Annotated in this window: 105 protein-coding genes and 2 pseudogenes (2 of these 107 running past the window's edge); 55 read left to right on the top strand and 52 right to left on the bottom strand. The window is 66.8% G+C overall.

The annotated features are described in order from the left end of the window. Positions 1-635 carry the 5' portion of an RNA polymerase sigma factor gene (locus ACW5DW_RS01270; protein ID WP_457016815.1) on the bottom strand. The gene continues 127 nt to the left of window position 1, outside the view, so the window shows 635 of its 762 coding nt (coding positions 1-635); the start codon lies at positions 633-635; its stop codon lies beyond the left edge, outside the window. On the opposite strand from ACW5DW_RS01270, the gene ACW5DW_RS01265 reads away from it, so the two are divergent. The 3 genes from ACW5DW_RS01265 to fabB all read left to right on the top strand — a co-directional run bounded on the left by ACW5DW_RS01265 (position 616) and on the right by fabB (position 2852). Further along, on the top strand, positions 616-942 hold the full coding sequence (locus ACW5DW_RS01265; RefSeq protein ID WP_457016813.1) for a DUF6249 domain-containing protein: 327 nt from the start codon (positions 616-618) through the stop codon (positions 940-942). The two genes, ACW5DW_RS01270 and ACW5DW_RS01265, sit on opposite strands and share 20 nt — an antisense overlap. A 171-nt stretch (positions 943-1113) precedes the next feature. Then, positions 1114-1623 (top strand): 3-hydroxyacyl-[acyl-carrier-protein] dehydratase FabA, encoded by a 510-nt coding sequence (gene fabA, locus ACW5DW_RS01260; protein WP_457016811.1) that lies wholly within the window; start codon positions 1114-1116, stop codon positions 1621-1623. Beyond that, entirely contained in the window at positions 1620-2852 is a 1233-nt protein-coding gene (gene fabB, locus ACW5DW_RS01255) for a beta-ketoacyl-ACP synthase I (RefSeq protein WP_457016810.1), read from the top strand. Before fabA ends, fabB begins: the two co-directional genes overlap by 4 nt. Before the next feature lie 188 nt (positions 2853-3040). Here fabB and ACW5DW_RS01250 read toward each other — a convergent pair whose 3' ends face one another. Genes ACW5DW_RS01250 through ACW5DW_RS01240 form a run of 3 tightly spaced genes read right to left on the bottom strand, consistent with a single transcriptional unit; the run spans position 3041 to position 6546 of the window. After that, positions 3041-3265 (bottom strand): RNA-binding S4 domain-containing protein, encoded by a 225-nt coding sequence (locus ACW5DW_RS01250; RefSeq protein ID WP_457016808.1) that lies wholly within the window; start codon positions 3263-3265, stop codon positions 3041-3043. A gap of 15 nt (positions 3266-3280) precedes the next feature. After that, the gene (locus ACW5DW_RS01245) at positions 3281-5806 is read right to left on the bottom strand and encodes an ABC transporter permease (RefSeq protein ID WP_457016806.1); all 2526 of its coding nucleotides are present in this window, start codon (positions 5804-5806) and stop codon (positions 3281-3283) included. 8 nt (positions 5807-5814) lie between these two features. Further along, a complete protein-coding gene (locus ACW5DW_RS01240) occupies positions 5815-6546 on the bottom strand; it encodes an ABC transporter ATP-binding protein (RefSeq protein WP_457016804.1) in 732 nt (243 codons plus the stop codon). Positions 6547-6789: 243 nt separating this feature from the next. Here ACW5DW_RS01240 and ACW5DW_RS01235 point away from each other — a divergent pair, with 243 nt between their 5' ends. Continuing rightward, on the top strand, positions 6790-7422 hold the full coding sequence (locus tag ACW5DW_RS01235; RefSeq protein WP_457016803.1) for an arylesterase: 633 nt from the start codon (positions 6790-6792) through the stop codon (positions 7420-7422). 93 nt (positions 7423-7515) lie between these two features. Here the strand turns inward: ACW5DW_RS01235 and ACW5DW_RS01230 are convergent, their stop codons facing one another. From ACW5DW_RS01230 to ACW5DW_RS01215, 4 genes are all read right to left on the bottom strand, one after another. Next, positions 7516-9732: a hypothetical protein gene (locus tag ACW5DW_RS01230; RefSeq protein ID WP_457016801.1), complete on the bottom strand. Its 2217-nt coding sequence runs from the start codon at positions 9730-9732 to the stop codon at positions 7516-7518. A 24-nt stretch (positions 9733-9756) separates the two neighbouring features. Further along, positions 9757-10671 carry an ankyrin repeat domain-containing protein gene (locus tag ACW5DW_RS01225; protein ID WP_457016799.1) on the bottom strand — a complete coding sequence of 305 codons (915 nt, stop codon included), beginning with the start codon at positions 10669-10671 and terminating at the stop codon, positions 9757-9759. A gap of 93 nt (positions 10672-10764) precedes the next feature. After that, complete coding sequence (locus ACW5DW_RS01220) at positions 10765-11469, bottom strand: M23 family metallopeptidase (protein ID WP_457016797.1); 705 nt, start codon at positions 11467-11469, stop codon at positions 10765-10767. Positions 11470-11479: 10 nt separating this feature from the next. Further along, on the bottom strand, positions 11480-12442 hold the full coding sequence (locus ACW5DW_RS01215) for a L,D-transpeptidase family protein (protein WP_457016795.1): 963 nt from the start codon (positions 12440-12442) through the stop codon (positions 11480-11482). A 147-nt stretch (positions 12443-12589) separates the two neighbouring features. Here ACW5DW_RS01215 and ACW5DW_RS01210 point away from each other — a divergent pair, with 147 nt between their 5' ends. The 6 genes from ACW5DW_RS01210 (at position 12590) to ACW5DW_RS01185 (ending at position 16120) form a co-directional block, all read left to right on the top strand. Further along, positions 12590-13156 carry a DUF3016 domain-containing protein gene (locus tag ACW5DW_RS01210; RefSeq protein WP_457016793.1) on the top strand — a complete coding sequence of 189 codons (567 nt, stop codon included), beginning with the start codon at positions 12590-12592 and terminating at the stop codon, positions 13154-13156. Positions 13157-13256: 100 nt separating this feature from the next. Beyond that, positions 13257-13541: a DUF4031 domain-containing protein gene (locus ACW5DW_RS01205; protein ID WP_457016791.1), complete on the top strand. Its 285-nt coding sequence runs from the start codon at positions 13257-13259 to the stop codon at positions 13539-13541. 47 nt (positions 13542-13588) lie between these two features. Continuing rightward, positions 13589-13837, top strand: coding sequence for a DUF3297 family protein (locus ACW5DW_RS01200; protein ID WP_457016789.1), 249 nt, complete (start codon positions 13589-13591; stop codon positions 13835-13837). A gap of 146 nt (positions 13838-13983) precedes the next feature. Then, positions 13984-14451: a peptide-methionine (R)-S-oxide reductase MsrB gene (gene msrB / locus ACW5DW_RS01195; RefSeq protein ID WP_457016787.1), complete on the top strand. Its 468-nt coding sequence runs from the start codon at positions 13984-13986 to the stop codon at positions 14449-14451. A gap of 23 nt (positions 14452-14474) precedes the next feature. After that, entirely contained in the window at positions 14475-14870 is a 396-nt protein-coding gene (locus tag ACW5DW_RS01190; protein ID WP_457016785.1) for a YciI family protein, read from the top strand. A gap of 47 nt (positions 14871-14917) precedes the next feature. Beyond that, a complete protein-coding gene (locus ACW5DW_RS01185; protein ID WP_457016784.1) occupies positions 14918-16120 on the top strand; it encodes a serine hydrolase domain-containing protein in 1203 nt (400 codons plus the stop codon). Between the two features lie 309 nt (positions 16121-16429). Here the strand turns inward: ACW5DW_RS01185 and ACW5DW_RS01180 are convergent, their stop codons facing one another. Further along, complete coding sequence (locus ACW5DW_RS01180; RefSeq protein WP_457016782.1) at positions 16430-18568, bottom strand: M48 family metalloprotease; 2139 nt, start codon at positions 18566-18568, stop codon at positions 16430-16432. Between the two features lie 340 nt (positions 18569-18908). Between ACW5DW_RS01180 and ACW5DW_RS01175 the strand changes: the two genes are divergently transcribed. Next, positions 18909-19346, top strand: coding sequence for a VOC family protein (locus ACW5DW_RS01175; protein WP_457016780.1), 438 nt, complete (start codon positions 18909-18911; stop codon positions 19344-19346). 429 nt (positions 19347-19775) lie between these two features. Next, complete coding sequence (locus ACW5DW_RS01170; RefSeq protein WP_457016778.1) at positions 19776-21950, top strand: HzsA-related protein; 2175 nt, start codon at positions 19776-19778, stop codon at positions 21948-21950. A 48-nt stretch (positions 21951-21998) separates the two neighbouring features. On the opposite strand, the gene ACW5DW_RS01165 is transcribed toward ACW5DW_RS01170, so the two are convergent. Continuing rightward, positions 21999-22391: a hypothetical protein gene (locus tag ACW5DW_RS01165; RefSeq protein ID WP_457016777.1), complete on the bottom strand. Its 393-nt coding sequence runs from the start codon at positions 22389-22391 to the stop codon at positions 21999-22001. 272 nt (positions 22392-22663) lie between these two features. Between ACW5DW_RS01165 and ACW5DW_RS01160 the strand changes: the two genes are divergently transcribed. The 3 genes from ACW5DW_RS01160 to ACW5DW_RS01150 all read left to right on the top strand — a co-directional run bounded on the left by ACW5DW_RS01160 (position 22664) and on the right by ACW5DW_RS01150 (position 24616). Beyond that, on the top strand, positions 22664-23425 hold the full coding sequence (locus ACW5DW_RS01160; RefSeq protein WP_457016775.1) for a hypothetical protein: 762 nt from the start codon (positions 22664-22666) through the stop codon (positions 23423-23425). A 175-nt stretch (positions 23426-23600) separates the two neighbouring features. Continuing rightward, complete coding sequence (locus ACW5DW_RS01155; RefSeq protein ID WP_457016773.1) at positions 23601-23816, top strand: hypothetical protein; 216 nt, start codon at positions 23601-23603, stop codon at positions 23814-23816. Positions 23817-23830: 14 nt separating this feature from the next. Next, complete coding sequence (locus ACW5DW_RS01150) at positions 23831-24616, top strand: hypothetical protein (RefSeq protein WP_457016772.1); 786 nt, start codon at positions 23831-23833, stop codon at positions 24614-24616. A 63-nt stretch (positions 24617-24679) separates the two neighbouring features. Here the strand turns inward: ACW5DW_RS01150 and ACW5DW_RS01145 are convergent, their stop codons facing one another. The 6 genes from ACW5DW_RS01145 to ACW5DW_RS01120 form a co-directional block, all read right to left on the bottom strand. Then, a complete protein-coding gene (locus ACW5DW_RS01145; protein WP_457016771.1) occupies positions 24680-26086 on the bottom strand; it encodes a hypothetical protein in 1407 nt (468 codons plus the stop codon). Further along, positions 26083-26835, bottom strand: coding sequence for a hypothetical protein (locus ACW5DW_RS01140; protein ID WP_457016770.1), 753 nt, complete (start codon positions 26833-26835; stop codon positions 26083-26085). The genes ACW5DW_RS01145 and ACW5DW_RS01140 overlap by 4 nt, the downstream gene beginning before the upstream one ends. A gap of 452 nt (positions 26836-27287) precedes the next feature. Continuing rightward, positions 27288-28706, bottom strand: coding sequence for a hypothetical protein (locus ACW5DW_RS01135; RefSeq protein WP_457016768.1), 1419 nt, complete (start codon positions 28704-28706; stop codon positions 27288-27290). After that, positions 28703-29770, bottom strand: coding sequence for a hypothetical protein (locus tag ACW5DW_RS01130; RefSeq protein WP_457016766.1), 1068 nt, complete (start codon positions 29768-29770; stop codon positions 28703-28705). The genes ACW5DW_RS01135 and ACW5DW_RS01130 overlap by 4 nt, the downstream gene beginning before the upstream one ends. Before the next feature lie 183 nt (positions 29771-29953). After that, positions 29954-30625: an SDR family oxidoreductase gene (locus ACW5DW_RS01125; RefSeq protein ID WP_457016764.1), complete on the bottom strand. Its 672-nt coding sequence runs from the start codon at positions 30623-30625 to the stop codon at positions 29954-29956. A gap of 96 nt (positions 30626-30721) precedes the next feature. Further along, positions 30722-31531, bottom strand: a complete 810-nt coding sequence (locus ACW5DW_RS01120) for a hypothetical protein (RefSeq protein WP_457016762.1) — start codon at positions 31529-31531, stop codon at positions 30722-30724. Positions 31532-31847: 316 nt separating this feature from the next. Between ACW5DW_RS01120 and ACW5DW_RS01115 the strand changes: the two genes are divergently transcribed. The 3 genes from ACW5DW_RS01115 to ACW5DW_RS01105 are packed head-to-tail and all read left to right on the top strand — an operon-like array spanning position 31848 to position 33795. Beyond that, positions 31848-32708, top strand: coding sequence for a DUF2167 domain-containing protein (locus ACW5DW_RS01115; protein WP_457016760.1), 861 nt, complete (start codon positions 31848-31850; stop codon positions 32706-32708). Further along, a complete protein-coding gene (locus ACW5DW_RS01110; RefSeq protein WP_457016758.1) occupies positions 32705-33427 on the top strand; it encodes a hypothetical protein in 723 nt (240 codons plus the stop codon). The genes ACW5DW_RS01115 and ACW5DW_RS01110 overlap by 4 nt, the downstream gene beginning before the upstream one ends. Continuing rightward, positions 33427-33795 (top strand): J domain-containing protein, encoded by a 369-nt coding sequence (locus ACW5DW_RS01105; protein WP_457016756.1) that lies wholly within the window; start codon positions 33427-33429, stop codon positions 33793-33795. The genes ACW5DW_RS01110 and ACW5DW_RS01105 overlap by 1 nt, the downstream gene beginning before the upstream one ends. Positions 33796-33830: 35 nt before the next feature. Here the strand turns inward: ACW5DW_RS01105 and ACW5DW_RS01100 are convergent, their stop codons facing one another. Then, positions 33831-34049, bottom strand: coding sequence for a DUF4287 domain-containing protein (locus ACW5DW_RS01100; protein WP_457016755.1), 219 nt, complete (start codon positions 34047-34049; stop codon positions 33831-33833). A gap of 92 nt (positions 34050-34141) precedes the next feature. Between ACW5DW_RS01100 and ACW5DW_RS01095 the strand changes: the two genes are divergently transcribed. The 5 genes from ACW5DW_RS01095 (at position 34142) to ACW5DW_RS01075 (ending at position 38776) form a co-directional block, all read left to right on the top strand. Then, positions 34142-35011: a class I SAM-dependent methyltransferase gene (locus tag ACW5DW_RS01095; protein ID WP_457016754.1), complete on the top strand. Its 870-nt coding sequence runs from the start codon at positions 34142-34144 to the stop codon at positions 35009-35011. A gap of 73 nt (positions 35012-35084) precedes the next feature. After that, positions 35085-36221: an ATP-binding protein gene (locus ACW5DW_RS01090; protein ID WP_457016752.1), complete on the top strand. Its 1137-nt coding sequence runs from the start codon at positions 35085-35087 to the stop codon at positions 36219-36221. Between the two features lie 31 nt (positions 36222-36252). Further along, entirely contained in the window at positions 36253-36486 is a 234-nt protein-coding gene (locus ACW5DW_RS01085) for a hypothetical protein (RefSeq protein WP_457016751.1), read from the top strand. 451 nt (positions 36487-36937) lie between these two features. After that, on the top strand, positions 36938-37768 hold the full coding sequence (locus ACW5DW_RS01080) for a hypothetical protein (RefSeq protein WP_457016749.1): 831 nt from the start codon (positions 36938-36940) through the stop codon (positions 37766-37768). A gap of 429 nt (positions 37769-38197) precedes the next feature. Further along, a complete protein-coding gene (locus ACW5DW_RS01075; protein ID WP_457016748.1) occupies positions 38198-38776 on the top strand; it encodes a hypothetical protein in 579 nt (192 codons plus the stop codon). Between the two features lie 93 nt (positions 38777-38869). On the opposite strand, the gene ACW5DW_RS01070 is transcribed toward ACW5DW_RS01075, so the two are convergent. Then, entirely contained in the window at positions 38870-40297 is a 1428-nt protein-coding gene (locus tag ACW5DW_RS01070; protein ID WP_457016746.1) for a serine hydrolase domain-containing protein, read from the bottom strand. Between the two features lie 110 nt (positions 40298-40407). Next, positions 40408-40827: a hypothetical protein gene (locus tag ACW5DW_RS01065; protein WP_457016744.1), complete on the bottom strand. Its 420-nt coding sequence runs from the start codon at positions 40825-40827 to the stop codon at positions 40408-40410. Between ACW5DW_RS01065 and ACW5DW_RS01060 the strand changes: the two genes are divergently transcribed. The 3 genes from ACW5DW_RS01060 to ACW5DW_RS01050 all read left to right on the top strand — a co-directional run bounded on the left by ACW5DW_RS01060 (position 40826) and on the right by ACW5DW_RS01050 (position 43300). Beyond that, positions 40826-41101, top strand: coding sequence for a DUF3883 domain-containing protein (locus ACW5DW_RS01060; protein ID WP_457016743.1), 276 nt, complete (start codon positions 40826-40828; stop codon positions 41099-41101). The two genes, ACW5DW_RS01065 and ACW5DW_RS01060, sit on opposite strands and share 2 nt — an antisense overlap. Before the next feature lie 210 nt (positions 41102-41311). Continuing rightward, positions 41312-42673 (top strand): Fic family protein, encoded by a 1362-nt coding sequence (locus ACW5DW_RS01055; protein WP_457016741.1) that lies wholly within the window; start codon positions 41312-41314, stop codon positions 42671-42673. A gap of 300 nt (positions 42674-42973) precedes the next feature. Then, positions 42974-43300, top strand: coding sequence for a hypothetical protein (locus ACW5DW_RS01050; RefSeq protein ID WP_457016740.1), 327 nt, complete (start codon positions 42974-42976; stop codon positions 43298-43300). Positions 43301-43338: 38 nt separating this feature from the next. Here ACW5DW_RS01050 and ACW5DW_RS01045 read toward each other — a convergent pair. Next, positions 43339-43702, bottom strand: a pseudogene (locus tag ACW5DW_RS01045) (transposase); the annotation flags it as partial. A 722-nt stretch (positions 43703-44424) separates the two neighbouring features. On the opposite strand from ACW5DW_RS01045, the gene ACW5DW_RS01040 reads away from it, so the two are divergent. From ACW5DW_RS01040 to ACW5DW_RS01005, 8 genes and pseudogenes are all read left to right on the top strand, one after another. Next, positions 44425-48297 carry an RHS repeat-associated core domain-containing protein gene (locus ACW5DW_RS01040; protein ID WP_457016738.1) on the top strand — a complete coding sequence of 1291 codons (3873 nt, stop codon included), beginning with the start codon at positions 44425-44427 and terminating at the stop codon, positions 48295-48297. A gap of 16 nt (positions 48298-48313) precedes the next feature. After that, positions 48314-48898, top strand: a complete 585-nt coding sequence (locus ACW5DW_RS01035; protein WP_457016736.1) for a hypothetical protein — start codon at positions 48314-48316, stop codon at positions 48896-48898. A gap of 323 nt (positions 48899-49221) precedes the next feature. Then, positions 49222-49473: pseudogene (locus ACW5DW_RS01030) on the top strand (transposase); the annotation flags it as partial. 13 nt (positions 49474-49486) lie between these two features. Beyond that, entirely contained in the window at positions 49487-49663 is a 177-nt protein-coding gene (locus ACW5DW_RS01025; protein ID WP_457016734.1) for an integrase core domain-containing protein, read from the top strand. A 92-nt stretch (positions 49664-49755) separates the two neighbouring features. Then, positions 49756-50406 (top strand): GntR family transcriptional regulator, encoded by a 651-nt coding sequence (locus tag ACW5DW_RS01020; RefSeq protein ID WP_457016732.1) that lies wholly within the window; start codon positions 49756-49758, stop codon positions 50404-50406. A 199-nt stretch (positions 50407-50605) separates the two neighbouring features. Further along, on the top strand, positions 50606-50752 hold the full coding sequence (locus tag ACW5DW_RS01015; protein WP_457016730.1) for a benenodin family lasso peptide: 147 nt from the start codon (positions 50606-50608) through the stop codon (positions 50750-50752). A gap of 112 nt (positions 50753-50864) precedes the next feature. Then, a complete protein-coding gene (locus ACW5DW_RS01010) occupies positions 50865-51482 on the top strand; it encodes a lasso peptide biosynthesis B2 protein (protein ID WP_457016728.1) in 618 nt (205 codons plus the stop codon). After that, positions 51482-53260, top strand: coding sequence for an asparagine synthase-related protein (locus ACW5DW_RS01005; protein WP_457016726.1), 1779 nt, complete (start codon positions 51482-51484; stop codon positions 53258-53260). Before ACW5DW_RS01010 ends, ACW5DW_RS01005 begins: the two co-directional genes overlap by 1 nt. Before the next feature lie 6 nt (positions 53261-53266). Here the strand turns inward: ACW5DW_RS01005 and ACW5DW_RS01000 are convergent, their stop codons facing one another. Both ACW5DW_RS01000 and ACW5DW_RS00995 read right to left on the bottom strand, forming a co-directional pair. Then, positions 53267-55675, bottom strand: a complete 2409-nt coding sequence (locus ACW5DW_RS01000) for a prolyl oligopeptidase family serine peptidase (protein WP_457016725.1) — start codon at positions 55673-55675, stop codon at positions 53267-53269. 104 nt (positions 55676-55779) lie between these two features. Next, positions 55780-58227: a TonB-dependent receptor plug domain-containing protein gene (locus tag ACW5DW_RS00995; protein WP_457016724.1), complete on the bottom strand. Its 2448-nt coding sequence runs from the start codon at positions 58225-58227 to the stop codon at positions 55780-55782. 392 nt (positions 58228-58619) lie between these two features. Here ACW5DW_RS00995 and ACW5DW_RS00990 point away from each other — a divergent pair, with 392 nt between their 5' ends. From ACW5DW_RS00990 to ACW5DW_RS00980, 3 genes are all read left to right on the top strand, one after another. After that, positions 58620-58877 (top strand): helix-turn-helix domain-containing protein, encoded by a 258-nt coding sequence (locus ACW5DW_RS00990; RefSeq protein ID WP_457016722.1) that lies wholly within the window; start codon positions 58620-58622, stop codon positions 58875-58877. A 148-nt stretch (positions 58878-59025) separates the two neighbouring features. Next, complete coding sequence (locus tag ACW5DW_RS00985) at positions 59026-59289, top strand: helix-turn-helix domain-containing protein (protein WP_457016720.1); 264 nt, start codon at positions 59026-59028, stop codon at positions 59287-59289. 287 nt (positions 59290-59576) lie between these two features. Beyond that, complete coding sequence (locus ACW5DW_RS00980) at positions 59577-59774, top strand: carbon storage regulator (RefSeq protein WP_457016718.1); 198 nt, start codon at positions 59577-59579, stop codon at positions 59772-59774. 398 nt (positions 59775-60172) lie between these two features. Here the strand turns inward: ACW5DW_RS00980 and ACW5DW_RS00975 are convergent, their stop codons facing one another. The 4 genes from ACW5DW_RS00975 to ACW5DW_RS00960 all read right to left on the bottom strand — a co-directional run bounded on the left by ACW5DW_RS00975 (position 60173) and on the right by ACW5DW_RS00960 (position 63636). Continuing rightward, a complete protein-coding gene (locus ACW5DW_RS00975) occupies positions 60173-60745 on the bottom strand; it encodes a hypothetical protein (protein WP_457016716.1) in 573 nt (190 codons plus the stop codon). A 1-nt stretch (position 60746) separates the two neighbouring features. Beyond that, entirely contained in the window at positions 60747-61679 is a 933-nt protein-coding gene (locus tag ACW5DW_RS00970) for a hypothetical protein (protein WP_457016715.1), read from the bottom strand. Between the two features lie 77 nt (positions 61680-61756). Further along, a complete protein-coding gene (locus tag ACW5DW_RS00965) occupies positions 61757-62968 on the bottom strand; it encodes a helix-turn-helix domain-containing protein (RefSeq protein WP_457016714.1) in 1212 nt (403 codons plus the stop codon). Then, a complete protein-coding gene (locus tag ACW5DW_RS00960) occupies positions 62965-63636 on the bottom strand; it encodes a hypothetical protein (protein ID WP_457016713.1) in 672 nt (223 codons plus the stop codon). The genes ACW5DW_RS00965 and ACW5DW_RS00960 overlap by 4 nt, the downstream gene beginning before the upstream one ends. Positions 63637-64112: 476 nt before the next feature. Here ACW5DW_RS00960 and dcm point away from each other — a divergent pair, with 476 nt between their 5' ends. Genes dcm through ACW5DW_RS00945 form a run of 3 tightly spaced genes read left to right on the top strand, consistent with a single transcriptional unit; the run spans position 64113 to position 67053 of the window. Further along, positions 64113-65372: a DNA (cytosine-5-)-methyltransferase gene (gene dcm, locus ACW5DW_RS00955; RefSeq protein WP_457016711.1), complete on the top strand. Its 1260-nt coding sequence runs from the start codon at positions 64113-64115 to the stop codon at positions 65370-65372. Positions 65373-65383: 11 nt separating this feature from the next. Continuing rightward, complete coding sequence (locus ACW5DW_RS00950; protein WP_457016710.1) at positions 65384-65833, top strand: very short patch repair endonuclease; 450 nt, start codon at positions 65384-65386, stop codon at positions 65831-65833. Next, complete coding sequence (locus ACW5DW_RS00945) at positions 65830-67053, top strand: type II restriction endonuclease (protein ID WP_457016708.1); 1224 nt, start codon at positions 65830-65832, stop codon at positions 67051-67053. Before ACW5DW_RS00950 ends, ACW5DW_RS00945 begins: the two co-directional genes overlap by 4 nt. Before the next feature lie 162 nt (positions 67054-67215). Here ACW5DW_RS00945 and ACW5DW_RS00940 read toward each other — a convergent pair whose 3' ends face one another. The 7 genes from ACW5DW_RS00940 to aceE form a co-directional block, all read right to left on the bottom strand. Continuing rightward, on the bottom strand, positions 67216-68313 hold the full coding sequence (locus ACW5DW_RS00940; RefSeq protein WP_457016706.1) for an ImmA/IrrE family metallo-endopeptidase: 1098 nt from the start codon (positions 68311-68313) through the stop codon (positions 67216-67218). A 4-nt stretch (positions 68314-68317) separates the two neighbouring features. Beyond that, a complete protein-coding gene (locus tag ACW5DW_RS00935; RefSeq protein WP_457016704.1) occupies positions 68318-68995 on the bottom strand; it encodes a hypothetical protein in 678 nt (225 codons plus the stop codon). A gap of 105 nt (positions 68996-69100) precedes the next feature. Continuing rightward, positions 69101-69277 (bottom strand): hypothetical protein, encoded by a 177-nt coding sequence (locus tag ACW5DW_RS00930; RefSeq protein WP_457016703.1) that lies wholly within the window; start codon positions 69275-69277, stop codon positions 69101-69103. 178 nt (positions 69278-69455) lie between these two features. Continuing rightward, the gene (locus ACW5DW_RS00925; RefSeq protein ID WP_457016701.1) at positions 69456-69695 is read right to left on the bottom strand and encodes a hypothetical protein; all 240 of its coding nucleotides are present in this window, start codon (positions 69693-69695) and stop codon (positions 69456-69458) included. Between the two features lie 12 nt (positions 69696-69707). Beyond that, positions 69708-70577, bottom strand: a complete 870-nt coding sequence (locus ACW5DW_RS00920) for a thymidylate synthase (RefSeq protein ID WP_457016699.1) — start codon at positions 70575-70577, stop codon at positions 69708-69710. Then, entirely contained in the window at positions 70574-71347 is a 774-nt protein-coding gene (locus ACW5DW_RS00915) for a hypothetical protein (protein WP_457016697.1), read from the bottom strand. Before ACW5DW_RS00915 ends, ACW5DW_RS00920 begins: the two co-directional genes overlap by 4 nt. Positions 71348-71359: 12 nt before the next feature. Continuing rightward, positions 71360-74053 (bottom strand): pyruvate dehydrogenase (acetyl-transferring), homodimeric type, encoded by a 2694-nt coding sequence (gene aceE, locus ACW5DW_RS00910; RefSeq protein ID WP_457016695.1) that lies wholly within the window; start codon positions 74051-74053, stop codon positions 71360-71362. Positions 74054-74461: 408 nt separating this feature from the next. On the opposite strand from aceE, the gene ACW5DW_RS00905 reads away from it, so the two are divergent. The 3 genes from ACW5DW_RS00905 to ACW5DW_RS00895 are packed head-to-tail and all read left to right on the top strand — an operon-like array spanning position 74462 to position 77111. Then, positions 74462-76267 (top strand): sensor histidine kinase, encoded by a 1806-nt coding sequence (locus ACW5DW_RS00905; RefSeq protein WP_457016693.1) that lies wholly within the window; start codon positions 74462-74464, stop codon positions 76265-76267. Continuing rightward, positions 76264-76704 carry a response regulator gene (locus ACW5DW_RS00900; RefSeq protein ID WP_457016692.1) on the top strand — a complete coding sequence of 147 codons (441 nt, stop codon included), beginning with the start codon at positions 76264-76266 and terminating at the stop codon, positions 76702-76704. The genes ACW5DW_RS00905 and ACW5DW_RS00900 overlap by 4 nt, the downstream gene beginning before the upstream one ends. Positions 76705-76709: 5 nt before the next feature. Continuing rightward, entirely contained in the window at positions 76710-77111 is a 402-nt protein-coding gene (locus tag ACW5DW_RS00895) for a response regulator (protein ID WP_457016691.1), read from the top strand. Between the two features lie 172 nt (positions 77112-77283). Here ACW5DW_RS00895 and ACW5DW_RS00890 read toward each other — a convergent pair whose 3' ends face one another. The 3 genes from ACW5DW_RS00890 to rsgA form a co-directional block, all read right to left on the bottom strand. Then, on the bottom strand, positions 77284-79602 hold the full coding sequence (locus ACW5DW_RS00890) for an NADP-dependent malic enzyme (protein ID WP_457016690.1): 2319 nt from the start codon (positions 79600-79602) through the stop codon (positions 77284-77286). 139 nt (positions 79603-79741) lie between these two features. Continuing rightward, positions 79742-80980, bottom strand: a complete 1239-nt coding sequence (locus ACW5DW_RS00885; RefSeq protein WP_457016689.1) for a flavohemoglobin expression-modulating QEGLA motif protein — start codon at positions 80978-80980, stop codon at positions 79742-79744. Positions 80981-81056: 76 nt separating this feature from the next. Next, entirely contained in the window at positions 81057-82079 is a 1023-nt protein-coding gene (rsgA, locus tag ACW5DW_RS00880; RefSeq protein ID WP_457016688.1) for a ribosome small subunit-dependent GTPase A, read from the bottom strand. A gap of 178 nt (positions 82080-82257) precedes the next feature. Here rsgA and ACW5DW_RS00875 point away from each other — a divergent pair, with 178 nt between their 5' ends. The 3 genes from ACW5DW_RS00875 (at position 82258) to ACW5DW_RS00865 (ending at position 84986) form a co-directional block, all read left to right on the top strand. Continuing rightward, a complete protein-coding gene (locus ACW5DW_RS00875; RefSeq protein WP_457016686.1) occupies positions 82258-83526 on the top strand; it encodes an aminotransferase class I/II-fold pyridoxal phosphate-dependent enzyme in 1269 nt (422 codons plus the stop codon). A 136-nt stretch (positions 83527-83662) separates the two neighbouring features. After that, the gene (locus tag ACW5DW_RS00870) at positions 83663-84286 is read left to right on the top strand and encodes an SGNH/GDSL hydrolase family protein (protein ID WP_457016684.1); all 624 of its coding nucleotides are present in this window, start codon (positions 83663-83665) and stop codon (positions 84284-84286) included. Next, positions 84279-84986, top strand: coding sequence for a methyltransferase domain-containing protein (locus ACW5DW_RS00865; RefSeq protein WP_457016682.1), 708 nt, complete (start codon positions 84279-84281; stop codon positions 84984-84986). The genes ACW5DW_RS00870 and ACW5DW_RS00865 overlap by 8 nt, the downstream gene beginning before the upstream one ends. A 216-nt stretch (positions 84987-85202) precedes the next feature. Here the strand turns inward: ACW5DW_RS00865 and ACW5DW_RS00860 are convergent, their stop codons facing one another. Further along, on the bottom strand, positions 85203-85976 hold the full coding sequence (locus ACW5DW_RS00860; RefSeq protein WP_457016681.1) for a polysaccharide deacetylase family protein: 774 nt from the start codon (positions 85974-85976) through the stop codon (positions 85203-85205). A gap of 99 nt (positions 85977-86075) precedes the next feature. Between ACW5DW_RS00860 and grxD the strand changes: the two genes are divergently transcribed. Next, positions 86076-87002: a Grx4 family monothiol glutaredoxin gene (gene grxD, locus ACW5DW_RS00855; RefSeq protein WP_457016680.1), complete on the top strand. Its 927-nt coding sequence runs from the start codon at positions 86076-86078 to the stop codon at positions 87000-87002. A 24-nt stretch (positions 87003-87026) separates the two neighbouring features. Here grxD and ACW5DW_RS00850 read toward each other — a convergent pair whose 3' ends face one another. Both ACW5DW_RS00850 and ACW5DW_RS00845 read right to left on the bottom strand, forming a co-directional pair. Continuing rightward, positions 87027-87572 carry a DUF924 family protein gene (locus tag ACW5DW_RS00850; RefSeq protein WP_457016679.1) on the bottom strand — a complete coding sequence of 182 codons (546 nt, stop codon included), beginning with the start codon at positions 87570-87572 and terminating at the stop codon, positions 87027-87029. Between the two features lie 50 nt (positions 87573-87622). Beyond that, entirely contained in the window at positions 87623-88399 is a 777-nt protein-coding gene (locus tag ACW5DW_RS00845) for an AMP nucleosidase (RefSeq protein ID WP_457016677.1), read from the bottom strand. Between the two features lie 122 nt (positions 88400-88521). Between ACW5DW_RS00845 and ACW5DW_RS00840 the strand changes: the two genes are divergently transcribed. The 5 genes from ACW5DW_RS00840 (at position 88522) to ACW5DW_RS00820 (ending at position 93607) form a co-directional block, all read left to right on the top strand. Continuing rightward, positions 88522-89901, top strand: a complete 1380-nt coding sequence (locus ACW5DW_RS00840) for an amidohydrolase family protein (protein ID WP_457016676.1) — start codon at positions 88522-88524, stop codon at positions 89899-89901. Between the two features lie 143 nt (positions 89902-90044). Beyond that, positions 90045-91343, top strand: a complete 1299-nt coding sequence (locus ACW5DW_RS00835; protein ID WP_457016674.1) for an amidohydrolase family protein — start codon at positions 90045-90047, stop codon at positions 91341-91343. Between the two features lie 162 nt (positions 91344-91505). Beyond that, a complete protein-coding gene (locus tag ACW5DW_RS00830; protein ID WP_457016673.1) occupies positions 91506-92447 on the top strand; it encodes a DegV family protein in 942 nt (313 codons plus the stop codon). Positions 92448-92508: 61 nt separating this feature from the next. After that, complete coding sequence (locus ACW5DW_RS00825) at positions 92509-92850, top strand: hypothetical protein (RefSeq protein ID WP_457016671.1); 342 nt, start codon at positions 92509-92511, stop codon at positions 92848-92850. 46 nt (positions 92851-92896) lie between these two features. After that, a complete protein-coding gene (locus ACW5DW_RS00820) occupies positions 92897-93607 on the top strand; it encodes a Dph6-related ATP pyrophosphatase (protein ID WP_457016669.1) in 711 nt (236 codons plus the stop codon). Positions 93608-93692: 85 nt separating this feature from the next. On the opposite strand, the gene ACW5DW_RS00815 is transcribed toward ACW5DW_RS00820, so the two are convergent. From ACW5DW_RS00815 to frmR, 5 genes are all read right to left on the bottom strand, one after another. After that, on the bottom strand, positions 93693-95483 hold the full coding sequence (locus ACW5DW_RS00815; RefSeq protein WP_457016667.1) for a methyl-accepting chemotaxis protein: 1791 nt from the start codon (positions 95481-95483) through the stop codon (positions 93693-93695). An 85-nt stretch (positions 95484-95568) separates the two neighbouring features. Next, positions 95569-96399 carry an S-formylglutathione hydrolase gene (gene fghA, locus ACW5DW_RS00810; protein ID WP_457016665.1) on the bottom strand — a complete coding sequence of 277 codons (831 nt, stop codon included), beginning with the start codon at positions 96397-96399 and terminating at the stop codon, positions 95569-95571. A 46-nt stretch (positions 96400-96445) separates the two neighbouring features. Next, the gene (locus ACW5DW_RS00805; RefSeq protein WP_457018367.1) at positions 96446-97132 is read right to left on the bottom strand and encodes an NAD(P)H-binding protein; all 687 of its coding nucleotides are present in this window, start codon (positions 97130-97132) and stop codon (positions 96446-96448) included. 10 nt (positions 97133-97142) lie between these two features. Continuing rightward, entirely contained in the window at positions 97143-98252 is a 1110-nt protein-coding gene (locus ACW5DW_RS00800; RefSeq protein WP_457016663.1) for an S-(hydroxymethyl)glutathione dehydrogenase/class III alcohol dehydrogenase, read from the bottom strand. 67 nt (positions 98253-98319) lie between these two features. Further along, positions 98320-98595: a formaldehyde-responsive transcriptional repressor FrmR gene (gene frmR, locus ACW5DW_RS00795; protein ID WP_457016662.1), complete on the bottom strand. Its 276-nt coding sequence runs from the start codon at positions 98593-98595 to the stop codon at positions 98320-98322. A gap of 158 nt (positions 98596-98753) precedes the next feature. Here frmR and ACW5DW_RS00790 point away from each other — a divergent pair, with 158 nt between their 5' ends. Continuing rightward, positions 98754-99632, top strand: a complete 879-nt coding sequence (locus ACW5DW_RS00790; RefSeq protein WP_457016660.1) for an alpha/beta hydrolase — start codon at positions 98754-98756, stop codon at positions 99630-99632. Here ACW5DW_RS00790 and ACW5DW_RS00785 read toward each other — a convergent pair whose 3' ends face one another. The 6 genes from ACW5DW_RS00785 to ACW5DW_RS00760 all read right to left on the bottom strand — a co-directional run bounded on the left by ACW5DW_RS00785 (position 99633) and on the right by ACW5DW_RS00760 (position 108457). Then, positions 99633-100862, bottom strand: coding sequence for a sensor histidine kinase (locus ACW5DW_RS00785; protein ID WP_457016658.1), 1230 nt, complete (start codon positions 100860-100862; stop codon positions 99633-99635). Between the two features lie 44 nt (positions 100863-100906). Beyond that, the gene (locus ACW5DW_RS00780; RefSeq protein WP_457016657.1) at positions 100907-101596 is read right to left on the bottom strand and encodes a response regulator transcription factor; all 690 of its coding nucleotides are present in this window, start codon (positions 101594-101596) and stop codon (positions 100907-100909) included. A 3-nt stretch (positions 101597-101599) separates the two neighbouring features. Beyond that, positions 101600-102712 (bottom strand): type 1 glutamine amidotransferase domain-containing protein, encoded by a 1113-nt coding sequence (locus ACW5DW_RS00775; RefSeq protein WP_457016655.1) that lies wholly within the window; start codon positions 102710-102712, stop codon positions 101600-101602. Positions 102713-102935: 223 nt separating this feature from the next. Next, positions 102936-103568 (bottom strand): glutathione S-transferase family protein, encoded by a 633-nt coding sequence (locus ACW5DW_RS00770; protein ID WP_457016654.1) that lies wholly within the window; start codon positions 103566-103568, stop codon positions 102936-102938. Positions 103569-103944: 376 nt separating this feature from the next. Then, positions 103945-106662 (bottom strand): phosphoenolpyruvate carboxylase, encoded by a 2718-nt coding sequence (gene ppc, locus ACW5DW_RS00765; RefSeq protein ID WP_457016652.1) that lies wholly within the window; start codon positions 106660-106662, stop codon positions 103945-103947. 430 nt (positions 106663-107092) lie between these two features. Beyond that, entirely contained in the window at positions 107093-108457 is a 1365-nt protein-coding gene (locus ACW5DW_RS00760; protein ID WP_457016650.1) for a glutamate--cysteine ligase, read from the bottom strand. A gap of 275 nt (positions 108458-108732) precedes the next feature. Between ACW5DW_RS00760 and ACW5DW_RS00755 the strand changes: the two genes are divergently transcribed. Continuing rightward, positions 108733-109428 carry a VIT1/CCC1 transporter family protein gene (locus tag ACW5DW_RS00755; RefSeq protein WP_457016648.1) on the top strand — a complete coding sequence of 232 codons (696 nt, stop codon included), beginning with the start codon at positions 108733-108735 and terminating at the stop codon, positions 109426-109428. Here the strand turns inward: ACW5DW_RS00755 and ACW5DW_RS00750 are convergent, their stop codons facing one another. Together ACW5DW_RS00750 and yihA are read right to left on the bottom strand one after the other, a co-directional pair. Beyond that, a complete protein-coding gene (locus tag ACW5DW_RS00750; protein WP_457016647.1) occupies positions 109429-110001 on the bottom strand; it encodes a hypothetical protein in 573 nt (190 codons plus the stop codon). It abuts the gene before it with no gap. A 79-nt stretch (positions 110002-110080) separates the two neighbouring features. Continuing rightward, the gene (gene yihA, locus ACW5DW_RS00745) at positions 110081-110686 is read right to left on the bottom strand and encodes a ribosome biogenesis GTP-binding protein YihA/YsxC (protein ID WP_457016646.1); all 606 of its coding nucleotides are present in this window, start codon (positions 110684-110686) and stop codon (positions 110081-110083) included. Between the two features lie 157 nt (positions 110687-110843). Between yihA and ACW5DW_RS00740 the strand changes: the two genes are divergently transcribed. Continuing rightward, positions 110844-110957: the beginning of a c-type cytochrome gene (locus ACW5DW_RS00740; RefSeq protein WP_457016644.1), read on the top strand. The gene runs 792 nt beyond the window's last position; the window shows 114 of its 906 coding nt (coding positions 1-114); it begins with the start codon at positions 110844-110846; its stop codon lies off the right edge, out of view.

Here is a 110957-nt window from a genome sequence, read left to right as displayed (position 1 = left end):
TCTTCCAGGTGATACAGCGTCAGCAGGGTGCGCTGCAGCGGCGGCAGCTGGCCAATCGCCGCGTGCAGCAGACCCACAACCTCCTCGTCGGCGGTCGCGCCCTCCAGATCGAAGCCGTCGCCGACGCTTTCGACCAGCGACGGGCCGTCATCGCCGGCCGGCGACTCGGCGATCGGGATGCGCTTTTTCTCCAGGTGCCGCCTGGCCACCGAATAGGCGACCTGCGCGATCCACGATTTCAGCGCGCTCTCGCCGCGGTACTGGTGCAGCGCCTGGTGCACCCGCAGGAAGGCCTCCTGGCACAGCTCGCGGGTGTCGTCGGGGTGACGGACCATGCGGTCGATCACGTGCCAGCACAGGCCCTGGTAGTCGCGCACCAGCCGTTCGAACGCGCCGGGCGCGCCGGCGAGCACGGCCGCGGCCAGGGCCCGGTCGGCGGCGAGCGGATCGGTGGTGTGGGGGGAGTCGAGCATCGACAACAGGGATACGCCCGCCGCCCGGACGGTTGCAAGGCCGGAAAGGCGGGGTGCACACGCGGCCTGCAACCGCGGCGGGGCAGCCCGTATCCCTGTTGCCGAGACCACACGTGCGCCACCCAACCACAGGATCCCCGTCATGGAAATCGAAGTCTTCATCCCCATCACCCTGTTCATCTGCATCTACCTGGCGATCAAGGCCGTGGTCGATGCCCGGGCGCGCAAGCAGATGGTCCAGTCCAACGGCTCGGAAGAGATGCTGCGCACAATCATCGACGGCGAGGAAACGCGCCGCCGCCAGGCCTCCCTGCGCTGGGGCGTGATCCTGGTCGCACTGGCGGTCGGGTTCGGCCTGCTCGAGGCCTTCTCCTGGGAAGACGCCTCGCCCGGCCTGTTCGCGATCCTGCTGGCGGCGACCGGCGCCGGCAACCTGGCGGCCTACTACCTGGCGCGGCGGGCGAAGTAGCCGACGACCACCGCCGGAGCCCCCTGCGGCGGGCACCGGCGGCGATTGCCCCGCCTCCACGCAGGGCGCAGGCCTGGCCCCCGGACAATCCGACCCGCCCTGCGGGTGCCGTTCGCAGCGCATTTCCGCGATACTTCACCGTCCCGCGCAGCGTGAGCGATACCCCGCCCGATGAAGGACTCTTTCAACTACGACCAGCTGATCGCCTCCGGCGAGGGCACGCTCTTTGGCCCCGGCAGCGGCCGCCTGCCGCTGCCGCCGATGCTGATGTTCGACCGCATCACCCATATCGACGACGACGGCGGCGCCCACGGGCTCGGCCGGATCGAGGCCGAACTCGACGTTCGCCCGGACCTGTGGTTCTTCCAGTGCCACTTCAGCGGCGACCCGGTGATGCCCGGCTGCCTCGGCCTGGATGCCATGTGGCAGCTGATCGGCTTCTACCTCACCTGGCAGAAGCTGCCCGGCCGCGGCCGCGCGCTGGGCGCCGGCGAGGTGAAGTTCACGGGTGAAGTCGGGCCGGACGCAAAGCTGGTGCGCTACGAGATCGACATCAAGCGGGTGATCCGCCGCAAGCTGATCCTGGCGATCGCCGACGCGCGCATGTACTGCGACGGCACCGAAATCTACACGGCCAACGACCTGCGCGTGGGCCTGTTCCAGAGGAAGGTCGAGGCATGAGCATGGCGCTGGGCCCACGTCGCGTGGTGATCACCGGGGCGGGCATCGTCTCGTGCCTGGGCAATGACCTGGATACCGTCACCAGCGCGCTGCGCGGGGGGCGATCGGGCATCCGTTTCGACCAGGGGTTCGCCGACAAGGGCCTGCGCAGCCAAGTCTCTGGCATGCCGCAGGTCGACCTGGAGGCGCTGATCGACCGCAAGCTGCGCCGCTTCATGGGCGACGCGGCGGCCTATGCCTACCTGGCGCTGCGCGACGCGATCGCGCAGTCCGGGCTGGACGAGGCGCAGGTGTCGCATCCGCGCAGCGGCCTGATCATGGGTTCGGGCGGCGGTTCGCCGACCAACCAGATCGAATCGGCCGACACCCTGCGCGAGCGCGGCATTCGCCGCGTCGGCCCGTATCAGGTGACCCGCACGATGAGTTCGACCGTCTCGGCCTGCCTGGCCACGGCGTTCGGCATCAAGGGCCTGAACTACTCGATTTCGTCGGCCTGCGCGACCTCGGCGCATTGCATCGGCGTGGCCGCGCAGCAGATCCAGGCCGGCCTGCAGGACGTGGTGTTCGCCGGCGGCGGCGAGGAGTCCAGCTGGGGCATGGCCATGCTGTTCGACGGCATGGGCGCGCTGTCGACCAGGTTCAACGACACCCCTGAGCGCGCATCGCGCGCCTACGACGCCGACCGCGACGGCTTCGTCATCGCCGGCGGCGGCGGCGCGCTGGTACTCGAGAGCCTGGAGCACGCGCAGGCACGCGGCGCCACGATTCTGGGCGAACTGGTGGGCTTTGGCGCCAGCTCCGACGGCGAGGACATGGTCGCGCCCTCGGGCGAGGGCGCCATCGCCTGCATGCGCCTGGCGATCGAAGGCCTGGATGGCGGCATCGACTACGTCAACACGCACGGCACCTCGACCCCGGTCGGCGATGTCGCCGAGCTGCGGGCGATGCGCGCGGTGTTCGGCGACGCCGTGCCACCGTTCTCGTCGACCAAGTCGCTCACCGGCCATTCGCTGGGCGCGACCAGCGTGCACGAGGCGATCTTCTGCCTGCTGATGCTGCAGCAGGGCTTCATCGCCGGCTCGATCAACGTCGACAACGTCGACCCGGAAGCGGCCGACCTGCCGCTGGTACGCGAAAGCCGCGACGCCGAGCTGCGGACGGTGCTGTCCAACAGCTTTGGCTTCGGCGGCACCAACGCCAGCCTGGTGCTGCGCCGCTGGGAAGGCTGAGCGGCCGGGGACGCGATGGCAGCGCCCGGCTGCCGCGTGTCCTGTCATCCCGAGCGCAGCGAGGGGTCTGCCTTCATGGCAACGCAGCGCGAGCAGATCCCTCGCTGCGCTCGGGATGACAACCTAGCCCGATCGCGCCCGCTGCCCACGCCTGATCGCGCTGGCGGCTCGCCGCAGCCGCCCGACCGTCACGAGCCGGCGTCCCTCACCACGATCCGCAGGCCGTCGGTCTCCACCACCTGCCCCGCGCGGATCTTGCAGGTCTTGCGCAGTTCCACCGCACCATCGACACGCACCGCGCCGCTGGCGACCATCGCCTTGCCCGCGCCGCCGCTGTCGACCACGCCGCACAGCTTGAGCAACTGATTGAGCTCGACGAATTCGCCTTCGAGTTCGAATGTCTCTTCATCCATCGATCGTTCCCCGGCCTAGCCCTGCAGTTCCCGCAGTGTCGCCGACGGCGGCGCATCGAGCACCCGCCGCGTGGCGAACAGCCCCGCCAGCAGGGTGACCAGCACGCCCAGCGCGCCGCCCACCACCGCCAGCATCCAGTTCATGCGCCACGGCAGGTCGAACACCTGCACCGCGATCACGCCCGACAGTATCGATGCCGCGATCGCCGCCACCAGCCCCGACAGCAGCCCGATCGCCGCGAACTCCGAGACCTGCGCCATGCGCAGCTGGCCGCGGCGGCCGCCCAGCGCGCGCATCACGCCGCCTTCGAGCAGGCGCTCGTCCTGGCTGGCGCTCACCGCCGCCAGCAGCACCAGCACGCCGGCCAGCAGCGAGAACCAGAACACCACCTGCACCACCGTCGAGACCTGGTCGGCGGTCGAGCGCACCTGCGCCAGCACCGCATCGACGTCGATCACCGACAGGTTGGGGAATGCCTGCACCAGTTCGGCGGTGAAGCGTGCCTGTTCGGGCGGCACCTGCAGCGCGGTGATGTGGCTGGCCGGATAACCGTCGAGCGCACCGGGCGAGGCGAGCACGAAGAAGTTGGGCTGGAAGCTCTCCCACTCCACGCTGCGCAGGCTGGTGACCGGCGCTTCGAAGCGCTGGCCGGCGATGTCGAAGGCGATGCGGTCGCCGATCTTCCAGCCCAGCCCGTTGGCGAAGTTCTCCTCCACCGACAGCTCGGGCGTTGCCGGCGTGGCCTTCCAGAACGTGCCGGCGGTGACCTTGTTGTCGTCGCGCAGGGCATCGGCCATCGACAGGTTGAACTCGCGCTCGGCGCGCCGCTGCGACTGCCGGTCTTCTTCGGCATCGCCGGTCCGATCGGCGTAGTCGGCGCCGCTCACGGCGCTGCCGTTGTGCTGCACAAGGCGTGCGCGCACCATCGGGAACAGCACCGGTTCGGCCACGCCGCGCGCGGCGACAAACTCGCGCACCGGCCCGATCTGGTCGGACTGCACGTTGATGACGAAGCGGTTGGGCGCATCCTGCGCCAGCGCCAGCTGCCAGCGGTCGAGCAGGTCGGTGCGCACGAAGGTAAGCAGCAGCAGCGCCATCAAGCCCAGCCCCAGCGCGCTGACCTGCGCGATCGAGGTGCCGGCACGGCGGCTGACGTTGGCCAGCCCGTAGCGCAGCGCGCCGCGCAGCCGCCCGCGCAGGCGTCGTACCGCGAGGATCAATGCCCAGGCCATCAGCGCCAGCACCGCCAGCGTCGCCGCGATGCCGACCAGCATCGCGGTGGCCAGCGTGGCCGATCCGGCCTGCCACCACAGCAATGCGGCCAGCCCGCCCAGCCCGGCCAGCGCGACGATCCATGCCGAAGGTTCGGCGCCGTCGAGATCGCGACGCAGCACCCGCAGCGCCGGCACGCGCCGCAGCGCCAGCACCGGCGGCGCACCGAAGGCCAGCAGCACCACCAGGCCCACGCCGTAGCCGTGCAGCGCCGGCCACACGCTGGCTGGCGGGATATCGACCTTGAGCGTCTGCCCCAGCCAGCCCGCCACCGACCACTGCAGCGCGAACGAAATCACCACTCCGACGGTGCAGGCGATCAGCCCGAGCAGCAGCAGCTCGCCGACATGAATCCCGACCAGGGTGCGCTGCTGCGCGCCCAGGCAACGCATCACAGCCACGCCCGACAGATGCCGCTCGCTGTGCCGGCGCGCGGCCATCGCGACCGCAACGGCCGCCAGCACCACCGAAACCAGCGCGGCGAGGCCCAGGAAGCGGCCGGCACGATCGAGCGCCGAGCGCACTTCCGGACGCGCATCGGTGATCGTCTCGATGCGCTGGCCGCGGGCCAGGTTGGTGTTTGCCGTGGCGGTGAAGCGCTCCACCGCGGCGGCGTCGCCGGCCACCACCAGCCGGTAGCGGATGCGGCTGCCTTCCTGCACCAGTCCGGTCGAGGCGAGGTCGGCGAGGTTGAGGAAGGCCTTGGGCGCGACGTTGAAGTAGTCGATCGAGGCGTCGGGCTCCTGCATCACCAGCGCGGCCAAACGCAACTCGCGCGTGCCGATGCCGACGCTGTCGCCGATGCGTGCGCCCAGCGTGTCCGCGCCGGCGCGACTGAGCCACAGCGTGCCGGAATCTGGCACCGCGGCGGCATCGCGCTCCGTGCCATCGGCATCGGCGATGCGGAAGCTGCCGCGCAGCGGGAAGCCTTCGCCCAGCGCACGCAGGTCGCCCAGCCGCAGCTGCGCGTCGGCGCCGCTGCCGACGCGGATCATGCTGTCGAGTTCGACCGTCTGCGTGCGCTGCAGGCCGGGCGCATTGGCGGCCTCGTCGATCGCGCCGGTGATCGGCGCATCGCCGCGCACCAGCGCGTCGCCGCCGAGCAGGCGGTTGGCCTCCATCGCCAGCGCGCGCCCGGCGCGGTCGGTGACGAAACCCACCGATGTGACCGCCACCACCGCCAGCACCAGCGCGGCGAACAGGATGCGGATGTCGCCGGCCTTGATGTCGCGGCGCAGCTGGCGCCAGGCGAGCGTGAGGGTCCTCATGCGCCCGCTCAGCCGCGTTCGTCGGCGACGAGCCGACCGCTGTCGAGCCGCAGCGTGCGGTGGCAGCGCGCGGCCAGGTGGTCGTCGTGCGTCACCAGCACCAAGGTGGTGCCGGCGTCGCCATTCATCGCGAACAGCAGCTCGATGATCGCCTGCCCGGTATGCGTGTCGAGGTTGCCGGTGGGCTCGTCGGCGAACAGCAGCGAGGGCTTCGTCACGAACGCGCGCGCCAGTGCCACGCGCTGCTGCTCGCCGCCCGACAGCTGCCTGGGGTAGTGGTCCAGGCGCTCGCCCAGCCCGACCTTGCCCAGCATCGCGCGCGCCGGCGCCTCGGCATCGGCATCGCCGCGCAGCTCCAGCGGCAGCATCACGTTCTCCAGCGCGGTCAGCGAGGGCAGCAGCTGGAAGTTCTGGAACACGAAGCCGACCTTCTCGCCGCGTACCCGCGCGCGCCCATCCTCGTCCAGCGCGGAGATCGCCTCGCCGTCCAGCGAGACGCTGCCGGCCGAAGGCGTGTCCAGCCCGGCCAGCAGCGACAGCAGGGTGCTCTTGCCCGAACCCGAGGCGCCGACGATGGCCACCACTTCGCCGCGCGCGATTTCAAAGGCGACCTCGTCGAGGATGGTCAGCGGGCCGGAAGGCAGCGCCACGCGCTTGCCCAGGTCCTGCACGCGCAGGGCGGGCGCGAGCGCGTGGGCGGCGAGGTCGGCGGCGGCGTGGGGCGCTGGAGCGTCGGCCATGTTCATTCCGGTTTGGTTATCGTGGACCGCAGGCGCGATGCGCACGACGGCCAGGGAGTTTCGATGCAACAGTTCGCGGTACCGGCCAGGCCATCCTTCCCGCGAGCGCGGGGGTTGCCCTTCGACAGCCCGCAGCGCGGGTCGGCCGGCATTCCTGCCAGGTTCCGGGCGATGACGCGGGCGTCCCGGCACGACTCGATGCCGGCTCGCACCAGCACTCCTTATGCGGTCGGACGTCGTTCGATGCAATGGGCCATCGGTTTACTGCTGCTGCTCGCGCTGCTGCCGGCGTTCGCGCAGCCGAAGGCGCCGGACAGCGCACAACAGCCGCGCACGGTGCTGGTGATGGGCGATTCGCTCTCGGCCGGCTACGGCATGGCCGCGCACGAAGGCTGGGTGTCACTGCTGGGCGAGCGGCTGGCGCGCGAGCGGCCCGGCTGGCGCGTGGTGAACGCCAGCATCAGCGGTGAGACCACGGCCGGCGGCTCGTCGCGCATCGTCGGCGAAGTGCTGCGCCACCAGCCGGACGTGGTCGTCATCGCGCTGGGCGCAAACGACGGCCTGCGCGGCCTGCCGCTGCGCGAGGCACGGCGCAACCTGGCGCGCATGATCGGCGCCTCGCAGCACGTCGGGGCCAGGGTACTGCTGGTCGGCATGCGCATGCCGCCGAACCTCGGCGCGGACTACACGCGCGGCTTCGAGCGCAACTACCGCGAACTGGCCGACCTGTTCGATACCGCCCTGCTGCCATTCCTGCTCGACCCGATCGCGCTCGACCGCAGCGCCTACCAGGACGACAACCTGCATCCCACCGTCGAAGCGCAGCACAAGCTGCTTGAACACGTGTGGCCGGCACTGGAACCATTGCTGCGCTGAGGACCAAGTGCGCCACCTTGCCTGACACCACTCCCGCCGCCCCCCCTGTAGGAGCGGCTTCAGCCGCGATCGAGAAACCAACCCACCGGTGGCTTACCGCGCAAGCGCCGCGTCCACCACCGGGCTCCCTTCCGCCACCTGCCCCGCAACCGGCGCAAGCCCCCAGGGCTGCTCCTCCAGCTGCGTCCGCCCCGCCTCCAGCCAGTCCTGCGCCTGCTTCGTATCCAGCAGCGCCGCGGATGCCGCGGAGATACGCGCCCCATCGCCCGACTGCACTGCGTCCATGAACCGGTCCAGCGCGCGCCCCGACTCGCCCATGTACAGCAAGGGCCGATCGGCCTGTGCGGGCGCGAGCTGCCGGTCGTCGGCGGAGCGCTCGCGTTCCTGCGCACGCAGCAGGGCCCGAGCGGCCTCCTCCTGGCGCGCGATCTCGCCGTCCAGGCTCGGGATCACCGCGCTGGCCATGCCGTGGCGCTGCAGCGATTCGTGCATCGCCGGCCCTGCCTGCCTGGCGAGTTCCACCGTGCCCTGCACGCTGTACGCGGTCCACGGCGTGCCCGGTTGATACGACACTGCCGCGCCAACCAGCAGCCCCGTCGTTCCGCCCACCGTGGCGCCTGCAAGCGGTGCACGCGACGTGACGCCCGCTACGCGGTCGCCCACTCCGTCGAGCGTCGCGTCCACTCCCGTGGCGGCCGCGCCCACTCGCTCGCGTGCGCGCTCACCGACGCGCGCGATGTCGTCATGCAGGGCCGCGCCGATGGACCCTGCCCCGAGCCGGATCGCGCCAGCGGAGCCGCGTCCCTGCTGCAGCGCCTGCGCCGCCTCCGCGCGGGACTGCGCCAGCAGTTCGCGGCCCTGTGCTTCCTGCTGCTCGGCCCGGGTTTCCAGATCACGCTGCAACTGGGGCGACACTAGGCCGGCCACGGCGCCCAGCACGCGCGAACCCGATGCCGTCGCGCCGGCGTACTGCTCCTGCAGCCAGCCGTGCGCGCGATGCGCACCGGCTTCGGTGGCCGCGGCAGTCTCGCGCCAGCGTGCGGCCACTTCGCCCATCGCACGCGTGCCGTGCTCCACCGTCACGCCGGCCAGCCGGTAGCCCTGCGCGGCAAAGGTTCCGGCATGGCCCAGCGCCGACGCCGTGCCGTCTCCGGCCAGGTCCAGGCCGGTGTTGGCGATGCGGCCACCAAACGCTGCCACCTGGCCAGCGGTGCTTCCGGCGTCGGCGCCGCGCGCCGCGCTCGCCACCACGTTCAGCAGCGGACCCGCGAGGCGATGCAGTTCGCCCACCGATGCCGCGTAGTCGCGCGGGACGGGACCGGCCTCACCGGCCTGCATCGCGACCAGCGGCGGCTTGCGCACGCCGGCCGCCTGCGGCAGGTCGCGCAGCAGTGCGGCGCCGTCGCCTTTCTCGAGCCGGTCGAGGAAGCTCTGGATCGCCGGATGCGAGGATTCCGGGATCCCGGCCATCAGCTGCGTGTTCAGCATCTGCCTCGCTTCGGGCACCTTGCGCATCACCGCAGCCGTGTCAGAGAGCAGCCCCGCCAACCGGTGGCGCTCCAGCACGCCGAGGTTGGCGAGGTCTCCCTGGATGCCATCGTTGAGCAGGTCGCCTTTGACTTGCCATGCGGTGACGGTCTGGTTGGTGTCGTACGCCGGCATGCCTCCGTTCTGGCGTGCGAAGCGGGCAACAGTCTCCTGATGGAGGCCAGCCGGGTTGTAGGTCGCCGCACGCATGCCGGTGACTGCGGAGGCAGCCGACGCCAGGCCTCCGCCCAGACTGTGGCCAACGATTCCAAAATCGAGGCCGGCGCGCTTGAGCTCCAAGGCCAGGTCCATCGCCCGGTCGTAGTAATCGGTTTGGAGTCCCAGGGATTGCGGGAAATTGTTTCCCAGAAAGTCCTCGGTCCCGGTGTCCCTCAGATCGCCACTGGCGTCCACGACCGACCCGGTCGACCCTTTGAATACCAAGGTCGCCTTGCAATCAGGCCGGAGGACTGCGGGATCGGGAAGATAGAGTTCCGCCCGGAATCCTGACTCTGCCGGTTTGAGCAAGCCGCGCAACCTGTTCTCGGAAATACCAAGTGCCGGCAGGGCAGCGCGCAGCAGCTCCGGGTTCTCGCTCGCCCGCATCCAGCCATGTGGTGCTTTCCCACGCTCACGGGCCGCGTCGTACACATCAGCCGCCAAGGCGGCGTACTGGCGTGCCTGGTACAGCTCCTGGAGACGGTCTGCACGCTCCTGCAGGGCGGAATCACCGCTGTCGCGGAGCCTTTCAAGGAGCTCGGACTGCTGATATCGAGTTGTCATGACGGTCCCTGTCATTCGATAGGATCACAGAAGCGGGATCTCCGATTCTTCGTGCTGAAATCCCAGCCGCTCACGCATGAGGCGGTAGTGTTCCGGCATCGACGGACGCGAGTAGCCCGATGCCAACAGCCACTGCTGGCATTTGCGCTGCCAGCTCGGGTCTTCAGGGTCTCCCGGATGCCAGAAGATTGCCTCGATCGTGTGCGAATCGGGCTCCACCACCGGCTTGTCATACGCATAGTCGAGGCTGGGGTCTGCGCCGTGCTCCAGCAGCCAATGCACCATCATGAAGCCGCCGCGGGATGCGTAGCTGCTGGTGATCGTACTCACAGAGGCCTGCGCATTCACATCCGCCCCCCGCTCCACCAGCAGCTGCACGTTGCGCCACTGGTTCTGGTGGATGTAGGCGTGGAACAGCAGCGCCTCGTCGTTGGTGTTGCGGGTGTTGGGATCGCCGCCGTGATCGAGCAGGATCTCGAGGTAAACGGGGTCATTGTGCTGGGCGGCCCAGACCATGGCGTTCGGGTAGTAGCGTTCGCCGCGATCGCTGGGGAAGGGCCTTTTCACGTTCGGATCCGCGCCGGCTTCGAGCATCGCGCGCAAACCTTCCGGACTGCCGGTGATGATCGGCCAGGCCAGCAGCGGGATGCGCCCCTTGGGGCTGCTGAAAATGGTGTCGGGATCAACCCTGTCGTCGCGCATCAGCCGACTGATCCGGGCCGCATCCCCGTGCTCGGCGGCGATTGCCAGCGCCTGCGCCTTCGGATCGGGAAAGGCTTCTTCCAGTGCGGCCTGCTGTTGCGACTGGCGCGCGGCGGCCAACAGGTCGGGATTGCAGGCCGACAGCAGCAGACAGGCCAATACCAGCCAGTAAAGCGGCAGGTGGATGCCGGGGCGCGGCAGACCTGCGGTCGGCCGGATCGGGGCGCGGATTTCCATCCCTGGGACTCCTTCCATGGCGTCGTATACCGTCGGGTGACGGCCGCAGGTTAGCCCAATCGACCGCGGCGGGCCACGCGGCGTGGGCCGGCTTCAGTCCGCGGACTTTCCGGTCAGCAATGGATAGGGATTGAGCGGTGTGCCAGTCCACCACTGCCGCTCGGGCGTAAGCGCGAACACGGCGAAGTGCAGGTGCGGGGCGGCCGGGTCGGCGTTGCCGGTGCTGCCGACGTAGCCGATCACCTGGCCGCGCTTCAGCAGCGCGCCCTCCGCCAGGCCGGGGGCGTAGGACTGCAGGTGGGCGTAGTAGTAGCACCAGCGGCCGGAGGGTTCGAACTGGTAGATGGTCAGACCACCGCGATCGCTGTCGAACAGCTTTTCGACGTGGCCGTCCGCCACCGCCAGCACCGGCGTGCCGGCCGGGGCCATGATGTCCAGCGCCTCGTGGCTGCGCTCGCTGCCGCGGGCGTCGCCGAAGGTGTCGTACAGATCGTCCGCCTGCATGCCCTGCACGGGCACGAGCAGGCCGGCCGGGTCGGTTGCAGGGGCAATTGGAACGGGTAGCGCTGCGGGTTCACTGGTTCCGGCAAGCGGAGGCGGCAGCGCGGCATGGTGTGCCGCGGGTGGCGCGTCTGCCGGCTCCGCTGTCGGGGCCGGATCCGCCGTCGGGGCCGGATCCGCCGTCGTCGCCACCGGCGTCGCGCTGCGCTGCCACGACGCTCCGCCATCGCCGCCAAGCAGCCACCAGCCGACATTCGCCAGCAGCAACAGCAGCACACCGACCGTCAGCCAGCGCACGGATTGCGCCTCACTCTTCCAGCAGCACGCGCGTGCCGGCCTTGACCGCGCCCGCGAGCGTGCGCGCGGCCCAGTTGGTCAGGCGGATGCAGCCGTGCGACTGGGTCTTGCCCACCTGGGCCGGCTCGGGCGTGCCGTGGATGCCGTAGTGCGGTTTGGACAAGTCGATCCAGACGCTGCCAACGGGGTTGTTCGGCCCCGCAGCCAGGGTCGCCTTGGCGTGCGAGGGGTCGGCATCCCAGAACAGCTCGGGGTTGTAGTGGAAGGTCGGATCTTCGGCGACGGACTTGACGGTCCATTCGCCGATCGGCAGCGGATCGTGTTCGCTGCCGGTGGAGGCGGGGAACTGCGCATAGACCTTGCCGGCATCGTCCTGCAGGCGCAGCACCGAGTCGGACTTGTCGACCACCACGGTTGCGGCCGGCGCCAGCGGCGCCAGGTCGGCGAGGTTGGGCACGACCAGCCCGGTCCCGGCCTTCAGCGGCTTGCCGGGATTGAGCTGCGCGATCAGCTGCGGGGCAGCGTGGAACTTCTCGCCCAGCGCCTCCTCCACCGAGGTGTAGCCCAGTGCGTCAAGATCGGCCTTCTCCATGGTGTCGTCGGGAATCTTCGGGAACGGACCGGCCACGTCCTCGGCCGTAAGCGTGTAGGTGACCAGCGCGGGTGCCGCATCCGCGGCCAGCGCCTGCCAGGTCGCCTCGTCCAGTTCGCCGCTGGGTTCGAGATCCTTGGCGCGCTGGAAGGCCGCGATCGCGCGGCTGGTGTTGGTGCCGGCGCCACCGTCGATCTCGCCGGGAGAAAAGCGCGCGCGCTCCAGCAGCACCTGCGCGCGCAGCAGCGCGGCCTGGCCGGCGCCGGTGGCGGCGTTGACCGCCTCGGGGGTATGGCCGGCAGCGGCATCGTCGGCGGCATGGGCGCAGGTGGCGGCCAGGCACAGCGCCAGGGCGACGAAGGGTGAAAGCAGTGGGCTCATGCGGAGAGGTCCAGGCAGCAGGAAGTCGGGCCGCATCATTGCGTGGCCGCCTGACTGCGTGACGTGAACGCATGCGCGGCCGCCCGGGGTCGCGCACGGTTAAGCCCGGCGAGCGCAGACTCGTAGCGTTCAAACCGGAGCCTAGCCATGAGTCGTTTCGCACGCCTGCTCTTGCTGGTCGTCGTCCTGCTGGCGACCGCCACCGTCACCGCCAAATCCCGCAACGTCACCGACCCCGAGGCCCCGCGCAGCCTGCCGGCCGAAGGCCCGGTACAGGTGCAATGGACCGACCCGTCCAACTTCACCGACCTCAAGTTCAGCGGCAACCGCTGGCGCGCCGCCCAAGGCAGCTGGGTCGAACAGCTGGCCGAACACATGCGCGACTCCGCCGAAAAGCGCCTGCCCGAAGGCGAGCGGCTGGAGGTGACGATCACCGACCTCAATCGCGCCGGCCGCTATGAGCCCTGGCGCGGCATGAACATGCAGGACGTGCGCTTCGTGCGCGACCACTATCCGCCGTCGATGGCGCTGCAATTCAAGCACTACGGAGCCGACGGGCAGCTGATCGCCGAGGGCAGCCGCGAGATGCGCGATACCGGCTTCCTGATGGGCGGCGGCAACGCGGCCAGTCACGACAACCTGTACTACGAGAAGCGCATGATCGACGGCTGGGTGCGCGACGAACTGCGCAGGTCCGAGGTCGCGATCCACTGAGCGGGCCACACGCCGCGCGTGGGGCATCGACACTGCACCGGTGGCGACACGCCGTATGGCGCGAAGATGCGCTGTCGACACGCCCAGGAGCCGCCGCCGGATGACCGTCTACGTCGACGACGCGGTGACCCTGTGGCGCGGCAGGCGCTGGGCGCACCTGATGGCCGACACGCTCGACGAGCTGCACGCCTTCGCCGCACGCCTGGGCATGCCGCGCCACGCTTTCCAAAACAGGACCAGCGGCGCCCACTACGACGTCACCGCTGAACTGCGCGAGCTGGCAATCGCGCTGGGGGCGCAACCGATCTCGCGGCACCACGACCGCGCCCTGGTACGGGCGGTGATCGCACGCGCCAGGGCGCAAGGCCGGGGCGAGGCGCCGTGACCGGTCCGCTACAATCGCTGGCCACACCCGATCAGCCGCACCTCGCCATGTCCGAAACGCCTCCCGACCGCCTCTGCAACGATCCGCGCAGCCCGCACTACGACGAAGCCTCGCTTGGCCGCGGCATCGGCATCCGCTTCAAGGGCGTGGAGCGGCGCGACGTGGAGGAGTACTGCATCAGCGAAGGCTGGATCCGCGTCGCCGCCGGCAAGGCCCTGGACCGCCGCGGCCAGCCGCTGACGATCAAGCTCAAGGGCGAAGTCGAAGCCTGGTACCAGTTGCCGCAAGCCGAATAACCCACGCCGTCCCACCCTGCATGCCCGCATCGCTCGCGCATGTCGTTTCGCGCACTGTGGGCGTGAGCGCAGGCTGACGATCGCGCGCGCGGCCGCGACGGCAAGCTGGCAAACTCCAGAACCCCAGACTCGCAAGGAGTCCGCCCGTGTCCGGATTCGACCTGACCCCGCCCGACCCCGCGCAGCGCGCCACGCTGGAAGCCGGCCTGGACGAGTCCGAACGCCGCGTGCTGCTGTCGCATGGCACCGAGGCGCCGTTCTGCGGCGTGTTCCTGGACAACAAGCGCGAAGGGGTCTACGCCTGCCGCCTGTGCGGGCTGCCGCTGTTCCGCTCCGGCGCCAAGTTCGATTCGGGCACGGGCTGGCCGAGCTTCTTCGCGCCCTATGCACCGGCGCACATCCGCTACGTGCGCGACGCCAGCCACGGCATGGTCCGCGTCGAAGAGGTCTGCGCGCGCTGCGGCAGCCATCTTGGCCACGTGTTCCCCGACGGCCCGCCGCCCACGCACGAGCGCCACTGCATCAATTCGGCGTCGCTGGGCTTCGTGGACGAAAGCACGCCGCTGCCCGACCCGCTGGGCCGCGGCGACAACGAGGCGCCCCCCGCCGCCTGACCATCCACGCACCGGAGGATCCGATGCAGTACCTGCTGCTGGTCTACGTCGATGAAACTTTGCTCGAGGCGCTGCCCGAGGGCGAGTTCGACCGGCGCATGCGCCACTGCCTGGAGCGCGCCGACGCGCTGCAGGACGAAGGCACGCTGCTTGGTTTCCAGCAGCTCGAACCCGCACGCACCGCGAAGTCGGTGCGTCGTCGCGGCGGCAAGGTGAGTGTGGTCGACGGCCCCTTCGCCGAAACCAAGGAGCTGCTGGCCGGCTTCAACCTGGTCGAGGCCAACAGCCTGGAGGACGCGATCCGCATGGCCGAGGAACTGCCCTGGGCGCAGACCGGCTGCATCGAGGTGCGCCCGGTGCGCGATGTCGACGCGGTCAGGCAGCGGGTCGGGGCCGCATCGCGCCCGGCCGCCGCCTGAGCGGCAACGCGGGCGAGCCGCATCGTTTCGACGGGAGGACCGATCAAATGCGCCTGGCACCATGGCTGCTGCTCCTGAATCTCTGCGCGGGCCTTGCCTGCGCCGCCGGACCGGTCGCCAGCGTGCGCGTGGCGTTCGACCGCGAGGGCGTCACCCAATCCCGTGCCGAGGGTCTTGCCGACATTGCGGCGAACCGCGCCATCACCGCGGATGATCCGGTGCGCGTGGCCTCGATCTCCAAGCTGGTGGTGGCCGTCGGCGTGCTGCGACTGGTCGAACAAGGACGCCTGGACCTCGATGCCGATGTGTCCGACGCGCTTGGCTGGAGCCTGCGCCATCCGCAATGGCCCGATGTGCCGGTCACCCTGCGCATGCTGCTCTCGCACCGGGCCGGACTCACCGATGCCGCCGGCTACTGGCAGGTGCCGCTTGGCGGCGAGCTGCGCACATTGCTCGACGATCCGCGCGCCTGGGATGCCGAACACGCACCGGGCAGTTTCTTCCGCTATGCCAACCTCGGCTTTCCGCTGGTCGCGATGGTCATGGAACGCGCGACGGGCGAACGCTTCGACCTGCTGATGCAGCGGCTGGTGCTGCAGCCGCTCGGCATCGCAAGCTGCTACAACTGGGCGGCCTGTGACGAAGCAACGGCTGCGCGTGCGGTGGTGCTGTACGACGAGGCTCGAACGCCGCTGCGCGACGACCATCGCGGCAGCACACCCGGGTGCGCGGTGATCACCGCGGAAGGCGCCAGCTGCGACCTGTCGCAGTGGCGCGCGGGCGCCAACGGCGCGCTGTTCTCGCCGCAGGGCGGGCTGCGCATCTCCGCGCGCGAGCTGGCGAAGATCGGCCGGTTGCTGCTTGGCGAAGGCGAGGTCGATGGGGTGCGACTGCTGTCGCCCGGTTCGGTGCGCAGCCTGCTCTCGCCGCTGTGGCAGTACGCGCCCGGCAACGGCATCGGCCATGAGGAGGACACCGGCGACGGGCAGGGACTGGCGTTCTTCTGCCGCTATGGCATGGCCACGCAGACGCTGGCCACGCCGCAGCCGGGATGCGGCGACGACCCCTTCGGCGATGGCGTTGAACGCGTCGGCCACAGCGGCTCCGCCTATGGTCTGCGCTCGGGACTGTGGATCGATCGCGAGGCTGGCACCGGCGTGGTCTATTTCGCCACGGGCATCGCGGATGGCCGCGACGGCACGCGTTCGGCCTTCAGCGCGGTGGAGGAGCGGCTGGCGCGCGGGGAGTGACGGTTTGCGAAGGTCGCAGGGGCCGGCCTTCCGCGACGGAGATCTCTCACTGCGTTCGAGATGACAGGATCCGGAGGGCCCGCGCCACACGATGATCGCGGGCTTCATCCGACACCTGCAGATTGTCATCCCGAACGCAGTGAGGGATCTGGAATCCGAAGACGGGATCTCTCACTGCGTTCGAGATGACAGGATTCGGGGGCCCCGCCATACCGGCCGGTCCCGGGCTCATCCGGTACCTGCGGACTGTCACCCCGAACGCGGAATGCAACGCGCAGGGACTCACTGCGCACTGCGATTCCCGTCCGCTCACCGTGCCTGGAACAACCTGATCGGCCGGATCCCGTGTTCACGCTCGGCGGCGTCGGCCAGCAGCGCGAGCTCCGCGAGCTCACGCTGGTACAGCTCGAGGAAGGCGTCCTCCACCGGACCGGTGACGTGGATGAAGGCGAACGGATCGCCGCCGGCCGACGACATGCGGCCACAACGGCTGCGCAGATGCCGTCCCAGCGCGGCGCCATCGGCCAGCGCGATGCCATCGAGCTTTGCCATCAGCGTGTCGAACTCCTGCCGGTACTGCTCGGCCATCGCATAGACGCGCACGCGCAGATCGTCGGCGTCCCGTCCCATGCCGCCCTGCAGGCGCAGGCAGACGCGACCCCCCGACAGCAGGCGCTCGAGCTTCGGCCATGCCTCGTGCAGCGCCTGCAGCAGCGCCAGCCTGGCCTGCGCCTGCGTTTGCGCTGCCCCGGTCAGCGCGGCGACGGCCAACTGGTAGCGTCGCGCAAACAGCGCGAGGATGCGCGTGGCCAGCTTGCGGTCGGCCGAGCCACCGTTGCGGCACTGACCCAGCTGCTCGCGCAGCGCGCCCGGATCGGGATCGGACCCATCCGGCATCGTGAAATCGACGCCCAGGTCGACCAGCCGCACCCACAGCTCGAGCTCGTCCGCGCGCGAACGGACACGGTCCAGGCGCGGCCACAGGTCGGCCGCGTCCGGCCCCAGCCTGCGCAGTTCGTCCACGCAGCCCTGCCAGTCGAAGCCGGCCGCCGGCAGCAGCGCGCCCTCGCCCGGGTCCAGCAGCGGCACCGTGCCGAGCATGCCGTTGGCGAAGCGCTTCCAGCCCTGCGCCAGTGCATCGGGCAGCTGGCCCATGCCGAGCAGCTGCGCAGGCTCGACCAGGCTGCGCGCGCCGAACTCCAGCCCCATCTCGCGGTAGTAGTGCTCGGTCACCTGTCGGCTGAGCGCCGGGAAATCGGCGAACAGCGCGGACGCGGGGCGCTCGTCGACGAACATGCCCGCCACCGGCTGCGCCATCGCATTGGCGATGCGCGCCTGATCGGCCGGGTGCGAATCCCAGAAGCGGGTCTCGTCGTCGTTGTCGAGCATGCATTCGATCGCCTGCCAGTCCTCCGCGCGCCACTGCCCCAACCGCAGCGCGGCGGCGGCCGGCAGGTCTGCCACCAGGCTGCCTTCGCGCCAGGCCTTGCGGTTGATCGCCTCCACCTCGTGCATCGCTTGCGACAGCGCGCGCAGGCGCAGCGCGGTGGTGGCGAAGGTGTCGCTGCCGGCCACCGCGACCTCGTAGCGGTCGGCGTCGAACTCCATCTCCTGCGACAGCCAGCGACTCATCCGGAAGCTGACCTGGAACAGGCCGCGCAGGAACACGCGCGTCAGCCCGAGGCAGAACTGGGTAACGGCGCACATGAGCTGGAACAGGTTGCCACCATCGCCCTCGTCGTCCGCGTCGCCGTCGAGCCAGCGCTGCAGGCGCTCGTCCCACTCGTCGCGATGGTAGGCGCGCGATTCGAGCCAGCGGTTGACGTGGTTGATCACGTGCGCGGCGCGCATGCCGCCACGCTGCGCGAAGTGGCCGAACTCGTGGGCAAGCACGCCCACCAGCTGGCGCGCGGTCATGCCGGCGACCAGCGGCAGGCCAATGGTCAACGTCCTCGCCCCGCCCACCAGCCCGCCGGGGCCGGGGCTGAACTGCACCCAGGCATTGACGCTGTGGCTGAGATGGATTTCGCGCGGCGGCGCCACGCCAACCGCGCGGCACAGCGCCAGCACGGCGTCGCGGAATGCCGATTCCTGCGCCGGCAGCCTGAGCGGATCCGGCTCGCTCGCACGCGGCGCGAACAGCGGCTTGAGCAGGAACAGGATCAGCACCCCCAGCACGAAGCCGGGCACCGACCAGGCCAGCATCGCCCAGCCGCTGATCTCGCGCGGCGCCCACTCGGCGTAGTAGACATAGCCCAGCCACGCCAGCGCCGCGACGAAGCCGAAGTACACCAACGGCAGCAGGCACGACAGCAGCGCCACCAGCCACAGCAGCAGCGTGTACAGCGGGCGGCGCGCCGGTCGCGGCACCGATCCGGGCGCCAGCGCGTGCATCAATCCCGTGGGCGACTGCGTGGTGGCGGTCGCCGGCATGACCATCGTGTCCATGAGATCCCCGCGTGCGCCGGGAGGCCGGGCACGTTGCGCTTGATTGCTCCTGCTCCGCGGCGTGCGGCATTCCGTCGGAGGCGCGACGCTCCACAGCCCCCTGCGGCGTCGCGCCGGCCGAGGATACACAATCCCGGTTGCACCATTCCTGCCATCCGGGTGCCGCTTCGAAGATGCCGGTTGCGCGACTGTCCGCGCCGCCGCCCGGCTGGATCCTGCACCGCACGGCGGTCATGGACCGCACGTCCGGCGACGCGACGATGCCATGTCGATCCGCGGCGGCGTCGTTCGTCGCTGTAGCGTGCAGCTTCGCACGCATGTCCCGCTCAAGGAGACCCACATGGTCCAGGCCGTCAATCCGTATCTCAACTTCCCCGGCAACACGCTCGAGGCCTTCGAGTTCTATCGCTCCGTGTTTGGTGGCGAGTTCGCGATGGTGCTGCGCTACAGCGACTTCCCCGACAACATGGGGCTGCCCGCCGACGCCGCCGGCGGCATCGCCCATATCGCGTTGCCGATCGGACCGGCCATGCTGATGGGCACCGATGCAGGCTGCGGTGGCAGCAGCACCCTGCGCATCGGCAACAACAGCTACATCACGCTGGCGCCGGACGATGCGGCGGAGGCCAGGCGGCTGTTCGACGGTCTTTCTGCCGGGGGCCAGGTCACCATGCCGCTGCAAGCGACGGAGTGGGCCGAGCTGTACGGCATTGTCAGCGACCGCTTCGAGGTTCAGTGGATGATCAGCTACGAGGGCGCGACGCGGTTCCGGGGATGAGCGCGGGGGGTGGGCTGGCTCGCCACGGTGGCGGTGCTGCGGCTTTGATCGCCCGCTGCACCGTCAGGGCTGAACCCGCGAGCAACGGTGAGACCGCCACGGCCCGACATTCGCGCAATGCAAGCCCGAATCTGTGAGAAACGTCACCAAAGCAGAGCAAAAAACCGCCGTATTTCAGCTGTTCAGCCTGCAGTTAGGCGGCAAAACCCAAGAATCCTTGCCCAAGGGGATCCAAAACGTAAACGCAGCGCCCGTTCGGCCAAGGTCGGCGGGGACACTTGTCCCCGCGCCAGGGCCACTGGTCGACGCTGCCCGCCTTTCCTGATCTCCGGCAGACCTTACATGAGCAAGCGGTTCCCCTCCTCCCACCGGAACGGAATCCGGATCGGCCTCGCGCTGGCGGCATCCACGTTGCTCGCAGGCTGCGGCGTGCAGGTTCCCCAAGACGACTCCGACCCGCTGGCCAAGACAGCCAGCAGCGCCACCACGCAGGTGGCAGCGCCCGTGGCCCGCAGCACCGCCTCGGCTGTCGCCAAAGCCGCAACCGTGCAGAACCCGATCCTGTTCGTCACCCAGGTGCCGATCAGCGGCAACGGCAGCAGCGACCCCTTCGCCAGCCGCATGTCGACCTTCGCCAACCACCTGCCCGACATCAACGCGGTGCCGCGTGGCGGCGACCTGATGATCCGCTATCCCGACGGCACCTTGCGCAACCTCACCCGCGAAGGCGGCTACGGCATGGATGGGCTGCAGGGCGCGAACGCCATCGCCGTGCGCGAACCGACCGTGCACTGGAGCGGCACCAGGGCGGTCTTCAGCATGGTCGTGGGCGCTCCGCCGCGCCAGCACGTGAACACCAATGCCAGGTGGCAGCTCTATGAAGTCACCGGCCTGGCCCGCGGCCAGACCGCGCGCGTCACGAAGATCGCCAACCAGCCCGCCTACAACAACGTCTCGCCGCTGTATGCCAGCGATGACCGCATCCTGTTCACCTCCGATCGCCCGCGCGGCGGCGAGGCGCACCTGTATCCGCAGCTGGACGAGTACGAGAGCACGCCGACGATCACCGGCATCTACAGCCTGGAGCCCGCATCGGGCGCGCTGCGCATCCTCAACCACTCGCCCAGCGGTGTCTTCAGCCCCACCATCGACAGCTATGGCCGCGTGATCTTCACCCGCTGGGACCACCTGCAGCGCGACCAGCAGGGCCTGGATGTCTTCGGCGCGGTCAACTTCGCGAGCGAAGCGGCCAACGCCGCCAAGCTGTCCAACCGCAGCGAAAGCTTCCCCGAAACGCTCGAGGGCATGGCCACCGCCAACTACGGGCGCGTCAACGCCTTTACCTACAACCTGTTCACGCCCTGGCAGATCAACCAGGACGGCACCGACGAGCTCACGCTCAACCACATCGGCCGGCACGAGCTTTCGTTCAACTACATCCTGCGTTCGTTCGCCGCAGACAACGCCTTGATCGACACCGTGGGCACCACGCTGCGGGCCAACCGCACCGAGATCGACATCGACTCGGGGCTGTTCCACCTGCGCGAGGACCCGCGTGCGCCGGGCACGCTGTTCGGCATCCACGCCAACGAGTTCGCCGAAGGCAGCTCGGGCCGGATCATGCGCGTGTCCGGCGCGCCGAATCTGGCCGCCAACCAGATGACCATCACCGTGGCATCGGCCAGCGGCGGCCGCTACCGCAATCCGCTGCCGACCAGCAACGGTGCCGTCGTCGCCAGCCACACGCCGAGCTCGACGTTCTCGTCGGGGATCGAGTTGCGCCTGCGCACGCTGGACTCCAACGCCAGCGGGCTGCTGACGCCCGGCACCGCGCTCACCGGTGGCATCAGCAAGGCGGTGTCGTGGTGGACGCCCGGCTCGCAGGCGTCCTACAGCGGCCCGCTGTGGGAGGTTGATCCGGCCGAAGTGGTGGCACGCACGCCGCCGCCTGCGCCCACGTTGGCGCTGACCGCGCCCGAGCGCGCGGTGCTGGCCGAGGAGCAGGTGGACGAAACCAGCCTGCGCCTGTGGCTGCGCGCGCAGGGCCTGGCGCTCATCGTCGTGCGCAACCAGACCAGCCGCGACCAGGCTGACCGGCAGCAGCCCTACAACCTGCAGGTGCCGGGCGGCGCGAAGACGGTCAATGGCAATGGCCGCCTGTACGACATCTCGCATTTCCAGGTGTTCCAGGGCAACCAGGTGCGCGCCTACGACAGCTTCAAGCAGGGACGCCGGGTGCTGGCCCAGCCAGCTGCGCTGCGCGGCAATCCCGCGAATGCCTCGGGGCCTGCCGGCAGCGTCACGATCGCGCGCGACGGATCGTCGGCGGCATTCGTGCCGGCCAGCCGCGCGCTGACCTGGCAGACCACCGACGCCGCAGGCGAAGCGATCGTGCGCGAGCGTGTCTGGGTGACCCTGCAGCCAGGCGAGATCCGCACCTGCAGCGGCTGCCACGGCGAGAACGCCAGGAACCAGGCCGGCAGCGCGCCTTCCCAGGCCAAGCCCGAGGCGCTGCGCGAGCTGATGCGGCATTGGAAACAGACCCAGTCGGGCAACATCCCCGCCCGACGCAACGGCTCCGCGCCGCTCACGCGCGGCGGCTGAGGAACCAGGGCAACCACCCGAGGCGCCGCCAATGCATCGGCGGCGCGCTCAGCCCGGGTCGTTCACCGCGCCTGCGGAGTGGCCGTAGCGCAGCCATAGACCAGCAGCGTGCACGTCGGCGAAGACCTGCGCTTCCAGGCCCGAACCGATCGCCGAGAGCATGCAGTGCTCCACCGTCCCCAGCCCGTGCGGCTTGACGTGGGCCACCCGCAGCCGGCCGAGGCGTGGTCCGAACTCCAGCACCAGCGCGCGCCAGTCGTCCGCCTCCAGCGACGGACCTTCGAGTTCATCGACCAGCAGCAGCAAGCCCGCCGGCTGCGCCTGCAGCGCATCGGTGATCGCCCGCCAGTAGCCGAAGGTGTTCTCGCGCGTATTGGGCCCGGCGACGTGCGCCTGCAGTTCGCCGGCCTCACGGCGCAACGTGATGTGGAAGTCGGTCATGATCCTGCCCTCCGGCAGCAGGCGCGTCGCGCACATCCGCGAGCGTGGCGCGTATCGATGGCGCAAGGCCCGTATCCGCCATCGGCATATGTGCCAGACCACACTGCAATCGTCGCAGCCATGCCGTCCTCCTGACTGTCCGCACGGGTTCCCATCCTAGATCACCCACCCATCACGGCCTCGTTAAGCCCGCCGCGACGCCGCCTCCACGGGCCGACTACGCGCCGCCACGCATGATCCCGGGACACCACCCCCACCCCCGGAGCCGCGCAATGAACAAGCATGACCAGAACCCCGATCCAATCACCGGAGCACCCGGCTCCCACCCCGTCGGCGTGGCCACGGGCGGCACCGCCGGTGCCATCGCCGGCGCAGCGATCGGCAGCTTCTTCGGTCCCCTCGGCACCCTGATCGGCGGTGGCATCGGCGCCGTCGGCGGCGCCTCGGGCGGCAAGGCGATCGCCGAACGCGTCGATCCCACAGCCGAGGTCGAATACTGGCGCCAGGATGCGACCGGGCGCGAGTACTACCGCGCCGACGCGGACTTCGACCGCGACTACGCCCCGGCCTATCGCCTCGGCACCGAGCAGCGCAACGAGAGCGGCCAGCGCAACTGGAACGATGCGGAAACCGAGCTGAAGTCGCGCTGGGACCAGACCCGCGGCCAATCGACGCTGGACTGGGAGCAGGCGCAGCCGGCCGTCCGCGATGCGTGGGACCGCACCGACCGCACCTTTGGCGCCTACGAGGCCACCGACCAGCACTTCGGCGAGAACTACAACAAGGCGTCGTACTACAGCCAGGACTTCGACTACCAGGACTACCGCCCCGCCTACCGCTATGGCACGCAGGCGCGCAGCCTGTCGGCCGCGTCGAACTGGGATCCGGACACCGAATCGCGGCTCGAGCAGGGCTGGGAGCGTGCCAAGGGCGAGTCGCGCCTGTCGTGGCAGGACGCCAAGGAAGCGGTGAAGGATGCCTGGCACCGCGTCGAGCATCGCCTGCCGGGCGATGCGGACCGCGACGGCCGCTGAGCCTGTCCTACACGCGGCAAGAGGAGGCCCCCATTCGGGGGCCTTTTCATTGGTGCTGCGTGGACTCGCAAAGAATTCAGCAAAAGCAGCTGGTGCACCGTGCTGCAGTCACACCCGGATCACCGCCGCTCGGACAACCTGTCGCCCCCTCCCACCGCACGCAACAGAGGTCGCCATGTCCCTCACCAAACTCATCGCCATCGGCACCATCGGCTTCATCGCCTACCGCGCCTGGCAGCGTCATCAGCAAACCTCCGCCGTCTACCCGCAGCGTGACGAGGGCTCGCGCACCGCCCCGCATGGCGACCCGATCCTGGTCGGCGAACAGATCGACATTTCCGAACCGGTGCGCCCCGCCGCGCACGCAAGCCGCAGCTTCGGCGAAGAGTGAGAACGGAGCCCGCCATGCGGCTGCTTGTCCTGCTTACCGCGCTCGCCATGCCCATCGTGGCGTGGCTGTCCAACACCGGTGCGTTCGGGCCGGACCAGGGCGAGATTTCCGGCCGCTATCCAACCCTGCTGGTCGCGGCGGGCTACGCATTCTCGATCTGGGGCCTGATCTTCCTGTTCGACCTCGCCTACGCCGGCTGGCAGATGACCAGGGAGCGCAAGGGCGACGTCACGGTGAAACGGATCGCGCCCTGGGCAGCGGCCGGATTCTTCCTCACCACGATCTGGATGCCGTTGTTCTCGCAGGAGCTGTTCTGGCTGTGCCTGGCGGTGATCTTCGGCGCGCTCGCGTGCCTGGCGTACTGCGCCGTGCAGCTGTCGCGTGACCCTGCGCCGACCAATGGGCAGTGGGCCTGGGCATGGCTGCCGCTGTCGCTGCACGCCGGCTGGCTGACGCTCGCGGCGTTCCTCAACCTGGCGCAGGTGATCGTTGCCTACGAGCTGCTGCCTGTCGACCGCCAGCTGCCGTGGTCGCTCGGGCTGTATGCGGTAGCCGCAGTCGTGCTGCTGGCGCTGAACCACCGCATGCGCGGCAACCTGGTCTATGCGGCCGCCGCGCTGTGGGCGCTGGTCGCGGTGTACCTGCGCCAGTCCGGGCATGAACTTGCCGGTGCGGATACCTCGGCGTGGATCGCCGTGCTGGTGGCCATCGTGCTGGTGGCGCAGACGACGATGCTGCGGCTTCGCAACCCGGGCGGCTGGGTACCTGCGGAGGGTCGTGGCTCCATCCTGCGACGCTGAACTGGTAGCGGCCGGGCCAACGCTCCAGGGAAGTTCGAGCGGGTCGTCGCCTGGACACGAAACCTACATCTGTAGGCCCGGCGCCTCCCGCTGTGCCGATGCCACGTGCGCCTCATTCGGTGCCGCAAGCCTCGCGAGGTGGTCCTGTGACTGCACAGCAAGCTCCGGCGCGCGAAAGGAGAACCCCAAGGCAATTCTGTCCGCCGTCGCGCCATCTCCGGCCAGTACCGCGGCGTAGTAGCGGTTGAGGCCGGGGTCATCGAAAGGACCGGACGGCTGCGGCGCGCTGCCCTGCCGCCCCGCCGGGCGCTCAACCGGCGCCGGCGCTTCAGGCCGCGCAGCAGGCTGCGGCCGATCGCCACCAACCTCCACGTTGTGGAACAGCCCGCCCTGCGTTGACGTCAACACGTACTGCCACCGCGTCTGGCGCGGATTGCTCTGCGCAGCGTCGATGAATGCGCTGTAGTCATTGGGGTGGATGGTCTGGCAACCGGCGGAATCGGTGTTGTTGCGGGAGCCGCTGTGGATCTTGAAGGTGTTGTTCAATCCCTGGACACCTTCCAGATCGGCCACGGTAAACAGACCATCACCGTTGGTGTCCCGCTGCACCCTGCCGCCGATGCGCTCCGGTCGAAGCTGTTCGGGCGAAGGCCGGAATGCAGTATCCGTCCGTGCAGCCGCGGGATTGTCGTGCCTGGCGATCTGCATCTCGATGGTGCCCTCGGCCAGGCGCCCAAGGTCACGCATCGTGTCTCCATTCACATCATCGCCCTGGATCCGACGCCAAGCCACGTCTTCGTATCCAGCGGCGGGCGCGATCTGGCGCCGCTCGAAGTCGCGGTCGCCAAAAGGTCGGGTGCCGTCGCTTCCAGCCTGATGCGAGTACTGGGCGGTCGGCTCGGTGCTGGCGCGTCCCGTGAGGAAGATCCTGCCTTCGCCATTTGCGGTTCGCGTCAGAACCACGACCTGGTCGTCGTAAAGTCCTGTGCCCGTCCGACCCTGTCCGGGGGAGGCGAGGGTGGATGTCTCGCGGCGTAGCGCCAGCAATACGCTGTGCCCGTCACGACGCAGGTCGTCGCGCGCGACATCGTTGCCGCGCACCTCCACGATGCCGGCGTAGATGGCGTGTTTCTGGGCTTCGGTCAGGCCCACCAGTTCATTGGGTGAATCCGCGATGTGGCTGTAGTCGGGAATCCGTGGAGGTCCGAGCGCCTGTGCCAGGCGATCGACAGACTGTGCATGTCTTGCATGATGACCGCGGTCCCGTCCCATCCCCGGAAGCTCGGCACGCACTCCGGCGGCCACGTAGCGATCCAATGCTTCCTGGACGACAGTACGCTGCCCCTCCCTGGCCTGCTCAAGCGACTCGACCGCCTGAGCAAGGCGACCCTGCCGTACTTCCGCAATCACGCGCTCAGCGCTGGTACGGATGTCGATTGCAGTTGGCGTCGTGGGATGGGGATTGGTCACGGCACAGACTCAACTGGAAGGTCTGCCTCGCCGTCCTCGATCAGATAGGGGTCGATGCCGCCCTCGAATTGCTTCCTGCAACTGTCGTCGCCCGCACCATCGACTCCACAGGCCCAGAGGGCGAGTGGGATCTTGTCGCGCAGTTCAAAACGCTCGCCGGTCCAGACCAGGAAGCCGAAGTGCGCCTGCTGCAGAAACCCGCGAGGATCGGAGTCCGGTATACGTGGCCGCTCGTAGTCACCCTCTTCGGGCGGATCAATGACCCAACGCATGACCGGAGTGGTCGCAAGCCGGCGGACATCCAACCCGATATCCGTGTCCACCGCACCGCCCTCCTCCGGCGGGCGCAGATAGACGCCGTACCGTTGGCGCTCGATTGGCGTCAAATTCGGCGCTGGCGGGGCCAGCTCACTGGTCACATCTTCCGGCAGGCTACGGCCACGCACCCGGTACAACTTCAGTTGCCGAATTGTCCTGCCCTCCCCCGACAGGCATTCCACGTCTCGCGGGGCCGCTCTATCGGGGATGCAGTCCGGGCCATAGACCACGTAGATCGTTGTCTCCGGATCAAGACCTTCAAATGACCGGACCCAGAACTGGCTGAAGTGGTGTATTGCTGCCACGAAATCTGGCCGACTGCCATACCCCCTGACCGCTCGATAGCGCTGGTCGCTCGCTGCCGCCTCTTCGCGTTGTTCTGCGTCGAGGAAGGGATGGCCTTCGGGGATGTTGCGAAGGAGCCAGGCCATATGCTCTGGCAGAGGGCCAGAGCACGCGGGCGATTGCATCGGAGGGTCGCCAACGGTCCAGTCGCCACACTTCGCGCCCAACGCCTCCTCTATCGCGAAGCGACCGGGATCTTCTGCTGGTGCTGAATTGCTCGGCGGGGTCGAAGCAGACGTCGCCTCCACTTGCTGAGGCGGCGTCTTATACACGAGGGCTTCCCGCGGCATTTCCTGGCAGGCAGCTGCCAGTGAGGCAGCCGTGAGCAGGGCAGCGAGGCCAGCCCGGCCGCGCTGGGGAACGTAAGTCAGTGTGCGAGCCATCGCGAGGGCATCCTTTTCCTAGCGTTGGGCGATGAAAACCCGCGCTGCGCTTCAAGTCAAGGAGAGTCCGCGAGCGTCAGCGTGACCATGCGCGCTATGAGGTTGGCCGCAGCTTCGTCCGGGCGATTTCGGGCTAGTCGTCGCTTGGCCACGACCTACATCTGTAGGCCCGGCGCCTCCCGCTGTGCCGATGCCGCGTGCGCCTCATTCGGTGCCGCAAGCCTCGCGGGGTGGTCCTGTGACTGCACAGCAAGCTCCGGCGCGCGAAAGGAGAACCCCAAGGCAATTCTGTCCGCCGTCGCGCCATCTCCGGCCAGTACCGCGGCGTAGTAGCGGTTGAGGCCGGGGTCATCGAAAGGACCGGATGGCTGCGTGGCGCTGCCCTGATAGTCCGCATGTCGCTCAACAGGCGCAGGCGTCTGCGGTCGCGCAGCGGGCCGCTGCGCATCGCCTCCGACTTCCACGTTGTGGAACAGGCCGCCCTCCGTGGAAGTCAGCACGTACTGCCAACGTGTCTGCCGTGGGTTGCTCTGTGCCGCGTCAATGAAAGCCCGATAGTCATCTGGATGGATGGTCTGGCAACCAGCGGAATCAGTGTTGTGGCGAGAGCCGCTGTGGATCTTGAAGGTGGAATTCAGGTCTTGGGTGCCGTGCGGGTCAGCTGCGGTGAAGTACCCGTCTGCGTTGGTGTCACGTTGCACCATTCCGGTGCCCTGACCGGAGTCAATGAACTCCTCTGAGGGCCGGAAGGCGCTGCTCGTCCCCGCTGCCCGCGGATTCCGGTGTTCGGCAGTCATCATTTCCACCGTCCCCTCGGCGAGCCGCCCCAGGTCGCGCATGGTGTTGCCGTCGACGTCTTCACCTTCAATCCGGCGCGGCCGCGTCACCGCCTCGTAGCCCAAACTCGGGGCCAGCACCCGCGTCTCCTCACCACCGGCCGGCCCTGAAAATGCGCGTCTGCCGTTGCTGCCGGCGTGGTGGGAGTACTGCGCGGTCGGGTCGGTGGTGGCTCGGCCGGCGACAAAAACGCTGCGTTGGCCGTCGGCTGCTCTCGTGAGCACGACGATGCGATCGTCGTACAGACCGGTACCAGCCCGACCTCGTCCGTCGCCGGACGCCCAAGTCGGGTTCTCGCGCCGCAGCCCGAGCAGGACGCTATGGTTATCAATTCCCAAGGCGTCTCTGGCAACCTGGCTGCCCCGCACTTCCGCCATGCTGGCGTAAACGTCGTAGGTTTGTGCGCGGGTCAGTCCAACGAACTCATCCGGCTCACCGTCTGCCCTGCCATGCGCGGGTATACGCGGCGCTGCAGTTGCGGATTGCAGCCGCTGAATAACCGAAAGATTTTCTGCGGTTACCGTCCCGAGTAAACCCAGCCGCGTGATCTCGGTGCCCGCTCCAACTGCGACATATCGGTCAATGGCCTCCTGCACCACGGGCCGCTCGTTCGTCCGTGCGACTTCAAGAAGCCGAATCGCTTCGGCATGCTCTCCCTGACGAACCTGCGCCATCACCAGGTCCGCACTGGCCCGGATGTCGATGTCTGTAGGGGTCACGGGATGGGGGTTGGTCATAGTCTCGGCTGCCCGATTTCCTTCCCCCCAACAGGTACAAGGTAGCGATCAACAATGCCGTCGCTGCCCGCGCCGCAAACGTGGCGCGCGGATTGGACGGACCGACACGGCCAGAGATCGGGCGATACCGTTTCGCGCAGTTCGAACTGTTCCCCGGTCCACACGAGAAATCCGAAGTGGGCAGCATGCTCACGCCAGTCGTAGTCCAGGAACGCCCGCGGGTCGGACGTCGGCATGGCGGGCGCTTCGTGCTCCCCCTCCTGCACCGGCCGAAGTACCCAGCGCATGACAGGAACACGGGCCAGCCGGGTCACGTCCAGCCCGATATCCGTGTCAACCGCGGTGCCTTCCTCCTCGGGCCGAAGGTAGATGCCGTAGCGGCCGCGCTCTGCCTGCGTCAGGCCGGGCGGTTCAGGCGCCAATTCGTTCGTGACGTCCTCGGGTTCTCCTCCACTCCGAACGCGATAGATCTTCAGCTCACGCATCACGTACGGCGCACCTGGCAAGCAGCCGTCGCCCACAAACCTCTGTTTGAGGTACGGATCATCGTTACAACTGGGGCCATAGACGGCGTAGACCGTCACTTCGGGATCCGGCCCTTCCAACGAGCGGATCCAGAACGTGCCGTAATGGTCGATGATTGCAAGAATATCGGGCCGATCGCCGTACCCTTCAATCGCACGGAAACGCTGCTTCTTCTGTGCCGCCTCCTCCCGCTGCTCCGCACTGAGGTACGGGTGACCGTCCGGAATCGCGCGAATGAAGGAAGCGACGTGTTCTGGCAGCATCCCGTAACAGGCGGCATCCTGCAGGGGCGGCTCACTGATCCACTTGTCGTCGCATTCCGCGCCTAGCGCCTCCTCGATCGCGAAGTAAGCGGAAGCGTCTGCTGGCGCCGGATCACGCGCCGCCTGCGGAGGCGTATCGCCGGACGAGGGCGGTGCCTGATTGGCAGGGGGCGCCGACGGCAGTTCACCGCAGGCACCCGTCAGCGCAGCAAGTGCGAGCGCGGCGGCGAGGACAATCCGGCCGGAACGGGGGATGAGCGTCAGAGCGCTGGTCATCGCGAGGGCATCCTTTTCCTAGCGTTCGACGATGAAAACCCGTCAACAGGCCCAAGTCAAGAAGCCGTGCCGCGGCAGATCGCAGCCGTTGCGTGGAAGAACCGCGATGACAGCCGCTCACCCGCGGCCCTTCGACGCGATTCGTGTCCGGGGCGCGGCTTCCAGCCTCGACCCTTGTCCCAACTACCAGGGCAGCAGCGTCCCATCGGCATGCCAGAAACTGCCCGTGTCCGCGAGCGTCAGTGTGTCCATGCGCGCGAGGAGGTTGGCGGCGGCTTCGTCCGGGCCGATGTCGCCCTCCCCGCCCAGCATGTCGGTGGCCACGCGGCCCGGGTGCAGCAGGACTACGGAGATGCCGCGCGGCGCGAGGTCCATCGCCAGCGACTTGCCGATGGCGTTCACCGCCGCCTTGGATGCGCGATAGCCGTAGTACGCGCCCGAGCCGTTGTCGGCCACCGAGCCCATGCGGCTGGTGATGATGCCGATCTTCGCGCCCTGCGCCAGATGGTCTTGCAGTGCCGCGGCCACACGCAATGGGCCGAGCGTGTTCACTTCGAACTGGCGCTGCATGCGTGCGAACGCATCCTCGTCCAGCGCGTCGAGCTTCTCGTTGGTGAAGATGCCGGCATTGAGCACGAGCCCATCGATGCGGCGTTCCCCCAGCCTGCCCGGCAATGCAGCCACCGCGCGTGCGTCAGACACATCCACGCCGTCGATGACCTGTGCATTGATCGCGGCCAGCGCCGCGCTGGTCTGGCGGCATACGGCAACGACATCGTCGCCACGCGCGGTGAGCTGCTGCGCCAGGGACAGGCCAATGCCGCGATTGGCGCCCGTGATCAGATAGGTGGACATGGTGGCAACCGGAAGTGGGGGTGGGCCATTCTAGAACCCGCCCCGCGACGCGCGCGTGCTTGCTCCCGACCGCATGGCGCAAGCCGCCGCCCGCGATCAGAGCCTCGCCGCCTGCACGTGCATCCAGTCGCGGCCGATGGCGCGGCCAAGCGAGATCCAGCCGTGCGCCTCCCAGATGTCGAAGAACTTGCGGTACTCGCGTCCGCAGAACAGCGCCTGCGGACAACGCGTGGTCAATCCGTTCGGCCCCGCATGAAAGTCCCACGCGCAGCCGTAGGCATGCATCGACCACGCCGTGCCTCCGCGCATGCGGCGATGGTTGTAGGTGCCCGCGTGCCGGTCCAGACCCAGCCGCCGCAGCTCCTCCGCACCGTACTTGCGCAGGATCTCCTTCATCGCCGCCCGGGCACTGTCGGCGCAACGTGCGTGCAGCTGCACACGCGTGACCTGCCTGGGCAGGTTCCAGTCCAGGCGCATGGTGAAAGGCAGATCGACCATCACCAGCTGCCGCTCGACCGCCGGTCCCGGCTTGCCGTAGTAGCCGTTGCACCCCAACTGCTTCGGGAAGTCGCTGTCGGTGGCCGTCCCGGTGGGCGTCGCGTCCAGCACCAGGTCGTGGCCATAGGTCTGGCGGTGGTTCCACTCCAGCAAGGCGCCGGCCGTCTGATTGCCGGCGTAGCCGTCGATGACACCGGGCGCGTGCCCCGCGTGGCTGAGCACCAGTTGGCCGGCGCCGATCATCCTGCGCCTGGCCGACCACGCCGACGGGTTGGAGACGCAGTCGGCTGCGTGCGTGGTCAGGATCGCCTCGATGGCGGCCAGGCTTTTGAGACCGATATCGCCGTCGATGGCACCGGTGTAATAGCCAGCGGCGGCCAGGAGGCGCTGCAGATCGGACGGCGTCATGATCGCGACTCCGGTGAATCCCTGTGCCCGAATCAACGCGGCGCCGCGACCGGGGCGGACATCCGCTCAGGACTTGTAGCAAACGACCCTGTCCTTGGCGAAGCCAAACCGTCCATCGACTGCCGCCAACCCGGGCTGTGCCTGGGAGCCGGTGAGTGATTTCGATTTCCCCGCGCCCAGCACTTGCCCGGCCCGCGAGACCCATTATGATCGAGCCGCGCCCGGTAGGATTCCGGCCCGGGCTGCTACGGCCGCAGGGGGATGCACGCGGCCCATCGGGGAGTCGGGGTCGCCACTTGAATCCAAGGACACCGGAATGACGCGCCTCATGCTTGCGGTCTGCATGGTCGTTGCTGCCTGCCTGTTGCCGATGGCGTCGGCCGTCGCACAGGAAGGGGACGATCCCGTTGCACAGCTGCCCTGGCAGCACGGGCCCACCCTCGGGAAGATCGGCGATCGCGCGACGATCAAGGTGCCCGAGGGCTATGCCTTCCTCGACGCGGCCGCGACGCGGCGCTTCAACGAGATCCTCGAGAACCCGCCGACCCAAGTCGATGAGTACGTGCTGGCGCCGGACGATTTTGATTGGATCGCGTTCTTCAGCTTCAGCGACATCGGCTACGTCAACGACGACGAGACCCTGGACCCGGATGACGTCCTGTCGAGCATCCGCACGGGACTCGAACACGGCAACGAGGAGCGTCGCAGTCGCGGCTGGGACACGCTGAAGCTCGTGGGCTGGTCGGCCAAGCCGCAGTACGACCAGCAGATCCGGGCGCTTGCATGGGCGATCCTGCTCGAGAGCGAATCGTCAGGTTCGAAGGTGGTCAACTACAACACGCGGCTGCTGGGTCGCCGCGGCGTGATGGAGGTGACCGTCGCTGCGGATCCGGAAGACCTGCAGCCCGCGATCGCGGACTTCAAGGCGCTGGTGCCGGGCTACACCTATGTCGCAGGCGAAGGCTACGGCGAGTTCCGGCCGGGCGATCATGTGGCCGAGATCGGCCTCGCCGCCCTCATCACCGGTGGCGCGGCGGCGGTTGCCTCGAAGAAGGGCTGGCTGGCGGCGATCGGCATCGCCCTGGCCAAGTTCTGGAAGCTGCTGATCGTGGGCGTGCTCGGCGTTGGCGTCGCGATCCGCAAGCTGTTTGGCGGCAAGGACAGCTCGCGCAAGTGAACCTGCTGGAGGCCGAGGTCCTGCTGGCCGTCGCGCTGGTCGCGCTGTACCTGCAGGACTCGGCGCTGCTGCTGCACTTCGACGAGGTGCTGGTGGAAGGCGACGACCGTGGCTGGCGCGTGTCGACGGGCACCGGGCTCGAACTGCGCGGGCGTTTTCTTTCGATTCCGAATCCGCTGCTGCCGATGCGCACGCGGTTGCGGGCAAGCTGGCTGCATACGGGCGTGCTCGCGGCGGAAACTCCTGCCGAACTCGCACGCTACGCACGCATGCTGTGGCCGGTCCGGCTCGGGTGCACGCTGACCGGCGTGGTGCTGCTGGGCGTCATCCCCTGGCTGTTGCTGGGCCCGCGCGATCCGCTGCAGCTGCTGGCCGCATTGGCAGCGACCTGGCTGCTGATCATCGGCATGCTGGCCTATCTCGCGCTACGCCGCGTGACAGTGCAGATCTCGCGACGCCAGCTCGGCGGGCTTGCGATGGAAGCGCTGCTGTGCCCGCCGCACGCGATCAATCTCTATCGCCAGCTGTGCTCGATGCGCGGCTTCCGTGGCGATCCGGTTGCCTTTGCGGCATCACAGCTGCCTGATCGCGAGCGCCAGCGCCTGCAGGCCTCGATCGATGCACGACTGGACCTGTTCGCCCTGGCCGACGAAACCGCTGGCGACCGCGGCGCCGCGCTGGCCAGCGCCCGCGCGCGCGTCGCCGGGCTGCTGCGGTGATGCTCGAGATCCTCGTCGCCGCAAGCGGGCTGGCGCTCGGCTACTGGCTGGTCAGCGCGTTCCTGTCAACGCCGAAGCCCTCGTCCGACGCGGAACCGGGCGACATCCCTGAGTCGGAGGCGCCGTATGTCGTCGACATTGGCGCCCGGCACTGGACGGAGGTGCTCGGGCTGGCCATGGACGCCGACGAGGCGCAGATCACTGCCGCGCACCGGCGTCGCATCGCCGAATACCATCCCGATCGCGTGGCAATGATGGCCGAAGAGATCCGCATGCTGGTCAGCGAGCGAACCGCGGAGATCAATGCCGCCTGCGACCAGGCGATGCGGCACCTGCATCAGCGCACACGGTCGGGCGAGCGCGAATGACATGCGGAAGTTTGGATTGCGGCTGTACAGCAGTTTCATGCCCCGCCACTCCGGCCACGGTGCCAGGCGACCAGCGCATTGGCATGGCCGTGGCCCAGGCCATGCGCGTTCCTGAGCAGGGCGACCTGCTCCATGTGCTTGAGGCCCACAGCCTGGTCGAGCAACCCAAGCCAGTGCGCGACCGGCTGCCCGTAGGCCTTCTCGATGGCGGGGAAGTACGAAGCGGGACCGGTGACTTTCGCGGCTGCGCCCATGGGCGGCTCCATTGCGGGTGATGGCATCGGGACGACGGTCGGCGCGCGCGGAATTCGACATGCGCGTCCCGCGTGGCTCGGCAGCGGTTACGATGACACGCCCCGTCGATGCCCCGCCCGTGCCGCACGCCACCGGACCCCTGCTGACCCGAGACGTTGCCGACGCGCTGTGCGCAGCGCGCGATGCAGGCGCAGGCGCATGGACCGGTTCGCTGGACCTGGGGCGCAGCACCACGCAGGCCGCCCTCGCGCCGACGCACTGGCGCTGGCAGGACCGCGACTTCCCCTATCCGGAACGGCTCAAGGACCGCAGCATCCACTACTGGGATGGCGAGGCCTTCGTCGCCGCGTCGCGCTACGGACGGGCGCTGTACAAGCTGGTGCCCACCGGCTGGGGCGCGCCGACGTTCGAGATCGACGGCATCAAGATGCTGCCGACCGCGAAGGTGTCGCCGTTCGAGGACGCACGAGCCAAGGTCGCGCTGATCGAACCGTGCGGGCGCCGCGTGCTGGATACCTGCGGCGGGCTCGGTTATTTCGCGGCCTGCTGCCTGGAGGCCGGCGCGGCGGAGATCGTCTCGTTCGAGAAGAGCGAGGACGTGCTGTGGCTGCGCACGCTCAACCCCTGGTCGCCGGATCCGGGTGCGCCTGCGCACGCTGGACGGCTGCGTTTGCAGCATGGCGACGTGGCGCAGGAGATCGAGCGCCTGCCCGACGCCAGCTTCGACGCGATCCTGCACGATCCGCCCCGCTTCGGCATTGCGGGCGAGCTGTATTCGCAGGCCTTCTACGACCAGCTCACGCGCGTGTTGCGCAAGGGCGGCAAGCTGTTCCACTACACCGGCAGCCCGAACAAGCTCACCAGCGGGCGCGACGTCCCGCGCGAGGTCTCCAGGCGGCTGGAAAAGGCCGGCTTCCACACCCGGCTGGCGCTCGACGGGGTGCTGGCGCAGCGGCGGTGAGTCACGCAAACTTTTGGCGTTGGATTACTGTTGTCCGGAATGGGCCCGTGCCACGGGGACCAGGGAGCGAATGATGCGGCTGGCCGATTACATAGAACGCAACTCGGAAGCCATCGTCGATGAGGCCGAGGCCTTTGCCGGCTCCCAGCTCACGGGCCGGGTCACGCTCGACAGCGCAACCTTGCGCGACCATATCCCGCAGATCCTCGAGATCATCGTGGCCGACCTGCGGAGCAGCCAGACCGCGCAGGAAGAGCGCGAGAAGGCCGAAGGCCTCAGCGACACGTCGGAGTCTTCGCCCAAGTCACCCGCCCAGTGGCATGGGCAGCTGCGGGCGAGGTCGGGCTTCAGCATCGAGCACCTGATGGCCGAATACCGCGTGCTGCGCGCGGCCGTGCTGCGCCTGTGGAGTTCACGCGAGGGAGTGAGTGCGGAAGCGTTCGAGGACATGCAGCGATTCAACCAGGCGATCGACCAGGCCATCGCCGAATCGGTGGCCCACTACGCCGCGGAGGTGGAAACCTGGCGCAACATCTTCCTCGGTGTCCTTGGCCATGACCTGCGCGGGCCGGTGACGACCATCCTGCTGGCCTCCGGCCTGCTGACGAAGGCGACCGAGAACCCGTCCACGACCCGCCTCGCCTCGCTGCTGGCCATGAGTGGCGAGCGGCTGGCCCGGCTGCTGGACGATCTGTTGGATTTCAGCCACACCACGCTCGGCTCCGGCGTCCGCATCAGCCGCGCGGACACCGATGTTGCCGCAGAGCTTCGCGACGAGATCGAGATGCTGCGTCTGGCATGGCCCGAGGCCAGCATCGACTTCCAGGCGCCCGACAGCGCGCGCGCCTGCGTCGACGCATCGCGCGTCCGCGAATCCCTCGCCAACCTCGTGAACAACGCAATCAAGCACGGCACGGCGCCCGGCAGCGTTTCGGTTGTGCTGGCGCAGGAAGGAGACAACACGCTGCTGACCGTGGAAAACCACGGCGCTGCGATTCCGCCCGCCCTGCTGGCCACGATGTTCGATCCACTGCGGCGGGGCGCCTCGGCAGACATCCCCGGCGACCATTCCGGCCTGGGGCTGGGCCTGTTTGTCGTCAGCGAGGTGGTCAAGGCGCACGGCGGCGAAGTCACCGTGCGTTCCATCAGCGACAGCACCAGCTTCACCATGCGGTTGCCGTCGGCACCGCCGGCAGAGGTCGCAACCTAGCCAGGCCTGTTTCGGCAACTGGCATGGACGCATGCACCAACTGCGTGGCCAAGCCCGGCTGCGTGAGTCCAGAAGCCGGCGCCGCATCGTCCGTACTGCTCCCCACGCACGCCGTCGACTGCGGCGCGGCAGCTGCCTGTCCATCGCCCTGATTCAGCACCGTCGCGTTGCGCCCTTTCGCCTTGGCTTCGTAAAGGGCCTTGTCCGCCTGCTGCAGCGCTTCGGCTGGGCGATGCACACCATCGACGGCGCGTTTGGCGCCTGATGCTGTCGGCGAAGACTGTGGGCTGGCGGCAACGTCTCCCCAGTTTTGAGTAGCAGGCAATCTAGCGGCCAATTTCCCCAGAGCAAGGAAATTGGCCCTGGCACCTTTTCGACCCAGACACCCTTGCCGCATGGTCAGACGCTGGCCCATGGAGCCCGTATCCCAATGGCTGGATCGGCTGCGATCATTGCCACCGGCAGTGCTCAACCAGATGGTCGCGCCGGCTTGAGAACGTGGGGATACCTTAGAACCTGACCCCGTTCTCGGCGTGATGCGAACGGGGCAGGTAGCCGCCCCCGTCAGGCACGTTCGCACGGTCGCCGGCCGCGCGTACCGGGAGCGGGAGCGCCGGCCGTCTGCGGCTCCGGATCGGGCGTATAGTCGCCCTGCAATTCCGATCCGTAGATCTTGCCGGCCGGCGCCGCGGCTCCTCATTGATCACGAGACTCCCATGCCGCACGCATTGCGTTGCAGGAAATCGGTGCTGCTGCTGGCCGTGCTGGGCGGGTTGCCGGCCACCGCCGCGGCGGTCGAGCCGCTGGACACCTTCAATATCACCATCGGCGGCTATGTCTCGCGCTTCGACACAGAAGTGCGCGCCGACGGCGACCTGCTGGACGGCACGAGCATCGACCTGGGCCGCGATCTGGGCATGGACAAGGACAACACGATCGCCTTCGCCGGCCTGTCGTGGCGTCCTTTCGACCGCCACGAAATCGGCCTGTCGTACTACACCACCGACGCCGAGGCCAGTCACCGGCTCGATCGCGACATCGTGTTCGACGACACGGTGTACCAGGCCTCGGCCACGATCCGCGGAAACTACGAAGTGGACCGCCTCGAGGCGTATTACACCTGGTGGGGCATGTCGAGCGAGAACTGGGCACTGGGACCTCGCCTGGGCCTGACCTGGTACCGGATGGAGCTGGGCGTGGCACTGGAACTGGGCGCGGACGGGCAGCCGGTCGGCAGCAACTCGTTCGAGGAAACCGTGCGCGCAGACCTGCCGGCACCGACGCTGGGCGCCAGTTGGCGCTGGACGCCGGCCGAGGACTGGCGCATCTCCGCCGATGCCGGCTGGTTCTCCACCGAGATCAACGGCATCGACGGCGACGTGACCTATGCGCGGCTGGGTGCCGAATGGCACCCCTGGGAGCGCGTGGGCGTGATGCTGGACTACACCCTGAGCAACATCGATGCGCATGCCGACCGGGACTCCTTCAGCGGCCGCCTGGACTTCCGCAACAGCGGCATCCGCATGGGCGTGATGTACCGGTATTGAGTGGCCGCGCGCGCGCCTCGAGCGCGCCTCGGTCACAGCGGAAACGGTCGAGGCCCTCCCTGCGGCCTGTTAGCATGGCGCGCGGTTCGCGGGCCCCCATTCCCGGCGACGGAACGGCGAAGCGCGGGGGGTTCACCCCCGTGCACATGGACAGGGCTGGCCAGGGGATCGGCCGGGGCCTGCTCAAGGACGCGGTGCTACGGCACTGCAGGCCTGCGAGCAGGTCGGCGCCCGGGCGCTGCTCTGCCATGCGATCGATGACCCGGCAAAAGCGTTCTACCTCAAGCACGGATTCATCGCGTCACCCATCCATGACATGACGGTGATGCTCCGCTCAGGTAACGACCGCGCGCGCCGTCATCTTCCCGTTCTTCGCCAGCGTGTCGATCGCCGCGTGGGTGGAAATTGTCCCTGACATCCTTGCCGCAGATGAACCAAAAATCCCTGGCGCTGTGGCGGATGGGCCACATCGAGGAAGCTGTCGACGAACTGCGCCGCGCGAGCCGGTTGGGTGAGAACGGTCAGGCCAACGTCAGCCAGGCACTCAACCTCGGCAGCCTGGAATGCGACCGTGGCCGCGCCGAAGCGGCACTCGCCGCGGCGGCTCTGGCCGGAGAGCACGGCATGAGCGGATACGGCCGGGCGGTGCGTGCCGGCATCCGCCACTGCGCCGCGCTCCAGCTCGGCGACCATGCCGCAGCCGCGGCCGCATTGGAGGAGTTGTCCGCGCTTGTCGAGGACGCCCCGATCCGCTACCTGGAAAGCCTGCTCTGGGCCGGACAGCAGGACAATGCGTCGACGCTGATCCGCGACCTGCTCGCATCGGACGAGAAGCGCTCGCAGGCGCTGGAGTGGGCCCAGGACTGCCGACTGCCGGAACCGTTGCCGGTCCAGGTCCGCGAGCGCGCGTCGAAGCAGGCCTTCCTCGCCCGCGCCGATATCCTCGAGGCCATCAATGCAGTGGGCCGCATCGAGAGTTACGATCTCTACTGCCACATCAATGGATGAGGTTGCCGCACTGTTGCCCTGAGGAAATGCACCTGACCCTGCTTTCCGTGCAGAACACGAGGGCTCGCCTGCCCCCAATGGCCCATTCTCTGGCTACTGTGCAGGCGTCGCCGGCAGTGGCCTGCGCAGCAGGTAGTAATCGACAAGGCGATTGGCGGCAGGCGGATCCATGTTCGCCAATCCCACTACCACGAAGCCTTGCGCCGGATAGATGCGGAGGTCGCCGTTCATGCCCGGCGCGCCACCGCCGTGACCGAACATGCGCACGCCGTCCTGTTCTCGCGACATGAATCCGTACCCGTACCACGGGGTCTGGTTGCGCGTGGCTTCGGCCAGCAGTGCCGGCGACAGCAACTTGCCCGCAAGCAGGGCGCGCGCGAACTTCAGCAGATCGCCGGCCGTGCTGTAGCCGCCGCCAGCGGCCGTGCCACGATACGGCAAGGTGTCGGCCGCATCGGTCCAGGCGCCGTCCTTGCGCATGTAGGCGGTCGCGCGGCCCGGCACGGCCACGTCCTCGGGCAATGACCCGCTGCCCTGCATGCCGGCGGGCGCGAACACGTGCGTGTCGATGTAGTCGTAGTACGACTGTCCGCTGGCCTGCTCGATGATCGCGCCGAGCAACAGGAAGCCATAGTTCGAATAGCGCTGCTCCGCACCGGGCGGATGCGTCGGTGCGCGCGCACCGAACAGGCGCACGTAGTCGTCGTGCGTCCTGAGCGACAGGCGTTGCGCGTCGAACTCGGGCCCGAAGAAATCCCCGGTCCCGCCCGAGTGCGTCAGCAACTGCCGGATCGTCACCTTCGCGATCTCCGCGTTCGGATAATCGGGCAGGTACTCGCCCACCGTGCCATCCAGCGACAACTTGCCGACCTGCACCAGTTGCAGCGTGGCGACGGCGGTGAACATCTTGTTCATCGAGCCGATGCGGAACTTCGTGTCCAGCGTGATCGATGCGTTCGCGGGGGCGCCGGCCCGGCTCCAGGCACGGTGCAGCAGGACGTCATCGCCATTGGCGATCAGCAGTGCACCGGAGAACGCGTTCTTCGCCGCCTGTGCATCGGCCTTCGCCACGAGAGCATCGATGGCAGCGGACGCCGTCATGCGTGCCACGCGCAGGTCCTCGGGCGGATCGATCGTGCGGATCTCGAGTCGTGCCGGCTCGCCCGGCGTCACCGCCATCTCCATGTGCGCGACCGTGTCGGATTCCATCTCCTGCAGCAACGCGCGGGCCTTGCCCGGTTCCGACGGCTCGTGGCGCACCAGCCGGAACCCACCCGTCTCGGCGTGGAACTCCAGCATCCGGTCCACGTCCATCTCCGGATTCCAACGGTCGCGATAGGCGTCCAGCGGCCCGCGTTCGCCGGTGTTGAACGCCGCCAGCCAGGCATCCAGCGCCAGCCGTGCGGGATCAACGGCCGATTCGGATGGCGGCGCGGCATTGGCCGTCGGCGCAGGGGGCGATTGCGCCAGCAGAGTCAGCGGCAGGCAACAGGCGATGAGCAGGGCGAAGGCACGGGGCATGGCGGCAGCTCTGGAGGAGTCAGTGGAAGCGGATGCGGCTGAGGCGTCGTCGGTTGCAGTCGACGTCACCGGTACCCGGACCCGGCGAAGTCGCAGTGCATCCAGCGCGGTCACCACCGTATCCGGCGGGAACCGGCAATGGCCTTCGCGCGCACGGTGGCGGACGCGCAGGCCGCGAGCAACGCAACGGTGGCGAGTGCCAGCAGCGTCGAGCGGGGGCAACAGATCATCGCGTTCTCTTTCGATTCCCGCCGTCCCTTTGTCGCCGTCAAGACCGGGCCGGATCTTCGAGCGTGTGCGCAATCGCATCCCCCGCAAAGCTGGGCAACGGCCATCAGACGCTGCGCACTGACGCCCTGCCACGCCTGCGCGGAGAGTCCTGCCATTGTCGTGCTGACCAGGTCTGTCAGGCGATCGGCATGCCCGGGATGGCGGCGCGCGACAAACTGTCGGATGGCATCCTCCGCCGCCATGTAATGCGAGCCTGCGGCGCAGCGGGCATCGGCACAGCCAAGGCCCTCCAGCACCATGCAGCCCCTCATCGGGATCCGCGGCGTAACGTCGCGCGGCGTCCAGCAGGACCGCGAGCGCCTGATCGAGGTCAAGACGACAGCCTTCGGTGAACTGACGCCGTTCTTCGTCTCGCGCGGTGAACTGGCGCGCTCGACCACCGATGCGGAGCGCTACCAGCTCTATCGCGTGTTCGATTTCCGCGAGCGTCCTCGCGTATTCAACCTGCCGGGTGCCATTCCAACTTGGTGTCGGCTGGATCCTACGAACTACCTCGCGCACTTGAATGCCTGATAAGTCAGTCCGGCCTCTCCTGATCCGGGACCAGATGCCGGCGAACACAACGAAATCCTGAGGTCCCGGCAGCTTGCCTCCTTGATGGCCGATCGCGCCTCGACGACAGGATCACGCCAGTTCACCGCCTGAATCGCGCCAAACTTTTGCATATCGCGCCATAATTCGGTTAAATCGCGCCACATATGGCGCGATTCCCGGGAGTCAGCAATGGCGCGAAATCCTTCCGTCAACAGGACCAGACTGCTCGAAGCAATTGCCGCCAGGTCGGACGGCATGGGCATGGAGGCATTGCAGGCCGCATTTCCCCTGGTGCCGCGCCGGAATCTTCAGCGGCACGTCGCTGCACTGGTGGACCAAGGGCAACTGCGAGCCGAAGGAAACGCGCGGGCGCGCAAGTACTACGCCAGTTCGACGGATCGGCCGCTACGGGAAGCAGAGGCTCACGATCACGGCATCCCCCTCAGCAGTGGGGCCGTGCAGGTTCGCGACCATGTTCGTCAGCCTTTGACACGGCGCACCCCCGTTGGCTACCGCCCGGAACTCCTGGCGCGCTACCAGCCCAACGAAACGGCTTACCTGTCGCCAGCCTTGCGTGCACACCTGCACAAGCTCGGCCGCCCTGCCGTGGAAGGTCGGCCTGCAGGCACCTATGCCCGTCAGGTACTCGACCGTTTGCTGATCGATCTGTCCTGGGCCTCCAGCCGCCTGGAGGGTAATACCTACAGCCGGCTCGACACCCAGAACCTGATCCAGTTCGGTGTGGCCGCCGCAGGCAAGGATCAGCTGGAGGCGCAGATGATCCTCAACCACAAGGCCGCCATCGAAATGCTGGTGGACCAAGCCGCGGAGATCGGCTTCAACCGCTATACGCTGCAGAACCTGCATGCCTTGCTGGCGGACAACCTGCTGCCCGATCCGGGCGCCGGTGGTCGCCTGCGGCAAATCGAAGTGGCGATCTCGGGATCTGTCTACCTGCCGCTGGCAATCCCACAGGTGATCTCCGAACACTTCGACACACTGCTTGCCAAGGCCAGCGCGATCGACGATCCGTTCGAGCAGGCATTCTTCGCGATGGTGCAGCTCCCGTATCTGCAACCATTCGATGACGTCAACAAGCGCACATCGCGCCTGGCTGCGAACATCCCGCTGATCCGCCACAACCTGGCGCCGCTGTCCTTCGTCGATGTGCCGGAAGCGCTCTATGTGGAGGGCACGCTAGGCGTCTACGAGCTCAATCGCGTGGACCTGCTGCGCGACGTTTTTGCATGGGCGTACGAACGCTCGTGCCAGCGCTATACGATCCTCCGCGATTCCCTGCCGACGCCGGACCCGCTGAGGCTGAAGCATCGAGATCTGTTGCAGTTGCTGGTGGCGGACATCATCGATGCCGACATTGCACGCAGCGACATCGCAGGAATCCGCGAGCGTGTGGAAACATTGGCCGACCCGGACGATATCGATGACGTCGTCGCGCTGGTCGTCAACGAATTGAACCAGTTGCATGAAGGCAACATCGCGCGCTATCGGGTCAGGCCATCCCGATTCCGCGAATGGCTGGCCTCACAATGAGACTCGCAGTAGCAGAAGGGGCCAATGGCCGCGCCTTCTGCTTTTCCCTCATTCGCCTTCGGCGCCCTCTCCAACGGGCGGGAGAAGGGACAGCGGACGTGTCGCTCCGCTTCCGCCCGCCAGGCGGTAGTCGCCAGTCAAGTAGTCCATTCGGCCCCGCTTGCAGACGATGTCCTTAGCACCTTTTCCGCGCCTTTTCCACGGGAAGTAAACCTGGCCCCGTTACGCTCCAAAGGCACGCCTTACGCCGGCGGTGGCCTCAGTGCGGGCCTCCGCGACCTCGGCCGGCTCGGGCTATTGATGCTCAACGAGGGCGTCATCAACGGCAAGCGGCTGTTCCCCGCAGAAACCGTGCGTCAGATCCGCGCAGGCGGCGACCCGGCCAAGTTCGGAACCAACTATCCCGCGCTGACAGGCGGCAGTTACACCAGCCAGTGGTGGGTGTACCCGGGCGATCACGAAGTCATCGCAGCCAGGGGTGTTCACGGGCAAACGATCTATGTGGATTTCACGGCACAGATGGTGATCGTGCGCTTCGCATCCTTCCCCAAGGCACAGAACCCCCTGATCGATCCCACTTCGATTCCAGCGTTCCAGGCGATAGCCGAGCATCTTGTGTCAAAGTGACTCAGGGCAGTTGGCCAGACTTTGGCCTGGTATCGCTAGCAGGTCTCACTGAGCGCGAAGGTCTGGCAGGGATGCCGGCTGCTCGTGCGTCCGCCTTCCACTGCTGTTCTGGCCATCTCCCGGCGTTGAGATGGCCCCACCCATTTTTTGACAGCGCTTCCTTCAACAGGTCAGCGCTGAGCTGGGTGTCGGCGTACATCTTCTTCAGCCGCCGGCCCTCCTCCTCCAGCTCCTTCATCCGGGCCACCATGGACACCTCCATGCCGCCGAACTTGCTGCGCCACTTGTAGAACGTCGCCGAGCTGATGCCTGTTCCCGGCGCAGCTCCGGCACGGGCGTACCGGCCTCGGCCTGCTTGAGTACGGCGATGATCTGGCTGTCGGTGAAGCGGGACTTCTTCATGGAACCTCCTCGGGAAAGGGTAGGAGAAAATTCCACTTCTGGGGCCAGCTAACCTGTGGGGGGGGATTACCCCCCTTGACACGTGCCTACTTGGGCAGTAAGTAACGATTGGGGAAAGTCACGGACGACCGGGGGACAAAGATATGAACACGACTCGAGGCAGGCCCTCTGCGCTTCCTCGCGCCCGCCAGTTGATTGGCGATTGATCACTCTCCATGCAGAGCAATGCGCCGCGACATCTTGCCGTAGCGTTCTTTGGCATGCGCACAACTTCGAACATGGTCGACGCCGAGTCCCGAGCTTGTGACCTTGTTCGATGACAGCAGCATTCGGTTCACCGGAAAGACTGTCGCCTAGTTCTTTGATCGCCAAGGGTTCAAAAGCAGCTCTTGCCTGTTGCCCGATCTGTTTTACGAACTGTAGGACTGGTCCGTCGCCTGACCGCGACCCATCGCGCTGGGCCCTCAGTACAAGCCGTATATTCAACAACTACAGGGATTGTTCTCATGCAGATCACGATTGGTAGCGGTCTACCTAAGGCGGCGACCACCGCCCTTGCATCACTGGTGCTCCTCTCCCCCACCGCCAGCTGGGCTCAATCACCAACGGATCTAGGCCGAGTATCGGTTACTGGTCCACGTACTCTCGATCCAGTCGTGGTGAGGGGAGAGCGCCCTCCGACTAGCGAGGACGTCCATGGGAACTTCACATATCGCCCATCTATGGGTGTTCCCCAAAACGGGCCAACATATCCATCCAATTACGCACAGTATCCCACCGCCAACACAGATGCCTTAGGCTCCGGTGAGAACTGTAACGAGAGTACAGGTAACCCAGTCAGAGTTTCGACCGGAAACAAGATTGAAGCGGTCGAACTATTTGAAACACCCGAAGAGATGGGGCTTTATGGACGATTGGCTTGGAATGGAAAATCTCTCCAGCGCGGCATATTCGGCCAAAACCTTGTCAGCAGTTTCGATAAGAAACTATTCTTCGAGTTCACGAACGGAACAAGATGTGCGGCCGAACCAGGAAGCACTTGCCAGAGCGCCGGCAAGACCCTAAAACGGGTCATTGCATTTCGGCCTGACGGCGCCGCGTGGGTAGTATTCCCAGCCGCCGGAATAGGCGTTTTGGAAGGGAGCTTTAGCGGCGGATGGACGCTAAAAACTAATGAATCCGTAGAAAAATACTCCGTGAACGGGTTTGTTACGGAGGAGACAAATCCACAGGGTATCCGCTGGGTGTATGCGTACGACGGCACCGGCACGTATTTACAGCGTGTCACCCATAGCAACGGCCGAACAGTTCAATTTGCTTGGTCCACGGGTCGTCTCTCGACGATGACTGACCCCGCAGGCAATGTCTATCGAGCGGCGGAATCTTCGACCGGTCTTAATTTGACCTATCCGGAAACCCCCGCGACCGTGGTGACATACCACTTTTCGCCCAAGGGCGTTGGGGGTCGCGTCCTGGATGGCTTATCGTACAACGGCGTAAGATACTCGACGTTTACGTATAACGGAGTAGGTGACACCTTGAGCGGGGAACACGCGGGTGGAGTGGATAAGCACACATACGTGTATACCAAGATCGACACCGGCACTTCGCTAAGTATTTCTAAGGTTGTTGAGACCAATCCGTTAGGAAAGCTAACTACTTACACCGTCAACTCCGGCATGGTTACCAAGGTGGAGGGGCATGCCAGCACACATTGTGGCGCAACGTTGAGCTCGCAAAGCTTTGTTGACCCTGCCCGCCAGGCATTGCAGACCGTTGATAATGGTGGAATGCGCTCCAATATCAGCTTTAACAGTGCCCGTAAGGTGCTAAGCGTTACTGAAGGCATTGGGACTTCGATGCTTCGCGTAACGTCGAATACTTGGAGTGGCGCTCGTCTAATGAAGGAAACGCTGCCGAATCAGTGGGAGCGCTCGTATACGTACACAGCCAATGGACGAATCGAGTCAGCGTCCGTCAAGAACCTAAGCGCCAACGGCGCCGCAAACCAGACTAGAACTACGACCTACACTTACACGCTCCACTCAAATGGATTGGTTAAGACGATGGTTGTGGACGGTCCGATCGACCGACTCACATACACTTATACAGTGAAGGGTGAACTGCAGGGAGTAAGCAATCGACTGGGCCATACCGTTGCCTATCAAAGTTTTAACGGGCTTGGGCAGCCAGGTCGTGTGATCGGAGCCAACGGCGAAATTTCCGACTACTCTTACGACGCTCGTGGGCGGACTACGCGGGTGCGTACATACCCGAACGGAACTGCTGCTGCGGACACAACTTACGTCTACGCGACCTCCGGGCTGCTGGACTCCGTTACACGTCCAGATGGCATACAGACCAAGTATATCTACGACAATGCGCGCCGCCTCATGGGTGAGTATGAAGTCGATGTCTCAGGCCAATACATCTATCGACTGCTTTCTCGGGACCTTGCTTCCAACATCACGCAGGAGCGCGTTGGTGTGTCGTCGACACCCCCGACTCTCGGGACCACGAGTGGTGTGACGCGTAGATCGTACTTTGACTACGACGAGCTTGGTCGAATAAGAGCTGTCAGAGGCAACAATGGCCAGAACCTCAGGTACTCCTATACGCCGAACGGAAAGGTTAAAACAATCACCGACGCGTTGAACAAGGTCACAGAGCATACCTACGACATCTATGATCGGCCGATTGAGATCAAGGACCCTATGGGTGGCGTTACGAGGTATGCGTATGACTCAGCTGATCATTTGGTGAGTGTGACTGATCCACGGGGCAGAACTACTAGCTTTATCAAGGACGGCCTGGGACAAGCGTGGAGCCAGGTCAGCCCTGACACAGGAACGACCTCAAACGTCTACGTCGCCAGCGGACTGCTGACCGAAACCACTCGAAACGACGGCAGTAGGGTCTCCTACACGTACGATGGTACCGGCCGAAGGAAGACGGCAGTTGCAGGCGCACAGACTTTGACGTGGGTGTATGACACCTGCACAAATGGCAAGGGAAAGCTCTGCCAAGTCTTGGATCCGTCAGGAAGTGTCAGCTACACCTACGGACCATCTGGTCAGCTTGCCAGTCAGGCAAGCGCCCTGCCGGCAGGAGGTTCTGCTGCGTATGCCTATACGTACGATACCATCGGCCGACTCACAGGAATGGGCTATCCGGGCAGTGTCGGTGTGGGTTACGGCTACACCGCCGGCAAGCTGGCGGCGGTGACGGTCACCATCGATGGAGTCGCTCGCAATGTGGCAACGAACGTGAAGTATCACCCCCACGGGCCAACGAATGGCTGGGATTGGGGTAATGGTCTGGTGCACAGCGCAGCCTACGACCTGGACGGCCGCGCCACGGAACTGAACACCAAGAATGGAAGCGGCTTCCTGCATCGCTTGACCTACGAGTACACGCTCAGAGACGAGATCGGCAAGATCACCAATCACACGAACACAGCGCTCACCCAGGCTTACTCTTTCGATGCGCTGTCACGGCTGACAACAGTGACAGCGAGCGGAGCGAACCAAGGTTTCACCTGGGATCCTAATAACAACAGAACTACCCACACCTGGGCCGGTGCTACCGACACATACACAACGGCGTCAACCAACAATCGGCTCACTGCCATTACGGGCTCGCGTGCGGCAAGCTACACGTATGATCTGAACGGCAATACACGGACCGGCGAGGGCGCTACTTTCACCTACACCCCGTTCGGCCGACTGACGACGGCGACGAAGTCGGGCACGACCACGACATATTCAGTTAACGGACTCGGTCAGCGGGTCTACAAGAAAGTCGGTACAGGGGGAAACCACTTTTTCACGTATGGTCCAACCGGGCAGATGCTAGGCGAGCACCAAGGCGGATGGTCTCACTACATCTGGCTTGGTGGCACTCCGATAGCACGTGTCAGAGGCTCAACACTACTTATGATTCATGCTGACCACCTAGGAAGGCCGGAGGTCGTAACGAACAGCGCGAAAGCTGTTGTCTGGAGGGCAAGTAATTTTGCGTTCGATCGAACTGTGACCTTAGATAGCATCGGAGGTCTGAACCTGGGATTCCCAGGGCAGTTCTACGACGGCGAGACAGGGCTCTGGTACAACTATCACAGAACATACAACCCGCGGACGGGAAGGTATCTAGAGAGTGATCCGATCGGGATTGACGGCGGTCTAAATACGTATGCCTATGTCGGGGGGAATCCGATATCACGTATTGATCCGTTTGGATTGACGCAACAAGATATTGATTGCCTTTATTCACACGCCAAAGCGACAGAGACGGACCTTAAATTTCCAAATCGTGATCCGGTAGTCAAAGATCTTGGGGGCGCTTCCGGCATGTATAACGCCTTCACGAGAACGCTGTATCTCGACAGCCAGTATTTGGAGCCACTCACGCACGCACAGAGAGTTGACTTGTACGACACGATTGTCCATGAAGTCTTGCACCGTACGTGGGGCGTGACGTCCGGTCGCGGAGACAGGCACTCTGGGCGGCATTCCGAGGTCTGGAAAGAGGCCGAGCGACGCACTTCCAATCAAGCTTCTTCTATTAAGGACGGTCCCTGTGGATGCAACAAGTAAACGCATCAGAACTGCCATGCTTGCATTTGCACCTGCACTGTTCGCGGTGTCGTGCGCAGCGGCGGGTCAGACAACGTTCTTGGCTGTCAAAGATGTTTCAACGGACGCAGACAGTTGCTTGGATGTCGATAGCCGACAGCTCCAGTTTGCTTGCCATCGACTTCGCCCCGGTGAGATGACCGCGATTGCCATTCGTGAGTTCACTCCATCACGAAAGGTGGATGGCAGCAGGTTCTCAAAGATCACGATCGTGCTACCGAAAGACGTGAGCTCTGGTGACGTTTTCAGCCTTCCGGGTGATACCGCAAGCGTGTTCTACAGCAACGGTTCCAGCGCGTTCGCGGGCAAGAAAGGCTGTTATGGAGCTGCCATCACGGGGAGCATTGAGGTCCTGTCAGTAGAGGTGGATGCCATGGAAGCCTCGCTAGACGTGGTCGTCGAGATGAAAAGCCCGCTGGATTGGCCTGGAGAGTGTGAACCTGTGCGAATACAGAGAACTCTGCGAGCCAATTGGACGCAATACGATTCGCTCGGCGCATGGGAAGGAAAACCAAGTGTTGGCGATACGCCTTTCGAGGAAGCGCACCCGTTCAACGATTGAACGCCTATGGTTATATTTGGGCCGGTTCACCCTGGCCCCTCGCGGCGCCAAGACGCACCTCGCCGCGCACGCGATCTACGTTGAGGACGAAGACAAGGCCGATCAGATGGCCGCGCCGGGCCCCTACAAGATCCGTGCAGTGCGCAAACAAGGACAGGCGCCGAGCCTCTTGGGGTTGGCGATCGCGTCGGGAAAGCCGCGGAGAAGGTCGGGTCGTGACTCGCACCATCAAACCGCATGACTCTTCACCCCGGGGTACCCCCCCCACAGGTTAGCTGACCCCAGAAGTGGAATTTTCTCGTACCCTTTCCCGAGGAGGTTCCATGAAGAAGTCCCGTTTCACCGATAGCCAGATCATTGCCGTGCTCAAGCAGACCGAGGCCGGTACGCCCGTGCCGGAGCTGTGCCGGGAACACGGCATCAGCTCGGCGACGTTCTACAAGTGGCGCAGCAAGTTCGGCGGCATGGAGGTGTCCATGGTGGCCCGGATGAAGGAGCTGGAGGAGGAGAACCGGCGGCTGAAGAAGATGTACGCCGACGCCCAGCTCAGCGCCGACTTGCTGAAGGAAGCCCTGCTACAACCGCACTGTGCGCTACGGCTGGCTGGCCCGCACCCTGTTCGAAACCATTGAGCAGGTGCAGGACAAGGCCACACGCTGGCTATGGACTGACAACCATGAGCGCCCGAACATGGCGCTCGGCGGCATTACACCGATGCAGGCTCTCAACAGGCGAACGGCTGGTCAATTGACCCTTGCCGCATAGCTCCACTTTTGGCGACTGCTAAAAATGGGGGAGTTACCTCCGCGGCCCCGCAGCATGTAATATCGCCACCAAGGACGAAGCCCAACGCAGACATGGAGTCCGCCATGAGCGCTGCATACTCTTCCAAGAGTGCATTCCTGTACCGCCAGATACGGCGGGCACTGCAGGCCGGGCGTTACATGCCCGGACAGCGGATCGATCCGACGACCATCGCCGCCGAGTTCAACACCAGCCCCACACCCGTGCGCTACGCGCTTTACCGCCTGGTCGGTGAAGACCTGATCGCCGACCACGGGCGCGACGGGCTGCACGTACCGCTGCCCACCGAAGTTTCGCTGCACGAACTCTACGATTGGATGCAGCGGCTGCTGCTGATGGCATGCGAGGTCGGCTTCCCGCAGCGGACGCACGAGGACGTTCGGGACGTGGATATCGCGCCCGGCGACGACGTGGTGAAACGCACCTGGCACCTGTTCGACGCGGTCGCCTGCGCGACTGGGCACGGCCCGCTGCATAGGACCGTCCGGCGCGTCAACGACTGCCTCGCGCCGGTCCGGCGCCATAAGCAAACCTTGCTGTCGAACGCGTTCGAAGAGCTGTCAGAGCTGATCCGGCACTGGCAGCATCGCGACATCGACGCCCTGCGGCCGGCGCTGACCAGGTATCACGAACGGCGCAAGCAGCTGGTGCCCTGCATCGTTGCATTGTTGAACCGCAAGTCACAGGAACTGCAACGAAGCTGACGCATCGGGCTGCGCATCACGCCCGCATTGACCGCTTCGGGGGGTACAGATGCATCCGTGCGCCATCGCATCGATGAGCTGCGTCACAGTTATCCTTAATTATCAGGTGATCAAGCAATAATCATTTGAGAATCAAGAACTCCGGTCTCTACGCTGCACCGGCCATGGGATGGCCATGGCGCAATCGCAGGAGATCGACATGAACAAGACGAACAACACGAACGCACCAAAGGATGCGCCGGAAGGCGTGATTGACCTCGGCGTGGCCAGCGTCGAGACGCACGGACCTCGTCCCGGCTTCGAACCCGTCGGGAGCAATACGCCCGTCGGCATCTCCGAAGAGTGAGCAGTTGGAGCGCACCCCGAGGGGTGCGCTCTTTTCTTGTGGGGGGTTCAAGATGCCGCTCCAACCGCACCAAGATTTGTCGTTCTGTGATGTCGACGGACGTCTCATCTTCTTGGACATCGGCAAGGATCGCTACTTCCGGCTCCAGCCTGAACTGGAACAGGCATTCATCGCGAGCCTGAGTCAGCGTCAGTGCTCAAGAGCCGAGATGGAACGGCTGATCAAGGCCGGCCTTCTTGTCATCACTCCAGCCATCAGCAGCCACGCCTCATCCCTGGCGATCTCGCCACCAACGCAAAGTGTGTTGGAAATGCACGCTCCCCCGGCACCAAGGTCGTTATTTGTGAACCTGGAGGTGCCAGCGATCGTGCTGTGGACAAAACTGCAGCTGAAGATGATTGGCCTGAAGCAGACGTTACAAACGCTCGCAGCAAACCGGCAGCCCGAGCCGCCCATGTCCGCCGGGTCGATAGACGATCAGGCGCTAGAGGTGTTCGATGCGGCCCGCATATTTCGCAGAGCGAGAAAGTACGTACCACTGGAAACGCGCTGTCTTCTCGACTCGATCGCGCTGGTGAAGTTCCTCGCGGTGCGAGGCCTGCATGCCGACATCGTCTTCGGCGTGACCACCGATCCCTTCGCGGCACACTGCTGGGCCCAGTTCGGCCAAACGCTCTTGAACGACACGATCGGGAATGTGTCGACTTACACGCCGATTCTGGTGATCTGATGGATCTCCACTACCTGGCACTGATCGATGGGGTCGGGTGCTACAGCAGCGCGGCGTGGTCGATCTCCGAAGAACGGCTCGCTGCGATGGAGATGCGTGCAGTCGCGGCGCCCAGGCGCGTCCGGCTCTACGTGAGCAGGCAGATGCCCGTCATCGAATTACCGGACGGTGGCACGCTCATCGGGCACGTGTTTGCGCGGGACGGAACTCTGGTCACGGACAACAACAGGTGGTCCGCCATGACCATGGACTTCGATATCCGGCGAGACGTCATCGACAACCTGTGGGGACATTACCTGCTCCTTCAGCCCGATGCCAAGGCAGATGGTGGGCTCAGCGTCATGCGCAGCCCTTCTCCCTCGGGCGACCTGCCGTGCTTCTACGCGCTCAATGATGGCGCAGGCTTCATCACTTCAGATATCTCGTTCCCGACCCAGCTTGGTCTCTACTCCGAGCAGGTCGACTGGACATTCATCGAGCTTTGCCTCGCCTATCCGCACGAGAAGATGGCGCGTACCGGCCTTTCCGGAGTCCGCGAGCTCCTGCCCGGCTCCAGAATCGTCGTTGGGAAGCATGTCGCGGTGGAAACCGCATGGTCGCCATGGAAGTTTGTCGATGCAGCTCAACGGCATTCCCGTGCGGCCGAGGCGGCTGCAGAGGTCCGCGGCGCTGTGTGCGTCTCGGTCCGGTCACTGGCCAGCATGGAGGAGGCCATTCTCCTGGAGGTCTCTGGGGGGCTGGACTCCTCTATCGTCGGAGTCTGCCTGCGGGGCTCAGCTGCGCGCGTTTCTTGCTGCACGCTTGTCACCCCCGTGCGTGGCGCAGACGAACGATCCTATGCCGTGCAGATCGCCCAAGCGCTTGGTAGCGAGCTGACAGCCGAGCACCTGCAGTTCGAGGACGTGCGATTTCAGTTCGATCCGCCTTCCCACTTGCTGACACCCAGGCTCGGGGCGCTGCAGAACGCCATAGCAGACCGGGTGGCGGCGGTATGCGACCGCAGTGACATTGCAGCGTGCTTTTCGGGTGGCGGCGGCGACGCCGTCTTCGACAACTTCAGTACCGCTGCGCCCGCTGTCGACGCATTCAGGGAACTTGGCATGGGCGCGGGGATTGCCGCAGTGCACGATCTTGCCGCGCTGCACGGGTGCACCTTCTGGAAGGCGGGCCGCCTGGCCCTATCAAAGATGCGCCGAGCACCGGCACCGCCCCTCAAGGAGGACCTCTCTTTCCTCGGCCCGGCGTTCAGCGCCCCGACCATCGAGCCCCACCCCTGGCTCGACGCGCCCGCAGACGCATTGCCAGGCGACCGGGAGAGAATATTTGGCCTTGCCACCAATCAACTATTCAGGGAATCCGTGCCACGCGGAGCTGGACGCCGTCTGCGGATGCCTTTGCTGAGCCAGCCGGTGGTAGAGGCCTGTCTCAAGGTACCCAGTTGGATGTGGATCGCCGGTGGATGCAACCGGGCCATCGCCCGGTCGGCGTTTCAAGACCTCCTGCCCGCTGATGTCCTGAACCGGCGAAGCAAAGGCACTTTTATCGCCTATCTGGGAGGCGTCTACCGCAGAAGCAAGGACCAGATGCGCGACTACCTGCTGTCTGGTGAACTGCAGGCGCGCGGCCTGCTGGATGGCGACGCCCTGGTCCGGTTCTTCGCGACACCCCCGCTTCCACGCGACGATTCTTTCACCAGAATTTTCGAACTGTGCATGATCGAAAACTGGATCCGCCATCGCTCTGCTTCGAGCCCGCGCGCAATCCTTCCAATATCCTAGCCTCCCTCACTGCTTGCGCAGATACCTCGAGAAGAACTGCTCCGTCCGCGTCCAAGCGTCGGTGACATTGCCGGGGCTGGCGATGACATGCGCCTCGCCCCAGTACATGGCCAGCTCCGCGGGCACACCCTTGCCGTACAGGATGGAGTAGACACGTTCCATGGGCCGCGACGTGCCGAAATCGAACTCCCCCACGAGCAGCAGCATCGGTGTGGTGGCGTGTTCCAGATTGTAGACGGGGCTGTTGCTGATCCACTGGTCCTGCGCTTGCCAAGGCGGCGCGCCTATGGCGTAGGGCTGGGATTCGTGCTCGTACACCATGCGACGCACCTGCATCACGTTACCGCCGCTTTGCAGCGCGGTGAACTCGAGGCCCGCGTCCAACGTCCAGTGCAGGTCCGGGAATGTCGAGGAGACGGCAATCGCCTTGAACGTGTCCGTCCTCGCTGCAAGCGCGAGACCGACATATCCGGCGTTCGAATGCCCCCAAAAAGCATATTCGCCGCTGAGGATTTCCGGCTGCCGCTCAAGCACCGCAAGCCAAGGCGTCACGGTGTCGACAGCCATCTGCAGCGGCCCGGCTTCCGGCAGCGCATAGTAGTCAACCGGGAACGGCACCACGAACACGGCGAATCCCTTCGAGAGCAGATGCTGGAACGGCCCATAGACCAGATCGTTAGAGTTGACGCCGCGGTGTGAGCCGTCCTCCATGCCCGGCACATACCCCGGATACGCTGTCAGCACCACGGGGTGTCGATCTCCGTCCCGTCGACCGGGAGGCAGGCGCAGAATGCCCGTCAGCGTCTTGCCATCAAGCTCATGCGATATCTCTCGCGCCTCGGGAACAGCGATCGCGCCCATGTGCCGGTTGAATGGGGTGACGGTCATGGCCCCGGGACCTCGCCCGAGCAAATGGAGCGAGGTACCTGCCGCATCATTACTCAGGTACAGCGTGCTACCGCCGGCCCCGGCCACCAGCAATTGAGCATACGGGGGCCTCGGGATGCGCTTGAGGACATGCTTTCCGTCGGCAAAGCCGAGACCGAAGTGCTGGTCCTGGCGGAACAGGATGAAGCGTGGCGCACGTCCGGCAACGTCGGCAGCGTAGACGAAGTCGAACTCTCCGGGCAGACGCGTCGTACCATCGCAGTCGACAACCTGCACCGTGTTCTCTGACCAGACGAGATGCCGGCCATCGGCGAACCGCCAGACTTTCCCAGACACCTGTCCCAGCGGCATGAGGTCGTTGTTGGAGACGAGCGACGGCCGCGTATCGATCAGACGATCGACACACTCGCCACTGCCCGCCAGCAGGCTTGCAATCAGTTCGGCGTCCAGCGCCGAGCGTGCCGGCAATTCCCTGGCGTGCTGCGTGTCGGCATCAATCTCCCAGGCCACATCATCACCGCTGGCGGTTCGACTCGTGTAGGACGCCCTACCCGCCAAGCCAATTCGCCTTCCATCGTCAGACCACAACGGCAGCCGGCTGTCCGACGCGGGCCCAGCCATGCGGATGCCTTGGACGTGCATCCCCGGGTCGCGGTTCGCGAGCGGCTGCACGATTAGCTTCAGTTCCACGGCATCGTCGTAGAGGTGCCAAGAGCGAAGCGGCGGCTCCATCGCGCCGGGCGCGGGTTTCAGGTGACGTGTTGCCACCAGCAGTGCGGCCCGCGCGCCGTCCGGGGACAGGGACACACCACGCACATCGCCCTCGTAGTGCACGGCTGTCTTCCCCGTCCTGACGTCGAGCGACAGCAGCCTGTTCGATACTCCCTCCGTCGGAGACTGGTCGTTCCATACTCGAATGGACGGCTGACCAGCCTTGGTCCGCCCCCGGAGCGCCGCGTACGTCGTGGCGGCCGTCGCGGGCGCGAGCCCGTATTGCTGCGGCACTCCGTTGCGGTCGACGAGCAGCACGGTCTGGTCGTCGATCCATACGAAGGCGCGCGTCCGCAGCGCCCATCCCGAAGGCTTCATGTCCGGTGCGCCGTGCGTTCTGAGCAAGACGTTCACATCAACGTCGATGCTCCCCCACTTCACCGGCCGGCGGGCCGCGAGATCCCAGACCATCACCCCTACCCTGCCATCGGCATCCGCGTACAGCGCGGCCAGCCGGCTGCCTGACGGCGAAAAGGCGGGCGCCCAGACCCACAGGTCATCGGCCGGCAGCTTCGTGGGCGCCGCAAGATCCTCGTCGAACAGCCAGATGTCGCCCCTGGGCTGCACGCCTGATCGTGCCGCACCCGCGTGGACGCCGGGAGCGGAGAGGGGTCGGGTCACCTGGACCGCCATTCCCGACCCATCGGGCGCGAGAACCGCGCCCTCGACCTCGGAACGCTGGAGCATGTCGTCAAGCGAGAGCAACCGCTTTCCTTCGGGAAGCGCCGCGCTGGCGCCACAGGATGCGGCCATCATTACTAGAGTCGCGAGCGAACTGCGGAAGAACCGTCTCATGGGGATCTGTCTCTTGGGGCCGGCCCAGCCGGCGGGACCACCTGCTACATGACTCGATGCGCACATCACCAGTGCTTCGATATCGACAGGTCGATGTAGCGACCGATTGCGGAGTAGTTCGTCGCGTCGTAAGGCGGCACGGCAAATGCCGTCACGGCGCCGGTGTCGTGCAGAGGCGGCGGGCGGTCCAGCGCGTTCTGCACCGACAGCGAGAAGTCCCACCGCGGGCGGTCCCGTGCCTCCCCCGACGGAATGGCGTAGCGCAAGGTGGTGTCGAAGGTGGTGAACGACGACGTCTTCTCGCCTGCAACCACGTTCAGCACACCGCCCTTGTAGTTCGCGAACGCCGAGGCGACGAGGCGCCCCCTCTCCCACACCGCGCCGATGCGTCCCGTGACCTTAGGCGGATGGAACAGGGTTCCAGCGAGGTCGGTTTCGGTGGTGGTGATCCGTTGCGTGCTGTCCAGCCAGGTTGCCGACCCGCGCAGGCCCAGCTGCCCGCCCGCCACGTCGAAGCGATACGACCCGGACAGGTCAAGCCCCCTGATCCGTTGCCCGGCCGCGTTGTGGAAGTGGGACCGCACGATCGCCACGACCGTACTCGGGTCGTACGGTGTGCCGACCAGGTTCGTGAGCAGACCGTCGCTGTCGCGCGCAATGAGCGCGGCCTGCTCCGCCTCGGTCGGAAAGTAGCGGACGAACTCGGCGTTCGCGGGGTCGCTCAATGCCTGCGCCGGGTAGGGAATGGGCTCGACAACCCGGCTGTCATAGTCGATGGCCCACCAGGTCACGCCCGCCTCCAGTCCGGGCATGTCCGCGGGGTGGAATGCAAGGGAGGCGGTCCATGTCCGGGCACGCTCCGGCGCCAGGGCGGGGTTGCCTCCAGCAAGGCTCAGTACCGTCGCGTCGTCCGGAAACCCCGAGCCGCCCGCCCCGACCGCGGACTCGTAGAGGACGAACTCGCTCCGGAACAGTTGGAACAGCGTTGGCGCCTTGAAGGACCTTCCCCAGGACGTCGACAGGGTGACGTTCCGGCCAGGGGTGTAGATCAGGCCGACCTTGGGCGTCGTGACATCACCGAAGCTGTCGTAGTCTTCGGCGCGTGCAGCGAGGGTCAGCTCCAGCCGACGTGCACTGTCGATGTCGGGCGCCGGTCCCAGCAACGGCAGGTGCATCTCCGCATAGGCGAAGCGGCTCCGTTCCCGGCCGTCGATGACGGGCTGGTTCGCAAGGTGGTCGTACTCGCGGAAGCTCGTCTCCCTGTGGCCGGCGCCTACCGCCAACCGTGCCTGCCCCCCGGGCAAGGAGAACACCGGCCCCTCCGCCCCGGCTTCGTACACCCGGCCTTCGTTGCAGTAACAGAATCGGATCGGAAACACGTCGCCCGTTGCAAGCAGCCCGATCGACTGGGCGTGCTCCAGGCTGTCGCGGGTCCGTGCCGCCGAGAAGGACAGCTCCCAGTCGTTCGGCAGGAACAGGTTCATGCCGGGCGCCACGAGGGATGTCGTCGACTCGGGGGTCGCTACGATCCTCTGGTTGCCCAGGCTGTTGTGGGCGCTGTACATCTGCGAACGCCTGGTGCCCAGCGCCTCCAGGTGCAGCTCGACGGAATCGCCCAACGACTGGCGCACACTGACCAGGCCGCTGCGCAGGTCGCTTTGCGGATAGAGCGTCCAGGCCTCGTGCAGGAAGCCGGTGTAGTCCCGCTGGCGCGCGTGGATCGGGTCCGTCGACACGTCCTTGTAGGCGACCATCAGCCCGCCACCCGACCAGTTGCCGCCGGCCACGGCGTTGTATTCGCGCGCGCCCATGCCCCCGCCGGTGGCCGTCCCGGCGCGCGCACCCAGCGAGACCCCGTCGAAGTCGGGGCGCAGGATGACGTTGGCGACCCCGCCGACCGCATCGGACCCGTAGATGGCCGACGCGCCATCGGCAACGATCTCGATCCGCTGGACCGCTTCCACCGGGATCGCGCTGATGTCGATAGCCTGCGAGATGCCCCCGTATGCCATGCGCCGCCCGTTGAGCAGGGTCAGCGATGCATCGGGCCCCAAGCCCCGCAGGTTCAGTGCCGAGCCCCCGGTCAGATTGGTGTTCTGGACCCCCGCCCCTGAGACCGAGAACGGAGTGACTCCCGGATTCTGGCCGCCCGAGAAGTTCTGCGGCACGCTGCGGATCACATCGCCCAGGTCGGTGAAGCCTTCCTCGCGGATGTGCTCGGCGCCGATGGTGATCACCGGCGAGGGCGAGGTGCCGCCGCGGATGCGGGTGCCGGTGACGGTGACCTGCTCGAGGTCCGTGGTAGAGGATTCGCTCGAAGGCGCGGCCCACTGGCTGGTTGGCACGGGCGGATCGCCCTGCTCGGCCCCCGTGTCCGGCGGATCGACCAGCTCGGAAGACGCATCGGTTCGCACCCCGGCCTGCCGAGAGAGTGCATCAAGAGACGCAGCCAGGAGTCCGGCAGGACGCTTGTAGGTCTCAGCCTGTTCTAGCGCGTGGGCGTCTTGCGCCATCCCGCTGTACGGGACAAGCAAGACAACAGTTGCGGCGAAGACCGCTGTCGCCACTACTCTCAGGCTGGAGCTTCCGGGTCGAAGGCGCTCAAGTTCGACGCTCGAAGGTCTTTGAGCCCTTGCGCCCCCACGCACGAGAGCCGCTGGCGCCGGTTCGGCACGCCCCGCACCACAATGCACCATGGCCACGCAGGCCGATACTGCTAGATGTTCGTTCTCCACCATGCATCTCCGGACAGCCGCCGACGTTTCCCCGCCGACCTAAGGGCCTCATCCCTCCAACTTGCGGGCGTCACAACCTCCCCGCGTCTGCTCATCGCCCAGAGCGAGAGTAATAAACAGTAGACTTATATGCTGTAGATTGCAAGCCGGTAGAGGCACAGGCTGGGCGTATGGCCGAGCCCTCGCCACCGCCCCCTTCCGAAGTCCGCATCCGAGTCGGCGGCAACGTTCGCCGCCTACGAGAAGCGATGGAGGGCGGAGTGAGCCAAGAGAAACTTGGAGAGATGGCGGAGTGCCACCGGACCTACGTGTCCCAGCTGGAGCGCGGCAGAACCAACATCTCCATCGATCGACTCGATCGATTCGCTCAGATCTTCGGGGTGGATGTCGCCGAGCTGTTCGTCGTGGCCCCATCGGCGGAGGGCTGAGGCGATCCTTTCGTTGTTCGTGCAGGACGAAGCACTCCTGCCCTCACTTTTGGCTCACTAGCTCAGCTACAAACGATATTGGTAGAGTTATAAACAGTAGACTTATAATCTGTAGAACCTTACCCGGTAGACGATCAGGCTGGAAGGCATGCCTTCCAAGCCTTCCCGGTCGCAACTGCCTACCGCCCGCGAGCGGGTTGCCGCTAATGTTCGCCGGCTGCGCAAGGCTCGGGAGCTGAGTCAGGAACAGCTAGCCGAGGTAGCGGAGTTTCACCGCACGTACGTATCACAGCTCGAGCGATCGGTAACCAATATCTCGATCGAGGGCCTTGAGCGACTAGCAGAAGCTCTAGACGTGGACATCATTGAGCTACTTCAGCCCCCGATTAGGACTATTCCTACGAAGAGGTAGGGAACGCGCCGACTTACGTGGACGCGCCCAATCGTCATAGTGAAACTGCCTCGGCAGCACGGCCTTCGCACCGGCAACGGATGCCGCTCAGCAGTAAGAAAGGCCGCCGCCTTGAGCAAGCGGCAAAGCTGGGCCGGGGCGTCTTCTTCATCTATACGGAAAGCCAGGTGTCTCCATCTCCGTCCTGATAGCTGGGAAGTCGGCTCAAACCAGCAGCTTTTTCTACTGTCTGGATTTTCCTCACCGTATCGCTACACGCAACAAGCCTCGCGGACCATGGAGCGGTCATGCTTATTCTGATGCGTCGAGACGGCGAAGCGATCCATATCGGCGACAGCATCCGACTGCTCGTCAGCTCGGTCACAAATGACAAGGTGCGGATCGGAATCGACGCACCGCCCAGCGTCACTGTCCTACGCGAAGAGCTTCTCTCTGCTCACGAGGGACGTGGCGAGAAACACTCGAGCAAGCTCGCCGTTGAGTGAGGTTCTTTTCGACCGCCAGCTGCTACTGACCTGTTACCTGCGGATTGGCATTGCATCGCCTTATCGAACGCTCAATGCTCGGGCATTCGATGTAGATGGCTAGTTGCCACTTTCCGCCAGAAGCGGCCGTTGAGGTGAAGACACGCGGTGCTTTTCACGATTCGCCGCGCAGCTTGTCAGTTATTCCATCGCTATGAGTTGCGCCATGTTGAATCGGCTGACCTTCCGGTCGCTCAACGGTACGTGCAAGCCCCTGAGAACCGCTGTTTGGCGATCAGGTGTAAACCAAGCAGCCAGTGGCGACGCTCATGGATCAACACCGTGCTGGTCGGGACCGCCAATCTCGGCAATAGGGCCCAGGCCAAAGCATCTATACGCTTGCCTAGTGCGCAGCCCAACTAAGCCGTCTGAACGAAGAGAGCAAACACCCGCTTCACCACCATTAAGATGATCAAGAACACGCTAACCCAGATGAACGCATTAAGCGCATAGATCACGCGTTCGAAATAGCCGGCGGCCCCGGCACTTACTTGCCCCATGGAATACACCAGAAGCGAGACCAATGAAGCAATGCACAACAAGACGGTGAACGAAATATTGGCCACCGTCTGCTTGATGACCTCGACGCGCAAGGTCAGCTTGCCGCGCTCCCCCTCGGCATCTGGCATCCCGCCACCGCCCTGCTCGACCGGCTTGAACTTCTGAAGCGACTCCAAGGCGCGATTCCTCTGATCGAACATCAGCACTAACAGGTTCAGCAACAGACCGAGCAGGATCGCGGCGGCGTTGATCATGACATTCACGAGATTCTCGCCGAGCGAATTCCCAGCCACAAACACAACGGCCGCTAAAAGCAGCGGACAGATCACGAACACCGTGACATCGATCGTACTCAACTCATCGCGCCCGTGATGGCGCAGGGTCTGGAGATGCGCCCGAACAATGCTAAAGACATTGATCTTGTCGCTCATCTCATCCCCCTGATCCAGCCTCCGCCAGGAGATCGTCCAGCAACGAGGTCGCAAAGTCTGCGACCGACTGCCTGATTGGCAGCCCGTCCTTGAACGTAACGTCCTCTCCGGTGAGATAAAACTTGGCTTTCGGGATCTTGGACCCCTCAAGCGAAATGGTGCGGCTGCGACCATCCCCGAACGTCACGTCGGCTTTCACATCGGAACAATTTTCGTCTGAAATGGCAATCAGACGGTCGCGCTTCGGACCACTACGCAGGAAAGCAGGCAGTTTTCCAAAGCCTCCTTCTTTCTTGAGGATCAGGTCTTTCTCGATCCTCGGATCATCCAAGAAATTGGCGATGTCTCCCGAACTCGCCGGCTGAAAGTTCGCCACGCGGATTGAGCGCACGTTCGCATCCTTGAGGTAGGTCTGCAACGCAATCCTTGAACACAAGGGGCGCAAATAGAAGCCGCAACCCTTCAGTTTGTTGTTGACGTATAGACCAAGCTCGTCTGACAACCAGGATTTGATTCCTACATTGCCGATCGAGTGGAGCAACGCAAAGCCCATCTTGGAGCCCTTCGGGATCCTGATCTGCACGAAGTACTCAAATACATCGCTGTCTTTCGAACGCTTTTTGTAAGCCGTAGTCTTGCTGTCAGAGTCGACAATCTCGCCAGGCATGCCATAGGTACCTTGCCGAACATAGAAGCTGGTATCCCGCGAACTGCCAGCCGCTTGGATATCATGGATCCTCACAAGGCGGTTCAAGTTGTTGATCATCACGGTCTCAAAGTTGGACTTCGTTGCCGCGAAATCGCTCAAGACATCGAAGAAATCATGCTGCTTCTTGCCGATGACAATGGCGTCCAACTGCGAGCGCTTGTCCTTCCCCCTGATGTCCTTGCTTCGAACGGTGATCTCGAAAGCGGATACGGAATGCGTGGTCATGCCCCAGCCCCCTGTGAATGAGCCATCTATTTACCAGATTGAAATCCGACCAGCCCCGATACTTTCGGGCCGATCGCCTACCTCCGGAATCTGTCGAGCTTCACCACGTTCTGCATCGACTCCGCCATGGTAGTAACGGGACCATCAACAGGTTCTCGCCGCTTGATCGGCAGCTCCACAATGTCAGCGTTCTTGCGCGACAAATAGCCCATTGGAAGCGACAGCAGGCTCTCCAAGTCATGCGCTGACAGACCCATGTAGGCGGGCAGCGCCTCCGTGTGGATCACGCCTTCGCTGGCGAGCAGTTCCAGGGTGCGCCGCAGCAAGCGGGGCTGCTCGGGTTCACGGTCATCATCATTCGGTTCCCGCTTCTGTCCCCATTTAGCGGAGCGGTACTTGATAAGCCGTAGATAGCCCTCTTCGCCTATCACGCCCAAAGCACGCAGCCGAAGGATCATCGCACCGACGGATACGCCCCAGCGCGGCTTGAGCTGCAGCAGACCATGCAGCGACGGCGGCAGCCCGACCTCTGGCACGAAACCACGCGCCGGCAACAGGAAGGCTCCCGCGAACAGATGCGCCTGCGTCTCCATGAGCTTGTAGGCCCGGGGGTCGGTCGGCGTTTCGATGTAGCGATGCAGGATCAGATGACCCAGTTCGTGGGCGGCATCGAAGCGGCTGCGATAGGCATTGCCCTTGTCGGCGCACAGCAGGACGTAGGGCCGCCCAGTGTGGCTCCACATGGAGAGACCCTCAATGCGGGCAACACCCGTTTCCTCGCGCGCCACAATGACGCCAGAGTTCTCCAGCAGCAGCAGGATGTCGCCGGCTGGCGCATCGCCCATCCGCCATTCTTTGCGGCAGGCATCGGCCGCCGCCTCAATCATCGCGGTGGTGATCTCGGACAGGTTGCGGGCTTGCACGCAGGGCAACGCGACATCGGGGTATTCGACGTGTTCCTCGAAGTGGGCAGCCACCTCTTCCAACCACTCGGCGCGGGTCTGCAACAACCCGCGATCCTGTTTCAACTGGGCCACGCTGCCACGGAAATTGGGCTTGCTGATAGCCGCACGCATGGGGCGTGTCAGCCACTCCGAAGTGACGCGCAACTCCTTGGCCAGCAGTTCCATGGCTGCAGCGGACGGGATCTGGGCCCTGTTGCGCCAACGGCTGAGTGTGGTGGTGGTCACCTCTAGCCTTGCAGCGAGCTCGGTCGCTGAAAAGCCACGAGCGGCCAACGCTTGGTTGAGCCGCTCGGGAACTAGAGTCTTCGTGGTAGGCGTGGTCATGCGGTTTCTGGCGTGTCTGGTCCTTCGGTACCGCCCGAATTGTCCGCTTTCTTTGCAGCCTTGCGAAGCTTTGCGTGCGCCTTGTCCACAATGCCCGGCATCCGCTCATAACGCTGGATGAACTGCGAGAGTGGCTCTTGGAACAACGGATTGCGCAGATCCATCTGGTCGTTGGTGACGACCACATAGATCTCCAGCCTGTCGCTCGCTGCCGAGCCTTGGGTCACTAACGACGCCGTGAATTCCGGCTCCTCGACAACGGAGGATCCCTCCCGCAGCAAGTCAGGCTGGAACCATCCGGTGACCGCCTCGTTGCGCAGGCAGAGCTTCCTCTTGCCCTTGCTCCTGCCGGCGTTGTCCCACTGCACTTGGCTCTTGTGGATGCGCATCAAGGTCACCACACCCGTGGTGCCAGAGACTATGGCGTTGCCACGCAAGGGCGGATGTGGCACCGACGCGTTCCCGAACGCTTGAGCGAGCGCATCATTGAGGAACAGGTGCAGGTTGTAGCCGACGCCGCTGGAGCGGTGGCCAGCCGCGTGCATGGCGCCGACCTTCTTCGCAGAGGCGAGCGCCTCTTGGGCGAAATGGTCGTAGTCCACTAAGACATCCTTGCGGACCGACGACGTCAACAATTCGGCAATCTTTTCCTTCGGACTGTCGAGCAAGGCAGAACTCCGTTGTCGTTTTAAGGAAAATAACTCATTTTTATTGTCGTCACAAGTCCCGCCTCTCGGACTCGCCTCCTTCGCCGAATCCATCCAACACTTCTCACCTCCGGCCCGTCACACCTGAACCTTGCCTTGGTCGCTCCATGCGGCTCCGGAGGCAGCAACTCAGTACCCCGAGCAAGAACCCAGCCGTCGTTCGAGGCATTTGTCGCCGGCCGATTCCAGACCGCAGTACCCCACCAGCCCACGTCGCGAAGCGTGAGATCGCGTTCGATCAGGATAGGCCGGCTGTCGTTGGGCTGCCCGTAGTTTCCCAGTGACATCGGGCCAACGACGGTGCCGGCGGAACATTGTGTGTCTTGCAGACCTCCGCTCCTGCGCCGGTGTCAGGACGCGGAGGCATCTCCTGCCAGGTTGACGTCGGGGGCTATCGCCAGACAGAATGTCCACATAATTTCCCAGCGGACCAGACCATGACCGACTTGGCTGACCCCCTGCCGCTGCTCAGGCAGGCTCGCCTGCGGCTGACGCAACAGGCGCTGGCCGATCGCCTCCACACGAACAAGAAGACCATCTACCGATGGGAGCGCGGCCTGTCCCGCTGCCCGCCGCTGGTGGCCCCCGCACTTCAGGAAATCCTCCGCATGAACCGCTCCGCCTCCCCCGACTCACCGGCCGACTTCACCTTCATTGACCTCTTCGCGGGCATTGGCGGCATCCGCCTCGGGTTCGAGCGCGCCGGTGGTCGATGCGTGTTCACCAGCGAGTGGAACGACTGGTCCAAGAAGACGTACCTCGAGAATTTCGGCGACGACCACCGCTTCGAAGGCGACATCACCAAGATCGAAGCGGAAGACGTGCCTGACCACGACGTACTGCTGGCGGGATTCCCGTGCCAGCCGTTCTCGATTGCCGGCGTGAGCAAGAAGAACGCGCTCGGCCGTCCCCACGGCTTCGAGTGCACCACACAGGGCACGCTCTTCTTCGACATCAAGAGGATCATCGCAGCCAAACGGCCCAAGGCTTTCCTGCTGGAGAACGTGAAGAACCTCGTCGGCCACGACCGCGGCAACACCTTCCGGATCATCCGCGAGGTGTTGGAAGGACTGGGCTACACGCTCCACTGGAAAGTCGTGAATGGGAAGCACTACGTCCCGCAGCACCGTGAGCGGATCCTGATCGTGGGCTTCCGCGAGGACACCGATTTCACCTGGGACGACCTGCAGCTGCCTGCGGAAGGACCGGACATCACTTCCATCCTGCACCCGGAGGACGGCAGCGAGGAGCCCGAGCGCCACTACACCACCGGAGCGCTGGCAGAGATCAGCCCGCGCTACGTGCTGACGAAAAACCTTTGGGACTACCTGCGCGCGTACGCAGCCAAGCACAAGGCAGCAGGCAACGGGTTCGGCTACGGACTGGTGAAGCCGGGCACCGACCGCCATACCCGCACGCTGTCTGCCCGCTACTACAAGGACGGCAGCGAGATCCTGCTCCACCGCGGCAAGGGCAAGCGGCCACGTCGCCTCACCCCGCGTGAATGCGCGAGGCTGATGGGCTTCCCCGAGGATTTCAGGATCGTGGTCAGCGACACCCAGGCGTACCGCCAGTTCGGCAACAGCGTGGTGGTACCGGTGATGGAGGCCGTGGCGAAGATCATGGCGCCGCGCGTGATCGAGCTGAAAGCGCGCGAGGCCGGCGGCACGATGCAGCCGCGGTTGAAGGCCGCCTGACACCGGCCGCCGTGGCCGATACGGTCAGCCCCGAAGTGCGGAGCCGGATGATGTCCGGCATCCGCGGGAAAGACACGAAGCCCGAGTGGCTGGTGCGACGGGCGTTGCACGCGCGCGGGTTCCGCTATCGGCTGCATGACCGCCGCCTGGCAGGCCATCCCGATCTTGTGTTCCCGCGCCATCAGGCCGTGGTGTTCGTACACGGCTGCTTCTGGCACGGCCACGAAGGCTGCCGGTACTTCCGGCTGCCGGGCTCGCGTACCGACTTCTGGGAAGGCAAGATCACCCGCAACCGCAGCAACGACGCGAAAAACCACGCATCATTGCGGCAGGCCGGCTGGCGGGTAGCCAATGTGTGGGAATGCGCGCTGCGCGGCGCCGGCCACGACGCGGGAGCGGTGGCCGATACGCTGGCCGCGTGGATCCGCGGGGATCAGGCGACGCTGGAGATCAGGGGATGAAGCGGGGATACCTGTCGGAGTATTTCGAAGGCGTGGCGGCGAAGCGCCTGTCGGCGGTGGAGGCCGACGAGACGCGTTCGAACCAGCACGAGTACAACGCCACCAGGGCGATGCTCGGCTTCATGGGCCGGCCGGCAGAGAAGGAACGTCTGCCAACCAGATTCGTCTACATGTGCGACGAAGACGACGAGCCCGTGTTCGAGGATGCGTTCCTCACGCTCTACGACAGCCGTGAACGGCACCCGACGCGTTCCGAATACCGCTTCTACTTTCCGACCACCCAGGTTTCGCAGCTGGCCGGGGAGAACGACCTTCTGGTGATCGCCAGGCGGCGTGACGGCGGAATGCTGGTCGTCATCGCCGAGTACGGCTCGAGCGCGGCCAACCAGATCGAATGGCTGTTCGGCCTCTCGGCAGACATGCTGCCGGGCTTCTCGGTGCGCGCCGAACTCGAGAACGACCAGGACCGCATCGGCTTCGCCGCCACCTTCATCCTCGAGAGCATCGGCGTGGTCGTCGAGCAGAGCGAGGAAACCTGGCTCGACGTGATGCTGTCCCGCTTCGGGGGCAGGTTCCCGAAGACGCTGGAGTTCTCCGGTTTCGCCCGCGGTACGCTGGAAGACGTGGATCCACGCGAAGATCCGGACGCTGCGCTGATGGCGTGGATGGAGCGCGAGGAGATCCTGTTCCGCACGCTCGAACGCCACCTGATCGGCGAACGGCTGTCACAAGGGTTCGGCGGCCTGGAAGGAATCGATATCGACGGGTTCATGGGCTTCTCGCTGTCGGTACAGAACCGCCGCAAGAGCCGCGTGGGCCTTGCGCTGGAGAACCACCTGGCGCACCTGTTCGGTTCCCTTGGCATCCGGTGCAGTCGGGCTGCCGTCACCGAGCGCCGTTCGAAACCCGACTTCCTGTTTCCCGGCGTCGCCGAGTACCACGACCCCGCCTTCGATCCGCTCCGCCTGACCATGCTGGGCGTCAAAAGCACCTGCAAGGACCGCTGGCGGCAGATCCTGCCGGAAGCGGACAGGGTCAGCCTCAAGCATCTGTTGACGATGGAGGCCGGGATCAGCGTGAATCAGACAGACGAGATGCAGAGCCAAGGCGTGCAGCTGGTGCTGCCCAAGGCACTCCACGAAACGTATACGGTTGATCAGCGCGGGTGGTTGCGGAATGTGCGATGGTTTACGACCTCTGTACTTTCACGTCAGTGTTAACTGTGGCGTGTCTCCCAGCCGAGAATTCAGGAGCTCTCCATGGCCTCCCCAACCACTCTTATGGCATCGAAGCGATCAGGCTGAACCAGCAGCAACTTGCACACTTCAGCGGCACCTAAATCCTCCAGAAACCGCTGGCGTCCGCCCAAAGAACGATCTTCATCAGACCACACGCAGATGCCCCGTCTTCCTTGCGGTAGCTTGAGGCGAGGGGTTATATGAGCCGAGCGAGACAGAGGTCAGACCAAAGACCAAGCTGTGCAGTTCCTCTACAGGAATTGAAAGATTATCGGCAATTGCGCGCAACCCCTGCCCTTGACCGTTCAAAGCGTCGAACACTTTCTTGAGAACTTGCGACGTCTCGCGCTCGGAACTATCAACCTCGTTGGTACGCATCCCCCTCTTACTCATTTCTATGCAGAGCGATCTGTAGGTGAACTCAGAAATGGCGCCCGCCTTGTGCAAATTGAAGGCAAACGCCATCGCAGAGACGTTGAAGCGCTTCTTATAGCGCACGATATCTTCTACGCTCCTGCAACGACCTGCATAAGCCATCATCTCTGTCTTCGGCATCAATAAAGCAGAAGCGAAGCCATCAGCCTCACGCTCAACCGCTTTGCCTTTGTTTTCCCCATGACGATGAAGCACAAGATGACCCAGCTCATGCGCGGCATCAAATCTGCTCGATTCCGAGCTTTTCATTGTATTGAGAAAGACAAACGGCGTATTTCCATTCCTCCACGCCGAGAACGCATTAACTTGGCGCGTATTCTCAGATAAAGAAAACACGCGAACACCTTTTGACTCCAAAAGGTGCACCATATTCTTGATAGGAAGCACACCAAGCTGCCACTCGCTCCGAACCATCTCAGCAGCGAGCTCTGGCTCCATTCCAGCCAAGTCTGGCACGCTAACAGCCGGAAGGTTAAAACGCTCTTCGATCCAAGCTGCGACCGCAAATACAAATCCACCAGCCGCAAGAGCAGAGTCACGCTGAATGGCCGTCATTCGGGAGAAAGAGCGGAAACTGGCATTCGCGGCGTCTGGAGGTCCTAGGTCGCCTCCAAAGAAGAACTCGAGCGGGTAGCCCAGGACTTCACAGATCCGCGCCATGCTAAGTTCTGTTGGCGCGGTCTCGCCCGACTCATAGTTCGAAATACTCTTCGTCGTAAGTCCTGCGAGATCCGCCAGTTTCTTCATGCTCATCATCTTGCGATCGCGAGCAATCTTAAGTCGTGTCGGGTTAAATGCTGCGGTCATACGGTCATGACTGCTTGGGCGACACAGTGATCTCGATGTCCGAAAGATCGTCCGAATCGCTGTGGTCTGAATTTGGCCCAAACCTGTAGGCAGGCATGATGAGCCGCTGAGTCCACTTACTTATCTTGTCGTTCTCAGCCATTGCAAAAGGCAACGAAAGTTCATAGCGCACCTCCTGAAAGTCGAGGTCGATGTAATAGAGCAGAACCCACAACGACTCGTCTCTCCTCCTAAAGGGCACTACCTTGCTCGGCTCATGGGTCTCGTCATCGGGAAACGAGATCGTCGTCTGCCTAGGATTAATGGCAACGCTCAGTGCTGTCTGGGCACCTTTGTCATTGCGCGTCTGGGGGTCCCTCGTTTCTATGCCGGTATGCGGGTCACCGCTGCTGACAGTTATGGCCACGCGGCCATCACCGGAAACGACGCGAGGTTGGTTACTCGGATCCTCAGGCTTCCAGCCCTTTGGAATTTGCAGGGTTCGCATCATCGCCGAACCATCTGCCCAAGCCGCTGTTCCGTTGTATCCCTTTGGGTGAAGGGCGGACACATTGCTAAAAGCGCCAAGGCAGGCCTTGGGTACTTCTTCTATCTCTGCCAAGGTCAGGCCAAACAATTGCGCAAGCGCGATTTCGACTTGGATCGGGTTCTTGATGATGCTGGCAACGGGCAACGGTTCCATGGCGCCTCCGAAGGGTTCCGCTTTTTGTACATCATCCGATGTCGAAAAACAAGAACATCGTTCTAGGATCGCCCCTGCAGCTCAAGCGCCGCACTCATTCCGCACTTACGAGACAGCCAGCACAAGGCCGGCTTCGTCGTAATGCATTGGCCCTACAGCGGAAGGGATCACACGAGTTCCGAAATTGATCAGCGCGCGATCGAGCACCTCGGTCAACAACTTTTTCAGGCTGGCGTTTTCCATCCCCAGCTCATCCAGGCGCTTGGCCTCAGATCCGTTCATGCCGCCGAATTTGCTGCGTCACGAAGCGTCGCAGGCGTGCCGGCGGGAGAATTCCTTGATCTGCAGTCCCGCCTTTGCCCCTAGGAAACCGAGAAGCTGTCTTCGGAAAAGCTTCTCACGCCCAACCTCATGGATTGAACTATAAACCGGCCCGCTACCCAGAGCCGGAGACGCCGGCTTAAGAAGCACCCCCAACACTACCGCTCAGCACCACCGATACAAAACGGTGAACCAAGCAACAAGCGGTCAACACCAGCAATATTCCCAGAGCCCCAAGGACAAGCAAAGCGACAAGTGACCGATCTTCGTATTCTTTGTGCACACGCTTCAGTGATCCAATCAACGTTTCCCTAAGCAGCTTGAGGCCAGCAATCAGCAGCCCGAAAATCGCGATCAAGGCGAGCACGTCGTCTGTCATGCGCAGCGCACCTTACGCGGCAAGCGAAACCTTCTTGTGTCTGCGTAACAGATCGATACAACACTCAGAAAATCGGTCCGACATCGGAGCGCAAACACCCGTCATCCTCAGGCTTGCCTCTGCTCTAGCCATAGCATAAACGCTCGCAGCGCTACTCATTGCTGGCATTTTGCCTTTGTTCCCACTGTACCCCTCCACTGCGATACGAGAAGCCACGTCGCGATGCCGCTCGTAAATGTGCATGGACGCTGCGTAATGGTAGTAATGGCCTAGCTCTACGCCAAGTTCGACTGCCATGAGTTCCTGCAGACAAGTAAATAGAAATAGATCGTAGGGCACGCCCCAGATCGCATCATTGCTGCGCATGTTCACAAAAGCATGGAGCTTTCCGTCTCGAAGCAGGAACTGGAGGGTATTTGTGCACGACACATCGACTGACTGCCTTGAAACATCTTCCTGAATACGGAAGTTCAGGACGGCTCTGCGCGAGCAAGGGTCTGCGGACAACAAGCCAATTACATTGAGCCATTGCGATGATCCATCCGGACAAGCGCCAAATATCCTGGCACCATAACAACTGCCTCTAACCACCCCATGATCGTCGGCAAATTCGCGCCACTTTGGCGTGTAGAACGCCAAAGCATCAACCTGGCTATCACCCCGTAAGTGCCACGCCAGCTCCGCAACTGCGAGCGCTGGACTCCAGCGCCTAGCCGAAAGCGTCGTCAAGCGATTTCTGGGATCAGTCAGTTCAAACCCTAGCCCCAGAACCTCGGAGGTGCCCAATCCTCGCGGACTCACCTCTTTTCCCCACTCACCAATGTGGCGGCAAAGTTTCGCTTGGAGCTCGTTCGACGAACTAACTATCAAGGGCGCGTTCACTCTCCGCCTCCTTCGGACGGGACTCTGTCGCTACTATTGCGCAAAGGCATCTCATCCGATGAGATCGCACCCCGGCTGACTTCCAATTTATCGAGCCTTCTGAGAATCGCATCCTGCTTGCTGTCCAGTGCAAGGCGACTGACGGTGGCAATGCCGGTAGTCACAAGCAATGCGAAGAATGCCAAGGAGAACGCGCCAATCGGTAAATATTTCAGCATCGCATCCCTGAACCGCGCGTTCTCCTTCTTCGACGCCTTACCAACCAAAGATTTGATGTCTAGAAAATTCTTTCCGAAGTTAGCTACAGCCCTGCTTCTTATACCACTGACATACTCTGCTTCATTGGTATTACGGAATCGCTCCAGCCCCTCAAGATTTTCCAAAGGCTCAATCGAGTGAAATGTAAGCCGGATAAATTTGTCGCCTTTCTTAAGCAGCCTTCGTTCCGAGCTGAAATTCAGCACCGGCGAAGACAAGTTGTTCTTCCAACTGGGATCAATCACACCGATATTTAGAGTTAGCAGACCCTCGTTACACATACGGGTCAGCACGTGCGCTAAGGCGCATATTTTGTCTGGCAACTCAATGCATTCTTCCGAAATTAAGTGCGCTATGCCTTGCGGCTCAAGCAGCAGCGACTCAACCTCCTCACCCTTGTGATTAACAATCGTCCCAACTGTAAGTGTGAGCCCTGCCTTCCAGCTCCCTTTATCGTTAGCCGTTCCGTAGGATAAACAAGAGCCCGTGCTGATACCGCGCGGCTGGATCATGTCAAACCTCTCTCAAACCCCCAACGGATTCGGCTTCTCCTGGTCGATCTTGTAAAGCTTGATCGCCCTGGCCGCGTCCTTCGCCGTCATCTTCCCGTCCTTCGCCAGCGCGTCGATCGCGGCGTGGGCGATGTAGTAGCGGTCCACCTCGAAATGGCGGCGCAGGTTGGCACGGGTATCCGAGCGGCCGAAGCCGTCGGTGCCGAGTACGGTGTAGGTGCGCGGGATGAAGCCGCGGATCTGGTCGGTGAAGTTGCGCACGTAGTCGGTGGCGGCGATCACCGGTCCGGCGGGGCGGGACTCGATGCACTGGGTGACGTGGGCCTTGCGCGGCTTGTCCTCTGGGTGCAGGCGGTTCCAGCGTTCGGCGTCGTAGCCGTCGCGGCGCAGTTCGGTGAAGCTGGGGCAGGACCAGATATCGCTGGTCACGCCGAAGTCCTTGTCCAGCAGCTCGGCCGCGGCGATGGCCTCGCGCAGGATGGTGCCGCTGCCCATCAGCTGCACGCGCAGCTCGCCCTTCTTGGGCTTGGCGCCAGCGTCCTTGAGCAGGTACATGCCCTTGATGACACCCTCGGCCGCGCCTTCGGGCAGCTCGGGGTGGCTGTAGTTCTCGTTCATCAGGGTGATGTAGTAGTACTCGTCGCGCTGCTCTTCGATCATGCGCAGCATGCCGTGCTGCAGGATCACCGCGACCTCACCGGCAAAGCTGGGGTCGTAGCTGCGGCAGTTGGGGATGGCGCCCGACAGCAGGTGGCTGTGGCCGTCCTCGTGCTGCAGGCCCTCGCCGTTGAGCGTGGTGCGGCCAGCGGTGCCGCCGAGCAGGAAGCCGCGCGCGCGCATGTCGGCCGCCTGCCAGGCGGCGTCGCCCACGCGCTGGAAGCCGAACATCGAGTAGTAGATGTAGAACGGCAGCAGCTGCAGGTTGTTGGTGGAGTAGCTGGTGGCGCTGGCCATCCACGAGGCGAAGGCGCCGGCCTCGGTGATGCCTTCCTGCAGCACCTGGCCGGTGCTGTCTTCGCGGTAGTACATCAGCTGGTCGCGGTCGACCGGCTTGTACTTCTGGCCTTCCGGCGCGTAGATGCCGATCTGGCGGAACAGGCCTTCCATGCCGAAGGTGCGCGCCTCGTCTGCGACGATGGGCACCACGCGCGGGCCGACCTGCTTGTCGCGCAGGATGATGTTGAGCGATTGCACGAACGCCATCGTGGTGCTCATCTCGCGCTCGCCGGTGCTCTTGAGCAGGCGGTCGAACACCTCGAGCTTGGGCGCGGTGAGCGACTCGTCGGCCTTGCGCCGACGCTGCGGCACGAAGCCGCCCAGCGCGCGGCGGCGCTCGAGCAGGTACTGCACTTCGTCGGACTTCTCGCCCGGGTGGTAGAACGGGATGTTGCCGTCCTTGAGCTGCTCGTCGTCGACCGGGATCTTGAAGCGGTCGCGGAATGCGCGCACCGCATCGTCGTCGAGCTTCTTGGTGTTGTGGGTGGGGTTGAGCGCTTCGCCGGCGCTGCCCAGGCCGTAGCCCTTCACCGTCTTGGCCAGGATGACCGTGGGCTGGCCCTTGGTTTGCATGGCGTTGGTGTAGGCCGCATAGACCTTGTGCGGGTCGTGGCCGCCGCGGTTGAGGCGCCAGATGTCCTCGTCGGAGAGGCTGGCAACCATCGCCGCAGTCTCCGGGTACTTGCCGAAGAAGTTCTCGCGCGTGTAGGCGCCGCCGAAGGCCTTGCAGTTCTGGTACTCGCCGTCGACGGTTTCCATCATCAGCTTCTTGAGCAGGCCCTGCGGATCCTTGGCCAGCAGCGGATCCCAGTAGCTGCCCCAGATGGTCTTGACCACGTTCCAGCCGGCGCCGCGGAACTGGCTCTCCAGCTCCTGGATGATCTTGCCGTTGCCGCGCACCGGGCCGTCCAGGCGCTGCAGGTTGCAGTTGACGACGAACACCAGGTTGTCCAGGCCTTCGCGGCCGGCGATCGACAGCGCGCCCAGGCTCTCGGGCTCGTCGGTTTCGCCGTCACCCAGGAAGCACCACACCTTGCGGTCGGACTTGGGCAGCAGGCCGCGCGATTCGAGGTACTTCCAGTTGCGCGCCTGGTAGATCGCGGCGATCGGGCCCAGGCCCATCGACACGGTGGGCACCTGCCAGAAATCGGGCATCAGCCAGGGGTGCGGATACGAGGAGATGCCGCGGCCGTCGACCTCCATGCGGAAGTTGTCGATCTGCGATTCGCTGAGCCGGCCTTCGAGGAAGGCGCGCGCGTAGATGCCCGGCGAGCTGTGGCCCTGCGGGGCGATGAGATCACCCGGGTGGTCGCCTTCGGGGCCGCGGAAGAAGTGGTTGAAGCCCACGTCGTAGAGCGTGGCAGAGCTGGCGAAACTGGCGATGTGGCCGCCCAGGTCGCCGGGCTTGCGGTTGGCGCGCACCACCATCGCCATCGCGTTCCAGCGGATGATCGAGCGGATCCGCCACTCCAGGGTCTGGTCGCCCGGGATCTTGGGCTCCAGATGGGTCGGGATGGTGTTGATGTACTCGGTGGTCGGCGCGAACGGCAGGTGGGCGCCGGCGCGGCGGGTCAGTTCGACCATGTCCTGCAGCAGCTGGTGGGCGCGCTCGGGCCCGCCGTGGTCGATGACCGCCTTGAGCGATTCGATCCACTCCCGGGTTTCGGTGGGATCGGGGTCGTTCTGCAGCACGTCGGTCAGCCAGTTCATCGCCTTGCTCCGCCGCGGCCCCTGGCCGCGCAATAGTCGTGGGGTAGGACCGCCGATTCTAGCAGGGGCGGCGGCGCGGCCCGGGACGCGGGCAGGCGGCGGAGCGCGGCGCGGAAGCAGTTGCGAAAGCAACCTTCGGGGCGCGCGGGGCCGGGGTTCGCGCTGCGGCAAGGGCTGTCCGGACCGACACGGGAGGCCACCGGGAAGCCGGCTCCGCCAGACGGGCTGCGGGACTCCTTCGCATCCCGTACACATCCGCTGCGAAAGGATGGGCGGTTGTTGAACTCCCGGCGTCCCGCTTGCCCTCTTTCCACCGGGTCGGCAATGATCGCCGGGTGTGCAGGGGATTCGGGGGCCGCTCGGCGCCGGGGTTCCCTGCGTCCCGACCGGCCCACCTGTCCCCGAGCGATGCCGAACCCTGCCCTTCCAACCCCGCTGTCGAACTGGCGCCTGATCGCGCTCGGCCTGCTGGTCGCGCTGATCATCGTCTCGCCGTTCGTGCTGCTGCGGCAGGCCACGCAGAACGCCGACGACGCATGGCAGGCAGTGGCGCACACCCAGCGGGTCGAGATCACGGTGCAGACCCTAGCCTCGCACATGCGCAACCTGGAGGCGGGCGCGCTGTCGCTGGCCGGCGGCGTGGACAACGAGGCCCTGCGCAGGCGTGTCGCCGACAGCCGGGGGCAGATCCTGCCGCTGCTGCAGCAGTTGCAGGAGATGACGCGCGACAATCCCGAACAGCAGCTGCGCATCGGCGGCCTGCAGACCCATGTGCTGCTGCGCAAGGCCCAGGCCGACCACATCATCGACCAGGGCACGGACACCACCATCGCCGATATCGATGAGATGGTGGCGCGCTATCCGATCCAGGCGCTCATCGCCGGGATCGTCCAGGCCGAACAGACGCTGCTGGCCGAGCGCCAGGCGCGCGCGGACCGCGTGGTCGAGCGCGCGCGCACCGCGGCCTGGGTGGCGATGAGCTGCCAGCTGCTGCTGCTGGGGGGGGTGCTCGTCTATTCCGGACGCCAGATCGCCCACCGCCTGCGCGCCGAGACCGACGCGATGCGCGCCAGCGCGCGCGCCGGCGTGGTGCTCGACACGGTGCGCGAGCCGATCGTGGCGATCGACCACCAGCAACGGGTGGTGATGCACAACGCTGCCTTCGCCGAACTGTTCGGCGTCGAGGACGATGCGCGCGGCAGGCCGCTGGCCGAGATCGGCGGCGGCGCCTGGCGGGACGAGCGCATGCTGCGCCGCCTGGCCGACGTGCTCGGCCGGGGCCGCGAACTGTGGGACTTCGAGCAGGTGCAGGAGACGGCCGACGGCCTCGAGCGCACGATGATGATCAACGCCCGCCGCATGCCGCTGCCCGACAGCGAAGAGTCGGTTGCGCTGGTGACGGCCAGCGACATCAGCGTGCAGAAGGCCAGCGACCGCCAGATCCGCGAGCTCAACCGCCAGCTCGAGGGCAAGGTCGAGCAGGTCTCGGACGTCAACCGCGAGCTGGAGGCCTTCAGCTATTCGGTCTCGCACGACCTGCGCGCGCCGCTGCGCCATATTGCCGGCTTCGGGGACAAGCTCGGCCGCCACCTGGGCGAGGGCGCGGACGAGAAGACCCGCCACTACATCGAGGTGATGGTGTCCTCGGCGCAGCGCATGTCGGCGCTGATCGACGACCTGCTGGTGTATTCGCGGCTGGGCCGCAGCGCGCTGCGCCTGCAGACGGTGGACATGCAGTCGCTGGCCTCCGAGACCCTGGCCATGCTCGACGCCAACAACGCGACCGACTCGCCCGGCCACGCGATCGAATGGCACGTCGCCCCGCTGCCGGTAGTGGTGGGTGACGAGAACATGCTGCGCCAGGTGTGGCTGAACCTGCTGGGCAACGCGGTCAAGTACAGCCGCGGCAGCGAGCCGGCGCAGATCGAGGTCGCCTATCGCCGCGGCGACGACGATGCGCACCACTTCACCGTGCGCGACAACGGCGCCGGCTTCGACATGAAGTACGCGAACAAGCTGTTTGGCGTATTCCAGCGCCTGCACGCGCCCAGCGAGTTCCCGGGCACGGGCATCGGCCTGGCCAGCGTGCGCCGGGTGCTGACGCGGCACGGCGGCCGCATCAGCGCCGAATCCGCGCCGGGCCAGGGCGCTACCTTCCATGTCACGCTGCCAGGCGCAGGCGACATCCCCGCATCCAACGAGAACAAGCCATGACCGAACTGCGCACCATCCTGCTGGCCGAAGACAGTCCGCACGACGCCGAGATGGCGATCGACGCGCTGCGCGAGGCGCACCTGGCCAACCCGATCGTCCATGTCGAGGACGGGGTGGAAGTGCTGGACTACCTGCACCGGCGCGGCAAGTGGGCCGACCGCGCCGAAGGCGATCCGGCGGTGCTGCTGCTGGACATCAAGATGCCGCGCATGGACGGGCTGGAAGTGCTGACCGAGCTGCGCGGGGATGACCGCTTCAAGGCCCTGCCGATCGTGGTGCTCTCGTCCTCGCGCGAGGAAAACGACCTGGCGGTGAGCTGGGACCTCGGGGTCAACGCCTACGTGGTCAAGCCGGTGGACGTGGCCCAGTTCTTCGATGCGGTGCGCACGCTTGGCCGTTTCTGGGCCGTGCTCAACGAACCGCCAGCGCTGGACTGACCGGCGTGGCCAGATGGTCCGTGCAGGATGCAGGATCGGGCATGGCGTGGCGCGTGCTGCTGGTCGACGACTCGGCCGATGACGCGGAGCTTGCCGAGTACGCGTTGCGCAAGGGTGGGCTGGTCGTCGAGTGCAGGCGCGCGTGTACCGCAGCGGGGGTGGAGCAGGCGCTGCGGGAGTTCGCGCCGCAGGTGGTGGTGTCGGACGTCAACCTGCCGGGCTATTCGGGCGCGGAAGCATTTGCGCTGGCCCGCGCCCACGATCCGGCCCTGCCCTTCGTCTTCGTGACCGGCGGCACGGCGCCGGGTGACAACCCGCCGCCTGCGGACGGCCTGCTGCTCAAGGACGACCTGGACGCGCTGCCGGCGTTGCTGCGCCAGTTGCTGACCTCCGGGCGATCCCTGTAGGAGCGCCTTCAGGCGCGACCCCGCACATCCGACGGATCATCGCCACGTCGTTGGCGATCGCGCCTGAAGGCGCTCCTACAGAGGCCCTCGTCAAGACGCTGGATTCCCGCTTGACCAGCCTGCGGCTGTTGCAAGGCACTTCGCGGGAAAGACGGCCAGGAGAGCGACGGCCTCAACTGCCTCGTTCGGCCAGTCGCTGCTTGCGGATCTGCGATTCGACCGCGGCAATCGCGGTCATGTTGACCACGCGGCGCGGGCGCGAGGCGGTGGTCAGCACGTGCGCGGGCTTGCTCACGCCCATCAGGATCGGGCCAAGCGCCACGCCGTCGGTCATCACCCGCACCATGTTGTAGGTGATGTTGGCCGCGTCCAGGTTGGGCATCACGAACAGGTTGGCGCGCCCTTCCAGCGTGCTGTTGGGGAAGATGCGGCGGCGGAAGTCCTCGTCCCACGCCGTGTCGGCCATCATCTCGCCGTCCACTTCCAGCTTGGGTGCGCGCTTGCGCAGGATCTGCAGCGCCTGGCGCATCTTGCGCGCGCTGCAGTCGTCGTGGCTGCCGAAGTTGGAGTGCGAGAGCAGCGCGATCTTGGGCTCGATCCCGAACAGCTTGAGCCGGTAGGCCGCCTGGATGGTGCTCTCGGCGATCTGCTCTGGCGTGGGATCGTTCTGCACGTGCGTGTCGAGGAAGAACCACAGCCCGCGGTCGTTGATCACGCCGGTCATGGCCGAGGTGCTCTGCACGCCAGGATCGAGTTCGAACACGCTGCGGATGTAGCCCAGCTTCTTGTGGAAGCGGCCCACCAGCCCGGTGATCATCGCATCGGCTTCGCCGCGATCGACCATCACCGCCGCGATCAGCGTGGTGCGCGAGCGCAGCAGGCTCTTGGCCGCTTCGGGCGTCACGCCACGGCGCTCGGTGAGCTGGTGGTAGTGGGTCCAGTATTCGTGGAAGCGCGGGTCGTCGTCCTGGTTGGTGATCTCGAAGTCCACGCCCGCGCGCAGGCGCAGGCCCAGGCGCTCGATGCGCGATTGGATCACGTCCGGGCGCCCGATCAGGATCGGATGGGCCAGGCCTTCGTCGACCACCGTCTGCACGCCGCGCAGCACGGTCTCGTTCTCGCCTTCGGCATAGACCACGCGCTGGCGGTCGGCGCGCGCACGGTCGTACAGCGGGCGCATCACCAGCGCGGTGCGGTGGTGGAACTGCGCGAGCTTCTCGCGATACGCCGCCATGTCCTCGATCGGACGCGTGGCCACGCCGGTGTCCATCGCCGCCTGCGCCACCGCGATGGCCACGATGGTCAGCAGGCGCGGGTCGAACGGGCGCGGGATGATGTAGTCGCGGCCGAAGCAGGGAATCTCCTCGCCATACGCCGCGCCCAGATCACTGGCCTCGCTCTTGGCCAGCGCCGCGATCGCGTGCACGCAGGCCAGTTTCATCGCCTCGTTGATGCCGGTGGCGCCCACGTCCAGCGCGCCACGGAAGATGTAGGGGAAGCAGAGCGCGTTGTTGACCTGGTTGGGGAAGTCGGAGCGGCCGGTGGCGATGATCGCGTCCGAGCGGATCGCGCGCGCTTCGTCCGGCAGGATCTCCGGATAGGGATTGGCCAGGGCGAGGATGATCGGGTTGTCCGCCATCGTCGCGACCATCTCCGGCTTGAGGATGCCGCCGGCCGACAGGCCCAGGAAGACGTCCGCGCCCTCGACCATCTGCGCCAGGGTGCGGTGCGGGGTGTCGCGCGCGTAACGGCGCTTGGCCTCATCCAGGTCGTCGCGGCTGGTGTGGATCACGCCGCCGCGATCAAAGGCGGTGATGTTCTCGGGCTTCAGTCCCAGCGCCACCAGCATGTCCAGGCAGGCGATGCCGGCCGCGCCCGCGCCGGTGGTGGCGAGTTTCACGTCCTCGATCTTCTTGCCCGCGATCTCCAGCGCATTGACCACCGCCGCGCCGACGATGATCGCGGTGCCGTGCTGGTCGTCGTGGAACACCGGGATCTTCAGCCGCTCGCGCAGCTTGCGCTCGACGATGAAGCACTCGGGCGCCTTGATGTCCTCGAGGTTGATGCCGCCGAACGTGGGCTCGAGGCTGGCGATGATCTCGACCAGCTTGTCGGGGTCCTTCTCGTCGATCTCGATGTCGAACACGTCGATGCCGGCGAATTTCTGGAACAGCACGCCCTTGCCCTCCATCACCGGCTTGCCGGCGAGCGGGCCGATGTCGCCCAGGCCCAGCACCGCGGTGCCGTTGGAGATCACCGCCACCAGGTTGCCGCGCGCGGTGTAGTCGCTGGCCTTGGACGGATCGGCCGCGATCTCCTCGCAGGCATAGGCCACGCCCGGCGAGTACGCCAACGCCAGGTCGCGCTGGGTCAGCATCGGCTTGGTCGCCACCACCTTGATCTTGCCGCGCGGCTCCACGCGGTGGTAGTCGAGGGCGGATTGGCGGAAGGCCTGGGCGTTTTCGGAGTTGCTGGGCTTTTCGTCGGACATCATGGGCAGGCCGTGGACTGAAGCTTGATTCTAGCCCCACGCTCGCGACCGATCTTGGCTGATCGCCGCGGCGGGGCTGCGGAACCCGGCCGCGAGGCGCCCCCAGGCTCGCAGCGGCGGCAGCGCAGGCCGGCCCGGCTCAGCTGTGATCTGGCAGCCGATCCAGCCTGATCCGGTTGGCGAACAGCGAGAACGCCAGTTGCCCGGCCAGGCCGTTGGCGCGTGCGACCCAGTCGGGCAGCCAGCGCGGCGGGGCGAGCACGCCGGCTTCGAACAAGGGGTCCAGGCGCGTCACATCGTCCAGGGTCATCTTGCCGGCGAACAGGCGCCGGCACTGGCGCAAGCGGCCTTCGCGCAGCGCCTGGCGGAAGAAGGTGTGCACCTCGACGAGGCCGCGCAGGTAGACGGTGTCCTTGGCGAAGGCGGCACCGCCGCCCAGCGGCACGCCGCGGAACACACGCTGGGCCGAGGCGAAGCTTTCCGCCGCATCCTGCCCCGCGTCGCGGAACCAGCCGAACACCTGCAGGAAATCGGCGCCGTCCAGCGCCATCGCGATCGCCTCGGTGCGCAGGCTCACACGTTTCATGCGCTCGATGTCGATGCTGCCGGTGATCTGTTCGGCGAGCACCGCCAGGCCTTCCTGGGTGGCGGTGATCCGCGGTGAGGACATCGCCAGGCTCGGCAACACGGTCTGTTCGCGGCCGTTGAGCGCGGTCAGCGAATGCACCAGCGCCTCGTGGTGCAGCAGCTGCGCGCGGTCGTAGTCGCTGAACGCGGCGCCATCGCGCAGGCGGATGCGGTAGGCGCCGGCGGCCGCCTTGGCGATCAGCTCCGGATCCAGTTCCACCGTCACCACGCGGCCGCCGAAGAAGGCGTCCAGCTGGTTCTGCAGCTGCAGCTGCAGGGCGGTGGCCGAGATGGTCACCTGCTCTTCGGGCGCGAGCAGTTCGCGGTCCAGTTCGTCGGCGATGCCGATGAAGTGGCGCGCCGCCTCGCGCGTGGTGATGGTGCCGCCCGGCAGCGGGTCGCCGGGATGCCCGTAGAGCATCACCGACAGCGCGCCGGCTTCCCGCGTTCCCAGCGCTTCGAGCATGCGCGCCCCCAGCTGCCAGTGCCGCGCCGAATCGATCAGGTAGGCGCCCAGCGGGTGGCCCGGGTCCGCGGCCGCGACGATCGCGTCCAGCTCGCGCCGGACGTCGCTGAAATCGTGGGCCGCGTACTCGAACCGGGGCATGCACTCCACGCCGCGCGCCAGGTCGGCCAGGAACGTCCGCTGCACCGCGGCCGGCCAGCTGGCCAGCGCCAGCACGCGCAGGCCGCGCGCGGCGCGGACCATGCGCGCGTCGAGGGCGGCGTGGTGGGCGATGGAGTCGGGCATTTGCGTGATCCCGGGAAGGGTGGGCACACGCTAGCGGAAAATGCTGGCGCAGGCCGGAACAGCGCCGTGGACGCGCTCAGGGCCTGCGCGGCTTCCCGTCACGCCGCGTCGGCGGCTTGCCCGGGCGCACCTCGGCCTTTTGCGCCAGCCGCGAGGCCAGCCGCTCCGCCGCCACCGCCACCTCGTCGCGCAGCTTGAGGTAGTTGCCCAGCCGGCCGCGATCGAGCGTGCCGGCCGCCAGCGCCGCCTGCAGCGCGCAGCCGGGCTCGCGTTCGTGGCTGCAATCGCGGAAGCGGCACTGCTCGGCCAGCGCCTCGATCTCGCCGAAGCCGCCGTCGGCCAGACCTTCCTCGCCGGTCGGCTTGAGCTCGCGCATGCCCGGCGTGTCGATCAGGCAGGCGCCGGACGGCAGCGGGATCAGGGCACGATAGGTGGTGGTGTGGCGGCCGCGCGCGTCGGACTCGCGCACCGCGGCGGTCTTCATCTTCTCCACGCCGAGCAGGGAATTGGTCAGCGTCGACTTGCCGGCACCCGACGATCCCACCAGCACCGCGGTCGCGCCCGCCGGCAGGTATGGATCAAGCGCGCGAACGCTGTCCGGGTCGCGCGCGTTGACCGCGAGCACGGCCACGCCCTGCCCCGCCACGACCGACAGCGCCGCCAGCGCGGCATCGGCGTCGGCGCCGGGACAGTCGGCCTTGGTCAGCACCACCACCGGCGTCACGCCGTCGGCCTGGACCAGCAGCAGGTAGCGCTCGATGCGGCGCGGATTGAAATCCCCGTCCAGCCCGCACACCACCAGCACCACGTCGATGTTGGCGGCGATCAGCTGCTGGCGGTAATGCTCGCCGGCGGCGCCGCGCTTGATCGCGCTGTGCCTGGGCAACATGGCGACGATGCTGCCGTCCTCGACCAGCACCCAGTCGCCGACCACAGCGCGCGACTCGGGCGCGACCTTGCCCTTGCGGTAGCCGGGTGGGCGCTGCCACTCGGGCGGGGATTCGACGGTGAAGGCGCGGTCGGTTGCATCGGCAACCACGTAGCCGCTGCGGTGCTGTTCGATCACCCGCGCCGGCTGCGCCTGCGGGTGGGCGTCCATCAGCTCCGCCCACGGTCCCGGCCCCGGCCTGCCGGCAAAGGGCCAGCCGATGGCACGCAGCGCGCTGGTGACGGGGTTCAAACGCGTGCGGGCATGGTGTGCATGGCGCGATTCTACCGCCGCAGCGGCGTATGATCCGACGTTTCGCGCGGCCTCCCGCCGCCTTCGTGCCGCTCCGATGTCCGCCCCCAGCCTGCCCACCCGCGAACGCCTGTCCGAAGTCCGCTACGAAATCCGCGGAGAACTCGCCCGGCGTGCCCGCGAGCTCGAGGGCCAGGGCCACAGTCTGATCAAGCTCAACATCGGCAATCCGGGCGCTTTCGGCTTCCGCGCGCCCGAGCACCTGCAGCGCGCGATCGCCGACCACATCCACCATACCGACCCCTACACCCACCAGCAGGGCCTGCCGGAAGCGCGCGAGGCGATCGCCGCGCACCACGTCGCGCGCGGCACACCCTGGGCCTCGGCCGAGCGCGTGTTCATCGGCAACGGCGTGAGCGAGCTGATCGATATCTCGCTGCGCGCCCTGCTCAATCCCGGCGACGAGGTGCTGGTGCCCTCGCCCGACTATCCGCTGTGGTCGGCGGCCACCATCCTCAACGACGGGCGCCCGGTCTTCTACCAGTGTGCGGAAGGCAACGGCTTCCTGCCCGACCCGGTGGAGATGGAGGCGCTGGTGTCCGCGCGCACCCGCGCGATCGTGCTGATCAACCCGAACAACCCGACTGGCGCCAGCTATCCGCGCGAGCTGCTCGAACGCATCGTCGCGATCGCCGCGAAGCACAACCTGCTGCTGCTGTGCGACGAGATCTACGACAGCATCCTCTACGACGGCAACACCTTCGTGCCGGTCGCGCCGCTGGCCGGCGACGTGCCCTGCCTGTCCTTCGGCGGCCTGAGCAAGGTGCATCGCGCCTGCGGCTGGCGCGTGGGCTGGGCGGTGCTGTCGGGCGATCCGGCGCGCAGCACCGCGTTCCGCAACGCCATGGACCTGCTCGGCGCGCTGCGCCTGTGCGCCAACGTGCCGGGGCAGTTCGCGATCGAGGCCGCGCTGACCGGCGCCGACACCATCACCCCGCTGTGCTCGCCGGGCGGACGCCTGTACGAAGCGCGACGCGCGGTGATGGAGGCCTGCGCGGCCAGCGAGCACCTCGAGCTGGTTGCACCGGCAGGCGCGCTGTACGCGTTCCCGGGCGTGGTCGGCGACGCCGCGCAGGGCTTCGATGACCACGGCTTCGCGCTGGAGCTGATGGAAACCGAGGACCTGCTGATCGTGCCGGGCACCAGCTTCAACGTGCCCTACCGCAACCATTTCCGCGTCACCCTGCTGCCGCAGCCGGAGATGCTGGTCGAGGTGTTCGCGCGCATCGACCGCGTGCTGGAGCGCCGCGCCGTGGCCAACCGCAAAGTCGTGCCGCTGAAGAAGAAGGCACAGCCGGCGGCGTGAAGGTGGCGACGCTGAGGGGCGGACGGCTTTTTTTGCCGCGGATTACGCGGATGAACGCGGATATGTACTTGGCTTGATTCGCGTTGATCCGCGTAATCCGCGTAATCCGTGGCAAAAAGGATTCTTCCAGGGACCGATGACGGACGCGATTTCCTGGCTCGCCCTCGGCGACAGTTACACCATCGGTGAAGGCATCGACGAGGCCGGGCGCTGGCCGCTGCAGCTTGCCGCGGCGCTGCGCGAGGAGGGCATCGCGCTGGCCGATCCGCGGATCATCGCCACCACCGGCTGGACCACGGGCGAACTGTCGGTGGCGATCGATGCGGCCGCGCCGCTGGGTCGCTTCGGTTTCGTGAGCCTGCTGGTCGGCGTCAACAACCAGTACCGGGGTCGCGCGCTGGCCAACTATCGCGGGGAGTTCGATGCCCTGCTCGCACGCGCCACCGTCCTTGCCGGCGATCGCGCGGACCGCGTGCTGGTGCTGTCGATCCCAGACTGGGGCGTGACGCCATTCGCGGCCGGCACCGGGCGCGACCGCGCGACCATCGCGCGTGAACTCGACGGCCACAACGCAGCCGCGCGGGCGCTGTGCAAGGCGCGCGGCATCGCCTTCGTCGACATCACGCCGGTCAGCCGCGCACGCGGCGCCGAGCCGATGATGCTGGCCGCCGATGGCCTGCATCCGTCCGCGGCGATGTACGCGCAGTGGACGCGTCTGGCGCTGCCCGTGGCGCGTCGGTTACTGTCCGCGCATGACTGACCAGACCCTGCGGCCGCTCGATGCCGCAACCGCAAAGGGAATTGCGCGCGCCTTCCTGCCGGCGCACGCCCTCGGCAACCGCTACGACTACTACTACACCCTGATCAAGCTGCGCACCGACCCGCTGTACCCGGGCGTGCTCGATGCGCTGCGCGGCTGCAGCGCGCCGCTGCTCGACCTGGGCTGCGGACTCGGCCTGCTCGCGCATGCGCTGCGCGTGGACGGACAGGCGATGCCCTATGTCGGCGTGGACATCGATGCGCCCAAGATCGAGCGCGCGCGCCGCATCGCCAGCCAGTCCGGCCTGGCCGACACGCGCTTTGACGTGGTCGACCTGGCAAGTGGCTATCCGCCGCATTCGGGCAGCGTGGCGATCCTGGACGTGCTGCAGTTCCTCACCCGCGAGCAGCAGGCGACCCTGCTCGATGCCGCGATCGCAATGCTCGCGCCGGGCGCGGTCCTGGTCATGCGCGCCGCGCTCGACGACGGCGGCGCCCGCATCCGCCGCACCCGCGCCGGCGACCGCTTTGCCGCGCTGACCGGCTGGATGCCCGACCGACCCAAGCACTACCCGACCGTGGATGAACTGCGCGCACGGTTCGACGTGGCCGGCCTGGCGGTGGACATCCGCCCGTGGTTCGGCAACACGCCGTTCAACAACTGGCTGGTGGTGGCGAGGTTGCCGGAGGCTCGGGGCTGAGCTGGGCGGGTGCGGCGGCTGACGCGGTGATCGCGGCTGAAGCCGCTCCTACAAAGAGCGGGAACGGTGCCTATTGAGCGCGGTGATCGCGGCTGAAGCCGCTCCTGCAAGGAGGGGCGTGAAGCGTGGCTTCTGTAGGAGCGGCTTAAGCCGCGAACGCGGCCTGCGCAACCGTGACCCATCCGCCCCGCGCGACACCACGTCGACAACGCGCCCCTACACGCCGCGCGGCACCACGGCCCGGTACCCCAGCGCATCCAGCCGCTGCAGCAGCCCGCCGATCATCTCGACGCTGCGCCCATGCGGCGCGCCTTCGTGCAGGAGCACGATCGCGCCAGGCGCCAGGTCGCGTTCGATGCTGGACACCACCCGCCCCACGTCGCTGTGCACCGCGTCGAAGCCGCGCGCGCTCCACGCCACCCGCGCCAGCCCCGCATCGCGCAGCGGCGCCGATACGAACGGATTGGCATGCCCGACCACGGCGCGGAACCAGCGCGGCGTCTGTCCGGTCGCCTCGGCAAGCTGGCGCTGCGCGTCGAAGATCTCCGCGCGCATCCGCCGCGGCCCCAGCGCCCAGAACCAGGCCTGCGGATGCGAGCGGCTGTGGTTGCCGATGTCGTGCCCGCGCCGCGCGATCTCGCGCACCAGTTCCGGGCGCGCCGCGGCGCGGTCGCCGACCAGGAAGAAGGTCGCCTTCGCACCGTGCGCATCAAGCAGGTCGAGCACCGCCACCGTGTCGTCGGAAGGGCCGTCGTCGATCGTCAGCCAGACCTCGCGTACCTGCGACGGCAGCCGCGACAGCACCGGCCCGTACAGCGGCGAATTTGGCGCCAGCACGCCCCACCAGGCCAGCGCATGCGTGGCCAGCATCAGCGGCAGCCCCACGGCCCAGCCCCAGCGCCACCAGGCCCAGGCCACCAGCAGCTGCGACAGCAGCAGCAGCGGCAGCCAGGCGTGCGGCCGGCGTGGGGGACGGTGCAGGATTTCCATGCGTGGATGATGCCACCGCGCGCCGCGCGCAACGCCGTGTTGCGGGCCGTCCACGGACGATCGCGGTACCATGGCAGGCCCGCTCCAAGGATCGCCGCCATGTCCCTTGACCCCGCCCTGCGCACCCGCATCGACTCGCTGCTGCAGGCCAACCGCGCCGTGCTGTTCATGAAGGGCGTGCCGGCCGCGCCACAGTGCGGATTCTCGGCCAAGGCGATATCGGCGCTGGACGCGCTGGGCGCCGACTATGCGCACGTGAACGTGCTGGCCGACGCCGAGATCCGCGAAGGCATCAAGGCCTATGGCGACTGGCCGACGATCCCGCAGCTGTACGTGAACGGCGAGCTGGTCGGCGGCAGCGACATCATCGCGCAGATGGTCAACAGCGGCGAGCTGCATACCGCGCTGGGCCTGCCCGCGCCGGACCGCACGCCGCCGTCGATCACGATCACGCCCACCGCGCTGAAGATGATCCGCCAGGCGATCGACGATGCCGGCGGCGAGGTGGTGCTGCAGGTGGACGTGGACCGCAACTTCCGCACCCGCCTGAACCTGGGTCCTGCGGACGCCGACGCCGTGTTATCCGAGGTCGAAGGCGTGCGCGTGCAGTTCGACCTGGCCGGCGCGCGCCGCGCCGAAGGCCTGACCATCGACTTTGCCGACGACATGCGCGGCAAGGGCCTGGTGATCGAGAACCCGAACGCACCACCACCGGTGTCGCAGACCAGCCCGGGCGAGGTCGAAGCGCGGGTGCGCGCAGGCGAGATGACCCTGGTCGACGTGCGTCCGCCGGAAGAGCGTGCGATCGCGTCGGTGCCGGTGGCGTTCATGACCTTCGACGCGGGGCGCGCCGAGGTCGAGGCGCTGCCCAAGGACGCGGCGATCGCGTTCATGTGCCACGGCGGCGGTCGCAGCGGCCGCGATGCCGAGGAATTCCGCCTGATGGGCTTCCGCAATGTGCACAACGTGGCGGGTGGCATCGGCGCCTGGTCGGATACGGTGGACCCGTCGATCCCGAAGTACTGAGCCTGCCGGCGCGTTGCCGGCCCCTCAGAACCCGCCGCCGGCGTCGAGCCAGGCCTGCTCGTCGGGTGTGCTGATCCGGCCCAGCGCGCGGTTGCGGTGCGGGAAGCGGCCGAAGCGTTCGATCACGTCCAGGTGCCTTTGCGCATAGCCGATGTAACCCGGCTCGCCCATCGCCGTGAACAGGGCGACTGCGCGATGCTGGTCTTCCATCGCTTCGGAATGCTCGAAGGGCATGTACATGAAAGCGCGCGCCCCGGCGTCCACTTCCTGGTCGAAGCCGGCGTCAACGGCGCGCGTGGCGTAGTGCAGGGCCAGCGGATCGGTTGCGAAGGAATGCCCGCTGCCGCGGAAGATGTTGCGCGGGATCTGGTCGAGCAGGATCAGCAGCGCCAGCGCGCCGTCAGCGCTGTCCATCCAGGCCTCGCACTCGCGCCGCGCGGCGGCGAAATGCGCATCGGTGAAGCGTTCGCGGCATTGCGCATCGAACGCCGCGCCGCCGTTGAACCACTTCGCGTATCCGGCCTCTCGCCAGAAGCCGGTGACCTGCTGGATGTCGGGTTGTTCGTCCATGCCGCCATCTTAGCGCTCGCGGCGCCTGGTTCGCTTTCCGGCCGCCCGGGCTACTCGTCAAACCTCAGGTGCCGCACCGACTTTCCGTGGCGGCGGATCAGGCGCAAGGCCTCGATCCCGATCTGGATGTGGCGCTCGACATATTCCGCGCTGACCTTCGCATCCGAGGCCTCGGTCTTGACCCCTTCCGGGATCATCGGCTGGTCGCTCACCAGCAGCAGCGCGCCGGAGGGGATGCGGTTGGCAAAGCCGGCGGCGAAGATCGTCGCGGTCTCCATGTCGATGGCCATGCAGCGCATTGCGCGCAGCCGCTCCTTGAAGGCGTCGTCGTGTTCCCAGACGCGGCGATTGGTGGTGTACACCGTGCCGGTCCAGTAGTCGTGCCCGAGGTCGCGGATCATGGTGGAAACAGCGCGCTGCAGCGCAAACGCGGGCAACGCCGGGACTTCCGCCGGCAGGTAGTCGTCGGAGGTGCCTTCGCCGCGGATCGCCGCGATCGGCAGCACCAGGTCGCCGAGCTGGTTTTTGCGCTTCAGGCCGCCGCACTTGCCCAGGAACAGCGCCGCCTTGGGCGCGATTGCGGACAGCAGGTCCATCATGGTGGCCGCGTTGGGGCTGCCCATGCCGAAGTTGATCATGGTGATGCCGTCGGCGGTGGCGCTGGGCATCGGCCGGTCGAGGCCAACCACCGACGCGCCGGTCATGCGACTGAAGTGGCCGAGGTAGCCGCCGAAATTGGTCAGCAGGATGTGCTGGCCGAACTCGGCAAGCGGCACGCCGGTGTAGCGCGGCAGCCAGTTCTGGACGATGTCCACCTTTTCCTTCATGCATGGCCTCCGGTTGCCGCGCAGGTTTCGCGCCGATTGTGTCACGCAGCATGACTTTCGGCCGCTTGGCGGGGCCCCGGCGAGCGGGTACCGTCGGCCGGTTCATCCGATGAAAGGCCGCCATGACCCGTCCCCTGACCGCCGCGCTGTGCGCAGCCCTGCTCGCCGGCTGCGCAAGCACCGCCACCAGCGATCCGCCGCCACAGTCCAGCGGCGCGCAGCCTGGCGGCGACGCCTACGCCAGCACCTATCGCGCGATCGCTTCGGCGCCGGTGCTGATCAGCGGCGCGACCGTGCTCACCGGTGACGGCCGCCGCCTCGACAACGCCGACGTGCTGCTGCAGGACGGCAAGGTGGCGCAGGTCGGCAGCGGCCTGTCGGCGGGTGCCGACGCGATCCGCGTCGACGGCAGCGGCAAGTGGGTGACGCCCGGCCTGATCGACGTGCACTCGCACCTGGGCGTGTATCCCAGCCCCGGCGCCAGCGCGCACAGCGATGGCAACGAGGCCACTGCGCCCGTCACCGCACAGGTCTGGGCCGAGCATTCGGTGTGGCCGCAGGATCCGGGTTTCGGCGCGGCGCTGGCCGGCGGCGTGACCTCACTGCAGATCCTGCCCGGTTCGGCCAACCTGGTCGGCGGCCGCGGGGTGACGCTCAAGAACGTGGCGGCCACCACCGCCCAGGGGATGAAGTTCCCGGACGCGCCGCACGGGCTGAAGATGGCCTGCGGCGAGAACCCCAAGCGCGTCTACGGCCAGAAGGGCGGCCCGTCCACGCGCATGGGCAACGTGGCCGGCTACCGTGCGGCCTTCATCGACGCGCAGGACTACGCGCGCAAGCGCGAGAAGGACGGCGCCACCAAACGCGACCTCAAGCTCGAAACGCTGGCCGGCGCGATGTCGGGCGAGATCCTGGTGCACATCCACTGCTACCGCGCCGACGAGATGGCGCAGATGCTGGACCTGGCCAGGGAGTTCGACTTCAGGATCGCCGCGTTCCACCACGGCGTGGAGGCCTACAAGCTGGCCGACCGGCTCGGCGCCGAAGGCGTGTGCGGCGCGCTGTGGGCCGACTGGTGGGGCTTCAAGATGGAGGCCTTCGATGGCATCCAGGAGAACATCGCGATCGTCGACCGCGCGCCGGGCGGCTGCGCGATCGTGCATTCGGATTCGGACGAGGGCATCCAGCGGCTCAACCAGGAGGCGGCCAAGGTGATGGCGAACGCGCGCCGCGCAGGGCTCGAGATCGCGCCCGAGCATGCGATCCGCTGGCTCACGCAGAACGCGGCGAAGTCACTCGGCGTGCAGGGCGTCACCGGCACGCTGGAGGCCGGCAAGATGGGCGACGTGGTGCTGTGGAACGGCAATCCCTTCAGCGTGTACGCGCAGGCCGAACAGGTCTGGATCGACGGCGCGCGCGTCTACGACCGCAACGATCGATCGCTGCAGCCGGTGACGGACTTCATGCTGGGGCAGCCGACGGCGCAGGGAGGTGTGCGATGAGCGGGCGTCGCTTGCGCTCGTCATCCCAGCGCACGCTGGAAACGCTTTGCAACAGCCTGAAAGGCTGGTCATCCATTTGCTCTTCAGCCCCTATGCCTGCCATGTCGACATTGAAGTCAAGGTGGATCCCAGCGTTTGCTGGGATGACGGCCAAGGCGGGGCTCGTGTCCCTGCTCGCGGTCGCTATCGTCGGCCCGGTCGCTGCGCAGGACCTACTGATCCGCAATGCCACCGTGCACACCGCCACCGAGCGCGGCACGCTGCAGGGCGCCGACGTGCTGGTGCAGAACGGGCGCATCGCTGCGGTCGGCACCGGCCTGGCGGCCGGTTCGGCGCAGGTGGTCGATGCACAGGGCCAGCCGCTGACGCCAGCGTTCTTCGGCGGCATCACCGGCATCGGCATCGAGGAGGTCTCGGGCGAGGCTTCGACCCGCGACGCCTCGCTGGCGCTGGGCGAGAACGCGAAGGACATGCGCGTTCGCCCCGAGTTCGACGTCACCCTGGCCTACAACCCCGAGTCGATCCTGCTGCCGGTTGCGCGCGTGGAGGGCATCGGCTTCACCCTGCTCAGCGCCGGCACCACGCCGGGCGGGTCGATCATCGGCGGCCAGGGCGCACTGGTGCGGCTGGACGGCAGCCCCGATCCCGCGGGCCCGAAGGTGCTGTTCGTGTCGCTCGGGGCCAATGCCTCCAGGCTCAGCGGCGCATCGCGCGCCGGGCAGTGGATGCTGCTCGACCAACTGGTCGAAGAAGCCCGCGGCCGCATTCCGGCTGATTCGAACTTCGCCCTGCTCACCCCGGCCGGCCGCGCCACGCTTGGCCGCTACCTGGGCAACGGCGGGCGCGTGGTGGTCGAGATCGACCGCGCCGCCGACATCCGCCAGCTGCTGCGCTGGTCGCAGGAGCACCGGGTCCGCATCGCGATTTCCGGCGGGGCCGAGGCCTGGAAGCTGGGTCCGCAGCTGGCCGCCGCCGACGTGCCGGTGTTCGTGGACACCCTGGCCAACCTGCCGGGCAACTTCGACCGCCTCGGTGCGACCCTGGAGAACGCTGCGCGGCTGCACGCAGCCGGCGTGCGGGTGGGCTTCAGCCAGTCCGGCGATGCCTCGCACAACGCGCGCAAGGTGCGCCAGCTGGCCGGCAACGCGGTGGCCAACGGTCTGCCCTGGGACGCGGCCCTGGCCGGACTGACGCGAGTGCCGGCGCAGGCCTTCGGCGCGGGCGACCGGTTGGGCACGATCGCGGTCGGGCAGACCGCCGACCTGGTGCTGTGGACCGGCGACCCGCTCGACGTGGCGCATACCGCACGGCAGGTGTGGCTGGGCGGACGGTCGATCCCGATGCGCTCGCGCCAGACAGAACTGCGCGACCGCTACCTGCGCGCCGAACCTGATGCGGAGTCCGGCGCCCTGCCGCGCGCCTATCCGGCCAGGATCGACTGAGCCAAGCCGAGTCTGCGCCGGGCATCCGGCGCGGGTCCTGGCACCGCACAGCCCGCCGGCGACGACCGCGGGCTGGATGCGACGCTTGTTTCACTCTTCAGGCCGCCGCAAGCGCCACAATGCGGTGCGACCGCTGACGGGGCACGGCCCCCGGGAGGCTTCATGCGCATCGGAATCGTCGTCGACTCGGCCTGCGACCTGCCGGTCGATTTCCTCAAGGCCCACGAGGTCGAGATCCTGCCGATCTCGGTCCGCATCGGTGACGACCTGCAGGTCGACTACCGCGACGAGGCCGACACCCTGGCCTTCCTGCACGCGCACATCGCCGAGCGCGGCGCGAGCGCCGAGACCATCCCCTTCAGCGTCGAGCAAATCCGCGACCTGTTCCTGCAGCGGCTGGTGGTCGACTACGACCACGTGTTCTGCATCACCGTCACCAGCACGCGCAGCCCGATCTTCGAGAACGCGCGCCAGGCCAGCTACGCGATCCTCAACGAATACAGGCCGGTGCGCGCCGCGGCCGGGCACGCAACCCCGTTCGCGCTGCGCGTGATCGACACGCAGAACCTGTTTTCGGCGCAGGGCGTGCTGCCGGTCGAAGCGGTGCGACTACGCGCCGCCGGCGAAGGACCGGGCCGGATCCGCGGGCGCCTGGAGCACCTGGCCCTGCATACCTATGGCTACCTGGTGCCGCGCGACCTGTACTACATCCGCAACCGCGCCCGGCACAAGGGCGACCGCAGCGTCGGGCTGCTGAGCGCCGCGCTGGGCACCGCGCTCGACATCAAGCCGGTGCTGCGCGGCTGGCGCGGCGACACCGGCCCGGTGGCCAAGATCAAGGGCTTCGATCCGGCCGTGCGCACGCTGTTCGAGTTCGCCACGCGCCGGGTCGAGGCCGGCCTGCTCACCCCCACCCTGTGCCTGTGCTACGGCGGCGAGCTCGACGAGATGCGCGCGATGCCCGGCTACGAGGCGCTGCGCAGCGCCTGCGCCGATCACGGCATCGAGGTGTTCGAAGCCGTGATGAGCCTGACCGGCATGGTCAACGTGGGCAAGGGCGCGGTCTGCGTCGGCCTTGCCGCCGAGCCGCACGCGTTCGCCTGACCACGACGCAGCCTCGACGCGACGCTGCTAGTCTGGCCTGCCCCTACACACGGGAGCGCCCATGTCCGTCCGCTACATGATCCGCCTGCCCGATCCCGAGCGCGTGCGCGCCTCGGGGGAGTTTGCTTTCCACTCGCATGGCGCCGAAGGCATGGCGCAGGAGCTGCAGGACGCCCTGCGCGGCGATGCGCTGTTCCAGCGCTGGCGGGCCACGCAGGACGATCCCGATGCGATCGACCCCGCACTCGGCGTCACCGATGCGTCGGCGGTGGTGCAAGGCCTGCCGCACGACCTGCATATCGACCTGGTCGCCGACACCGCGATCCCCGGCCCGGTGTTCAAGCACCGCATGCGCCTGCTGGCCGGCAGCGCCTGGGAACTGCGCGACGTGCGCACGCCCTGAACGCGGCCAGCGCTTCGCTGCGGCGCTGCCTGATCGGCGGCCGCTGATGGCGTCGCGGCAACAGATGCTTCTCGCCTGGAGCGGCGGCAAGGACGCAGCCTGGACGCTGCACGTCCTGCGCCAGCGCGCGGACGTGGACGTGGTCGGCCTGCTGGCAACGGTGTCGGCTGCAGACGGCCGCGCCACGATGCAGGGCGTGGCCGGCGAGGTGTTGCGCGCGCAGGCGCTGGCGGCCGGGTTGCCGCTGTTCGAAGTCGACCTGCGCGAACCGGTCGGCAACGCGGAGTACGTGGCGCGGATGGCGCAGGCATTGGCGAGCGCGGCCGCGCGCTGGCCTGGCGTGGACACCGTCGCCTTCGGCGACCTGCTGCTGGCCGACATCCGCGCCTGGCGCGAAGCGCAGATGGCGCAGATCGGCTGGCGGATCGAGACGCCGCTGTTCGGCAGCGAGACCGGAGCGCTGGCGCGCGAAATGCTGCGCGGCGGACTGCGCGCGTCGCTGTGCTGCGTGGACACGGACCAGCTCGATGCCGGCTTTGCCGGGCGCCCGTTCGACGCCGCGCTGCTGGCCGCCCTGCCCGACGGCGTGGACCCCTGCGGCGAGAACGGCGAGTTCCACACCTGCGTCCACGACGGCCCCATGTTCGTCGCGCCGCTGGCGCTGTCGCCCGGCGCGACCTGGCTCCGCGACGGGCGCTTCGCCGTCACCGATTTCCTGCTGTCCGGCGCAACTGCCGCCCGCTCAGAACCCGGTTGACGCACTCGCGTCGCAGCGCCTGCGCAGGTAGTCGAACGCGGCATGCGCGCGACCGGCAACCTCCCCCGGCGGACGGATCCCGTGGTCAGTCCAGGGTGTAACCCACGCGGAACCCGCCCCAGTGGCGGCCGTTGACGAACACCGGCACCGACATGTCGAACACGATCTGGCCGGTGTCGCGGCGGTACACCTGCAGCCGGTAGGGATCGGTATGCGCACCGACGCTGCTGCCCACGCGGTCGGAGAAAATGCGCTTGGTGCGGTTGCCGACCAGGTCGCGGGCGCGGTCGCCGGTCAGCGGCTGGCAGAAGCGGTCGTTGTGGGTGGGCACGTAGCCGTCGGGGTTGGCGCTGATCGCGAACACGATCCACGGATGGGCGCTGGCCACCGGCTCCTGCAGCGGCGGCAGCAGTTCGTCGCAGAGCGCATCGAAGGCGGTTTCGTACTTGGCCGGCTCCACGCCCGGGATCGCGGTGTAGTCGCGCGAGAACAGCTCTCCATCTTCGATCCAGGCCTGCGCGAGCGCCTCCTCGAAGCTCGCGCCGATGGCTTCGGACGTCTCGCGCGCCAGCTGCAGCACGCGCGCATGACGCGGTTCGCGCAGCGGATCGGGCGGCAGCCGGAACAGGCCGACGCAGTCGTGCAGCGCGCCGGCGCCGGCGCCAAGCGCTTCGCTGCGCTCGGCGACCTTGGCGGCGTGCTCGAGGTTGCTGCGGCCGAGTTCGGCGACCTTGCCGACCGCGCGATCGATGTCGGCGATCGCCTCGCCCTGCTGGGCGATGCCGCCGGCGACGGTGTCGATGGCCGCACTGGCGCGCGCCAGCAGTCCGCCGATGCCGCCCAGCACCTGCTCGGTGCGGCGCGCGGAGGCGGCGCCTTCGCCCAGCGCCTCGCCGTTCTCGCCGATGATTCGGCGCACGTCGCGCGCGGCTTCGGCGGCGCGTTCGGCCAGCCGCCGGATCTCGGTCGCGACCACCGCGAAACCGCGCCCGGCGGGGCCGGCGTGGGCGGCTTCGATGCTGGCGTTGATCGACAGGATGTTGGTCTGGAACGCCACCATGTCGATGACTTCGATGACGTCGTTGGCGCGCGCCGAACTCTTCTGCACCGCCGCCATGGCCTCGGCCAGCGCGCGTGCGGCGGCCGCGCCCTCGCGGGCGCTGTCGTCGGCGCTGGCCGCCACCGTGATGACGGTGCGCAGGTCATCGCCGAGGCCGTCGAGGCCGGCCAGCAGGTCGCGGGTCGAGGCCACCACGGTGTCCAGCGCGTCGACCTGGGCCTGTGACTGGCGCACCAGCTCGTCGTTTTCGGCGACCACGTGCGGCACGTCGGCCGCCACCTGCAGCGACAGCGCGACGGCCTGGCGGATCGCCTCGGCGAGGTTGCCGAAGCCTGCGGCCAGGCGGCGCGCTTCGGGCAGTTGCGCGTCCGCGGCGTCCAGGGCCAGGTCCAGTTCGCAGGCGGCGAGTCGGTCACCGACCCGGGCCAGCAGCTGCGCGGCCCGGTCGGCACCGTCGCTGGAGGCCGCGACGACCACGGGCGCCGCGCGTTCGCGCCACAGCGCCGCGGTTTCGGCATCGGGCAGGGACAGCAGCCAGCCGCCGCTGTCGCGATCGAGCTGGTAGCAGACCCGGCGTGCGGGATCGGCGCCGGGCGCCACCCACACGCCTTCGTCGCCGGCGAGGTCGTCATTCGCCAGGCCCCAGATGCAGCTGCACGACAGCGCGTCGGGGTCGGCACCGGCCAGGTCGAGCAGGTCGATGGCGGCGCGGTTGAGCGCCTGCACGCGACCATCGCCCGCGAGCCGGATCAGGGCGACCGGCGCGTCGGGCAATGCCGGCAGGCAGTCAAGACTTGGGTCTTCGTACGCGGGCATGTTCCCTCCCCGAGGTTGCACGCTCGGTAACGGCCCGCTGCTGCCGCGCTTGAGGGCACCCGGGGGAGGAATCGCACTGGACCGGTCAGCCCTGCAGCGCCCTCGCGTGATGCGCGACGTGCTCGCCGATGAAGCTGGCGATGAAGTAGTAGCTGTGGTCGTAGCCGGGGCGGATGCGCAGGCTCAGCGGGTGGCCGGCGGCTTCGCAGGCAGCCTGCAGCAGCTGCGGGCGCAGCTGGCCGTCGAGGAACTCGTCGCCGCCGCCCTGGTCGACCAGCAGCGGCAGCCGCTCCGGGGCGGACTTCACCAGCTCCACCGCGTCGTATTGCTTCCAGGCTTCGCGGTCGTCGCCGAGGTAGGCGCCGAAGGCCTTTTCGCCCCACGGCACCTGGCTTGGCGCGACGATTGGCGAGAACGCCGACACGCTGCGGTAGCGCCCGGGGTTCTTCAGCGCGATGGTGAGGGCACCGTGGCCGCCCATCGAATGGCCGCTGATCGCGCGCACGTCGCTGGCGGACGGGTCGGATTCCACCCAGGCCGGCAGCTCGTCCACGATGTAGTCGTACATGCGGTAGTGCTTCGACCACGGCTCGCGGGTGGCGTTGAGGTAGAAGCCGGCGCCCTTGCCCAGGTCGTAGCCATCGGCGTCGGCGACATCGTCGCCGCGCGGGCTGGTGTCGGGCGCGACCAGGATGATCCCGTGCTCGGCGGCGTAGCGCTGCGCGCCCGCCTTGGTGATGAAGTTCTGCTCATTGCAGGTCAGGCCCGAGAGCCAGTACAGCACCGGGCAGGGGCCCTGCTCAGCCTGCGGCGGGAGGTACACGCCGACGGTCATGTCGCAGCCCAGGACTTGCGAGCGGTGGCGGTAGACGTCCTGCCAGCCTCCAAAACAGGCGCGGTGTTCGATGCGTTCCATGGCGTTTCTCCAGATGGATTCGTGTAGGGGATGGCGGCGCGGCGACTCAGTCGTGCGCGGCGCCCTGCATGCGGGCGGAGTCGAGGACCACGCGTCCACTTGCCTGCGTGAGTGCGGCAGCCAATGCCGCCGCCACGTCGTCCGCGGCGATGCCGCGCAGGCGCGCGGGAATCAGCGGCCGCAGCCAGCGGTCGAGGTTCGCGGCCAGGTGCTCGCCGCGACGCCGCGGCTGGCCGAGGCGGTCGCGGTCGCCAAGCAGCAGCGACGGCCGCGCGATCACCAGCGCGTCGAGCGGCAGCGCCGACAGTGCGTCCTCGAGTTCGCCCTTGACCCGGTTGTAGAACACGCGCGAGGCCGCATCCGCGCCCATCGCGCTGACGACACCGATCCGCCGCGCCCCCGCGGCGAGCGCCGCGCGGGCAACGGCGAGATTGGCCTCGAAGTCGACCGCGCGGAACGCCTCGCGGCTACCCGCCACCGCGATCGTGGTGCCAAGCGCCAGGTAGGCCTCGTCCATGCGCGGCAGCACGGGCAGCTGGTCGAATGCGACCACATGCACCTGCAGCTTCGGCGCGTCCATCGCCAGCGGCCGGCGCACCAGTGCGTGCACCTGCGCCACGCCGGGGTCGGCGCACAGGCGCGCCACCAGCGCGCGCCCCACCAGTCCGCTCGCCCCGGCCACGAGCGCGATGCGTCCGTCCGCGGCCTGGCCAATGTCCTCGCCGGTGCGCATGGCCGGCACGTCAGTAATGGATGACGGTGCGGATCGACTTGCCCTCGTGCATCAGGTCGAAGGCCTCGTTGATGCGCTCCAGCGGCAGCGTATGGGTCACAAATGGCGCGAGCTGGATGTCGCCGCGCATCGCATCCTCGACCATGCCCGGCAGCTGGCTGCGGCCCTTCACCCCACCGAACGCGGTGCCCAGCCACTTGCGTCCGGTGACCAGCTGGAACGGACGCGTGCTGATCTCCTGCCCCGCGCCGGCCACGCCGATGATCACGCTCTGCCCCCAGCCGCGGTGGGCGGACTCGAGCGCGGCGCGCATCACGTGGACGTTGCCGATGCACTCGAACGAATGGTCCACGCCCCAGGTGGTCATCTCGACGATCACCTGCTGGATCGGGCGCTCATGGTCCCGGGGGTTCACGCAGTCGGTGGCGCCCATTTCGGTCGCGAGCTTGAACTTGTCCGGGTTGGTGTCGATGGCGATGATCCGCCCGGCCTTCGCCTGTTTCGCGCCCTGGATCACCGCAAGACCGATCGCACCCAGGCCGAACACCGCGACCGTATCGCCCTCGGCCACCTTCGCCGTGTTGTGCACCGCGCCGATGCCCGTGGTCACGCCGCAGCCGAGCAGGCAGACGTGCTCGGGATTCGCGTCCGGGTGCACCTTCGCCAGCGACACCTCGGCGACCACGGTGTACTCGCTGAAGGTCGAGCAGCCCATGTAGTGGTAGACCGGCTCGCCGTTGTAGGAAAAACGCGTGGTGCCATCGGGCATCACGCCCTTGCCCTGGGTTGCGCGCACCGCGACGCACAGGTTGGTCTTGCCGCTCTTGCAGAACAGGCACTCGCCGCATTCGGCGGTGTACAGCGGGATCACGTGGTCGCCGGGCTTGACGCTGGTGACGCCCTCGCCCACCTCCACCACGATACCCGCGCCTTCATGGCCGAGCACCGCCGGGAACACGCCTTCGGGATCTTCGCCCGACAGGGTGAAGGCATCGGTATGGCACAGCGCGGTGTGGGTGATCTTCACCAGCACCTCGCCCTGCTTCGGGCCTTCGAGGTCGAGTTCGACGATCTGCAGCGGCTTTCCGGCTTCGAAGGCGACGGCGGCACGGGTTTTCATGGTCTGCTCCTGCAATGCGGTGTTGTGTTGAACGGTCGCGGCGCGGCCGCGGCCAATGTGGGTTGGGTCACTTCAGGTACGAGCGGATCAGCCCCGTCATCTCGGCGACGCGCGCGGCACGCTCCCCGTCGTCGTGCGCCGCCTGCCCGAACTGCTCGCGCAGGTGCGACTCCAGCACCTCGCTCATCAGCCCGTTGACCGCGCCGCGGATCGCCGCGATCTGCTGCAGCAACGGGGCGCAGTCGGCCCCGGCTTCCAGCGCGCGATCGAGCGCATCGCACTGGCCGCGGATGCGGCGCACGCGGGCGAGGACCTTCTTTTTTTCTTCGGGAGAGTGCGGCACGGGCGGGGCAGCCGATATAGTGGGGGGCAGTATACCAGTCAGCAGCTAAACGGCCTGTGAGAGGACTTCGCCGCAGGGCCTCATGCCCCCCGGGAAGCATGTTCAGCCCGCGGCGCACACGCCCGCCGGACCCATGCAGCGGCGGTAGACTCCGGCGCATGACCCGAAACCAGTTCTTGCCCGCCGTGATGATCCTGCTGCTTGCGGCATGGCTGTCGTGCGCGCACGCGCAGGACACGCAGGCCGGGTCAGGTGCGGACCAGCCTGCAGCCACCGTCGTCCCGCTCGACCACCTGCCCGCGCTCAGGGGCGGCTACTTCCCGCTGGTCGCCGAGGCGACCGGCCGCACCCACCACGTCTACGTGCGCCTGCCGGAGGGCTACGAGGCGGATACGGCCCGCAGCTGGCCGGTGGTGTACCTGCTCGACGGCGACAGCCTGTTCCCGCTGCTTGCCGCCACGCACCTGTTCCTGGGCTACGACGAGGGCCTGCCCGAGGCGATCGTCGTCGGCATCGCCTACGGCGGCTTCGACCCGTCCATCAACAAGCGCCACATCGACTTCACCGCCGCCGGCGCCGACACCGCGCCCGACCAGGGCGGGGCCCGGCAGTTCCACGATTTCCTGCGCGAACAGCTGCTGCCCGCAGTGGAGACCCGCTATCGCGCCGACCCCACGCGTCGCGTGCTGGTGGGCCAGTCGCGCGGCGGCTACTTCGTGCTGTGGTCGGCGCTGCAGGATCCGGACCTGTTCCAGGCCAGGATCGCCAGCAACCCCGCGTTCGCCCCGGCGCGCGAGCAGCTGTTCGCGGCACCCGCGGCGCACCGGCGCGATGACCTGGCCGTGGTGGTCGTCAGCGGCGCGCGCGATACCGAGGCGCGGGTGCGCGGCGCGGCGGAGTGGGCCGCGACATGGGGGGAGCGCAGCGACGCACCGTGGGACGTTGAACTGATCGTGCTGCCCGAGGGCACCCATGCCGCGAGCATCGGCGAAGCCTACCGTCGCGCGATGCTGTGGCTGTTCCGCGACGCGATGTAGTCAGGCCGCACGCAGCGGAAGACTTACCGCCACGCGGCCCGGCTCGACCTCCTCGATCGCCAGATCGATGCCGTAGCGGTCGCACAGGCGCATGGCGATCGACAGGCCCAGCCCGGAACCGGTACTTGCCTCGGCCTTGATGAAGGGAAGCAGGTCGGCGTCGCGGATGCGCGCGCCGGGATTGCAGATGCGCAGGCGTCCCGCGTCGGCACGGATCAGGATGCGTCCCGCGTGGGTATGCGCGAAGGCGTTGCCGACGAGGTTGGACAGCAGGATGTTCAGCGCCGGCGCCGGAAGCGCCGCGCTTGCCCCGGCCGGCACGTCGATATCGACCACGATGTCCTTGTCTCCCAGCAGCGGCGACTGGTCGACGACGACCCGTTCAAGCAGCGGCAGCACGGGCGTCGACACGTCGCCTGTCGGCGGCGCTTCTTCCCGCGCCAGCGAAAGCAGGGCGCTGACGGTCTGCTCCAGCCAGGAGGCGGAGTGGCGGATATGGGCCAGGCTGTCGCGCGCCTCGGATGACAGCGTCGGGTCGGCCGCCAGGCGTTCGGTCGCGCTGCGGATCACGGCCAGCGGCGTGCGCAGTTCATGGCTGGCGTCGCGGGTGAACTCGCGCTCGCGCGCAACGAAGGCGCCGATGCGCGCGACCAGCTCTTCCAGCCGCCGCGCCAGCAGTCCCACCTCGTCGTCGCGGAAGCCGCAGGCGAACGCGGTGGGCAAACGATCGGGCGCGGTACCTGCCATGAGCAGGGCCAGCCGCGACAGCGGTGCCGTCGTCCGCTGCGCCAGCCACCAACCCAGCAGCAGCGCCAGTGTCGCCATTGCAATCGCCGACCAGGCCAGCACCTGCAGCAATGCCGCGCGCTGCGGCCGCACCACCAGCAGCCCGCTGACTTCGGCGACCAGCCATGCCCGCGCGCCCGGCGCATCCAGCTCGCGCAGGTGGTAGTGGGCGCCGTCGGGGCCAGCGAACTCGGTGCGACCGGGCTCGGCCTGCAGGATGTCCCCGATTCCGGCCGGCAATCGATCGGCATCCTCGATCACCCGCATCCACGATTCGCGCGGCGTGGCCCAGCGGCCCGCGCCGGCATGGTGCTGCAACTGCTCGCTGGCCTCGCGCTGCAGCATGCCGCTGAAGAACATGTCCTCGACCGTGTAGGCGAACACCACCGCATACAGGCCGAACAGCGCCGTCACCACCAGGGTGAATCCCGCGAACGCGAGCATCAGCCGGTTGCGCAGGCGATGCCGAGGCGACGCCGCCGCGCCCCTCATGCATCGGCCTCCAGCCGGAAGCCGACGCCGTGCACCGTCCTGAGCATCGGCGTGGCAAAGGGCTTGTCCAGGGCCTGGCGCAGCAGGTAGAGGTGCGAGCGCAGCGGATCGGAGTCGGGGGGGTCGTCGCCCCACACCCGCTGGGTCAGCTCGCTGCGCGTCAACGTCCGTGGCCAGGCGTCAGCCAGCGCCAGCAGGATGCGCTGGCTGGTCCTGTGCAGTTCGATGCGCTGTCCCGCGCGCTGGACTTCGCCGGACTGGCGATCGATCTGCAGGGTGCCGATGCGGACCAGGTGCGAGCGCCCTGCCAGATGGCGATGCGACAGCGCCAAGCAACGGGCGACCAGTTCGTCGCCTGCGAACGGCTTGACCAGGTAGTCGTCCGCGCCCGACTGGAACCCGTGCAGTTTGTCCTCCAGCGCATCGCGCGCGGTCAGCAGCAGGATCGGCACGTGCCGGTCGGCGCGGGCGCGCAATTGCCCGCACACCTGCAGCCCGTCGAGGCCCGGCAGGCCGACATCCAGCACCACCACGTCGAAGGGTTCGGCCAGGGCCATCGCCAGGCCGCACAGGCCGTCTCCCGCGAAGCTGGCATCGAAGCCTGCGCGGACAAACAGGTGCTCGAGGTTCCCGCACAGCGCGGGGTTGTCCTCGACCACCAGCACACGCAGGGCCTTCGTTTTCATCGCTCAACCATCAATCTGCCGCAGGAGGGCCTCAGCCTGCTCCATGCCCGGCTTGGCCTCCAGTGCCTGCAGCACCAGGGCCCGGGCCTGCGCGGTCTGTCCGAGTTTCATGTGCAGCGCGGCGGCGGAGAGCTGCATCTCCGGGTTCTGGAAGTACGGCATCGCAAGCTCGATCACCTGCAGGGCCCTGGTCCGGGCCTGCGGGGTCGTGGCGACCATGCCCTGGTAGTGGCCCAGCGCCCCGAGCAGTTCGACGTTGTATTCGCCTGGAGCCTCGGCGAGCGACCGCGCCGCGCCGGCGGCATCGCCGGCATGCAGCCGTTCGGCCAGCGCCATGGTCGCCTCGTCCCGCCACGGCACGCGCTGCACCGGCGTGCGCCCGGTGCCGCGGACCACGGCTTCGGCCACCGCGGTGGTGGAGTACGGGTTCTGGCCGGTCACAAGGCGGCCGTCGACCACCAGGTGCGGCATCATCAGGGGCGCGTTGCTCCAGCGCGCACCGCGCTCGCGCAGTGCGGTCTCGAGCAGCCACGGGAACTCCTTTCCCCACTTCTTGCCGAAAACCGTCTCTTCCTCGTTGCTGAAGCCGGTCATCGCGCGCCCGTCCACCAGCAGCGAGCCATCGGCGAGGCGCACGTCTGCCAATGCCGCCGGGCCATGGCAGACCGCAGCGACAACCGCGCCACCCTCCCAGGCATCGGCCAGCAGCTGGCGCAGTGCAGGATCCTTCGGCAGGTCGAACATCGCGCCCTTGCCGCCGACCACGTAGACCGCGGCGTAATCGCCTGCGTCGAGGTCGGCGGTAGCGCGGGTATCGGCCAGCGTGCGCATGGCTGCGTCGTCGGCCAGCAGCGCGGCATTGAACGGTTCGTCGGCGTTGTACCTGTCGGCTTCGACGGCGCCGCCGCGCGGGCTGGCGACCTCGACGTCGAGTCCGTTGGCCTTGAACACCAGCCAGGCCTGGGACAGTTCATCGAACTCGTAGCCGGGGCGGGTCTTGCCGCCGTCGCGGCCTTCGCCGCTGACCACGATGAGGACCTTGTCAGCGGGGGCCGCGGAGGCTGCCAGGGGGACGGCGGCCGCAAGGACCAGCAGCGTCGCGAGGATAGGTTTCATGGCGCGTCTCCGGGGTCGGGGACGTGGATCGTGCGCGGGCGCTGTGAATCAGGCTTCAAACATCCGCGCCGATCGGCGTGTTTTTCTAGCGGCGGCAGCTGGTGCGGCAACCAGGTCAAGATGGATGACCAGCCAATGGCTCGGACACGGGGAGCGCGCTCCGGACCTTTTCAGCGTTGCCTCGAGCCCGGGCATGGCGACGCTTCGCCGGGACAGACGAATCTCAGCCGCGCGCCGGCAGCAGCGCGTCGTCCAGCGCTTTGGCGCGCCGGTATGCCTCTCGGGCGCGCAGGCGCTCGGCCCAGGCGGTGAATGCGGGACGTTCCGGGATCGACTTGAAGGCCAGGCCGAAATCGACCTGGCTGCCGACGTAGACGTCAGCGGCGCTGAAGCGCTCGCCCAGCAGCCAGGGCGAGGCCGAGGCGGCGGCCTGTTCCAGCGTGTCCACGGTCTGCTCGAAGCTGCCGTAGCCGGCCATGGCAGCCTTCTCAGGCGGCGCCAGGATGCCCATGGCCTTGGCGGTGACCGCGGCCTCCACCGGGCCGGCCGCGAAGAACAGCCAGCGGTAGTAGGTGCCGCGCAGCGGGTCGTCCAGAGCGGGCGCCAGCCCCGCCTGCGGGAAGGCGTCGGCGAGGTAGGCGCAGATCGCGGCCGCCTCGGTGACCACCATGCCGCGATGCTGCAGCGCCGGCACCTTGCCCATCGGGTTGATGGCCAGGTACTCCGGCGACTTCATGCTCTTGGCGTACTCCTGCACCACGGTGCGGTATTCGACGCCGAGCTCTTCCAGCATCCAGCGCACGATCCGGCCGCGTGACATCGGGTTTGTGTGGAACACGAGTTCGCTGGTGCTCATGGCGGCGCATCCGGACGGGCAGACCGGCGACGATACGCCCCTTCGCCGCTCGCCGCGCGCCGACGTGCCTGCAGCCGCCCCGCATCGATCTGGCGAGATGCTTCGATGGTCATCCGTTTCGAAACCAAATCGGTGACTGGGCGATAGTCGTTCCGGGCCGGGGGTTGCGGAAAGCAGCGCATGGATGCGCTGCGGCGGCGAGTCAGCCATGGGTGAGCACGGACGCATGCGCGGCACTGCCGCGCGTCCGTGCGAACGCCCGGCGCGCTGCGCCGGGCCGGACCGCGCAGCGGGCTTACCGAGCCGGGGAGCAACTCCCGGCCCGGGACGACCCCTGCCGCAGGCGTGATCCAGCCGCTTGCCACCCGGGCAAGCGTCAACCTGTGTTCTGGATCCCCGCCGAAATCCCGTTCACCGTCGACACCAGTCCGCGCAGCAGGTCCTCGTCCTCGCGGCCGCCTTCGCGCCAGCGCTGCAGCAGTTCCACCTGCAGCAGGCTCAGCGGATCGACGTATGGGTTGCGCAGGCGGATCGACAGGCGCAGGCGGTAGTCGTCGGCAAGAATCGCGTCGCGCTGCTTGAGCATCAGGATCGCGTCGCAGGTGCGCAGGAACTCCTCGGCGATGCCCGGATGGAACACCTCATGCAGCGGGCCGGCGAGCTGCGAGTAGCGCTCGAAGATGGCGAGGTCGGACTTGGCCAGCAGCATCTCGACGTCATCGAGCATGGCGGCGAAGAACGGCCAGTCGCGCGCCATCTCGGTCATCGCGTCCTGGCCGTAGCGCTGCACGCCGTGGCGCAGGGCGTGGCCGATGCCGTACCAGCCGGTGAGGCCGGAGCGGTTCTGCGACCAGGCGAATACCCAGGGGATCGCGCGCAGGTTGTCGATGCCGCCCTCGCGCCGGCGCGAGGGACGCGAGCCGATCTGCAGGCGCTCGATCACGTCCACCGGAGTGGCGGCGCGGAAGTAGTCGGGGAAATCCGGATGCTCGTGCACCAGCGCGCGGTAGTGCGCGCGCGAGGTCTCGGCCAGGACCTTGGCGATCTCCTTCCAGCTGTCCTCGCGCGGATCGCGCGGACGCGGGCGCAGGGTCGCGCGCAACACCGCGCCGGTGGTCTGCTCGAGGTGGCGCAGCGCCAGCGCGCGGATGCCGTACTTGCGGTGGATCACCTCGCCCTGCTCGGTGACGCGCATCGATCCGTTCACCGAACCGCGCGGCGCGGCCATGATCGCGCGCTCGGTCTTGCCACCGCCGCGGCTCACCGAACCGCCGCGGCCGTGGAAGAACATGATGCGCACGCCATGCTGGTTGGCCAGCTCGGTCAGCTCCACCTGGGTGCGCTGCAGCGCCCAGCGCGAAGCGAACAGGCCACCATCCTTGGCGCTGTCGGAATAGCCGAGCATCACCGTCTGCTCGTTGCCGCGCGCGGCCAGGTGGGCGCGGTAGGCCGGGTCCTCGAACAGAGAGCGCATCACCGCCGACGCGGCCTGCAGGTCGTCGACGGTTTCAAACAGCGGCGAGATGTCCAGCGGCACCGCGCCCGATTCGACGCAGCCGGCCACGCGCGCCAGCGCCAGCACGGCGAGTGCGTCGGCGGCGCTGCGGCTCATGCTGATGATGTACAGGCCGATGGCGGCCACGCCGTGCGTGCGACGCAGCTCGAGCACGGTACGGAACACTTCCAGGGTCGAGGCGAGCACGTCGCCAGGCGCGTCCGGCGCCGACGGTGGATCGGCCTGCAGCGCCTGCAGCCGCGAGGTCCGGTCGTCGGCCTCGCGCGCGGCCCAGCCTTCGTCGCCAAGCAGGTCCGCGAGCGCGGCGTCGTGCACGGCCGAATCCTGGCGCAGGTCGAGCGCGGCCAGGTGGAAACCGAAGGTGCGCGCGCGCCACAGCACGCGCTGCAGGGTGAAGCGGCCGGCATATTCGCCGCCGTGCCGCAGCAGGCTGGCGTCGATCAGCTCGAGGTCGGCGATGAACTCGTCCGCGCCCGCGTAGCCCTTGGCGCTGGATTCGGCGGTGATCGACAGCCGCGCCTTCATCAGGTCCAGCAGGCGCCGGTACGGCATGTCGGCCAGGCGCGGGCGCAGCCTCTTCGCGGCCTGCGGCAGCAGCGCGACGTATTCGTCTGCGCGCGCGGTCACCGCGGCATCGACGTCGACGCGGCCCAGCGACTGGGTAAGCAGGTTGCTCAAACCGCGCAGGTCCGAGCGGTAGCGGTCGATCGCCTGCGCGCGCTGCGCGTCCAGCGCGGCGCGCACGGTGTCGGCATTGACGTTGGGGTTGCCGTCCATGTCGCCGCCGACCCAGGTGCCAAAGCGCAGCACCTGCGGCAGCGAGATGCGCCGCCCGTACACCGCCTCCACCGCATCGGCGAAGGCCTCGTAGTACACCGGCACGATGCGGTAGAGCATGTGCGCCAGGTAGTAGCCGACGTGCTCGACCTCGTCGGCCACGGTGGGCTTGTGCGCGGGCGTGTCGCTGGTCTGCCAGCCGGCGGTGAGCGCGACGCGGATGCGTTCGATGTCGGCGCTGCGCTCGACCGGGGTGCGCGTGCGGTCGATGTCCTCGACCAGGCGCTCGACGATGTCGCGCTCCTTCTCCAGCATCACCCGCCGCACCGCCTCGGTGGGATGCGCGGTGAACACAGGCTCGACCCACAGCCGCGGCAGCGTCGCCTCGAGCTCCTCGAAGGTCACGCCGTCCTCGCGCAGGTCGCGCAGCACCGCTTCGAAACCACCAGGCTGCGGCAGCTCGCTGATGCGCTCGTAGTCGCGGCGGCGGCGGATGCGGTGCACGCGCTCGGCCAGGTTGATCGCGCCGAAATAGGTGGAGAACGCGCGCACCACGGCCTCGGCATCGGCCGGCAGCACCTTGGCCATCTCCGCGGCCAGCGCATCGACCGGCAGGCCCTGCTCGCGGCGCGCGATGGCGGCGCGGCGGATGCCTTCGACCTCGGCCAGCAGCGTTGGCGAGCCCTGCTCGGCCAGCACTTCGCCGACCAGTGCACCCAGCCGCCGCACGTCGTCGCGCAGCAGGACGTCGGTTTCGGCGAACTCGAGTTGGTCGCGCAGCGGGCCGTCTGGAATATTCATCGGCGAAACACTAACGGAATGCGTACCGCAGTGCAGCAACCGTTGCGACGGCAACCGACAGGCGAGGCGGCGGGCGACCTTGCTGCGGGGGCTTTCTTGCGTGAGGGCCGGTGGGGACGGCGTGGCCTGTGTCGGCGTGATTGATCGAAGGGTGCTTCTGGGGCGGCGTGGCGGCGTGGCGTTCGATCGCGGCTGAAGCCGCTCCTACGGGAGCGACATCCTGTGGTCCGTTCGCGGCTGAAGCCGCTGCTACGCAGACCGACATCCTGTGGTCGATCGCGGCTCAAGCCGCCCTACGCAGACCAACATCCCGTAGGAGCGGCTTCAGCCGCGAACGGCAACGACGCGCCCACGACGTCCAGGCCTGCCAAGACACCCGGCGACCGCCCGCCAAACCGAAGAACAACCCAAACCGCGACCCGCCAGCCCCTCAGTACGCGAAGTCGCGGAACACGCGGTCGATATCGCCGTTCCATTCACCATGGAACAGCGCCAGCTTGTGCTCGGCCGGCGTCTGCCCGGCCTCGACCAATTCCAACAGCGGCGACAGGAAGTCGCGCTCGTCCTCGCCGCGCTCGTTGTGGCGCGCGCGACGGGCCAGGCCGCCGACGGCAATGCGCAAGGCCTGGCGCGCCAACTCACGCACGCTGCCGCCGCGGAACGGCAGGTTCAGCGCGTGGCGCGGCACGCCGTCGCGCAGCGCGTGGCGCTCCTCGCGCGTGAAGTCCTTGACCAGGTCCCAGGCCGCGTCGAGCGCGGCATCGTCGTACAGCAGCCCGACCCAGAACGCCGGCAGCGCGCACAGCCGGTTCCATGGCCCGCCGTCGGCGCCGCGCATCTCCAGGAATGTCTTCAGCCGCACTTCCGGGAAGGCGGTGGTCATGTGGTCGTTCCAGTCGCGCATGGTCGGCAGCGCGCCCGGCAACACGTCCAGCCTGCCGGTCATGAAGTCGCGGAAGGACTTGCCGGCCGCATCGACGTAGACGCCATCCCGGTAAGAGAAGTACATCGGCACTTCGAGCATGTAGTCGACGTAGCGCTCGTAGCCGAAGCCATCCTCGAACACGAAGTCGAGCATGCCGGTGCGGTCGGGATCGGTATCGGTCCAGATGTGCGAGCGGTAGCTCAGGAATCCGTTGGGCTTGCCCTCGGTGAACGGCGAATCGGCGAACAGCGCCGTGGCGATCGGCTGCAGCGCCAGCGAGACGCGGAACTTCTTCACCATGTCCGCTTCGGTGCCGTAGTCCAGGTTGACCTGGACCGTGCAGGTGCGGGTCATCATGTCCAGGCCCAGGTTGCCGACCTTGGGCATGTAGTCGCGCATGATCCGGTAGCGGCCCTTGGGCATCCACGGCATGTCATCGCGCCGCCACTTGGGCTGGAACCCCATGCCGAGGAAGCCCAGCCGCAGTTCGTCAGCCACGGTCTTGACCTCGTGCAGGTGGCTGCGCACCTCGCGGCAGGTCTGGTGGATGTCCTCCAGCGGCGCGCCCGACAGCTCCAGCTGGCCGGCAGGTTCGAGCGAGACCGAGGCGCGGTCCTTGTACAGCGCGATGATCCTGCCGTGCTCGTCCACGGGTTCCCAGCCGAAGCGGGTCAGCCCCCGCAGCAGCGCCTCGATGCCGCGTTCGCCGTCGAATTCCGGCGGGCGCAGGTCATCCAGGCGGAAGCCGAACTTTTCGTGTTCGGTGCCGATGCGCCAGTCGGCCAGCGGCTTTTCGCCGGATGCCAGCACCGCGACCAGCTGGTCGCGATGGGTGATCGGGGTATCGCCGGTGTGGCTGGGACTCGACATGCGGATCGCTCTGGCTGTGGGCGCGAGCCCGGGCGTGCCGGCATTCGCGAGCGGCATTATGGAGCGGCGCGAGCCGGCATGGCATTCCGGCACTGGAACGCAGGGGCGCCACCGGTGCGCGCGATGCGCGGCTTCGTCGGCTCGCTCGGCGCCACTGATCATCGAGCTGGACCGAAGCTGCGCAGCGACGCGCATGCGGATGCATGCGCTTCGCATTCCGGCCTCGCCCGGCGCGGTGTTCCACAATGCCGGCAACGATACGAGCGAGCAGCGCGATGACCAGCCGCCATCCCGAACGCCACCGCAGCCACCGCGTCGGCTGGCTGCGCGCGGCGGTGCTTGGCGCCAACGACGGCATCGTGTCGGTGTCGGGCGTGGTGGTGGGCATCGCCGCTGCCGGCGCCCCGCACGAAACAGTGCTGGTCACCGGCGTGGCCGCCACCGTGGCCGGCGCGATCTCGATGGCGGCGGGCGAGTACGTCTCGGTGCAGTCGCAGGCCGACACCGAAGCCGCCGACCTCGCGGTCGAATTGCGCGAACTGCACGAGGAACCCGCCGCCGAACTCGAGGAACTCGCCGCGATCTATCGCCGTCGCGGACTCGAGCCCGCGCTGGCGCGCACGGTCGCCGAACAGCTCACCCGCCACGACGCGCTGGCCGCCCACGCGCGCGACGAACTCGGGATCACCGAAGCGCTGCGCGCACGTCCGCTGCAGGCCGCATGGTCGTCGGCGCTGGCGTTCTGCGCCGGCGCCGCGTTGCCCGTGCTCGCCGCGCTGCTGTCGTCGCCCGCCAGGGTGCAGCCGGTGGTCGCCACCGCGACCCTGGCCGGGCTGCTCATCTCGGGCACCATCGCCGCCAGGATCGGCGGCGCCCCGGCGCTGCGCGGCGCCTTGCGGGTCGCATTCTGGGGGGTGCTGGCGATGGTCGCGGCCGGTCTGATCGGCCGGCTGTTCAACGTGGCCGGCTGACTACAGCGGCCGCAGGTACACCTGAAAGGCCAGGTCGCGGGTGCCGCCCGTGTCGAACAACTCGATCCATCCGGGCGGATTGCCCAGGGCGATGAACCAGGCTTTGGCGGCCGGATAAGGATCGCCGTGCGGACCGGACACAACCCCGCAGTCGTACCTTCCCTTCACCCGCAGCGTCACCGCATACGTCCCCGGACCGACCAGGGGCGGCGCGCTGAACTCGATCATGCGCATTCCCATCGCGGGAGTCGGCACGGAGTCGAACAGGTAGCCGGGCAGCTCTTCATAGGCCAGCACCGAGCCGTCGGGCATCCCGCCGGTGGTCTTTTCCAGGGTGACGCGCACGTCGGCCTTGGGCTGGCAGCTCATCGGCACCATCACGTGGCTGACGTAGCCGGCCTGCACCACTTCGAAGGACTGGGCCAGTTGCTGCTGGACCGAGCCGCCCAGGGCCAGCCAGCCGCCCGCGACGTCGAGGTTGACCTGTTCGGCTTCCAGTTCCGGCGGCGGCGCCGCCAATGCGGGCGTGCCGGCGAGCAGGATTGCCAGCGCGATGGTCGTGCGGATGATCATGGGATTGCTCCGCGGCGGCGACAGGCCTCCGTCCCCATGCATCCGTATTCCGGCGCCCGCGGGTGCCAGGTTTGCGGCGCTACAGCTCCAGCCAGCCCGCGACCACCGCCCGCGCCTCGTCGACCCCGGCCTTGGTCTCTCCCGAGAACGCCTGCACGCCGATGCTGTCGCCATAGCTGGCCGACAGCTGGCGGCGCACGGTCTGCACGGTATTGCCGGCAGCACCGCGCGAGAGCTTGTCAGCCTTGGTCAGCAGCGCGTGCGCCGGCAGCCCGCGGCGCATGGCAAAGCCGAGCATCTGCAGGTCGTATTCCTTGAGCGGGTGGCGGATATCCATCACCACCACCAGCCCGCGCAGCGCGACCCGGTCCTTGAACCATTGGTCGATGAAGGCCTGCCAGTGCTCGCGCAGGGCCAGCGGCACCTTGGCGTAGCCGTAGCCGGGCAGGTCGACCAGGTACTTGTTCTCGTGCGGCGGCAGTCCGAAATAGACCAGCTGCTGGGTGCGGCCCGGGGTCTTGGACACCCGCGCCAGCGCGTTCTGCTGGCACAGGGCGTTGAGCGCGCTGGACTTGCCGGCGTTGGATCGGCCGGCGAACGCGACCTCGGCGCCGCCGTCGGGGGGCAGTTGGGCTGGGGTGTGAGCGGCGAGCAGGTAGCTGGCGCGCGCGAATGGATTGGACATCGGAATCCTGGAACTCTGGGCCGGGATAGCTTCTCACGGGCGCCGCCCCGCGGGCGCCGCCGACCGGCGGTTTGACCGTCCACGCGGCGCACCGCGATAATCGCGGACCTTGCGACCGGGGCAGCCCGGTCGCGATCCATGATCCTGGAGTTCTGCAATGCGCCACGCCCGCGCCATCGGTGTCGCCGGTCTCGTCGCCCTCGTGGCCGGCGCGGTCGCGTTCGCCCAGTCCACCGTCGAGCCGCTGGAGGAAAGCCCGCCAGTCGAAGTC

The organism is Luteimonas sp. A482, from assembly GCF_054072655.1.
The sequence above is the reverse complement of the archived record's forward strand: the minus strand, read 5'-3'. Positions and strand labels throughout refer to the sequence as shown.

What these genes read in the sequence shown, in the direction of transcription:
- ACW5DW_RS01245 (WP_457016806.1), bottom strand. Translation starts at nt 5,806, where the DNA reads ATGAGGACCCTCACGCTCGCCTGGCGCCAGCTGCGCCGCGACATCAAG.
- ACW5DW_RS01175 (WP_457016780.1), top strand. Translation starts at nt 18,909, where the DNA reads ATGGTCCAGGCCGTCAATCCGTATCTCAACTTCCCCGGCAACACGCTC.
- ACW5DW_RS01225 (WP_457016799.1), bottom strand. Translation starts at nt 10,671, where the DNA reads ATGGAAATCCGCGCCCCGATCCGGCCGACCGCAGGTCTGCCGCGCCCC.
- ACW5DW_RS01060 (WP_457016743.1), top strand. Translation starts at nt 40,826, where the DNA reads ATGCAGCCCCTCATCGGGATCCGCGGCGTAACGTCGCGCGGCGTCCAG.
- ACW5DW_RS01070 (WP_457016746.1), bottom strand. Translation starts at nt 40,297, where the DNA reads ATGCCCCGTGCCTTCGCCCTGCTCATCGCCTGTTGCCTGCCGCTGACT.
- ACW5DW_RS01155 (WP_457016773.1), top strand. Translation starts at nt 23,601, where the DNA reads ATGTCCCTCACCAAACTCATCGCCATCGGCACCATCGGCTTCATCGCC.
- ACW5DW_RS00865 (WP_457016682.1), top strand. Translation starts at nt 84,279, where the DNA reads ATGACTGACCAGACCCTGCGGCCGCTCGATGCCGCAACCGCAAAGGGA.
- ACW5DW_RS00760 (WP_457016650.1), bottom strand. Translation starts at nt 108,457, where the DNA reads ATGTCGAGTCCCAGCCACACCGGCGATACCCCGATCACCCATCGCGAC.
- ACW5DW_RS00905 (WP_457016693.1), top strand. Translation starts at nt 74,462, where the DNA reads ATGCCGAACCCTGCCCTTCCAACCCCGCTGTCGAACTGGCGCCTGATC.
- ACW5DW_RS00990 (WP_457016722.1), top strand. Translation starts at nt 58,620, where the DNA reads ATGGCCGAGCCCTCGCCACCGCCCCCTTCCGAAGTCCGCATCCGAGTC.
- ACW5DW_RS00945 (WP_457016708.1), top strand. Translation starts at nt 65,830, where the DNA reads ATGAAGCGGGGATACCTGTCGGAGTATTTCGAAGGCGTGGCGGCGAAG.
- ACW5DW_RS00890 (WP_457016690.1), bottom strand. Translation starts at nt 79,602, where the DNA reads ATGTCCGACGAAAAGCCCAGCAACTCCGAAAACGCCCAGGCCTTCCGC.
- ACW5DW_RS00935 (WP_457016704.1), bottom strand. Translation starts at nt 68,995, where the DNA reads ATGGAACCGTTGCCCGTTGCCAGCATCATCAAGAACCCGATCCAAGTC.
- yihA (WP_457016646.1), bottom strand. Translation starts at nt 110,686, where the DNA reads ATGTCCAATCCATTCGCGCGCGCCAGCTACCTGCTCGCCGCTCACACC.
- ACW5DW_RS01150 (WP_457016772.1), top strand. Translation starts at nt 23,831, where the DNA reads ATGCGGCTGCTTGTCCTGCTTACCGCGCTCGCCATGCCCATCGTGGCG.
- ACW5DW_RS01135 (WP_457016768.1), bottom strand. Translation starts at nt 28,706, where the DNA reads ATGACCAACCCCCATCCCGTGACCCCTACAGACATCGACATCCGGGCC.
- ACW5DW_RS00980 (WP_457016718.1), top strand. Translation starts at nt 59,577, where the DNA reads ATGCTTATTCTGATGCGTCGAGACGGCGAAGCGATCCATATCGGCGAC.
- ACW5DW_RS00860 (WP_457016681.1), bottom strand. Translation starts at nt 85,976, where the DNA reads ATGGAAATCCTGCACCGTCCCCCACGCCGGCCGCACGCCTGGCTGCCG.
- ACW5DW_RS00780 (WP_457016657.1), bottom strand. Translation starts at nt 101,596, where the DNA reads ATGAAAACGAAGGCCCTGCGTGTGCTGGTGGTCGAGGACAACCCCGCG.
- ACW5DW_RS00805 (WP_457018367.1), bottom strand. Translation starts at nt 97,132, where the DNA reads ATGCGCACCGGCGAGGACATTGGCCAGGCCGCGGACGGACGCATCGCG.
- ACW5DW_RS01185 (WP_457016784.1), top strand. Translation starts at nt 14,918, where the DNA reads ATGCGCCTGGCACCATGGCTGCTGCTCCTGAATCTCTGCGCGGGCCTT.
- ACW5DW_RS01200 (WP_457016789.1), top strand. Translation starts at nt 13,589, where the DNA reads ATGTCCGAAACGCCTCCCGACCGCCTCTGCAACGATCCGCGCAGCCCG.
- ACW5DW_RS01020 (WP_457016732.1), top strand. Translation starts at nt 49,756, where the DNA reads ATGGAGTCCGCCATGAGCGCTGCATACTCTTCCAAGAGTGCATTCCTG.
- ACW5DW_RS00800 (WP_457016663.1), bottom strand. Translation starts at nt 98,252, where the DNA reads ATGAAAACCCGTGCCGCCGTCGCCTTCGAAGCCGGAAAGCCGCTGCAG.
- ACW5DW_RS01075 (WP_457016748.1), top strand. Translation starts at nt 38,198, where the DNA reads ATGAACCAAAAATCCCTGGCGCTGTGGCGGATGGGCCACATCGAGGAA.
- ACW5DW_RS01115 (WP_457016760.1), top strand. Translation starts at nt 31,848, where the DNA reads ATGACGCGCCTCATGCTTGCGGTCTGCATGGTCGTTGCTGCCTGCCTG.
- ACW5DW_RS01125 (WP_457016764.1), bottom strand. Translation starts at nt 30,625, where the DNA reads ATGTCCACCTATCTGATCACGGGCGCCAATCGCGGCATTGGCCTGTCC.
- ACW5DW_RS00790 (WP_457016660.1), top strand. Translation starts at nt 98,754, where the DNA reads ATGACCCGAAACCAGTTCTTGCCCGCCGTGATGATCCTGCTGCTTGCG.
- ACW5DW_RS01035 (WP_457016736.1), top strand. Translation starts at nt 48,314, where the DNA reads ATGCTTGCATTTGCACCTGCACTGTTCGCGGTGTCGTGCGCAGCGGCG.
- ACW5DW_RS00850 (WP_457016679.1), bottom strand. Translation starts at nt 87,572, where the DNA reads ATGGACGAACAACCCGACATCCAGCAGGTCACCGGCTTCTGGCGAGAG.
- ACW5DW_RS01055 (WP_457016741.1), top strand. Translation starts at nt 41,312, where the DNA reads ATGGCGCGAAATCCTTCCGTCAACAGGACCAGACTGCTCGAAGCAATT.
- ACW5DW_RS00915 (WP_457016697.1), bottom strand. Translation starts at nt 71,347, where the DNA reads ATGATCCAGCCGCGCGGTATCAGCACGGGCTCTTGTTTATCCTACGGA.
- ACW5DW_RS01235 (WP_457016803.1), top strand. Translation starts at nt 6,790, where the DNA reads ATGCAATGGGCCATCGGTTTACTGCTGCTGCTCGCGCTGCTGCCGGCG.
- ACW5DW_RS00870 (WP_457016684.1), top strand. Translation starts at nt 83,663, where the DNA reads ATGACGGACGCGATTTCCTGGCTCGCCCTCGGCGACAGTTACACCATC.
- ACW5DW_RS00840 (WP_457016676.1), top strand. Translation starts at nt 88,522, where the DNA reads ATGACCCGTCCCCTGACCGCCGCGCTGTGCGCAGCCCTGCTCGCCGGC.
- ACW5DW_RS00830 (WP_457016673.1), top strand. Translation starts at nt 91,506, where the DNA reads ATGCGCATCGGAATCGTCGTCGACTCGGCCTGCGACCTGCCGGTCGAT.
- ACW5DW_RS01005 (WP_457016726.1), top strand. Translation starts at nt 51,482, where the DNA reads ATGGATCTCCACTACCTGGCACTGATCGATGGGGTCGGGTGCTACAGC.
- ACW5DW_RS00970 (WP_457016715.1), bottom strand. Translation starts at nt 61,679, where the DNA reads ATGACCACGCATTCCGTATCCGCTTTCGAGATCACCGTTCGAAGCAAG.
- ACW5DW_RS01000 (WP_457016725.1), bottom strand. Translation starts at nt 55,675, where the DNA reads ATGATGGCCGCATCCTGTGGCGCCAGCGCGGCGCTTCCCGAAGGAAAG.
- ACW5DW_RS00930 (WP_457016703.1), bottom strand. Translation starts at nt 69,277, where the DNA reads ATGAACGGATCTGAGGCCAAGCGCCTGGATGAGCTGGGGATGGAAAAC.
- ACW5DW_RS00900 (WP_457016692.1), top strand. Translation starts at nt 76,264, where the DNA reads ATGACCGAACTGCGCACCATCCTGCTGGCCGAAGACAGTCCGCACGAC.
- ACW5DW_RS01090 (WP_457016752.1), top strand. Translation starts at nt 35,085, where the DNA reads ATGCGGCTGGCCGATTACATAGAACGCAACTCGGAAGCCATCGTCGAT.
- ACW5DW_RS01130 (WP_457016766.1), bottom strand. Translation starts at nt 29,770, where the DNA reads ATGACCAGCGCTCTGACGCTCATCCCCCGTTCCGGCCGGATTGTCCTC.
- ACW5DW_RS01240 (WP_457016804.1), bottom strand. Translation starts at nt 6,546, where the DNA reads ATGGCCGACGCTCCAGCGCCCCACGCCGCCGCCGACCTCGCCGCCCAC.
- ACW5DW_RS00820 (WP_457016669.1), top strand. Translation starts at nt 92,897, where the DNA reads ATGGCGTCGCGGCAACAGATGCTTCTCGCCTGGAGCGGCGGCAAGGAC.
- ACW5DW_RS01190 (WP_457016785.1), top strand. Translation starts at nt 14,475, where the DNA reads ATGCAGTACCTGCTGCTGGTCTACGTCGATGAAACTTTGCTCGAGGCG.
- ACW5DW_RS00750 (WP_457016647.1), bottom strand. Translation starts at nt 110,001, where the DNA reads ATGATCATCCGCACGACCATCGCGCTGGCAATCCTGCTCGCCGGCACG.
- ACW5DW_RS01205 (WP_457016791.1), top strand. Translation starts at nt 13,257, where the DNA reads ATGACCGTCTACGTCGACGACGCGGTGACCCTGTGGCGCGGCAGGCGC.
- ACW5DW_RS01095 (WP_457016754.1), top strand. Translation starts at nt 34,142, where the DNA reads ATGACACGCCCCGTCGATGCCCCGCCCGTGCCGCACGCCACCGGACCC.
- ACW5DW_RS00775 (WP_457016655.1), bottom strand. Translation starts at nt 102,712, where the DNA reads ATGAAACCTATCCTCGCGACGCTGCTGGTCCTTGCGGCCGCCGTCCCC.
- ACW5DW_RS00885 (WP_457016689.1), bottom strand. Translation starts at nt 80,980, where the DNA reads ATGCCCGACTCCATCGCCCACCACGCCGCCCTCGACGCGCGCATGGTC.
- ACW5DW_RS01250 (WP_457016808.1), bottom strand. Translation starts at nt 3,265, where the DNA reads ATGGATGAAGAGACATTCGAACTCGAAGGCGAATTCGTCGAGCTCAAT.
- ACW5DW_RS00835 (WP_457016674.1), top strand. Translation starts at nt 90,045, where the DNA reads ATGACGGCCAAGGCGGGGCTCGTGTCCCTGCTCGCGGTCGCTATCGTC.
- ACW5DW_RS00940 (WP_457016706.1), bottom strand. Translation starts at nt 68,313, where the DNA reads ATGACCGCAGCATTTAACCCGACACGACTTAAGATTGCTCGCGATCGC.
- ppc (WP_457016652.1), bottom strand. Translation starts at nt 106,662, where the DNA reads ATGAATATTCCAGACGGCCCGCTGCGCGACCAACTCGAGTTCGCCGAA.
- ACW5DW_RS00995 (WP_457016724.1), bottom strand. Translation starts at nt 58,227, where the DNA reads ATGGCGCAAGACGCCCACGCGCTAGAACAGGCTGAGACCTACAAGCGT.
- ACW5DW_RS01100 (WP_457016755.1), bottom strand. Translation starts at nt 34,049, where the DNA reads ATGGGCGCAGCCGCGAAAGTCACCGGTCCCGCTTCGTACTTCCCCGCC.
- ACW5DW_RS00755 (WP_457016648.1), top strand. Translation starts at nt 108,733, where the DNA reads ATGACCAGCCGCCATCCCGAACGCCACCGCAGCCACCGCGTCGGCTGG.
- ACW5DW_RS01160 (WP_457016775.1), top strand. Translation starts at nt 22,664, where the DNA reads ATGAACAAGCATGACCAGAACCCCGATCCAATCACCGGAGCACCCGGC.
- ACW5DW_RS01165 (WP_457016777.1), bottom strand. Translation starts at nt 22,391, where the DNA reads ATGACCGACTTCCACATCACGTTGCGCCGTGAGGCCGGCGAACTGCAG.
- ACW5DW_RS00785 (WP_457016658.1), bottom strand. Translation starts at nt 100,862, where the DNA reads ATGCTCGCGTTCGCGGGATTCACCCTGGTGGTGACGGCGCTGTTCGGC.
- ACW5DW_RS01230 (WP_457016801.1), bottom strand. Translation starts at nt 9,732, where the DNA reads ATGACAACTCGATATCAGCAGTCCGAGCTCCTTGAAAGGCTCCGCGAC.
- ACW5DW_RS01140 (WP_457016770.1), bottom strand. Translation starts at nt 26,835, where the DNA reads ATGGCCTGGCTCCTTCGCAACATCCCCGAAGGCCATCCCTTCCTCGAC.
- fabB (WP_457016810.1), top strand. Translation starts at nt 1,620, where the DNA reads ATGAGCATGGCGCTGGGCCCACGTCGCGTGGTGATCACCGGGGCGGGC.
- ACW5DW_RS01080 (WP_457016749.1), top strand. Translation starts at nt 36,938, where the DNA reads ATGCCGCACGCATTGCGTTGCAGGAAATCGGTGCTGCTGCTGGCCGTG.
- aceE (WP_457016695.1), bottom strand. Translation starts at nt 74,053, where the DNA reads ATGAACTGGCTGACCGACGTGCTGCAGAACGACCCCGATCCCACCGAA.
- ACW5DW_RS01210 (WP_457016793.1), top strand. Translation starts at nt 12,590, where the DNA reads ATGAGTCGTTTCGCACGCCTGCTCTTGCTGGTCGTCGTCCTGCTGGCG.
- ACW5DW_RS01015 (WP_457016730.1), top strand. Translation starts at nt 50,606, where the DNA reads ATGAACAAGACGAACAACACGAACGCACCAAAGGATGCGCCGGAAGGC.
- ACW5DW_RS01065 (WP_457016744.1), bottom strand. Translation starts at nt 40,827, where the DNA reads ATGGTGCTGGAGGGCCTTGGCTGTGCCGATGCCCGCTGCGCCGCAGGC.
- ACW5DW_RS00985 (WP_457016720.1), top strand. Translation starts at nt 59,026, where the DNA reads ATGCCTTCCAAGCCTTCCCGGTCGCAACTGCCTACCGCCCGCGAGCGG.
- ACW5DW_RS00925 (WP_457016701.1), bottom strand. Translation starts at nt 69,695, where the DNA reads ATGACAGACGACGTGCTCGCCTTGATCGCGATTTTCGGGCTGCTGATT.
- ACW5DW_RS01105 (WP_457016756.1), top strand. Translation starts at nt 33,427, where the DNA reads ATGCTCGAGATCCTCGTCGCCGCAAGCGGGCTGGCGCTCGGCTACTGG.
- ACW5DW_RS01050 (WP_457016740.1), top strand. Translation starts at nt 42,974, where the DNA reads ATGCTCAACGAGGGCGTCATCAACGGCAAGCGGCTGTTCCCCGCAGAA.
- fghA (WP_457016665.1), bottom strand. Translation starts at nt 96,399, where the DNA reads ATGGAACGCATCGAACACCGCGCCTGTTTTGGAGGCTGGCAGGACGTC.
- ACW5DW_RS00815 (WP_457016667.1), bottom strand. Translation starts at nt 95,483, where the DNA reads ATGCCCGCGTACGAAGACCCAAGTCTTGACTGCCTGCCGGCATTGCCC.
- ACW5DW_RS01215 (WP_457016795.1), bottom strand. Translation starts at nt 12,442, where the DNA reads ATGAGCCCACTGCTTTCACCCTTCGTCGCCCTGGCGCTGTGCCTGGCC.
- ACW5DW_RS01180 (WP_457016782.1), bottom strand. Translation starts at nt 18,568, where the DNA reads ATGGACACGATGGTCATGCCGGCGACCGCCACCACGCAGTCGCCCACG.
- ACW5DW_RS00770 (WP_457016654.1), bottom strand. Translation starts at nt 103,568, where the DNA reads ATGAGCACCAGCGAACTCGTGTTCCACACAAACCCGATGTCACGCGGC.
- ACW5DW_RS00975 (WP_457016716.1), bottom strand. Translation starts at nt 60,745, where the DNA reads ATGAGCGACAAGATCAATGTCTTTAGCATTGTTCGGGCGCATCTCCAG.
- ACW5DW_RS01120 (WP_457016762.1), bottom strand. Translation starts at nt 31,531, where the DNA reads ATGACGCCGTCCGATCTGCAGCGCCTCCTGGCCGCCGCTGGCTATTAC.
- ACW5DW_RS00825 (WP_457016671.1), top strand. Translation starts at nt 92,509, where the DNA reads ATGTCCGTCCGCTACATGATCCGCCTGCCCGATCCCGAGCGCGTGCGC.
- dcm (WP_457016711.1), top strand. Translation starts at nt 64,113, where the DNA reads ATGACCGACTTGGCTGACCCCCTGCCGCTGCTCAGGCAGGCTCGCCTG.
- rsgA (WP_457016688.1), bottom strand. Translation starts at nt 82,079, where the DNA reads ATGGACGCCCACCCGCAGGCGCAGCCGGCGCGGGTGATCGAACAGCAC.
- fabA (WP_457016811.1), top strand. Translation starts at nt 1,114, where the DNA reads ATGAAGGACTCTTTCAACTACGACCAGCTGATCGCCTCCGGCGAGGGC.
- ACW5DW_RS00845 (WP_457016677.1), bottom strand. Translation starts at nt 88,399, where the DNA reads ATGAAGGAAAAGGTGGACATCGTCCAGAACTGGCTGCCGCGCTACACC.
- ACW5DW_RS00965 (WP_457016714.1), bottom strand. Translation starts at nt 62,968, where the DNA reads ATGACCACGCCTACCACGAAGACTCTAGTTCCCGAGCGGCTCAACCAA.
- ACW5DW_RS01040 (WP_457016738.1), top strand. Translation starts at nt 44,425, where the DNA reads ATGGGTGTTCCCCAAAACGGGCCAACATATCCATCCAATTACGCACAG.
- ACW5DW_RS00875 (WP_457016686.1), top strand. Translation starts at nt 82,258, where the DNA reads ATGTCCGCCCCCAGCCTGCCCACCCGCGAACGCCTGTCCGAAGTCCGC.
- grxD (WP_457016680.1), top strand. Translation starts at nt 86,076, where the DNA reads ATGTCCCTTGACCCCGCCCTGCGCACCCGCATCGACTCGCTGCTGCAG.
- ACW5DW_RS01085 (WP_457016751.1), top strand. Translation starts at nt 36,253, where the DNA reads ATGCACCAACTGCGTGGCCAAGCCCGGCTGCGTGAGTCCAGAAGCCGG.
- ACW5DW_RS01265 (WP_457016813.1), top strand. Translation starts at nt 616, where the DNA reads ATGGAAATCGAAGTCTTCATCCCCATCACCCTGTTCATCTGCATCTAC.